Source organism: Frigidibacter oleivorans (genome assembly GCF_003993775.1).
GTDB classification, from domain to species: domain Bacteria; phylum Pseudomonadota; class Alphaproteobacteria; order Rhodobacterales; family Rhodobacteraceae; genus Frigidibacter; species Frigidibacter oleivorans.
Genome location: NZ_RJRZ01000004.1, coordinates 55,904 through 165,647 on the forward strand (window position 1 = coordinate 55,904; position 109,744 = coordinate 165,647).

Below are 109,744 nucleotides of genomic sequence, written 5' to 3' on the forward strand. Positions count from 1 at the left end.
ACGGACGAGATGATGGCGGGGTGCCCGCGCCTGCGCATCATCGCGCGGCACGGGGTCGGCACCGACACGGTCGACAGCCCCGCCGCGGCCCGGCGCGGCATCTGGGTGACGAACACGCCGGGCGGCAACAGCCGCGCCGTGGCCGAACATGTCTTCGCGCTGACCCTCGCGCTCGGCCGCAGGCTGACCATCGCCTCGGACGAGACCCGGCGCGGTCGCTGGGCCGAGGACCGCGCGGCCCTGAACGGGATCGAGCTGGAGGGGCGGACGCTCGGATTGCTGGGCATGGGCAATATCGGTGCAATCGTGGCCGATATCGGCCGCGCGCTCGGGATGACGGTGATCGTTGCGGACCCGGCGCTCGACCAAGCGCTGCCCCATGTCGTCCCGCTGGACGAGCTGCTGGCGCGCGCCGATGTGCTGAGCCTGCATGTGCCGCTGCTGCCCGCCACGCATCACATCATCGACGCGGCGGCGCTGGTCCGGATGAAACCCGGCGCGATCCTGATCAATACCGGCCGCGGCGGCCTTGTCGACGAGACGGCCCTGGCCGCGGCGCTGCGGGCGGGCCATCTCGGCGGTGCCGGGCTCGACGTTCTCGAGGCCGAGATCGCCGACATGGTCGCGCCGATGCCGCATAACCGCCTGCCCATCGCAGAGCTGCCGAACCTGATCGTCACGCCGCATGTGGCCGGCCAGACCGACGAGGCGCTGATGAAGGTCGGGATGACGGCGCTGGCCGAGATCGCCGCCGTGCTCGCGGGCGGGCGCCCCACACATCCCGTCAACGCGCCGGCCACCCCGTTCCAGCCCTGACCCAGCCCTGACCCACCGGAGGAGACCACTGTGACCTATACCCCCAATTCCGCGGAAGAAACCGCGCTGTTCGACCGGTTTCGCAAGACCGCGACCGCGCTGATCAGCGACAACCTCGACCGCCTGCCGGGCGCGGTCGGGCTCCGGCCCTTCCACGGCGGGACGGAGCTGATGGTGGGCCGGGCGCTGACCGTCAAGGTCGCGGCGGGCGACAACCAGACGATCCACCGGGCCCTCGAACAGATCACGCCCGGAGACGTGATCGTCGTCGATGGCGACGGCGACACCTCGCGCGCCCTGATCGGCGGGATCATGGTGGCCATCGCCAGGTCGCGCGGGGCCGCCGGCTTTGTGCTGAACGGTGCCGTGCGCGACACAGCCGAGATCGGCGCGGATACCTTCCCCGTCTTCGCCAGGGCGGCGATCCATCGCGGCCCCTACAAGAACGGCCCCGGGCGGATCAACGTCCCGGTGGCGCTGCATGGCATGGTGGTGGCACCGGGCGACATCGTCGTCGGCGACAGCGACGGCGTGGTCGCCTTCGCACCGGCCGAGGCCGGGGCGCTGATCGAGGCGACAGAGGCGCAGGCCCGCAAGGAACAGGCGATCATGGACGAGATCGCGGCCGGCACCTACACGGGCGCCTACGCCAGATGATCGCGGCGGACGCCCCGCGACGGCAGCGAAAGCGGGGCTCCGATAAAATGAATGACAAATATGGCTCATTGACTTAACCTCCTCCCCGGAGGGTGCTTCCGACGACAGACCGGCGTCCGCTCGCCGCCGCCAGCCCGCTGGCGGCCACCGGCGACGCCTTGCCGCCGCCCCGGCACCGGCCAGTCCCGCCGCGCCATGCGCGACGGGAGCGGTGAGATCCTGTCCGGCAAGGCCCTTCACCCTGCCACAAATCCGACGGAGGAGACGGATGAGACAGATGCTGACCGCGCTTGGGTTATCCCTCGCCATATGTTCCGGACCGCTGCTGGCCCAGGAGGTTGCAGAGCGTACGGTGACGAACGGCGATGCCACCATCGCCTATTCCCTGCGCGGCGAAGGGCCGCTGGTGGTGATCATCGCCTCGACGGGCCGTTCGGCGGGGGAACTCGCGCCGGTGGCCGACCGGCTGGCGGAACGCGGCTATTCCGTCGCCCTGCCCGAGCCGCGCGGCATCGGCGGTAGCGTGGGTCCGATGGAAGGCGTGAGCTTCCATGACTTCGGCAACGACTTCGCCGAGGTGATCCGCGCCGAGGGGGGCCGGGCCATCGTCGTCGGCCATGCCTACGGCCAGTGGATCGCCAAGACCATCGCCTCGGATCACCCCGAGATGACCGACGGCATCGTGTTGCTGGCGGGCGGCGCGAAGTCCTGGCCGAAAGAGCTGTCGGATGCGATCACCACGATCAACGACCCTGCCTCGAGCCGTGAGGAAAAGCTGGCCGGCCTGAAGCTGGCCTTCTTCACCGAGGAGAACGACCCCGAGCCCTGGCTCGAGGGCTGGCATCAGGACGTGACGGTCAGCCAGCGCGCGGCGCGGAAGGCCACCGATCAGGCCGACTGGTGGGCCGGCGGCACCGCGCCGATCCTCGACCTTCAGGCGGGATCAGACCCGTTCCGGCCGGAATCCTCGCGCATGGAGGTGAAGGACGAGTTCGGCGACCGGGTCACCGTGAAGGTCATCGACGGCGCCAGCCATGCGCTGCCGGCGGCAAAGCCGGTGGAGACCGCCGACGCGATCGCCGACTGGGCCGACGCGCTTCTCGGCCGGAACTGACCCGTCCGCCGGGGCAGCCCGCCTTGGGGGCTGCCCCTTCCCGCCCCGGCTCAGCCGGCGGGATGCAGAAGCAGCAGGCCCTCAGCGACCAGGGCCGGGCGCTCCTGCCCCTCGATCTCGAAGGTCGAGGTGAGCGCCACCTGCGTCGCCCCGCCGCGCGGCACCGCGGACACCAGCCGCTGGCGCAGCCGCACGCGCGCGCCCACCGGCACCGGCGCGGTGAAGCGCACCTTCTCATAGCCATAGCTCAACCCGGCCCCGCGCCGCGCGATGCGGAACAGCCCCCGTTGCAGCCGCGGCACCAGCGACAGCAGGTAGAGCCCGTGCGCGATCGTGCGCCCGCCCGGCGCCTCGCGCGCCGCACGCGCGGTATCGACATGGATCCAGTGATCGTCCCCCGTCAGCTCGGCAAAGGCGTCGATCCGGGCCTGCGCGATCTCGAACCAGTCCGTCGCGCCCAGATCCCGGCCCGCATGCGCCGCAAGATCCGCAGGCGTGGTCACTTCCAGCATGTCATCCTCCCCTCGCCCGCGTCGGCAGACAACGCACCGGCAGATCAAAGCATAAAAAATCATATTTACGACTTTTTACTTGCGCAACCCGCCGCAGTGGAGAATCCTGCGACGGGGTTCGCGACGAGGGAGGCGTTGATGACCGGGTGTCTCGGCCATTTGAAGGTACTGGATTTCAGCCGGGTGTTCGCCGGCCCCTGGGCCGCGCAGCTGCTGGCGGATTTCGGCGCCGAGGTGGTGAAGGTCGAGCATGTGAAGGGCGGCGACGATGTGCGGCGCATGGGCGTCCCGCATCTGGGCGCGGATGGCGCGCCCACCGGCGAGACGTCGTCCTTCCTGTCGATGAACCGCGGCAAGCGCTCGGTTGCGATGGATCTGGCCACGCCCGAGGGGCAGGCGCTCGCGCGGCGGCTGATCGAGGGCGCGGATGTGCTGATCGAGAATTTCAAGACCGGCACGCTGGCGCGCTTCGGCCTCGATCCGCAGGAGGTCGCCAAGATCAACCCGCGGCTGGTCTATTGCTCGATCACCGGCTTCGGCCAGACCGGGCCGATGGCGCATCTGCCGGGCTACGACCCGATCTTCCAGGCGATGAGCGGGCTTCTGAGCATCACCGGCATCCCCGAGGGCCAGCCCGGCGCCGGCCCCGCGCTGATCGGCTATTCGATCTCGGACATCACCGCCGGCCAATATGCCGTGGCCGCGATCCTGGCCGCCATCGCCCATCGCGACGCGACCTCGGGCGAAGGACAGTTCATCGACATCGCGCTGCTCGACACCCAGATCCATGCGGCCTCGCACATGGCGATGAACTACCTGTCCTCGGGCAAGCTGCCCCGCCGCAACGGCACCGCCTCGCAGATCACCTGCCCGTGGCAGGCCTTCGACTGCGCCGACCGCCCGATCATGATCGCCATCGGCAACGACGCGCAGTTCCGCCGGTTCGCCGCCTATCTCGGGCTGCCGGAGCTGGCCGACGATCCGCGCTTCGCCACCAACCTCGCCCGCGTGCAGAACTCCGAGGTTCTGGTGCCGATCCTGGCGGCGGAACTGATCCGGCGCGACGCCGACACCTGCTATGGCGAACTCGAGGCGATCGGGATCCCCGCGGGGCCGCTCAATTCCTTCGAGGATACCTTCCGAATGCCGCAGGTGGTGGAGCGCGCGCTGCTGCGCGACCTCGACCATCCGAGCGCCGGCAAGGTCCGCTATATCGCCAATCCGGTCCGCTTCTCGGGCGCAGAGATGCCGCCGCCGCGCCATCCGCCGCTGTTCGGCGAACATACCGACGAGGTGCTGGGCGAGCTGGGCCTCGCCCCCGACGAGATCGACCGGCTGAGAGCCGCCGGCGTGGTGCGATAGGAGGCGCGGATGGACGGTGCGATGCAGGAGGACTGGGTCGAGAACGCCCGGATGATCGTGGACAGCGCCCGGGCCATCGTCCCGGCCGACGGTTCGCTCGACCGGGTGCGGCGCCTTCGGGCCAAGGGCGCCGGCTTCGAGCGCGACGTGATGGCACAGGCCGGCGCACTGGGCCTGTTCCTGATGCGGGTGGGCGAGGAGGCGGGCGGGCTGGGCCTCGGCCTGCGCGAGACCTGCGAACTGGCGCGGGTGCTGGGCGGCGGGCTGGTGCCCGAACCGATCCTCTCGACGATCCTGGCCGGGCGGCTGCTGCAGGGCGCGCTGCCCGAAACCGTCGCGGCCGGCGAGGCCGTGATGCTGACCGCCTGGCAGGATGCGCCGCGCAGCCTCGACTGGCAGGGCGGCCTTGGCGGGGGGCGGCTGTCCGGCCGCAAGGTCGCGATACCCGGCGCCGAGGGGGCGGACCTTTTCGCGGTGACGACGGCGGCGGGCGTGGCCGTCGTTCCGGCCGATGCGCCCGGCCTCACGGTCACGGCGGAGCCCACGCTCGACGGGGGCCGGCTGGGGACCGTCGCCTTCGACGGGGTCGAGGCGGAGCTGCTGCCCTGCCCCGACATCGGCGCCGCGATCGGCGAGGCGGGCCTCGTGCATTGCGCCTATCTGCTGGGCCTGTCCGAACGTGCGCTGGCGATCACGCTCGACTATCTGCGGGTGCGCGAGCAGTTCGGCCGCCCGATCGGCAGCTTCCAGGCGCTGCAGCACCGGGCGACCGAGATGAAGATCGAGGTCGAGCTGGCCCGCGCGGCGATCTTCGCCACCGCCCGGCGGCTCGACACCGGCACGGGCGGCGACGCGGCGCGGCGCGGTATCGCCCGCTGCCGGCTGCGCGCGTCGTCGAGCACGATGCGCGTGGTGCGCGAGGCGATCCAGATGCACGGCGCCATGGGCATCACCGACGAGGCCGATATCGGGCTGTTCGTCTGCAAGGCCATGGTCGAGACCGGCTTCTTCGGCGGGGCAGCGCTGCAACGCCGGATCCTGTCCGACCTTCTCGACCAGGGGGACGCCGCATGAGCACCGACTACAATGCGATGAGCGACGCCGATTTCCGCGCCATGGTGCGGGCCTTCGTCGAGGCCGAGTATCCCGCCGACCTGCCCCGCTATGCGCTGCACCGGCTGCACTGGTCCGAGGTGAAGCCCTGGTACCTCAGGCTTTCGGCGCGGGGCTGGATCTGCCCGACCTGGCCCCGCGCCTATGGCGGCATGGAGCTGACCGCCGGCAAGCACCTGATCTACATCGACGAGATGGAGCGCCACGGCTGCGCGCGGGTCAATGACATCGGCCCGGTCATGCTGGGCCCGCTGCTGATCAAGCATGGCACCGAGGCGCAGCGCGCCCGGTTCCTGCCCCGGATCCTGTCGGGCGAGGACATCTGGGCGCAGGGCTACAGCGAGCCGGGGGCGGGGTCCGACCTCGCCGCCGTGCGCTGCGAGGCGGTGCGCGACGGCGACGACTGGGTCATCACCGGCCAGAAGACCTGGACGACGCTGGGCATGGACGCGAACTGGATCTTCATCCTCGCGCGCACCGACAAGACGGTGAAGAAGCAGGCGGGGATCAGCTTCCTGCTGGTGCCGATGGATGCCCCCGGCGTCACCATCCGCCCGATCCTGAACCTGGAGCGCGACGCGGAATTCTGCGAGGTGTTCTTCGACGCGGTCCGGGTGCCGGCCGACCACATCGTCGGCGCCGTCAACGACGGCTGGACCATCGCGAAGGCGCTGCTCGGCCATGAGCGGGTATTCATCGGCGCGCCCCGGCTGTCCGCATCGGCGCTGGCGCGGCTGCGCCTTCAGGCTCGGGCGGGGGGCATCTGGCATGACCCCGCCTTCCGCGACCGCTACGTGACCCTTGCCTGCGAGGTCGAGGATCTGGCCGACCTTTTCGAGACCTATGTCGACGCGCTGCGCGACGGCCGCCCGATCGGGGCGGATGTCGCGATGCTGAAGATCTGCCAGAGCGAGCTGTACCAGCGCATCTCGGACCTCGGGCTGGAGATCGCGGCCGAGACGGCGGGCCTCGGCGAACCGCCCGACGGCGATATCCGCCTGCATGCCGCGGCCACCTGGCTTTCCGCGCGGCCGACGACCATCTTCGGCGGCTCGACCGAGGTGTTGCGCAACATGCTGGCGAAGGCGGTTCTGGACCTGCCCTCGTGAGATGGGCACAGACCGGCTAGCGGAAGGAAGGGACCTTATGACAAAGTCTGGAACGACGCGGAAGGTGGCGGTGCTGGGCGCCTTTCCGAAGGACGTGCGCGACGCGCTGGAACCCGAGGTCGACTTCGTGTCGCCGGAGGAACTGGCCGGCCTGCCAGAGCAGGCGGTCGCTGGGATCGTTCTGGGTCTCACATCGGCGATGGGCGGGGCCGACAAGAGCGTGATCGAGCGGCTTCCCGGGCTGCGGCGCATCGCCAGCGTGGGCGCCGGGATCGATCTCTTCGACCTGCCCTGGCTCGAGGCGCGCGGCATCGAACTGTGCCCGACCCCGGATGTCATGACCGAGGACACCGCCGAATGTGCCGTGGCGCTGGCCATGGCCGCGATGCGCAATGTCGCGGCCAATGACCGGTTCATGCGCAGCGGCGGGTGGGCGACGGGTCGCGCGCCGCTGGGCCGCAGGCTCTCGGGCGCGCGGGCCGGGATCGTCGGACTGGGGCGGATCGGCGGCCGCATCGCCGAAAAGCTCTCCGCCCTCGGCTGTACGGTGGCCTATACGGGCCGGCAGGCCAAGCCCGTGCCCTGGCACTTCGAGCCCGATCTGTTGCGGCTGGCGGCGGAGTCGGACCTGCTGGTGCTCAGTTGTGCGGGAGGCGCGGACACCCGGCACCTCGCCTCGGCCGCGCTGTTCGAGGCGCTCGGGCCGCAGGGCTATCTCGTGAACGTGTCGCGCGGATCGGTCGTCGACGAAGAGGCATTGATCGCGGCGCTTCGGGACGGGCGCATCGCCGGCGCCGGGCTCGACGTGTTCGAGAACGAGCCGACCCCCGATGAAAGGTTCCTCTCGCTGGAACGCTGCGTGCTGTCGCCGCATGCCGCGGTCTATACCCGCCAGAACCGGGTCGACCTGATCCGTCGCATTCGCGACATTGCCAACTCGACCTTATAAGTTATATCATTGATCTTTATCCGCGCGAACATGCGGAATGGCGGCCGAAGGTACGCCGATCAAGGGAGAGCCAGCCGTTGCCCATCACCGACGAGATGATCCAGACCGCGACGCGAGAGCTGTATTCGCGCTCGCTCCGCAAGGTGCCCGAAGACGCGAAAGAAGGGCTGCGGGCGGCCATGCGGACGGAATCGAACGAGCTTGCGCGGCGGACGCTCGACCTGCAGCTCAAAAGCGCGGAACTGGCCGAGCGCAAGGACCGCTTCGTCTGCTCGGACAGCGGCGTGCCGACCTATTTCGTCAAGATCGGCAGCAAGGTCGAGTTGGGCTGCGATCTGAAGGCCTCCATCCGGCGCGGCTACGAGGAGCTTGTCGACACCATCGAGCCACCCCTGCTCAAGCATGTGACAAACCCTCTGACGCAGGAACGCGGCTATCACGGCAAGGACATGCCCATCGTGTCCTACGACTTCGAAAGCGGGGCGGACTATATCGAGATGGTCTGCTCGCCCAAGGCGCTCGGGTCGGGTCGCTGGGCGGCGCTGGAACTGTTCACCTTTCCGTCGCTCGAGCAGATCGAGACCTACGTTCTCGACGTCGCCATCAAGGCGGGCGCGCAGCATTGCCCGCCGGTCGTCATGGGGGTGGGCATCGGCGGGTCCTTCGACCACTGCGCCTCGCTCGCGAAGAAGCAGACCCTGCGCCCGATCGGACAGGTGAACCCCGAACCGATCCTCGCGCAGATGGAGGAGCGTCTGAAATCCGCGGTGAACGCGCTCGGGTTCGGGCCGATGGGCACGGGCGGCGACACCACGGTGCTGGGGGTTCACATCGACTATTCGAGCGGGCACGGCTTCACGCCCGTCGCCGTCTGCTTCAACTGCTGGATCAACCGCCGGACCAGCGTGAAGATCTGGAACGATGGCCGGATGGAGTGGGGCGAATGAGCCTGCGCGAACACGATCTGACCCTGCCGATCGGCCAGGACGCGATCAAGGAGCTTCGGGCCGGGGACCTCGTGTACCTGTCCGGCGAGATCTTCGCCACCGCCGGGCTTCCGACCCATGACCGCCTGCTGCGCTGCATCGACGGGCAGGAAGAGCTGCCCTTCGACATGCGGAACGGCGCGCTGTTTCACCTCGGCAGCCTGAACGAGGAGGCCGAGGACGGATCGCTGCGGATCGTCTACATGAACCCGACGACCAGCACGCGCTTCAACGGCCACATGCCGCGGCTGATACCGGGGCTGGGCCTGCGGATGACAGGCGGCAAGGGCGGGTTGAGCGCCGAGAGCGCGCGCGCCATGGCCGAGGCCGGATGCGTCTATCTCGGCTTCCTCGGCGGCGGCGCAGAGATCATCACGGCAGCGATCCGCAAGGTCACCGGCATCGGCTGGCCCGAAATGATCTCGCATTACCGGATCGCGCGCATCGAGGTGGAACGCCTGGGCCCGCTGACCGTGGGAATCGATGCCCACGGCAACAGCATCTACGACACCACGCTCGAGGCAGCCGCGGGCCGGAGGGAGGAGATACTCGCCCGCATGAGAACGCAAAGAGAGGGCACCTGACCCCGTTCCTGTCGACTGCCTGCGGGGCCTCTCGGGCATCCCCGCGGACCGAGCCGGCACAAATCGCTTGCAACGAATCTGGCCCGGCGTCAAAAAGCTATGTGCTATATTTACGTTCTTTTTGGAGGAAGCGGCAGGGCACGGGCTTTGTGGTGCCGTGGGAGGAGGAGAAGCCCGGTGACGGGTCGGAACGCGCGGGACGGCGCGCTGATCCGGAGCCTCGAATGCGGGCGGGCGGCCGCCGCGAACCGATGGGGTTGAGGCCCCGACCCGCCGTTACGGAAGGGGGACCGGCACGGAACACGCGGGCGGACCAAGGCCGGGCGGCCGCCCCGTCAACCCCGAGATTACGCAGTCCAGCCGATCCGACGAAGACGGCCTGGCACATGAACCGACAAGAGGAGGAGTTTGAAATGTCCAACGGAACCTGGAATGTCACCCGCCGCGCGCTGATCGCGACAGCGGCCGGCGGCATCGCCCTCTGCAGCGCCGGCATGGCGTTTGCGCAGGATTACCCCACCAAGCCGGTGACGCTGGTCGTCGGCTTCCCGCCGGGCGGATCGACCGACATCGTCGGCCGGATCATCGCCGACAACATGTCGCGGACGCTGGGCCAGCCCGTGATCGTCGAGAACCGCCCCGGCGCCAGCGGCACCGTCGGCATCGCCCATGTGGCCAACTCCGCACCCGATGGCTACACCCTCGGCGTGAGCGGCCTGGGCGCATCCATCCTGGTGTCGGCGATGGGCCGTGACACCGGCTACGACATGGACAGCCAGCTCGACGTCATCGGCGTGATGGGCACGCTCGGCTTGGTGATCGCGGCCCGCAAGGACCTCGAGCAGAACACGCTGGACGAGCTGTTCGCCTATGCCAAGGAACATCCGGGCGAGGTGTCCTTCGGCACCTCCGGCGTCGGCACGCCGGGCCATCTGGGCATGGAGTATCTGCTGACGCTGGCCGATGCGGAAATGCTGCACATTCCCTATCAGGGCTCGACTCCCCAGATGAACGACGCCCTTGGCGGGCATGTCGACCTGGTGCTGCTGCCGACCCCGGAAGGCGCGGAACAGGTGCGGGGCGGCGGCCTGAAGGCGCTCGCCGTGACCTCGCCCGAGCGCGACACGTTGCTGCCCGACGTCCCGACCGTAAGCGAGAGCGGGTTCGAGGGGTACACCGCAGTCCTGTGGAACCTGCTGGTGACGGCTGACGGCACGCCGGCCGACGTGCAGGCCAAGCTCTCCGAGGCGCTGAACGCGGCGATGGAGAGTGAGGAGGTGCGCAAGATCTATGCCGAACGCGGCCTCGCCCCGACGCTGACCACGCCCGAGGAGGCCACGGCCTTCCTGGCGAGCGAGCGCGAGAAATGGGCGAGTGTGATTACCGATCTCGGTATCTCCGAATAAGCCTCAACCGCGGGGCGGCGGTCCGTGCCGCTGCCCCGACACAGAAGGACGGCGAAGCCAAATGCAGACGATTACCCTGCGGTTTGCGATATCGGCGATGCTTGCGGCCATCGGGGTTGCAGGACTGGTCATCGCACTCGACTACGATTTCGGCACGGCGCGGCAGATGGGCCCCGGATATTTTCCGGTCATTCTCTCGATCCTGCTGACCCTTCTCGCGGTCAGCGAAATGATCGGTGCCTTCCTCAAGCCCGAAGCGCAAACCATCGACTGGCGGCCGATGATCGCCATCCTTGCCGCGGTCCTCGGCTTCGGGATCTGCATGCGCTTCTTCGGCATGATCCCCGCCTTCTTCGCGGTCATCGGCCTGTCCGTCCTGTCCGAGAAGGGCTACGGCTTCGTGCCCGCGGCCGTGCTCGCCACCGTGACCTGCGCCTTCGCCTGGCTTCTCTTCTCGCGCCTGCTCGGGATGCCGCTGCCCCTGATCCGTTGGGATTTTTGACGCCATGCTGGAAAACATCCTGGTCGGTGCGGCGACCGCATTCACGTTCCAGAACCTGATCTACTGCTTCTTCGGGGTCTTCGTCGGGACCTTCATCGGGGTGCTGCCGGGGCTCGGCTCGCTCGCCGCGATCTCGATGCTTCTGCCGATTTCCTTCTACCTCGATCCGACGACGGCGCTGATCATGCTGGCCGGCATCTATTACGGCGGCGAATATGGCGGCTCGATCGCGTCGATCCTGCTGAACATTCCCGGCACCCCCTCGGCCGCGATCACCTGCCTCGACGGCAGCCCGATGGCCCGGCAGGGCCGCGCCGGCGTGGCGCTGTTCATCACCGCCATCGCCTCTTTCGTCGGCGGGAGCGTCGGCGTGGTGGCCCTGATGGGCTTCGGTCCCGCGATCGCGAGGATCGGCCTGTCCTTCGGACCGGGCGACTATTTCGCCCTCATGCTGCTGGGACTTGTCGCCGCGGTCACGGTGGGCGGCGGCTCGGTCGTCAAGGGCCTGCTGATGGTCGTGCTGGGCCTGCTGCTGGGGACCGTCGGCACCGATGTGACATCGGGCGAGTTTCGCTACACCTTCGGGTATCTCGAATTGCGGGACGGCGTGAGCCTCGTCGCGCTCGCCATGGGGATCTTCGGCATCGCCGAGGTGATCAGCTCGATCAAGGACGCCGGGCAGCGCAAGATCCGCGAAAAGGTGACAATGCGCTCGATGCTGCCCACGCGGGCGGACATGGCCAGAACCGTCGGCCCGATGGCCCGGGGCAGTTCCATCGGCGGCTTTCTGGGTGCCTTGCCCGGGGCCGGCACGGTCATCGCGGCCTTCCTTGCCTATGCGACCGAATTCCGGCTGGCGCGGGACAAATCCCGGTTCGGCAACGGGGCGGTGGAAGGCGTCGCGGCGCCGGAGGCCGCGAACAACGCCGCCGCGCAGACGGCCTTCATTCCGACGCTCACCATCGGGATCCCGGGCAGCCCCACCATGTCCATCATGCTGGGGGCGCTGATGATCCACGGCATCACGCCGGGGCCGCTGCTCGTGTCCGAGCATCCGACGATCTTCTGGGGGCTCATCGTCAGCTTCTGGATCGGCAACCTCTTCCTGCTGGTGCTCAACATCCCGCTGATCGGGATCTGGGTGCGCGTCCTGCAATTTCCCTACAAGTACGTCTACCCGGTGGTCATCGCGCTGATCTGCATCGGCGTGTTCAGCATGCGCAACAGCGTCTTCGATGTCGGGCTCGCGGTGATCTTCGGCACCTTCGGCTATCTGATGCAGCAGGTCGGCTACTCTGCCGCGCCGCTGATCCTCGGCTTCGTGCTGGGCCCGATGCTGGAAGAGAACCTGCGCCGGGCCATGCTGCTGGCACGCGGCGACGCGACCCGGCTGATCTCGGACCCGCTGACCGGCTCGATCCTCGCGATGTCGCTCCTGCTGCTGGTCTGGGCCGTGTTCGGCGGTCTGCTGAACCTGATGCGGACCCGCGCCAGGGCGAAGCTGCCTCCGGGCGAAGCGTGACGGAGACGCACATGAGCGCGACCCGCCATATCGCCCTGCCCGACGGCACTGCCCTCAACATCCGGATCGACGGAGCCGAGGGCGCGCCCTGGGTCGTGCTGTCGAATTCGGTGATGACCGACCTCACGGTCTGGGACGACACCGCCGCGGCCCTTGCCCCCCGCTTCCGGGTGCTGCGCTATGACCAGCGCGGGCACGGGCAGTCCGACGTGACCGCGGGTCCGCTCGCCTTCGCGGATTACGGCGCCGACCTTTCGGCGCTGATGGATACGCTCGGGATTGCGCGGGCGGTGCTGGTCGGCCTGTCGATGGGCGTGCCGAGCTGCCTTGCGGCCCATGCGCTGCGGCCGGACCGCACCGCCGCCTTCGTCGCCGTCGACGGGGTGGCGCGCTCCGCCCCGGGCCGCGAGGCCTTCTGGACCGAGCGGCGCGAGACCGCCCGCGCCGGCGGCATGGCCGCCATCGCCGCCGGCACCGCCGAACGCTGGCTGCCGGGGACGGCGGCCGACAGCCCCCTGCGCCGCAGGCTCGAGGCGATGATCGCCGCGACCCCGGTCGAGGGGTTCGCCGCCGCGACCCACGCGCTTGCCGCCTATGACCTGTCGGCGGTCCTGCCCTCGCTTGCCGGCCGTCCCGTGCTGGGGATCGCGGGGGCCGAGGACGGCGCGATTCCCGCGGCCGTCGCCGCCCAGTTCGGCGCCCTCCCCGGCGCCCGCACCGCCACCATCGCCGGGGCGGGCCACCTTCCCAATTTCCAGGCCCCCGCGGCCTTCGCCGACGCCCTGACCGGGTTCCTCGATCAGGCGGCGGTCACGACCAAGGAGACCGACTGATGCCCGGACCGCTATCCCATATCAAGGTGCTCGATCTCAGCCGGATCATGGCCGGTCCGTGGTGCGGCCAGATCCTCGCGGATCTGGGCGCCGACGTGATCAAGGTCGAACGGCCGGGCGAAGGCGACGATACCCGCCGCTGGGGCCCGCCCTTCCTGAAGGACCGGGACGGCGCGCCCACGAAGGAGGCGGGCTATTACCTGTCGGTGAACCGCGGCAAGCGCTCGGTCGAGCTGGATCTCAAATCCGAGGAAGGCTGCGCCGTGGTGCGGGCGCTGGCCGCCCAAAGCGACATCCTGCTGGAAAATTTCAAGACCGGGACGCTCGACCGGATGGGCCTCGGCTACGAGGCGCTGAGCGCGGTCAACCCGCGGCTGATCTACTGTTCCATCACCGGCTTCGGCCTCACCGGCCCGATGGCGGGCGACGCGGCCTATGACTTCATGATCCAGGGCATGGGCGGGCTGATGAGCGTGACCGGCGGCCCCGACGACGAGCCGGGGGGCGGGCCGCAGAAGGTGGGCGTGCCGATCATCGACATCATGACCGGCATGTATGCCGCCATCGGGTCGCTCGCAGCTCTGGCCAACCGCGACCAGACCGGGCGGGGCGACCATATCGACCTCGCGATGCTCGACGTCTCGGTCGCGATGCTGGCCAACCAGGCGATGAACTACCTCGTCTCGGGCAAGGCGCCCGTCCGGCGCGGCAACCGGCATCCGAACATCCAGCCGCAGAACGTCTACCCCGTCGCCGACGGCCATATCGTGCTGGCGGTCGGCAATGACGGGCAGTTCCGCAAGTTCGCCGAGGTGATCGGTCAGCCCGCGCTGGCCGACGACCCGCGCTTTGCCACCAACCCCGCCCGGGTGGAGAACCTGCCCGCGCTCGAGGCGCTGCTGATCGAGGCGCTGGCGCGGGCGCCGATGGCCGACTGGCTGGCGCGCTTCGCCGCCGCCGGCGTGCCCTCGGGCCCGATCAATACCGTCGACAAGGTCTTCGAGGAACCGCAGGTGATCCACCGCCGGATGCTGCGCGACATTCCCCACCCCACCGCCGGCCATGTCCGCCAGGTCGTGAGCCCGCTCAATTTCCGCGAAGCGCCGCTGGACTTCACCGCCGCCCCGCCCCTGCTGGGGCAGCACACCAGGGACGTCCTCGCCGCGCTCGGCCTGAAGGAGACCACTGCATGACCGGCATGCTCGGCCACACCTCGTCCCCCGTCGACAGCCCCGACAGCGGCCCCGACAGCGGGACCGACCGCATCAGCTTTCCGTCCCCCGAGACGATGACCGCCGCGCAGCGCGAGGTATACGACCAGATCGTCTCGGGCCCGCGGGGCACGCTGGTCGGCCCGCTGCGCGCCGCGCTGCACAACCCGGTCCTCGCCGACCGCTGGCAACGGCTGGGACAGGTGCTGCGGTTCGAGACCTCGCTGCCCACCCGGCTGAACGAACTGGCGATCCTCGTGACGGCGCGGCGCTGGAACAGCCAGCTGGAATGGGCGATCCATGCCGGCGACGCCGACCGCGCCGGGCTGGAACCCGCGATTGCCGAGGCGGTGCGGACCTGTGCCGCGCCCGATTTCGGCGAGGACGCGGCAGCGCGGGAGATCTACGAATTCGCGCGGCAGCTTCTGCAGCAGGGCGATGTCGATACCGCCGCCTATGACGCCGTGGTCGCGCGGTGGGGCGAGGTCGGCGCGGTCGAGCTGACGGCGGTGATCGGCTACTATTCGATGGTGGCGATGACGCTGAACGTGCATCGCGTGCCGCTGCCGCCGCATCTGGAGGCGGCGCTGCCGCCCGTGGCCGGGCCGCTGGCCGAGATGCCCCCCGCCGCCTGACAGGAGCCGGACCATGTTCTACGACCCGCGGTCCGAATCCCACGGCCTGCCGCACAACCCCTGGCTCGCGCTGATCGTGCCCCGCCCGATCGGCTGGATTTCCACCCGTTCGGGCAGCGGCGTCGCCAACCTCGCGCCCTACAGCTGCTTCAACGCGATCTCGGGCAATCCCCCCTTCGTGATGTTCTCGTCCGACAGCGCCAAGGACAGCCTGGGCAATGCCGAGGCCACGGGCGAGTTCTGCGTCAACATCGCCACCTTCGAGCTGCGCGAGGCGATGAACGCGACCTCGGCCCCCTACCCGCCCGAGATCGACGAATTCGCGGCCGCGGGCCTGACCCCGGCGCCCTGCCGCAACATCGGCGCGCCGCGGGTGGCCGAAAGCCCGGTCTCCGTCGAATGCCGGCTGTCGCAGGTGATCGACCTCGTGCCCGCGACCGGCGCGCCCTGCACCAACCGGATGGCCATCGGCGAGGTGGTGGGCATCCATATCGACGAACGCGTGCTGCGCGACGGGCTGGTCGATGTCGAGCTGCTGCGCCCGCTGGGGCGCATGGGCTATCGGGAATACACCGTGCCGCCGCGCTCGTTCGAGATGCCGCGCCCCGTGCTGGGCTGACCGGCGCGGCAGAGGCGGCGGCAGAGGCGGCGGCGGCTCAGCGCAGCTTGACCTCGATCTTCATCATGTCGCCGCGATAGATGCCGTTGGCCAGCAGGATGATGTCGCCCTGCTGGTCCACCGCGATCCGCTGCACCTTCGCCACCGGGTCGCCGATGGAAACGTTCAGCTCGCTCGCCGTCTCGAGATCGGCCGAACCGATGGTGACGATCTGGCGGGCATCGGCGATGCTATGGCCGGGCAGTTCGGCGATCAGCCGCATCGCCGTCATCCGGGTGTAATGCTCCTCGGGGATCAGCGGGCAGATCCGCTCGTCCACATAGACATCGGCCAGCAGGAAGGCGGCGCCGTCGCGGCTGTGGCGCCGGCGCAGGTGGCGATAGGCCGGCGCCGCGGCGCCGATGGTCGCATCATGGCGCGGCAGCGCCGTGTCCCGCTCGTCGCCGAGGATCTCGATGGTGGCATTGTCGCGCGCGATCAGCAGCCCGGACCAGTCCGTCTGCACCTCGCACCACAGGTCGCGGCTCGGCCGCTCCAGCACGAAGGTGCCCTTGGCGCGGAACCGCTCGATCAGCCCCTCGCCCTCCAGCAGGTCCAGCGCCTGGCGGATGGTCATCGTGGCCACGCCGCACTGGTCGGCCAGTTCCTTCACGGTGGGGATCTGGCTGCCCACCGCCCAGTCCCCCGAGTCGATGCGCTGCCGGAAGAGGCTCGCCAGCTGGATATAGCGCGAGACGTTGCTCTTCTGCAGCGCCCTGACCGTCGCGTTGCCGGTTCCGCCTTCGGGCATTGTGGTTCTCCGGTATGCCTGCTCCCGCTCAGGATACAGGCTGCCGGAGATCCCTTCAATCACAAAAGCTAGTCTTTAGGGTCTTTGCGCCGGCGGCGCATCGAACCGCAGCTGTCCCGCCGCGGGTTCCGGCCCCTCGTCGGCATCGTTGACGACGGCCGTCGCCGCCACCGAAGGCCGCGCCGCCCAGTCGGCGGCAAGGGCGGCGAGCCGGGGGAAATGCCCGCGCCACTCGGCATCGGCCCAGCGGAAGTCGAGCTGCCCGAGCGCGCAGACGACCGCGATCTGGCCCAGCCCGAACGGCGTGCGGCCCAGCGTGTCCGCCTCTGCCTCGAGGCAGGCCATCGCGGCACGCACCTTCACCGCCCAGCCCCCGGTCAGCGACGGCCAGGGGCCGCCCGGGCGCAGCATCTCGGTCCGCCAGGTCAGCAGGATCTCGGTCAGGCCATCCGCCAGCGCCTGCCAGCGCAGCTGCGCGTCGCGGGCCGGCCCCGAGGCGGGCAGCAGCGCGCCGCCGGCCCGCAGGTCGAGATGCTCGCAGATCACCCGGCTGTCGAACAGCGCCCGCCCGTCACCGGTGAGCAGGGTCGGGATCTTGCCCAGCGGATTGTCGGCCAGCACCGCGGGGTTGGGCGGCAGATGCGCCGCCACGACCGAACGGACCAGCGTCACCTCGTCCAGCTGCCCCGTCTCGTGCAGGACGATCATCACCTTGCGCACGAAGGGCGAGCGCGGCGACCAATGCAGTTTCATGCGGTGTCTCCTCCCTGCGATCCGGCGGCCCCGCCCGCCTCGGCCGTTTCCAGCCGGGCCAGCACCACCGCCACCGGCCCGGCGCGGAAGCCCGGCCCCACCGCGGCGGCCAGCGCCGCGAGGTCGGCCTGCACTGCCGCCGCATCCTGTCCCTTCGCCCAGTAGAGCGGCCCGCCCCGCCAGCGCGGAAAGCCGTAGCCGTTGACCAGCGCCACATCGACATCCGAGGGACGCTGCGCGATCCCCTCGTCGATCAGGCAGGCGGCCTCGTTGACGATGGCGGCCATCAACTGGCGGCAGATCTCTTCGGCGCCGATCTCGCGCGGGGTCACGCCCGCGGCACTGCGCTCGGCGGCGATCAGCGCGGCGACCTCTGGATCGGGCATCGCCCGGCCCGAGCCATAGTCATACCAGCCCCGCCCGGTCTTCCGCCCCAGCCGCCCCGCCTCGCACAGCCGGTCGGGGATGGCGACGTAGCGTGCCCGGGGATCGCGGGTGGCGGCCTGCCGCTTGCGCATCGCCCAGGCGATGTCGAGCCCCGACATGTCGGCCACCGCGAAGGGTCCCATGGCGAAGCCGAAGGCCGTGATCGCGGCATCGACCGCTTCGGGCGCCGCGCCGTCGAGGACCAGAAGCTCGGCACGCCGGCGATAGGCGGCATAGACCCGGTTGCCGATGAAGCCCTCGCCCACCCGCGCCACGACCGGCTGCTTGCCCAGCCGGCGCGCCAGCTTCAGCCCGGTCGCCAGCGCCGCGTCCGAGGTCCTGGCCGCGCGCACCACCTCGAGCAGCGCCATCACATCGGCGGGGCTGAAGAAATGCAGGCCCAGCACCCGGTCGGGATGGCTGAGGCCGGCGGCCATCGCGTCGATGTCGAGATAGGAGGTATTGGTGGCGAGGATCGTCTCTGCCGGCAGCGCCGCCTCCAGCCGGGAGAGGAGGTCGATCTTCAGCGACATCTCCTCGAACACGGCCTCGATCACCAGATCGACCCCGCCGAGCGCCGCGATATCCGCATCGACCGAAAGCCGGTCCTTGCGATCCCGGGCCTCGACCGCGCCGAGCCTGCCCTTGGCCACCTGCCCGTCGAAGGTCGCGCCGATGGCCGACTGTGCGCGGGCCGCGGCCTCGGCATCGCGCTCGATCAGCGTCACCGGCAGGCCGGCGCCCAGCATCGCGCGGGCGATGCCCTGCCCCATCGTGCCGCCGCCGATCACGCCCACGGCCCGCACCGGCCGCGCGAGCGCAAGGTCGAGCCCCTCGACCGCGGCGGCGCGCCGCTCGGCGAAGAACAGATAGCGCAGGGCCACCGCATCCTCGGCCAGCCGCAGCTGCTGGAACACCGCACGTTCGTCGGCCAGCGCCGCCGCTGCGTCGGGCCCGGCCGAGGCGCGGACCAGCCGCACCGCTTCGGCCACGTTGGGCCGGCCCCGGCCGCGCTTCGTCGCGCGCGCCGCCGCCGCCTCGATCTCCGCCACGGGTTCGGCCGGCGGCGTCAGTTCGATGGTGCGGCGCTTGCCGCGCTTGGTCTCGGCCAGAAAGCCGATGGCCGCCTCGGCGGGATCGCCCTCGACCACGGCGTCGACCAGCCCGTCAGCCAGCGCCGTCTCGGCCGGGATGCGCGTCGCATCGCAGATCAGTTCGATGGCGCGGGCCTGTCCGGTCAGGCGCGGCATCCGCTGGGTGCCGCCCGCCCCCGGCACGAAGCCCAGCGACACCTCGGGCAGACCGATCATCGTGCCCGGCGCCGCGACGCGCCAGTCGCAGCCCAGCGCAAGCTCCAGCCCGCCGCCCAGCGCCACCCCGTGCAGCGCCGCGACCACCGGCAGCGGCGCCGCCTCGATCGCGCGGATCACGTCGGGCAGTTCCGGCGGCGCCAGCGGCTTGCCGAACTCGCGCAGGTCCGAACCGGCCACGAAGCAGCGCCCCGCCCCGGCGATGACCACCGCATCCGCGCCCTCGGCGCAGGCGCGGGACAGCCCCTCGACCAGGCCGTGGCGCACCCCGTGCGATCCGGCATTGACCGGCGGATTGTCGATATGCAGGACCACGACGCGCCCTGCGGCGGTGTCACGCGACTCGAACCCGACCCTGCCCGGACCGGCGGGCGTGGCGGCGGTTTGGCTGGTCATCGGGCATCCCTTTCGTCAGCGGTTCGGGAACCGGGATAAACGACATTAAGCTATATGTATAGGTCAATGTCGAGGGTGCAGTCGGTTTGCCGTGCCGGTCGCGACCGATTGTCTTCGAAGACGGCCCGCCGTCCAATGCCCCCGGCAGGTCCCCGCCCTACCCCGCCTTGACCCCGGCGTGCAATCGGCAGAGCCTGCCCCCCAACGACCGCGTACAGCCAAGACCGGAGGTCCCCCAATGCCCGATGCCGCCGAAAACCCCGTCTCGCCCGAGATGCTGGACCGTCTGGCCGAGGCGGCGGTCCGGGTCGGGCTGAACCTGCAGCCGGGGCAGGATCTGGTCCTGACCGCGCCGGTGGCGGCGCTGCCGCTGGTGCGGCGGGTCGCCGCCGCGGCCTATCGTGCCGGCGCCGGCGTGGTGACCCCGATTCTGGCGGATGACGAGGTGACGTTGGCACGCTATCGCCACGCTGCCGACGACAGTTTCGACCGCGCGCCCGGCTGGCTCTATGACGGGATGGCCGCGGCTTTTGGCCGGAACGCCGCGCGGATGGCGATCGTCGGCGACGATCCGATGCTGCTGGCCGGCGAGGATCCGGGCAAGGTCGCCCGCGCCGGCAAGGCCAATGCGCTGGCCTACAAGCCCGCGCTGGCGAAGATCGCCGAATTCGACATCAACTGGACCATCGCCGCCTGCCCCACCCCGGGCTGGGCCGCGCGGGTCTTCCCGAACCTGCCGCCCGATCAGGCGCTGGCCCGGCTGGCCGAGGCGATCTTCGCCGCCTCGCGCGTCACCGGCGACGATCCGGTCGCGGACTGGACGGCGCATAACGCGGCGCTGAAGGCGCGGACCGGCTGGCTGAACGACCGGCGCTTTGCCGCGCTGCATTTCACCGGGCCGGGCTGCGACCTGACGGTGGGGCTGGCCGACGGGCATGAATGGCATGGCGGCGCCTCGCAGGCCAAGAACGGCGTGACCTGCAACCCCAACATCCCGACCGAAGAGGTCTTCACCACCCCCCATGCCCATCGGGTCGAGGGGTCGGTGCGGGCGACCAAGCCGCTCGCCCATCAGGGCAGCCTGATCGAGGGCATCGAGGTGCGGTTCGAGTCGGGCCGGATCGTCGAGGCGCGGGCCGAGCGGGGCGAGGCGGTGCTGCAGAAGCTGCTGGACAGCGACGAGGGCGCCCGCCGTCTGGGCGAGGTGGCGCTGGTGCCGCATTCCTCGCCGATCGCGCAGGCCGGGGTATTGTTCCTCAACACGCTGTTCGATGAAAACGCCGCCTGCCACATCGCGCTCGGCCAGTGCTATTCGGGCTGCTTCGTCGGCGGCGCCGACCTGACGCCCGACCAGATCGCCGAACGTGGCGGGAATTCCAGCATCATCCATGTGGACTGGATGATCGGCGGGCCCGGGACCGACATCGACGGCATCGCCGCCGATGGCAGCCGGGTGCCGGTGTTCCGGGGCGGCGAATGGGCCTAGTCTGTCACGCCAGCACCCGGCGCAACCCCTCCTGCACGCGCAGGAGTTCCGGCAGGTAGAGCGATACCAGATCGTCCGCGGTCGCCTGCACCGCGGCGGCGCCGGTGTTCATCGCCGCGACCGTGCGCCCCCGCGCGTCGATCACCGGCACCGCGATGGCGCGCAGGCCGGGCTCCACCTCCTGGTCGATCAGGGCATAGCCTTGGGCCCGCACCTGCCGCAGCCGATCCATGATCCGCTCCGGCTCGGTCACCGAGGCCGCGGTGCGGGGCGACAGGTCGGACCGGTCGAGGATCGCCCGTGCCTCGGCCTCGGGCAGGGCCGCCAGCAGCACCCGCCCCATCGAGGTGCAATGCGCGGGCAGCCGCGACCCCGGCAGCAGCCCGATGGACATCACCCGGCGCTGCGCCGCCCGCGCCAGATAGACGACCTCGGTCCCGTCGAGGATCGAGACCGAGGTCGATTGACCGATCCGTTCGGACAGCTGGTCCAGCCAGGGCTGCACCAGCTGCGGCAGCGGCAGCGAGGCCAGTGCCGCCGTCCCCAGCCGCAGCACCCGCGGCGTCAGCGCGAAGAACTTGCCGTCGTAATCGGCATAGCCGAGCGCGTGCAGCGTCAGCAGGCAGCGCCGCGCCGTCGCGCGGTCCAGCCCGGCCCGCGCCGCCGCCTCGGTGATCGACAGGCGGGGCGTGTCGGCGCCGAAGGCCTCGAGCACCCGCAGCCCCTTGCCCAGCGACGCGACGAAGTCGCTGTCGCGCCCGCCCCTGCTGCCTGAACCGCCGTCCATCGTCTGCATGTTCGCCATGCGCACAAGAAAGGGCGCCATGCAAACAAATGTCAACCACCGCACGGCGACGCTGGCGCGGCCGCCCGCCGGCGCCTAATTTGCCTGCGCATACGGACGGCATCGGGGGAGGCGCCATTGGACAAGACCATCGCCACGCCCGCCGCGGCGGTCGAAGGGATCGCCGACGGCGCGAGCGTGATGATCGGCGGCTTCGGCGGATCGGGCGCGCCGATCGAGCTGATCCATGCGCTGATCGACCGCTTTCGCGCCACGGGCAGCCCCGGCGGCCTGACCGTCATCAACAACAATGCCGGCAACGGCCGGATCGGCATCGCGGCGATGATCGACGCGGGCATGGTCGCGAAGATGATCTGTTCCTTCCCGCGCTCGTCCGACCCGCGTGCCTTCACCGAACGCTATCTGGCGGGCGGGATCGCGCTGGAACTGGTGCCGCAGGGCACGCTGGCCGAACGCATCCGCGCCGCGGGGGCGGGCATCCCCGCCTTCTACACACCCACGAGCTTCGGCACCGAACTGGCCGAGGGCAAGCCGGTGGCCGAGTTCGACGGCCGGATGTATGTGCAGGAACGCTGGCTGAAGGCCGATGTGGCGCTGGTCAAGGCAGAAACCGCCGACCGCCACGGCAACCTGACCTACCGCCTGGCCGCGCGCAATTTCAACCCGCTGATGTGCATGGCCGCGGCGCGCACCGTCGTGCAGGCCAGCCGCGTCGTCGCGGCGGGGGGCATCGACCCCGAACTGGTGGTCACCCCCGGCATCTTCGTCGATGCCGTGGTCGAGGTCCGGGAACCGCAACAGGAAGAGGCGCTGATCCGCGCCGGGGTGGGATACGCATGACCGGCACGATGGTCAAAGGGCTGACCAACGCCCAGATCGCCTGGCGCGCGGCGCAGGACATCGCGGACGGCGCCTATGTCAACCTCGGCATCGGCTTTCCGGAAATGGTGGCGCGCTATCAGCCCCCCGGCCGGCAGGCGATCTTCCACACCGAGAACGGCGTGCTGGACTTCGGCGAGGCCCCACCCGCGGGGCAGGAGGACTGGGACCTGATCAATGCGGGCAAGAAGGCGATCACGCTGAAGCCCGGGGCCGCGATCTTCCACCATGCCGACAGCTTCGCGATGGTGCGGGGCGGGCATCTCGACGTGGCGATCCTCGGCGCCTATCAGGTGGCCGAAACCGGCGATCTGGCCAACTGGCGCGTGGGTTCGAAGGGCGTGCCTGCCGTGGGCGGCGCGATGGACCTGGTGCATGGGGCCAAACGCGTCGCCGTCATCACCGACCATGTCACCCGCGACGGCCAGCCGAAGCTGGTGGACCGCTGCACCTTTCCGCTGACCGGGGTCGCGTGCGTCACCCGCGTCTATACCAGCCATGCCGTCGTCGACATTGCCGAGGGGCGGTTCGTCCTGCGCGAGAAGCTGCCGGGCCAGAGCCTCGAGGATCTGCAGGCGATGACCGGGGCGCGGCTGCACCTCGACGGCCCCCTGACCGACCTGACCGTACCGGAGCTTGCCGAATGACCGACGTCTTCATCTGCGACTATATCCGCACCCCCATCGGCCGGTTCGGCGGCGCGCTGTCGCCCGTTCGCGCCGACGATCTGGGCGCCGTGCCGCTGAAGGCGCTGATGGCACGGCATCCGGGGCTCGACTGGGCGGCGGTGGACGAGGTGATCTTCGGCTGCGCCAATCAGGCGGGCGAGGACAACCGCAATGTCGCGCGGATGTCGCTGCTGCTGGCGGGGCTGCCCGACAGCGTTCCGGGCACCACGATGAACCGGCTGTGCGGATCGGGCATGGACGCGGTCATCACCGGGGCGCGCGCGATCCGCGCGGGCGAGGCCGAGCTGATCGTGGCGGGCGGGGTCGAAAGCATGTCGCGCGCGCCCTTCGTGATCCCCAAGGCCGAAAGCGCCTTTTCCCGCGCCTCCGAGATTCACGACACCACCATCGGCTGGCGCTTCGTCAACCCGCTGATGAAGGCGCAATACGGCGTGGATTCGATGCCCGAGACCGGCGAGAATGTGGCCGAGGAATTCGGGATCAGCCGGCAGGATCAGGATGCCTTCGCGCTGGCCTCGCAGACGAAGGCGGCGGCGGCGCAGGCGAACGGCCGGCTGGCGCGCGAGATCACCCCGGTGACGATCCCGCAGCGCAAGGGCGACCCGGTGGTGGTGGAGCGCGACGAACATCCCCGCGCCACGACCATCGAGGCGCTGGCGAAGCTGCCCACGCCGTTCCGCAAGGGCGGCACGGTGACGGCCGGCAATGCGAGCGGCGTGAACGACGGCGCGGCGGCGCTGATCCTCGCGTCGGAGGCGGCGGCGGCGCGGCACGGGCTGACGCCCGTCGCCCGGGTGCTGGGGGGCGCGACCGCCGGCGTGCCGCCGCGGATCATGGGCATCGGCCCGGCCCCGGCCAGCGAGAAGCTGATGGCGCGTCTGGGGCTGACGCCCGCCGATTTCGACGTGATCGAGCTGAACGAGGCCTTTGCCTCGCAGGGGCTGGCCACGCTGCGCCGGCTCGGCATCGCTGATGACGACCCGCGGGTGAACGCCAATGGCGGGGCCATCGCGCTCGGCCATCCGCTGGGCATGTCGGGCGCGCGGATCACCGGCACCGCCGCGCTGCAACTGGCGCTGACCGGCGGCCGTCGCGCGCTGGCCACCATGTGCATCGGCGTGGGACAAGGGATCGCGGTGGCGCTGGAACGGGCCTGAGCGGGACAAGGAAGGCCGGGCCGCGCGGTCCGGCCCAAACCTTCATTTTCTGCATCGCATTTCCGCTGGTTGCGGACGGAAAATGTGGCAGACTTCCTGACGTGCCAGCCAGATTTCAGCAAGGCACGGACCTTCCATTCGATTGATCGGATCAGTTACATGAAATATTCCATTCTGCTTGCGGCCGGCTGCGCCGCCTTCCTCATGACATCACCGGCGGCCCAGGCGGCCTGCAACGGCGGTCTCGGCCGCGGCTGGGGCAGCGGCAAGGGCGACGGCAAGTTCGAGATGGGCGCCAGCGACAGCGTCTGCCTGATCGGCTTCGCCAATTTCGTCAACGACGCGACCGACAGCCGCGTACCGGCCAAGCAGGTCACGCTGACCCGCGCGCCGAAGAACGGCAAGATCGGCCTGACCGACAACGGCGTGGTCTATACGCCCAATCCCGGCTTCAAGGGCGCCGACAAGTTCTGCACCCGCAACAAGGCCGAAGGCGAAAAGGGCACGCTGTCGGGCTGCGTCACCGTAACGGTCCGCTGACTCTACGCCACATGGATGGTCCGCCCGGCCGCCGGGCGGGCCACCGTCACCGCCGCGCCAGTTCGTCCCGCAGCAGCGCCGTTACCACGGCCGGGTCCACCTTCTCGGCCACGAAGGTGTCGCCGATGTCATGGGCGAGGATGAAGCGCAGCCTGCCATCCACCACCTTCTTGTCCTGCGCCATCAGCGCCACCAGCGCCCCGGCATCCGGCAGGTCGCCCTCGATGTCGGCCAGATCGGTCTTGGCGCCCATCGCCCGCAGATGCGCGCGCACCCGGCCCGGCAGTTCCTGCGAACAGTATCCCAGCCGCGCCGACAGGTCGAAGGCCAGCGCGCAGCCGATGGCCACGCCCTCGCCATGCAGCAGGCGCGCGGAATAGCCCGTGGCCTTTTCCAGCGCATGGCAGAAAGTATGGCCAAGGTTCAGCAGCGCCCTCTCGCCCTGTTCGGTCTCGTCCCGCTCGACGATGCCCGCCTTCATCTCGACCGAGCGCAGCACCGCATATTGCCGCATGGCGCGGTCGCCCCGCGCCAGCGCCGGCCCGTTCGCCTCCAGCCATTCGAAGAAGACCTGATCGCCCAGCAGGCCGTATTTCATCACCTCGCCATAACCGGCGAGGAAGTCGCGTTCCGGCAGGCTGTCCAGCAGCGCGACATCGGCCAGCACCAGCGCGGGCTGGTGGAAGGCGCCGATCAGGTTCTTGCCATGGCCCGAATTGATCCCGGTCTTGCCGCCGACGGAACTGTCCACCTGCGCGAGCAGGGTGGTGGGAATCTGGACGAAGCGCACGCCCCGGCGCAGGATCGCCGCCGCGAAGCCCGCCAGATCGCCGATCACCCCGCCGCCGAAGGCGATGATCAGGTCGCGCCTCTCGATCTTCTGTTCCAGCAGCCAGTCGACCGTGCGCGCCAGTTCTGGCCAGCCCTTGGTGCCCTCGCCGGGCGGCAGGGCCAGCACCGCGACGTCGAGGCCGGCCAGCCCGGCCTTCAGCGCCGGCAGATGCAGCCTGGCCACGCTTTCGTCGGTGATCACCGCGACCCGGGGCCGGGCCAGCAGCGGCGCGATCTCGGCCCCGGCCTCGGCCAGAAGGTCGCTGCCGATGCGGATGTCATAGCTCCGCTCGGCCAGTTCCACATGCACCGTCTTGCCACTCATCCGCCTGTTCCTTCCTTTGCGGGCGGCGCGCCGTCCTCTGCCGCGGCGGGAGGCGGGGCGGGCCTGTCGAACAGCCCCGGCACCTGCATCAGCCGGTCGATCACCGCCGCGGTCATTTCGTCCACGCTAAGCCCCGCGCGCGACTCGACCGTGACATCGGCCAGCGCATAGACCGGCGCCCGCACCTCCAGCAGCGCGGCCAGCGTCCCCCGGGGATCGGCCGTCTTCAGCAGCGGCCGCGTCGACTTGTGCCGCACCCGGTGCCACAGCAGGTCGAGATCCGCCTTCAGCCACACCGAGATGCCGCGTTCGGCGATCTGGGCACGGTTGCGGTCCGACAGGAAGGCGCCGCCGCCGGTGGACAGCACGCAGGGCCGCCCCGCCAGCAACCGGCCGATCACCTGCGCCTCCTTCTCGCGGAAGAAGGCCTCGCCGTCACGGGCAAAGATCTCGGCGACGCTGCGATTGGCCGCACGCTCGATCTCGTCGTCGGAATCGAGGAAGGGCACGCCGAGCGCGCGGGCCAGCGCGCCGCCGACCGCCGTCTTCCCCGCCCCCATCATGCCGACCATGACCACGGTCTTGCGCAATCTCGCCTTCACCCGCCCTCCGCTTCGCCTTGTCCGGCAGGTCGCCGCCCGCCGGATCACGGCAAGTTTCCGCCGTCATGGCGTGAACCTGCCGGACATGCCATATATGATGCGCCCGCCGAACAGAAGGTAGCGGCGGATGCGATGCGGATGACCGGCGGGGAACGTGCCGGCATCCGGACGCGGGGCAGAAGGCAGAGGGCAGAGATATGGCGCGCATCTTCAAGGCGGTGGTGATTCTGGCGGTCCTGGGCTTCGTCGGCCTGACCGGCTACGCCTATCTGGCCGACCTCACCCCCGCGACCACCGAAATGCGCAAGCCGGTGACGCTGAATGACGGCCCGTGACACGACGACGGCGTTCGCGCTGGTCCTGACGCTGGCGGGCGCCGCACCCCTTGCCGCGCAGGATGACGGGGGGCGCCCGCTCTCCGCCATCGACTGGCTGTCGAACAGCGTGGCCGCCGTCGCGCCGCAAGCGGGCGCCCCGACCGGGTCCATCGTCGGATCCGACCCCGGATCGCGGCTGGCCGCCGAACCGCCCGTGGCCACGGGCGCTGCCCCCGAAACCATCGCCGTGTCGCCCTTGGGCGAGGTCACGCCCGATGCGCTCGGCCTGACCGCGGCCGCCCGGTCGGGCCTGCCGCGCGACCTGTGGGGCGCGACCCCCGCCGCCGATCTGGCGCAACTGATCGCCGACGACCGGTCCGAAACGCTGCCCGCGCTGCGCGGCCTGCTGATGCTGATGCTGACCGCGGAACTCGACCCGCCGCTCGACGGCTCGGGGCGGGACACGCTCTACCTCGCGCGGGTGGACAAGCTTCTGGACCTCGGCGCGCTCGATCCGGCGCTGGCGCTGCTGGAACTGCCGGCCCAGCCCGACCCCGAGGCGTTCCGCCGCTGGTTCGACGTGGCGCTGCTGATCGGCGAAGAGGACCGGGCCTGCGCCAAGATGCGCGACACGCCCGGCATCGCGCCGACCTTCCCCGCCCGGATCTTCTGCCTCGCCCGCGGCGGCGACTGGAACGCGGCGGCGCTGGCGCTGGCCACCGGCGAGGTGTTGGGCGAGGTCGATCCGGCGACGAGCGACCTGCTGCACCGCTTCCTCGACCCCGACCTCGCCGAAGAGGCGCTGGACCTGCCGCCGCCGGCGCGGCCGACGCCGCTGGTGCTGCGGTTGATGGAGGCGGTGGGCCAGCCGCTGAGCACGACCACCCTGCCCCTCGCCTTCGCGCAATCCGACCTGCGGTCGAATGCCGGCTGGAAGGCGCGGCTGGAGGCGGGCGAACGGCTGGCGCGGACCGGCGCGATCGAGCCGAACCGGCTGCTCGGGCTGTATACCGAACGCGCGCCCGCCGCCTCGGGCGGGGTCTGGGACCGGACGGCGGCGGTGCAGCGGCTGGAGGCGGCACTGGAGGCGGGCGATGCCGACGCGCTGGCCGAGGCGCTGCCCGAGGCCTGGGCGCAGATGGCGGCGGTGGAGCTCGAGGTGCCCTTCGCCGATCTCTACGGGGCGCGGCTGGCCCGGCTGGGGCTGAAGGGACAGGCCGGGGCGCTGGCCTTCCGGCTGGGGCTGCTGTCGCCCGACTACGAATCGATCGCGCTGGCGCGGCGGCCGCAGGACGGCGTCGAGGCCTTCCTGATCGGCCTCGCCCGCGGGGATGCCAGCGGCACGGTGCAGCCCGACCGTCTGGGCGCCGCGATCCGCGCGGCCTTCCTGCCCGATGCCACGCTGGCGGAACGGCACGCCCTGCTGGTGCAGTCGGACCGGATGGGCGAATTGCTGCTGCTCGCCATGCGCGACGTCACCGAGGGCGCGCGGGGCGACCTGCGCCATGTCACCGACGGGCTGGTGGCGCTGCGGCAGGCGGGGCTGGAATCGACCGCCCGCCGCGCCGCGCTGGAACTGATGTTGCTGGAGCGGCGGGGATGACCGCCCCCGCCAGCATGGACCTGTGGATTTCCGCCTTTCTCGAGGCGCAGGCCGCCGACCGCGACGCGGCCACCAACACCAGGCTGGCCTATGGCCGCGACCTGAAGGATTTCGCGGGCTGGCTCGCCCATCGCGGCGAGGGCTTCGCCGGCGCCACCCGCGAGCGGGTCGAGGCCTATCTCGTTTCCTGCGAGGCGCAGGGCCTGTCGAAGGCCACCCGCGCGCGGCGGCTGTCGGCGATCCGCCAGCTCTACCGCTTTGCGCATGAGGAAGGCTGGCGCGCCGACAATCCGGCGATCCGGCTGACCGGACCGGGGAAGTCCCGCAGCCTGCCGAAGACGCTGACCCGGGCCGAAGTGGAGGCGCTGCTCGACGCCGCCCGCGCCACCGGCCGCAGCCCCGCGGAACGGCTGCGCAACGCCTGCCTGATGGAACTGCTTTACGCCACGGGGATGCGGGTGACGGAACTCGTCTCGCTGCCGGTGGCGGCGGCGCGGGGCGATCCGCGGATGATCCTGGTGCGCGGCAAGGGCGGCAAGGAACGGCTGGTGCCGCTGTCCGCCCCGGCCCGCGCCGCGCTGGCCGACTGGCTGGCCACCCGCGATGCCGAGGACGAGGCGCGGCGCATGGCCAGCCCCGCGGCGCAGCGGCCCGCGCCCTCGCGCTTTCTCTTCCCGGCGAAAGGCGCGGCGGGGCATCTGACCCGGCAGGGCTTCTTCACCACGCTGCGGGCGATCAGCGGGGCGGCGGGGCTCGACCCCGCGGCGGTGACGCCGCATGTGCTGCGCCATGCCTTCGCCACGCATCTGCTGGAAGGCGGGGCCGACCTGCGCGCAATCCAGACGCTGCTCGGCCATGCCGATCTCGCCACGACCGAGATCTATACCCATGTCGTGGACGAACGGCTGAAGGCGCTGGTGCTGACCCATCACCCGCTGGCGAAGGACTGAGGGCGCGCGGGCGCGCCTTCGCGTCTTGTCGGCGGAAATATCCTCGGGGGTGAATTGAGCCGCAGGCTCAAGAGGGGGCAGACAGCCCCCTTCCCCCAGACCTGCACCCTCGCCTCAGAAATGCAGCGCGCGTCCGTAGGCGTCCAGCACGCTTTCGTGCATCATCTCGCTCAGCGTCGGATGCGGGAAGACCGTCTCCATCAGCTCGGCCTCGGTGGTTTCCAGCGTGCGGCCGATCACATAGCCCTGGATCAGCTCCGTCACCTCGGCCCCGACCATATGGGCGCCCAGCAATTCGCCGGTCTTGGCGTCGAAGACCGTCTTCACCATGCCCTCGGCCTCGCCCAGCGCGATGGCCTTGCCGTTGCCGATGAAGGGGAAGCGGCCGACCTTGACCTCGTGCCCCGCCTCCTTGGCCTTCGCCTCGGTCAGGCCGACGCTGGCCACCTGCGGCTGGCAATAGGTGCAGCCGGCGATGCTGCCCGGCTTGATCGGATGCGGATGCCCGCCCGCGATCAGTTCCGCGACCATCACGCCTTCATGGCTGGCCTTGTGCGCCAGCCAGGGCGCGCCCGCGACGTCGCCGATGGCATAGAGCCCCTCGACCCCGGTGCGGCAATATTCGTCGGTGATCACATGGGTGCGGTCGATCTTCACCCCCAGCGCCTCGAGCCCCAGATCCTCGACATTGCCGACGATGCCCACGGCCGAGATCACGGTGTCGAACTCGGCCGTCTCGGTCCTGCCGTCGGCCTCCAGATGCGCGACGACGCCCTTGCCGGGGGTGCGGTCCAGCTTCTTCACCGTGGTCTTCTCGCGGATCGTCATGCCCTGCTTCACGAACTGCTTCTTCGCGAAGGCCGAGATTTCGGCATCCTCGACCGGCAGGATCCGGTCCATCACCTCGACCACCGTGGTTTCGGCGCCGAGCGTGTTGAAGAAGCTGGCGAATTCGATGCCGATGGCCCCGGATCCGATCACCAGCAGCTTCTTCGGCATCCGTTTCGCCACCAGCGCATCGCGATAGCCCCAGACCAGGTCGCCATCGGGTTCCAGACCCGGCAGGTTGCGCCCACGCGCGCCCGTCGCCAGCACGATGGATTTCGCGGTCAGCTCCTCGGCGCCCTTGTCGGTCTTCACCGCGACGAGGCCCTTCGCGGCCAGCGTGGCCGTGCCCATGAAGACGGTGATCTTGTGCTTCTTCATCAGGTGGGCAATGCCCGAGGACAGCTGCTTGGCCACCCCGCGCGACCGTTTCACCACGGCGTCGAGGTCATAGCCGATGCCATCGGCCTTCAGCCCGAATTCCTTGGCCCGGTGCATTAGGTGGAAGACCTCGGCCGAGCGCAGCAGCGCCTTGGTCGGGATGCAGCCCCAGTTCAGGCAGATGCCGCCGAGGCTCTCGCGCTCGACGATGGCCACCTTCAGCCCCAGCTGCGCGCCGCGGATCGCGGCGACATAGCCGCCGGGCCCGGCGCCGATCACGATCATGTCGAAGCTCTGCGCTGCCATTCCGTCCTCCTGCTGCGACGATAGTTTGGCCTTAAACTATTTTCGGAAACGGTTCAACGCGCCTCGTCGTTCCGGCCTTCTTCGCCGCTTTCCGCGTCGATCGCCCGCAGCGCCGCACCATAGCCGCCCTCGGCCAGAAAGGCCGCCTCCTCGGCGCTGGTGTCGCGGTCCAGGGCCGCGTTGCGATAGGGAAAGCGCCCGAACCTGTCGATGACCCAGCGATGCGCCACCGCATGGCGCAGGTTGTCGGCGCCCGTTTCCGGCATCCGCTCGGCGATCAGCGCGCAGCAGCGTGCCTGCGCCTCGGGGTCCTCGGCATGCATGAAGGGCAGGTAGAAGAACTGCCGCGTCGGTTCGGCGATGCCCATGTCCCAGCCCGCCTCGACCGCGCGGCGCGCCGCGGCCAGCGCCAGCGCGTCGGTGGCAAAGCTGCGCGGATCGCCGCGGAACATGTTGCGCGGGAACTGGTCGGTCAGGATCAGATAGGCCAGCGCGCCGTCGGACCCGTTCACCCATGCCTCGCGCCGGCCGGCGCGCGCCTCTTCCCAGTCGGGCAGGAACCGGTCGCGGATGGTGGCGTCGAAAGCCTCGTCCTGGCGATACCAGCCCTCGGGGCCGGCCGCGGTCCAGAAGTCGATGATGTCGGCGGTCGTGGACATGGGGCACCTCCTGCGGCGGGACGGCCGGGGCGGCATCCGCCGGCTGACCGGAGGGTGGCAGAGCCGGGGGCGGAAGGCCAGACCCGGCGGACCGGCCCGGATCCGCGGCGGTCCCCGCCGCCCGGCGTCGGGTCAGCCCCGCCCGCCCGCCTGCGGTCCGTGCTCCTGCGCGGCACCCAGTGCCGCCTCCACCGCCAGCGGCGAGGCGGTGGGCGACAGCGCCGCGAAGGCGCCGGTCTGGTCGGAGGCCAGCGGCGGCCGCCGCGTCATCCGGTAGCCGGCATAGATCGCCAGCAGCGCCATCAGCGCGGTGATGTAGAGGAAGAACCCGGGCGGCCCCAGCCGGGACATCATCCAGCCGGTAACCAGCGGGCCGCCGATGGCGCCCAGCCCGTTGATGAACAGCAGCCCCGCCGAGGCGGCGGCCATGTCGGAATTGTCGAGGAAGTCGTTGGTATAGGCCACCAGCAGCGAATAGAGCGGGTTGGCGATGCCGCCGGCCACCATCGCCACCGCCAGGAGCAGCCAGAACGGCGTCGGCACCAGCACCGGCACCAGCGTCGCCGCCCCGCCGATGGCGGCGCAGATCAGGATCAGCTGGCGGCGGTCCATCCGGTCCGACACCCAGCCGATGGGATACTGGAACACCAGCCCGCCCAGATAGATCGCCGCCACGAACATCGAGATCTGCGCCACGTTCAGCCCCGCCGTCGTGCCGAAGACCGAGGCCATGCCCCAGAGCGCGGCGAAGATGCCGCCGACGAGGAACATCCCGACGCAGCCGAGCGGCGAGGCGGTATAGAGCGCGCGGAAGCTCAGCGGTTTGGTCGAATCGAAGGCCGGCGCCTGCCCCGCGCTCAGCAGGATCGGCGTGAAGGCGATCGAGACCAGCACCGAGGGCAGGATGAACAGCAGATAGCCCGAGGGGTCGCCCACGTTCAGCAGGGCCTGCGCGGCGATGATCCCGATCATCTGCACGATCATGTAGGCCGACAGCGCCTGCCCGCGCGTCTCGTTGGTGGCCGAGTTGTTCAGCCAGCTTTCGGCGGTGATGTAGACGCCCGAGAAGGAAAAGCCGATGACGACCCGCATCAGCGTCCAGGCGATCCAGTTGGGCGCCACCGCATACAGCACCAGAACCGCCGAGATCAGCGAACCGAGCGCCGCGAAGACCCGGACATGGCCGACGCGGCGGATCAGTTCCGGCGTCATCCGGCTGCCGAAGAGGAAGCCCACGAAATAGGCCGACATCACCACGGACATCTGCTGGGTGGAAAAACCCTCGATCCCGCCGCGAATCCCCAGCAGCGACCCCTGCATGCCGTTGCCGAGCAGCAGCAGGCTGACCCCGAGCAGCAATGCCCACGAATTGCGCAGCACGTTGATCATGGTCCGCCTCCGATCCGCGCCCTCCGCCTACGCGAGGGCGCGCGGGATGGCAAACCCGCAAGCGACCTTCCGGCGCGATTTCCGGGCATTCTTCCCATACGTCACCTCACCCGCGTGGGGGCGGCACCAGCAGCGAGGCGTCGCCATAGGAAAAGAAGCGATAGCCCCGCGCCACCGCATGGGCATAGATCGCCCGCACCCGCTCTGCCCCCATCAGCGCGGAGACCAGCATCAGCAGCGTCGATTTCGGCAGGTGGAAGTTGGTCATCAGCGCGTCGGTGACGCGGAAGCGGTAGCCGGGATAGATGAAGATGTCGGTGGTCCCGCGCCATTCGGTCATCCGGCCCCCGGGGCCGGCCGCGCTTTCGATCAGGCGCAGCGCGGTGGTGCCGACCGGAATCACCCGCCCGCCCGCCGCCCGCGTGGCGTTGATCTGGTCGGCCGCCGCCGCCGTCACCTCGCCCCATTCGGCATGCATCCGGTGCGTCGTCACATCCTCGACCTTCACCGGCAGGAACGTGCCCGCGCCCACATGCAGCGTCACCTCGGTGAACTCCACCCCGCGCGCCCGCAGCGCCGACAAGAGCGCGTCGTCGAAATGCAGGCTGGCGGTGGGGGCCGCCACCGCGCCGGCATGGCGGGCGAAGACGGGCTGGTAATCCTCGTCATCCTGCGCGTCGGGCGCGCGCAGCGCGGCGATATAGGGCGGCAGCGGCATCTGGCCGGCCTCGGCCAGCGCCGCGTCGAAATCCCCGCCCGTCAGGTTGAAGGCCAGGTCGAGCCGAGCTTCGCCGATCGCGGTCACCTCGGCGGACAACCGGTCGGAAAAGCGGATCGTCTCGCCCGGCCGCAGCTTGCGCAGCGGTTTCGCCAGCGCCGACCAGCCGCCATCGGGCAGCGGTTCCAGAAGCGTCACCTCGACCTTCGCCACCGCCGGCCCCTGCCCCGTCGCGCGCGTCCGCGTGCCGGTCAGCCGCGCCGGGATCACCCGGGTGTTGTTCAGCACCAGCCGGTCGCCGGGCCGCAGGATCGCCGGCAGGTCGGCCACGATCCGGTCGGCGATGCCATCGCCCTCGGCCAGCAGCAGCCGGGCCGAGGAGCGGGGCCTGGCGGGGCGCGTGGCGATCAGCGCCTCGGGCAGGTCGAAGTCGAAGTCGGACAGTTTCAAGGGCGATCCCGTCATTGCCGGATCTCGGGCGGCGGCGCGCGAAAGATCTCGCGGAACATGCCCGGCGTCAGGATCGACAACGGGTTGACCGAGACCTGCGGCACGTCGGAGGTGCCCGAGATCGTGTAGTTGAAGCCGAAGAGCCCCTCGCCCCGGCGCGAGACGAGTTGCCCGAGCGCATTGACCAGATAGACCGGCGAGACCACGCCGCGCAATTCCAGCCGTTTCGAGGCGAAGCCGTAGACGCCCTGCATCGACACCCCCAGCGAGGCCCCCATCGCCGCCGCCTGCGAGATCTCGACCCGGTCGGGGGTCAGGCGGAACCGGCCGTCCACGGTGTTGAAGAGGATGCCCTCGCCGCCCAGCTGTTCCAGCAGCCCGACGACGCTGACCGCCGACAGCAGCGCCGCCAGCACCGGCGCCTCGCGCACCCGCAGGTTCTGGGCGCGGAAGGTGCCGTCATATTCGCCCTTGGCCTGCCCGCGCGGGGTCAGCACCACGTCCAGATCGCCGTCCCCGGCGCGGCTGAAGATGCCCGCCGCGCGCAGCACCCGTCCCGCATTGTCGGATCGCAGCCGCACCGCGCTGCGCCCGCCCGCGCCCCGCGCCGGGGCGACCTCGCCGCGCAGCACCGCCGAGCCGTCGCCGTTGACGCTGCCGGTGAAGCTGCCGTTGAAGCCGCCCGCCGTGGTGAAATCGCCGCGCAGCCCGGTCAGGGCCAGTGTGTCGGACACCGCCAGCCGGTCCAGCACCACGCTGATCGGCACCGCCTCGCCGCCGCTGCCGCCGCCCCCGCCGCTGCCGAAATCGGCGCGGCGCAGGTCGGCCCGCCCGCCGGTGACCGCCACGGCCGGGTTGCGGCCCGCCCCACGGCCGCGCAGTTCCACGCCGCCGTCGAACCAGCCCCCGACCGCGGCGCGCGGCAGGCGTACCGCCTGCAGCGTGCCCTCGGGCGTCAGCGTCACGTTGCCCTCGGCCGTCAGCCCCGCCGCCTCGACCCGCAACCGGTCCACCCGGGGCGGGCTGCCGAGGCTCGCCTCGACCTCCAGCAGGCCGCCGGCGCCCTGCCCCTTGGACCAGCCGATCTCGGGGATGGACAGGCCCACGCCGCGCAGGTCGGACCGCAGCGACAGCGCGGGCGGGTCGTCGGGGGTCAGGTCGATCGCGATGTCGCCCCAGCCGCTGCCCGACACGCTGCCCGGCGGCAGCGCGATGCGAAAGGCGTCGAGCGCGCGCTGCGACAGCTCGACCTGACCCGTCACCCGCGACCGTCCCTGCGCCTCGGGACCGAAGCCCTGCGTCCATTCCGCCACGACCGGCACGCCCGACACCGTGGCGGGGCCCGAGATCGCCAGCCCTTCGTTCGTCGCCCGCAGGTCCAGCGCATCGGCCCGGATCTCGTGCCCCGGCACGACCCGGTCCGACTGCACCCCGGTCAGCCGGGCGGTGACGTCATAGGACACGTCCTCGGGGCGGATTGGGGGGGCGAGCGTCATCTTCAGCCGGGCCACCGCGCGGGCCTCGCCCTGGGCGATGTCGGTGGCCTTGCCCGCCCGCCGCATCAGCTCGAACGGCGGCTGGTCCAGCAACGACAGCGCGGCGGGTATCGACGAGCGGGTGCGCAGGGTGAATTCCAGCGGCGCGGGTTTCTGCGTGATGTCGGGTACGGTCATCACCGATCCCGCCATGTCGATCCGGCCGCCATCGGGGGCGGTGACATGCCCCGCCTCGACCAGCAGCACATGGGTCCGGTCATAGATGCTGGCGCGGCCGACACCGTCCTGCACCGGGGGCAATGTCTTCAGGATCCGCACCTCGGCGCCGCGGAAGGCGTAGGACAGCGACAGCTTCGGCTCCTGCCCCGGTTCCAGCCGCACCGCCGCGCGCATGTCGTGCAATTCGCCGGTGGTGACATTCTCGGCGATCCATTCCCGCGTGCCGGGCACCAGCCCCACCGGCCACAGCGCGATCATCCGGTCATGGGCGATCCGGTCCATCGTCACGTCCAGCGCCATCTGCCAGCCCTCGGGCCGCGCGGTGGCGCCGCCTTCGGCCGACAGGCGCCGCCCGTCGGGATCGACCAGCACGAACTGCCCCACGGTCAGCCGGAACGGGTCGAAATCGAGCTTCAGGTCCACCGCGCCCTGCCGGAACTCTGCCGGGCGCTCGAACAGGCCCAGCGGATCGGCCCGCAGCTCGCCCACCGCCACCTGCGCCACAAGACCGGTGGGCAGGCCCGCCTCCGTCCCCCGCAGCCAGGCGGTGCCGCTACCGGCCATGCGCAGCGCCGGGCCCTCGATCCGGAAGGCCGGGAAGTCGAGCCGTTCGGAGGCCGGATCATAGGCGAAATCCAGCGTCGCCCCGTCGAAGGACACCGGGCGCACGCCTTCCAGCGGCTTCACCGCGCCGCGCCCGATCGTCAGTTCGCCGTCGAGCCGCGCGACGCGCCCCCCGGCATCCACGCCGCTGGCGAATTCGCCCGAGATCGGTGCCTCCAGCACCGACAGCCAGGCCAGCGCCGGGGCCTGCACCGCCAGATCCTCGGCCCGGACGCCGCTGACCCGCGCCTCGACCCGCGCCTCGGGGCTGGCCTTGTCGCTCGACACCGTCAGTTCCGCCGAGGCCGGCGCTCCGCCCTCGCCCGCCAGCTCGAACCCCAGCACGGCGTTCAGCGCGGTCCGGTCCTGCCGGAAGCTCAGGCTGCCGTTCGACACCGTCCAGCGGCGGCCCGCCCGCTGGTCGTCGAAGATGATGCCAAGCGCGTCGACGTCGATCCGGGCGATGCCCGCCAGCGTCGGCTGGGCAAAGACCGCCTCGACCATGTCCAGCAGCTCGGGCAGCGAGCCGATCCGCCGCCCGCCCCGCGCATCCTGCAGAAAGATCAGGTCCAGCGCCCCGTCCGGCCCCCGCCGCACCGTCGCCTGCGCGCCCGAGATGCGCAGCGACAGGGGCTGCAGCCGCCCGCGCAGCAGGGCCGGCCCGTCGAGGCTGGCGCGCAGTTCCGGCAACAGCGCCACCGGCGCGCCGCTGCGGCCATAGACCTCGACCCCGCGCAGGCGGATGCGCGGCACATAGTCGTCGTCCACCAGCACCTCGATCCCGCCGATCCGCAGGCTGCCATCGGCCGGAACGCCGGAGCCGGACCCGGACCCCGTGCCGGGCTGCGCGAGGCTCGCGTTCAGCCGCGACTCGACCATCTCGACCAGCCGGGCCGGGACGGCGATGGGCCGCCCGGTCAGGGCCAGCGCGCCGAAGACGCTGCCGGCGGCGACCAGGATCAGGCTCAGCACCAGCGCCAGGCCCAGCCGGCCGCGCCGCCGGGGGGCGCGCCCTGCGGAGGCGGCAGCGGCAGGCGCGGCCGTCGCCGCCGCCTGCGGTTCCGCCTGCGCGCGCCCGGCCCTGTCCCCCATCCGTGGCGCGTCTCCCTGCGGCACCTGCCCTCCATCCTCATGCGCGGGGATGCCGCGCCGGTCGCGCCACTCCGGCCGATCCGCCCCCTTTATCTTCGGCCCGCCTGCATTAAAACCCGAAGGGACTGCACTAGGCAAAGGATCACACCGAGATGATCGAGACCGGAACCCCCGCCCCCGATTTCACCCTGCCCCGCGACGGCGGCGGCGAGGTCACGCTGTCGGCGCTGATGCCGAAGAAGGTGGTGCTCTACTTCTATCCGAAGGACGACACGCCCGGCTGCACGACCGAGGCGCTGGACTTCACCCGGCTGCGCGACGATTTCGACGCGGCGGGCGCCGTGGTCGTCGGCATCTCCAAGGACAGCGTCGCCGCGCATGACAAGTTCTGCGCCAAGCACGGCCTGGGCGTGATCCTCGCCTCGGACGAGGGCAGCACGGTCTGCGAGACCTATGGCGTCTGGGGCGAGAAGTCGATGTACGGCAAGACCTTCATGGGCATCACCCGCGCGACCGTGCTGATCGACGGCGCGGGGCGGGTGGCGCGGGTCTGGCCAAAGGTAAAGGTCGACGGCCACGCGACCGAGGTGCTGGACGCGGTGCGCGGGCTGTGAGCCCGCCCGCCACCCTTGCCGAGATGGCCGTCGAGGTGCTGACCACCGCCGACGGCCGCGCCAAGACCGCGCTCAGCCGCCGTCACGCCGCAGACTGGTTCGCCGCCCGGGCGGCGGGTCAGCCGATACCGGTGGGCCGCGCCGAACCGCCGCTCAGGCCCGCCCGCCCCGCCAAGCCCGACCTGCTGCCGCCGCGCGACGTGCCCCGCCGCCGCCCCGGCACCCCCGCGGGCCGGATCGCGCTGCTGCACGCGGTCGCGCATATCGAGCTGAACGCGGTGGACCTGCACTGGGACATCGTCGCCCGCTTCGGCCATGTGCCCATGCCCTTGGGATTCTACGACGACTGGGTCAAGGCCGCCGACGAGGAATCGAAGCATTTCAACCTGATGTGCGACTGCCTTGAAGCATTGGGCAGCCATTACGGCGCGCTGCCCGCGCATGCCGGCATGTGGCGCGCCGCCGAAGATACGGTGGACGACCTGCCCGGGCGGCTGGCCGTGGTGCCGATGGTGCTGGAGGCGCGGGGCCTCGACGTGACGCCGGGAATGATCGAGGTCTTCCGCAAGGCCGGCGATACGGGCGCCATCGCCGCGCTGGAGGTGATCTATGCCGAGGAGGTGGGACATGTCGCCTATGGGTCGAAATGGTTCAACTGGCTCTGCGGCCGCGCCGGCACCGACCCGAAGGACGAGTTTCACGCGCTGGTCCGGCGCTATTTCCACGGCGCGCTGAAGCCACCCTTCAACGAGGAGAAGCGCGCCGAGGCCGGGCTGCCGCCGGATTTCTACTGGCCGCTGGCCGAGGATCTGTCCCCGCCCGCCGCGACCGGGGCGCCACATCCCCGGTCTTAATGATTTCCGCACAACTTTCGGCGGTATTTCGCCGATGCCGGCGCCTTCCCGCGCCCCGGTAACGGATGGGACGGCAAAGCCGTTGCTCAATGCCCCCGGCGGTTGCTAATCCCGTCCACGGATGGGGACAATGAAGGGGCAAGGGGCGTGCCGAGGCGGATTCTGAACCGAACGAACGCGGCCATCGGCCGGTACCTGCCGGAACAGCGGCTGTTTCTGAGGTCAGACACCGAAACCCGGTTCATCCGGTTGCAGCCCGTCACCCAGGCCATCGTCCTGTGCACCAGCGGCGCCGTGCTGGCCTGGACCATCGTCGCCTCGGCCATCGTGCTGATGGATTCGATCGGATCGGGCACGGTGCGCGACCAGATGACCCGCAAGCAGGCGGTCTACGAACAGCGGCTCGACACCATCGCCCGCGAACGCGACGCCCGCGCGGCCGAGGCGGCAGCGGCGCAGGAACGCTTCGCCGTGGCGCTGGCGCAGGTGTCGCGGATGCAGTCGACGCTGCTCGAATCCGAGGAGCACCGGCGCGAGCTGGAAACCGGCATCGGCGTGATCCAGGCGACGCTGAAGCGAACGATGGCCGAACGCGATGCCGCCCGGGCCGAGGCCGAGACGGCCACCGCCGCGCTGGCGGGCGAGGATGCGGAGGGCACGGTCCGCACCGGCGACCTGATGGCGACGCTCGACATGGTGTCGGACACGCTGGAACAGACCGCCGCCGAACGCGACATGATGCTGGTGGCCGCCAACCGTGCCCAGGCCGAAACCGACAACATCGCCTATGAAAAGCGCCTGATGGAAGAGCGCAACGACCAGATCCTCGAGGCGGTGGAAGACGCGATCACCGTGTCGATGGAACCGCTGGACAAGGTCTTCCGCTCGGCCGGGCTCGACCCCGACGACCTGATCGCCGATGTGCGCCGCGGCTATTCCGGCCAGGGCGGCCCGATGATCCCGGCGCTGGTGCCCTCGGTCTCGTCGCGGTCCGATCCCACCGCCGCCGCCAGCGACGCCCGCGCCGAACGGCTGCTGGAAGGCTTCGACCGGCTGAACACCTATCGCATCGCCGCCGAAAAGGTGCCGCTGGCGATGCCGCTGAACACCGCCTTCCGCTTCACCTCGCCCTTCGGCAGCCGCTGGGGCCGGATGCACGAGGGCATCGACATGGCCGGCAAGCAGGGCTCGCCGATCTATTCGACCGCCGACGGCGTCGTGACCCATGCCGGCTGGCAAAGCGGATATGGCTATCTGGTCAAGGTCCGCCACGACTTCGGCTTCGAGACCCGCTATGGCCACATGTCCAAAATCCGCGTGACCGTCGGCCAAAGGGTATCGCGCGGGGACCTGTTGGGTGATATGGGAAACACCGGACGCTCCACCGGCACGCATCTTCACTACGAGGTTCGCAGTGGCGGTACCGCGATCAATCCGATGACCTACATCAAGGCGGGAAGAGATGTTTTCTAAGAGCAGGATCAACGAGCCTGGCCCGAAGGCGCCGGGCACCGAGACCGAGAAGCCGCGCGCCCCGGAAGGCGCCATGACCCGGCCCGCAAGCGACTTCACCCCTCCGTCGATGCCGAAGGCCAAGCCCGCGGCCTCGATCCTGTCCTCGGACCTGACGATCACCGGCAATATCAAGACCACCGGCGACGTGCAGATCGAGGGCACGGTCGAGGGCGACATCCGCGCCCATCTGCTGACCGTCGGCGAAAGCGCCACCATCCGCGGCGAGATCGTCGCCGATGACATCGTCGTCAACGGCCGCGTCGTCGGCCGGGTGCGCGGACTGAAGGTGCGCCTGACCTCGACCGCGCGGGTCGAGGGCGACATCATCCACAAGACCATCGCCATCGAAAGCGGCGCGCATTTCGAAGGCTCGGTCCAGCGGCAGGATGACCCCCTGTCGAACGGCACCACGCCGAAGCTGGCGCCGCCGACGGCCCCCGTCGTCGAGTGACGCAGCCGGCCGCGAGTTTCGGCCGAATGATCCCGCGCCGGTCAGCACCGGCAGCACGCTTTCCAGGCGGCCCTGATGGGCCGCCTTTTTCCTTACCGGACGGCCGCGGAGTCGTCCGACCGGGCACTGCGCAATCGTCCGATAACTGCTTTGCCTTTGCAGATTTCGGGTAACATCCCAAGATAGCGACGGATCGAGTCGATCCCCTGCCAAGCCGGCCCGGCCCGCTGGGGCTGGCACCTCGCGCCGGACCAGGCCGGGGTGCGGCAGCAGGAAGAGACGAGGAAGACGCATGAAACTGACAGACGAACGCATTATCGCGGCCCCTCCGGCAACGGTCTGGACGGCGATTCTCGATCCCGAGGTCCTGAAGGCCTGCATCCCGGGCTGCGAAAGCATGACCGGCAGCCCCGAAGACGGATTCGAGGCGGTGGTGGTGCAGAAGGTGGGCCCGGTGAAGGCGAGGTTCACTGGCATCGTGACCCTGACCGACATCCTGCCCGGCGAGGCCGTGACCATCAGCGGCGATGGCAAGGGCGGCGTCGCGGGCTTTGCCAAGGGCGGCGCGCGCGTGACCCTGCGTCCCGACGAGACAGGCGAGCGCACGATGTTGGCCTATGACGTGGATGCCAATGTCGGCGGCAAGATCGCCCAGCTCGGCAGCCGGGTGATCGACAGCTTCGCCAAGAAATTTGCCGACGACTTCTTCCAGCGGTTCCAGACCGCCGTCGAGGAGCCGGCCGAGGCCGAGGACATGCCCGCCGCTGTCGCTGTGGGAGAGACCGAACCCGCCGCGCGTAGGACCGGCTGGCTGAAGCGCCTGACGGGAGGCTGACGGGGGCTGACGGCGCGGCCCGAGGCGGGCAATTGAACAACATGTCACCCAGGTGTCCTTTTCAGGGAGGAAGGAAATGACCAAGGTAACGCTGACGGTGAACGGCAAGGCCGTGAGCCGGGAGGTCGAGCAGCGCACGCTGCTGGTGCAGTTGCTTCGCGATGATCCGGCAAGCGGCGGGTTGGGCCTGACCGGCACCCATGTTGGCTGCGACACCTCGCAATGCGGCGCCTGCACGGTGCATGTGGATGGTATGGCGGTGAAGAGTTGCACGATGCTCGCGGTCGAGGCCGAGGGCGCTGCGGTAACGACCATTGAGGGCATGGCAAATGCCGATGGCTCGCTGTCGCCGCTGCAACAAGCCTTCCAGGACCATCACGGGCTGCAATGCGGCTTCTGCACCCCCGGCATGGTGATGACTGCCGCTGCCCTGCTGGCCGAGAACCCGACGCCGAGCGAGTCCGCGGTCCGGTACTATCTGGAAGGCAATATCTGCCGCTGCACGGGCTATCACGGCATCGTCAAGGCTATCATGGCCGCCTCGGGGCAGGACATGCCCGCGATGGCCGCCGAGTAAGGGAGGACAGGACATGCCCAAGGACACTTCCGCCCCCGCCACCGGCATCGGCGCCGCCACCAAGCGGCGCGAGGACATCCGCTTCCTGACCGGGCGCGGCCGCTATACCGACGACATCAACCTGCGCGGGCAGGCGCATGCGCATTTCCTGCGCTCGGACGTGGCGCATGGCCGGATCCGCAGCATCGACACCGCCGCCGCCGAGGCGATGCCGGGCGTCATCAAGGTCTTCACCGCCGCCGATTTCGCCAGCGCGGGCGGGCTGCCCTGCGGCTGGCAGGTGACCGACCGCTTCGGCCAGCCGATGCAGGAGCCGAAGCACCCGATCCTCGCCGATGGCAAGGTGCGCCATGTCGGCGACCCCATCGCCTGCGTGGTGGCCGAAACGCTCGACCAGGCCCGCGACGCCGCCGACGCGATCGTGGTCGATATCGAGGATCTGCCCGCCGTCATCGACATGAAGGCCGCGCTGGCCGAAGGCGCGCCGAAGGTGCATGACGAGCTGACCTCGAACCTCTGCTACGACTGGGGCTTCGTCGAGGAGAACAAGGCCGCCGTCGAACAGGCCTTCCGCGACGCCGCGCATGTCGTCTCGCTCGACCTGGTCAACAACCGGCTGGTCGCCAACCCGATGGAGCCGCGGGTGGCGGTGGGCGACTACGACTTCGCCACCGACATGCACACGCTCTACACCACCTCGCAGAACCCGCATGTGATCCGGCTGCTGATGGGCGCCTTCGTGCTGGGCATTCCCGAACACCGGCTGCGGGTGGTGGCGCCGGATGTGGGCGGCGGCTTCGGGTCGAAGATCTACCACTATGCCGAGGAAGCCTTCTGCACCGCCGCAGCCAAGGCGCTGCGCCGGCCGGTGAAATGGACCTCGACCCGGTCCGAAGCCTTCATCTCGGACGCGCATGGCCGCGACCATCTCACCCGCATCGAACTGGCGCTGGACGCCGACCACATGTTCACCGCGCTGCGCACGGAAACCTATGCGAACATGGGCGCCTACCTGTCGACCTTCGCGCCCTGCATCCCGACCTGGCTGCACGGCACGCTGATGGCCGGCAATTACCGCACGCCGCTGATCTATGTGAACGTGAAGGCCGTCTTCACCAACACCGTGCCGGTCGATGCCTATCGCGGCGCGGGCCGGCCCGAGGCCACGTTCCAGATCGAACGGCTGGTGGACAAGGCCGCGCGCGAACTGGGGGCGGACCCGGTGGAGCTGCGCCGCAAGAACTTCATCACCGAGTTTCCCTATCAGACGCCGGTCGCCGTGGTCTATGACACCGGCAACTATCACGCGACGATGGACAAGCTGCTGGAAATCTCCGACCGCGCCGGGTTCGAGGCACGGGCGATGGAAAGCCAGGCCCGGGGCAAGCTGCGCGGCTTCGGCATCGCCCATTACATCGAGGCCTGCGGCATCGCGCCCTCGAACCTCGTGGGTCAGCTGGGCGCGCGGGCGGGCCTGTACGAAAGCGCCACGGTCCGGGTCAACGCCACCGGCGGCATCGTGGTGATGACCGGCAGCCACAGCCACGGCCAGGGGCACGAGACGACCTTTGCCCAGGTGGTGGCCGACATGATCGGCATCGATGCCGGACAGGTGGAAATCGTCCATGGCGACACCGCCAACACGCCGATGGGCATGGGCACCTATGGCTCGCGCAGCCTGGCGGTGGGCGGCTCGGCGCTGGTCAAGGCGGCGGGCAAGGTCATCGCCAAGGCCAAGAAGATCGCCGCGCATCTGCTGGAGGCGGCCGAGGGCGACATCGAGCTGAAGGACGGCACCTTCAGCGTCGCCGGCACCGACCGCACCGTCGACTGGGGCGCGGTCTGCCTTGCCGCTTATGTGCCGCACAACTACCCGCTGGCCGATCTGGAACCGGGGCTGGAGGAGACGGCCTTCTACGATCCGGCCAACTTCACCTTCCCCTCGGGCGCCTATGCCTGCGAGGTCGAGGTCGATCCCGAAACCGGCGCGGTCGAGATCCTCGCCTTCTCGGCCGCCGACGATTTCGGCAATATCGTCAACCCGATGATCGTCGAGGGTCAGGTGCAGGGCGGTCTGGCGCAGGGCATCGGCCAGGCGCTGATGGAACACTGCGTCTATGACGAGACGGGCCAGCTGCTGACCGGCAGCTACATGGACTATGCGATGCCGCGGGCCGAGGATCTGCCGCTGTTCCGCGTCGATCATTCCTGCATCACCCCCTGCACCCACAATCCGCTGGGGGTGAAGGGTTGCGGCGAGGCGGGGGCCATCGGCTCGCCCCCCGCCGTGGTGAATGCGGTGCTGGACGCGCTGAACCGCGGCGGCCATGCCGTGTCTCACATCGACATGCCGCTCAGCCCCGCGCGGGTCTGGGCCGCGATCAACGCCTGACGCGCAGGAGGATCGGATGCAGAGTTTCGACTTCGTAAGGCCCTCCAGCGTGGCAGAGGCGGTTGCGGCCCTCGGCGCGGAGGATGCGCAGCCGCTGTCGGGCGGGCAGACGCTGCTGCCCTCGATGAAGCAGCGGCTGGCCGCGCCCGCCGTGCTGGTCAGCCTGTCCGGCATCGCCGAGATGCAGGGACTGCGGCGCGAGGGCGACAGCCTGGTGATCGGCGGCGCCACCACCCATGCGACGGTGGCACGGGCGGCGCGGACGGATTTCCCCGCGCTCGCCGAACTGGCGGGCAATATCGGCGACCCCGCGGTGCGCAATCGCGGCACCATCGGCGGCAGCCTCGCCAACAACGACCCCTCGGCCTGCTATCCGGCGGCGGCGCTGGCGACCGGCGCCACCATCGTCACCGACCGGCGGCAGATCGCGGCGGACGACTTCTTCCAGGGGCTGTTCACCACCGCGCTGGAGGAGGGCGAGATCGTCACCGCCGTCCGCCTGCCGATCCCGCAGCGCGCCAACTACCAGAAGTTCATCCAGCCGGCGTCGCGCTTCGCGCTGGTGGGGGTCTTCGTCGCGTCCTATGCCGGGGGCGTGCGCGTCGCCGTCACCGGGGCCTCGGGCGACGGCGTCTTCCGCTGGACCGAGGCCGAGGCGGCGCTGTCGGACCGCTTCGCCGCCGATGCGGTCACCGGGCTGACGGTGGAGGCGGAGGGCATGATCGGCGACCTGCACGGCACCCCCGCCTATCGGGCGAACCTCGTGCGGGTGCTGACCGGGCGGGCGGTGGCGGCGGCGGGCTGAATGGCGGGCCGAACGGCCCCGCGTCCTGTCGGCCGAACTATCCCGGCGGGACGTGAGCCGCAGGCTCACGCCCAACAAGCTCACAGGGGGGCGGCGCCCCCTCCCCGGCCAGCCGGCCCGGTGCCGCGGCGCCGGCCAGCGCCGGGCTTTCGTCCTTCAGCCCCACGCCGGTCAGCCCCCGCGCCCGGGCCGCGCCGATCAGCCAGGCCAGCCGGTCCGCCGCCTGATCGTGGCCGAGGCCCCCCAGACCGTGGATGTTCGACACGCAGTTCCGTGCGCTGTCGGGGGTGCCGGGCCGCGCCCGCCAGGTCAGATAGGCGCCCAGGCTGTCGGCCACCGACAGGCCGGGGCGTTCGCCCACCAGCACCAGGCACAGATCGGCGCCCAGCCGGTCCGCCACCTCGTCGCCCACCGCCACCCGGCCCTGCCGAACCAGCGCGACGGGTGCCAGCCGCAGCCCGGGCAGCCGCGCCACCAGCGCCTTCACCACGCCCGCCGCCTGCCGGTCCACCGCCAGCGCCGACAGCCCGTCGGCCACCACGATCGCCAGATCGGCCCCGCCGGGCGGCGGCGTCAGCCCCGCCGCATCCTCCGCCCGCAGCCGGCGCCCCAGATCGGGGCGGCGGATATAGGTGGCGCGGTCGGGGGCGCGGCTGTGCAGGTCCAGCACCGGCAGCGGCGCCAGCGCCGCCGCCAGCGCCGCCCAGTCCACCGGCGCATGGATCGCGTCCCGCGCCCGTGCGTGGCAGGCCTGAAAGTCCAGCACCGCCGACAGCGGCGCCGCCCCGCCCGCCGGGTCCAGCCGCAGCCGCGCGGGGGTCAGCCGGCGCAGATTGCCGAAGGCGGGTGCCTCGCTCATGCCGGCAGGCCCATCCGCCGGGCCAGTTGCCCCAGATCGGGCAGGGCGCGCAGGCCACGCTCCTCGCCCAGGCCGGTCCGGGCCAGCCAGTCCTCGAATTCCGGCGCGGGACGCAGGCCGAAGGTGCGGCGCAGCCAGGCCGCATCCTCGAAGGCGAGGCTCTGATAGCTCAGCATCACGTCATCCGATCCCGGCACGCAGATCACGAAGTTCACCCCCGCCGCCGCCAGCAGCGTCATCAGCGTGTCCATGTCGTCCTGATCCGCCTCCACATGGTTGGTGTAGCAGACGTCCACCCCCATCGGCAGGCCCAGGATCTTGCCGCAGAAATGATCCTCCAGCCCCGCCCGGATGATCTGCTTGCCGTCATACAGGTATTCCGGCCCGATGAAGCCCACGACCGTGTTGACCAGCAGCGGATCGAAGGCGCGGGCGACGCCATAGGCCCGCGCCTCCAGCGTCTGCTGGTCGACGCCGTGATGGGCATCGGCGGACAGGGGCGCGCCTTGCCCGGTTTCGAAATACATCACGTTCCGCCCGACCGTGCCGCGGTTCAGCCCGCGCGCCGCCGCATGCGCCTCGGCCAGGACTGACAAGGTGACGCCGAAGCCCGCATTCGCGGCCTCGGTCCCCGCGACCGACTGGAAGACCAGATCGACCGGGCCGCCCGCCTCGATGATCTCCAGCGTGTTGGTGACATGGGTCAGCACGCAGCTTTGCGTCGGGATGCCGAAATCCAGCCGCAACCCGTCCAGCGCCTGCAGGATCGCGGTACAGTTGGCGATGTTGTCGGTGGCCGGGTTGATGCCGATCACCGCATCGCCCGTGCCCTGCAGCAGCCCGTCCAGCACCGCCGCCGCGATCCCCTTCAGATCGTCCGCGGGATGGTTGGGCTGCAGCCGGGTGGCGATGCGGCCCTTCTGCCCCAGCGTGTTGCGGAAGGCGGTCACCACCTCGGCCTTGCGCGCCGCGGCGATCAGGTCCTGGTTGCGCATCAGCTTGCTGACGGCGGCCACCATCTCGGGCGTCAGGCCGGGCGCGGCGCGGGCGAGGCTGCGCGCCTCGGCCGCGTCCGACAGCAGCCAGTCGCGCAGCTCGCCCACCGTCATCGCGGCAAAGGGCGCGAAGGCCGCGGCATCGTGGCTGTCGAGGATCAGCCGCGTGACCTCGTCCGTTTCGTAGGGCACGACCGTCTCGGTCAGGAATTCGGCCAGCGGCAGGTCGGCCAGCGCCATGCGCGCGGCCACGCGCTGCGCCTCGCTCTCCGCGGCGATGCCGGCCAGCTGGTCGCCCGACCGTTCCGGCGTCGCCGCGGCCAGCAGCGGCGCCAGCCCGTCGAAACGGTAACGCTCGCCGCCGAGCAGGGCGCTGTAGCTGGGCATGACCGGCCTCCCTCTGTCGCAGGGTCAGGCTAGCGCGGAGGCCGGGGCGCGGTCGAGAGGCGGAGCGCGCCCGCCGCGCGGCAACCGGCCCCCGCCCGTTCGCCGGGCGCAGGGCCGCCCGGCTGCCGCAAAAATGGGCTGGACCCCGGCCGCCGCCGCGCCATATCGCCCGTCACATCAAGGGCGCGGGGGAAGGGTGATGCCGAAGATGCGCAAGAAGGCCGACCTGCCGCGCAAGATCTGCGCGACCTGCGGCCTGCCCTTCACCTGGCGCCGGAAATGGGCGCGGGACTGGGAGCGGGTCACCCACTGTTCCGACCGCTGCCGCGCGGCCCGAAGCCGCCCGCGCGGGCCGCAGGACGGTCAGCCCAGCCGGTAGTTCGGGCTTTCCCGGGTGATCTGCACGTCATGGACGTGGCTTTCCTTCAGCCCCGCGCCGGTGATCTTCACGAACTGGCAACCGCCGCGCATCGAGGTGACGGTGCGATGGCCGGTATAGCCCATCGCCGCGCGCAGCCCGCCCACCATCTGGTGGACCACGGCGGTGACCGAACCCTTGTAGGGCACCTGCCCCTCGATCCCCTCGGGCACCAGCTTGTCGGAGGCTGCGTCCTTCTGGAAATAGCGGTCGGCCGAGCCGCGCGCCATCGCGCCGAGCGAGCCCATGCCGCGATAGGATTTGAACGACCGGCCCTGATACAGGATCACCTCGCCCGGGCTCTCGTCGGTACCGGCTATGGCCGAACCCACCATCGCGCAGGAGGCGCCCGCCGCGATCGCCTTGGCGAAATCGCCGGAAAACTTGATGCCGCCATCGGCGATGACCGGGCTGCTGCCGGCCGCGCCCGCCGCATCCATGATCGCGGTCAGCTGCGGCACGCCGACGCCCGCGACGATGCGGGTGGTGCAGATCGAGCCCGGGCCGATGCCCACCTTCACCGCATCCGCCCCCGCCCCGATCAGCGCCCGCGTCGCCTCGGCCGTGGCCACGTTGCCTGCGATCACCTGCACCGCGTTGGAGAAGGACTTGATCCGTTCGACCGCCATGCCCACGCCCTCGGAATGGCCATGCGCGGTGTCGATCACCACGATGTCCACGCCCGCGTCGATCAGCGCCTTGGACCGCTCGAACCCCTCGTTGCCCACGGTCGAGGCGGCGGCGACGCGCAGCCGCCCCAGCTCGTCCTTGCAGGCGTGGGGGTTCAGCACCGCCTTTTCGGTATCCTTCAGCGTCAGCAGGCCGGTCAGCTTGCCGCGGCCGTCGGTCACCAGCAGCTTTTCGATCCGCCGCGCCTTCATCAGGCTCTTGGCCTCTTCCAGATCGGCGGGTTCGGTGACCATGGCGAGGTTGTCCGCCGTCATCACCGCCCGCACCGGGGTGCGGTCGTCGCTGGCAAAGCGCATGTCGCGGTTGGTGACGATCCCCACCACATGGCCGCGCTCGTCCACCACCGGAAAGCCGGTGACGTTGTAACGCTCCTGCAGCGCCTTGGCATCGGCGACGGTCTGGTCGGCGGTCAGCGTGATCGGGTTGTAGACGACGCCCGATTCGAAGCGCTTCACCCGGCGCACCTCGCGCGCCTGCTCCTCGATCCCCAAGTTGCGGTGGATCACCCCGATCCCGCCCGCCTGTGCCATGGCGATGGCCATCCGCGCCTCGGTCACCGTGTCCATGGCCGAGGACAGAAGCGGGATGTTCAGCCGGATCGTCGGGGTGACGAAGGTCGAGGTGTCTGCCTCCGATGGCAGCACGCTCGACGCTGCGGGAACCAGCAGCACGTCATCGAAGGTGAGCGCCTCGCGAATCTCCATCGGGAACCTCGTTCGGGGAGTGTCGGTTGGCGCTTCCCTGTTTCACGGCCTTGACCCGAAGGCAAGGGGTCAGGCCGAAAGAAGGATGCGGCAGGCCTGCCCTGCCCGTCCGGCCGCGTCCTGCCGTCAGGCCGTGGCCGCGTTGGTGCGCGCCGCCAGCCGCCCGTCGGGCCACATCCGCAGGATGCCGAAGGCGATCCAGGGCACGATCACCGTGCAGGCCAGCAGGACCGCCAGCCCCGGCCAGCGCCACACCCCGCCCATCGACAGCCAGTAGGCCGCCATCGTCGTCAGCGGGAAGGTGAAGGCCCCCCAGAGGGGCGAAAAGCCCCCCGCGGTCAGCCAGCGCGCCCCGGCCAGCCCCGCCAGCGCCATCGCCGCCGTCAGCAACGCGAAGCCCTGCGCCACCCCATGCCAGCCCAGCCCGAGCGCGACGAAGCCCAGATAGTTGGCGGGCGTGCTGTGGATCGCCAGCAGCGGCCGCAGCGGGGCGGGCACGCTCTCGCGCCGGACCTGTTCGAGGCTGACGGCCCAGATCGCCAGCGCCGCGGGCAGCGCCAGCAGGAACATCACGAAGGCCAGGTCCATCAGGCCGAGCGCCTCGGCGATCAGGCCGCCGACGATGACGCCGGTGAAGTTCAGGTGCCAGACCGGCGTCACCACCCGCGCCGGCGCGGGCCCGAGGATCATGTGGCGGACCAGCAGCACCGCCACCGCCGCATGCAGCGCGATCCCCAGCAGAAGGATCGGGCGGGCCTGATCCGGCGCATAAGGGGCCAGCGCCCCCGCGAAGGCATAGACCGAGATCACCGCCGCGCCGATGCCCGCCCGTCCCGGCAGGATGCGCAGATCCTCGGACAGCACGGCGGGCCGGCGCGCGATCTTCACCATCAGCGCGGTCAGCGCCCAGAGGAACAGGCAGCAGGCCGCCCCCAGCAGCATCTCGCCGGCGGCAGGCGGCAGGGCGAAGGTGGTCAGCCCCGTCCGCCAGGCCAGCCCCAGCCCCAGCAGCCCGAGGATCGGCGGAAAGATCGCGGGCGGCGTGCGGGCAAAACGAAGGGCGGCGATGGGCGGGGCGGTCACGCGGAAACTCCCTCGGTGGCGGTACTGGCTGTAGGTGCGGATTAGCGCGGCCCGCGCGCCACGACACGCGGAAATGCCGCATCGGACAAGGGCGAAACGTCGCGCAGCCCGCCGGCCGCCGCGGAACCGTGGTGCTTGCCCCTGCCCCCGCACGGCCGCATCATCCGCCCCGAAGGCCATCGCGGCGCGGCCGGTCCCGAAGCGCCGCGCAACGCAGAGCAGGAAACGACCGACATGACCCCCCGTCCCCTCCGCCCCGCCGCAGTCCGTCCCGCCGCAATCCGTCCCCTGATCGCCCTCGCCCTGCCGCTGGCGCTGCTGGCCTGTTCGCGCGATCCGGGCTTCGTCGGCGTCGCCGGGGTGCGCGAGGCCGAGCCGGCCGCGGTCGCGGCCTGCGCCTATGTCACCGATATCCGCATGACCCCCGGCGTCTATGGCCCGCTGCTGGCGCAACAGGGCCTGTCCTATGCGCGCAACAAGGTGAAGGAGGATGCGCTGGCCGCCGGCGCCAATACCGTGGTGTTCGAGAAGGTCAGCCCCGGGGAACCGGTCTACGAGGTGCGTGCCCGCGCCTATCGCTGCTAGAACCGCAGCGGCAAGCAGACATGCGCCAGACGCATGTCCAGCCAGTCGCCAGACGCATGACGGCTCTGCCGGTGTGGCCGTTGCCGCAGCGCAGCACCGATGCTACCTGCTGGGACGGGGAGAAACCTGACCAAGGAGGTTTCCGATGGCCTATACCGCTGGACACAACAACCAACCCGCCGGCCTCTCGCTCGGTGCCCGCCTTTCGGCCCTGGGCGCGGCGATCGGCGCCGGCTTCGTGCGCTATGCCGAATACCGCTCGCGCTCGGCCGAGATCCGTGCGCTGGAAGCGCTGAGCGACGAGGAACTGGCCGCGCGCGGCCTGACCCGCGACCGGATCGTGCATCACGTCTTCCGCGACGCCTTCTTCATCTGACGGACGATCCGGCAGGACCGGGGGGCAGGACCGGGGGGAAGGGGCAACCTGCCTTCCCCCTCTTTTCTCGCCCGCGAAAGGATGGCACATCCTGTGCTGATGCCGGCCCTGCGGCCGGACCCGCACGGGAGATGTCCATGCAGGACCTGCACAGCCACGAGATCCGCCGCGCCGCCGACCGCGATACCGACGGCGGCGAGGCGGACAGCGTCACCCTCGACTATGCCGGGCGGTTCCTGCGGCGCAAGCGGCTGACCTCGGACGGGGGCATCGGCTTCCTCGTCGATCTGGCCGAAACCGCCAGCATCGAGCCGGGCGACGCGTTCCTTCTGTCCGATGGCCGGCAGATCGCCGTCCGCGCCGCCGACGAGACGCTGATCGAGGTCACGGGGCCGGACCTGCCGCGCCTCGCCTGGCATATCGGCAACCGCCACACCCCCTGCCAGATCGCCCCCGACCGGCTGGTGATTGCGCAGGACCCGGTCTTGGCCGGGATGCTGCGCGGGCTCGGCGCCACGCTCCGCGACATCACCGGCCCCTTCCGCCCCGAGGGCGGCGCCTATGGTCACGGCCGCACGATGGGACATGACCACGGCGATCACGGCCACCACCACGTCCACCATCACGGCTCTCACGGAACCGGCGCGGAAGATCCCGCCGCCGATCTGCCGCCCGATGAGTGACCGGATTGACTGACGCGGCCCGCCTTGTCCATGCGCCCGCGCCCCTCGACGCCGATGTCGCGCAGGGCGCGGGCGGCGGTGACGCGGCGCTGGTGACGCTGGTGCAATGGCTGTCCCCCGCCTTTCCGACCGGCAGCTTCGCCTGGTCGCACGGGCTGGAATGGGCCATCGCCCAGGGCCATGTCCGTGATGCCGGCGGGCTGGCGGACTGGCTGGCGGATGTGATCGCCTTCGGCAGCGGCCGCAGCGACGCGATCCTGCTGGCGCTGTCGCTCGCCCCCGGCGCCGACCATGCGCATCTGGCGGCCCTCGCCCGGGCGCTCGCCGCATCACGCGAACGCGCCGCCGAGACCGAGGAACAGGGCCGCGCCTTCACCGACACCGTCAACGCCCTTGCCGGCACCGGTCATCCGCCCGCGCCCCTGCCCGTCGCCGTCGGGCGCGCGGCGGCGGGGCTGGGCCTGCCCGCCGACCGGGTGGTGGCGCTCTACCTGCAATCCTTCGCCTCGGCGCTGGTGCAGGGCGCGGTGCGCTTCATCCCCCTCGGCCAGACCGAGGGGCAGCGCGTGCTCGCCGGCCTCTCCGCCCCGATCCTGCGCCTCGCTGCCGCGGCCCCCGGCTGGGGTCCCGACGATCTCGGCTCCGCCGCCTTCGGCTCGGACATGGCGGCGATGGCGCATGAGGCGATGGACGTGCGCATCTTCCGCAGCTGAAGGAACCTCTCATGACCAGTCCCCACGGCCCCCTGCGTGTCGGAATCGGCGGCCCGGTCGGCGCCGGCAAGACCACGCTGACCGAACGGCTGTGCCAGGCGCTGCGCGACCGCTGGTCCATCGCCGTGGTCACCAACGACATCTATACGCGCGAGGATGCCGAATACCTGATGCGGGCGCAGGCCCTGCCGATGGAACGCATCCGCGGGGTGGAAACCGGCGGCTGCCCGCATACCGCGATCCGCGAGGATGCCTCGATCAACCTCGCCGCCATCGCCGACCTGCGTGCCCGGCTGCCCGACCTCGACATCGTGCTGATCGAATCGGGCGGCGACAACCTCGCCGCCACCTTCAGCCCGGAACTGGCGGATCTGACGATCTATGTGATCGACACCGCCGCCGGTCAGGACATTCCCCGCAAGAAGGGGCCGGGGCTGACGCGCTCGGACCTGCTGGTGGTCAACAAGACCGACCTCGCGCCCCATGTGGGCGTCGATCTGGCGCTGCTCGAATCCGATGCCCGCGCCGCGCGGGGCAGCCGGCCCTTCGTCATGGCCGAACTGAAGACCGGCCGCGGCGTGGCCGAGATCGTGGCCTTCCTCGAACGCGAAGGCGGACTCTGACCCGGCGCGGTCGCGCCGGTCACGTCGTCGCGTTTGCTGCCCCCCTGCGGCTGATCCAAATATCCCGCGGGGGGCGCGGGTGGCGCGAAGCCCCCCGCTTCCACGGCGGCCTTACGGCCAGATCGGGTTCGACCAGGCGCGCTTGCCGCCCGCGTCGATCACCGTCACCCGCAGCCAGGGCGAGGCGGCGAAGCGGTCGCGGCGGATGCTGGCCCGGGTCATCGAGGCGCCGTGCTGCGCCACCGCCGCCGTGCCCCTGCCCTGCACGATCACGCTGACCGCGGCCGAGCACTCCACCTCCACCGTCGTGGGCGTCACCTCGATCCCGCGGATCTCGGGCCCTTGCGTCGAATAGAAGCGTCCCGCCTTCAGCGCCGCCAGCAGCGCCTCGGGATCGTTCGCCTCGGCCTTCACCATGACCCAGCCGCCGAAATGGTCGGGCTCGGTGAAATGTGCGTCGTCGGTGGCGACCAGCGACAGGCGGCGGCCTTCCGACAGCAACAGGTCGGCGATGCCGAAGCCGTCGCCGCGGTCGCAGCCGGTGGCGCAGCCGTGATTGTAGATCTCCACCGCATGCGCCGCCTCGATCCCGCGCGCATCGGCCAGCGTCAGCCCGGACCAGGCCGGATGGGCGATGGCGACGAAGGCCCCCGCCGCCACCGCGCGCGCCGCGATCTCGGCCCCCGTCTCCTGCCCTGCGACGGGGCGGAAATGCGGGCTGTCCGGGGCGGCGAAATCCGGCGGCAGGCCGACGGCGAGGATGTGCCACAACTCGCCATTCGCCATCGCGCCCGAATGCAGCTCGGCCCCGAGGATCGTGGTGAAGGCATTGCTGCGGAAGGGCACCGTATCCGCGACGGGATAGCCGTAGACCCCGACGAAATGATCGGTCAGGGCAATGAAGTCATAGCCCTCGGCGGCATAGCGGCGGCAGACCTCCTCGGGCGGCAGCGCGCCGTCCGACAGGTTGGAATGGGTGTGCAGGTTCCCGCGCCAGAACCGGCCCGGAGCGGTGAAGGGAGACTCGAAATTCATGGCATCCTCGCTTGGCCGGCGGACCATGCGCGACCGCTGTGACAACCGCGCGACGACCGGGTCCGGGCCTCAGGCCACCCGCCGCCCCTGCACCCAGGTGCCGCGCAGGATCGGCGTGTCGCCCAGGCGGCGGAACCGGATCAGGTCGGCGCGGGCGCCCGGCTCGATCCTTCCCCGGTCGGCCAGCCCCGTGGCGCGGGCGGGGGCGGCGGTGACGGTGGCCATGCCGCGCGCCAGGTCGCCCCAGAGGTCGCCCAGCCGCAGCGCCGCCGACAGCAGCGCGGCGGGCACGTAGTCCGACGACACGATGTCCAGAAGGCCCGCCTCGGCCAGATCGCGGGCGGCCACATTGCCCGAATGCGATCCGCCGCGGATCAGGTTCGGCGCCCCCATCATCACCAGGATACCATGGGCATGGCAGGCCTCGGCCGCCTCCAGCGTCGTCGGGAATTCGGCCAGCCGGATGCCGTAGCCCGCCGAGGTGGCCACATGGTCGGCGGTCGTGTCGTCATGGCTGGCCAGCGCCGCGCCCAGCCGCTGCGCCACCGCCACCGCCGCCGCCTCATGCGCGTCGCCATAGGTGTCGCGCAGCGCCTTCAGCCGGGCCACGTGCTCGGCAAAGCCCTCCTCGGACATGCCGCGCTTGCCCATGACGTATTGCGCCAGCTTGCCCACGTCACGGAACTGCCGCTGGCCGGGGGTATGGTCCATCAGGCTGACGATGCCGACCCGGTCGGTTTCGGAAAACTCGTCCAGTTCCGCGATCAGCGTCTCGGAACAGACCTCGGCCCGCAGATGCAGGAAATGGCTGATCCGCAGCGCCCCCTTGCCGCGCAGGTCCAGCAGTTCCGAGGCCAGTTCGCGGGCGTATTTGGCATAGTCGCCCTTGTCGCCCCGCGTGATCGACCCCACCCGCATCGCGTCGAAGACGGTGGTGATTCCCGTCCCCGCCAGTTCCGCGTCATGGGCGAGGATCGCCGCCGCATGCGGCCAGTCCACCCCCGGGCGCGGCTGGATGTGGCGTTCGAGGTTGTCGGTATGCAGCTCGATCAGCCCCGGCGCGAGGAAGTCGCCCTCGCAATCCACGGCACCCGGCGGAATGCCGCTGCCCTCGCCGATCTCGGCGATCCGCCCGTCACGCAGGCAAAGGCTGCCGCGAAGCGTCCGTTCCGGCAGCACGAGCGTGGCATTGGCGAAAATCGTCTCGGTCATGGTCTGGTCCTTTGGGTCCGGCACGGGCAAGGGTGGCGGGACCGGCAGAGCCCCGGATCACCCCGGTCTTCAGGGGGGAGGAATGTCACACCGCCTTGACGGTGCGACGCTAGAGGATACGGAATGACGGAGTTTCGACGCTATGCCATCTACTGGGCGCCCGCGCCCGGTCCGCTGGCCGATTTCGGCGCGCAGTGGCTGGGCTGGGATGCCGCCCGGGGCCGCGACCTGCCGCCGCTCGCCCTGCCCGGCCTGGCCCGCCCGGCCGACAGCCTGACCGAAGAGCCGCGCAAATACGGGTTCCACGGCACGCTGAAGCCGCCCTTCCGGCTGGTGGACGGCGCCACGCCCGAGGGCCTGATGGGCGCGACCGCGGCGCTGGCGGCCCGTCTGGCCCCGGTCACGACCGGCCGGCTGGCGCTGCACCGGATCGGCCGGTTCATGGCGCTGGTTCCCACCGGCGACACCGGCGCGCTGGAATGCCTCGCCGCGACCGTGGTGAAGGACCTCGATCCCTATCGCGCGCCGCTGACGACCGAGGATCTGATCCGCCGGCAGGCGGCGAAGCTGACGTCCGAACAGCGCGACCTGCTGGACCGCTGGGGCTATCCCTATGTGATGGGCGAGTTCCGCTTTCACCTGACGCTGACCGGCCGCGTGGAGGAGGACGAGGCCGACGCGGTCGAGGCAGCGCTGGCCGGGGCGGTGGCGCCCCTCTGCCCCGATCCCTTCGTGGTGGACGAGATCTGCCTGTTCGGCGAAGCCGGGGACGGACGTTTCCATATCCTGCACCGCTATGCCCTGACCGGCGGCACCGCCGCCGCGCCGCAATCCGCCGCGGGCTGAAGCGCCGCCAGCACCGCCTGCACCGCGGCCTCCAGCGGCCCGTCATTGTCGATGCGCAGCGTGGGCAGCCCCTCGGGCAGCGAAAAATCCGCCAGCCGGTCCAGCCGGCGGGCGATGTCCTCGGCGCTTTCGCGGCCGCGCGCGGCCAGCCGGGCGGCCAGCGTGACGGGCCGGGCCGTCACCAGCAGCACCGTCAGGCCGGGAAACACCGCCGCCGCCTGCGCCAGCATCGCCCGCGAGCCGTTGAAGATCACCGTCCCGCCTTGCGCCGCCGCAGCCGCCGCGCCGGCGGGGATGCCATAGCTCAGGCCATGCGCCTGCCAGTCCAGCGCGAAATCCCCCGCGGCGCGGCGGCGGGCGAATTCGGCCTCGGTCACGCCCTCGAAGGGTTCGCCCCCCGCCGCCTCGGGCCGGGTGATGACGCGGCGGACGACATGCAGGTCCGGCCGGGCCGCGGCCACGGCGGCGATCACCGTATCCTTGCCCGCGCCCGAAGGCCCGACCACCGCGAAGACCCGCCCCGCCATCGCTCAGGCGGCTTTCGGGGTGAAGGCGGCCACGTCGACCAGCCGGTCGCAGACCCGCGCCCGGGCCGGTTCGTCATGGAAGATGCCGACGATCGCCGCGCCCCGTCCCTTCGCCTCCTCGATCAGCCGCAGCACCGTCTCGCGGTTGGCGGCGTCGAGGCTGGCCGTCGGCTCGTCCAGCAGCAGCGCCGGATAGTCATGCGCGAAGCCCCGGGCGATGTTCACCCGCTGCTGTTCGCCGCCCGAGAAGGTGGTGGGCGACAGGCTCCACAGCCGTTCGGGGATGTTCAGCCGCGCGAGCAGCCCCGCCGCCCGGGCACGCGCCGCCTCTTCCTCCATCCCCAGGGCGAACAGCGGTTCGGCCACCACGTCCAGCGTCGGCACCCGCGGCACTACCCGCAGGAACTGGCTGACATAGCCCAGCGTCCCGCGGCGCAGGGCCAGGATCTGCCGCGGCTCGGCCCGGGCCACATCCACCCCCGCCACCAGGATCTGTCCCGCCGCGGCGAGGTAGTTGCCCCAGATCATCCGCATCAGCGTGGACTTGCCCGCGCCCGAGGCGCCGACCAGCCCCACGCATTCGCCCGCCGCCACCGACAGCTCGGCCCCCGCCATCACCGGAATGACCGCGCTGCCCTGGTTGTGCAGGGTAAAGGTCTTGGCCACCCCGGCCAGCCGGATCACCGCATCCGTCATCTGCGCTCTCCCGAAATCACAGCCATTTCTTCCACTTGAAGAACAGGTAGGTCGCCACCGCCGACCCCAGCATCATCCCCAGTGCCATCGGATAGCCGAAGCGCCATTGCAGTTCCGGCATCACCGCGAAGTTCATCCCGTAGAGCGAGGCGATCAGCGTCGGCGGCAGGAACAGCGCCGCCACCACCGACACGATCCGCACCGTGGTGTTCTGCGCGAGGTTGATCATCCCCAGCACCGCGTCCACGGCCAGTGCCACGCGCGCCGACAGGAAATCGGCATGCACCGCCAGCGCCTGGATGTCGCGCAGCTCGTTCTTGACGAAGCCCTTCAGCGCGTCGCCCACCCGGCCCGCCGCGCCCGTGCCATAGAAGGTCAGCGCCCGTTCCAGCGTCAGCAGCGCCAGCCGCACCCGGCCGATCATCTCGCCCTGCTGGCCCACCAGTTCCAGCATCTTCTGCAACGCCTCGGGCGGGCGCGCCTCGCCGGGCGAGAAGATGTCGGTCGAGATGCCGTCCAGCACCCGCCCCACCTGTTCCAGCAGGTCCGCCTGCCGGCTGACGATCTCCTCGATCAGGCCGAGGAAGATGCGGTCCGGGTCCGAACAGCCGGCCACCGCCTTGTCCGCCCGGTCGGGAAAGGTCTCGAACGGGCGCGGCGCGTGGTGGCGCACCGTCACCAGCCGCCCCGGCGACAGGATGAAGGTCACGGGTCCCGACACCTGCACCCGCGCCGGCGTCAGCCCGGGCAGCACCACGGTGATGTAATCCACCGCATCCTCGCGGTAGAGCCGGTTCGAGATCTCGATCTCTTCCATGTCCGCCAGCGTCGGCACCTCGATCCCGAGTGCGGCCAGCGCCTGCACCTGATTGTCGAGCGGGCGATAGATGTCGATCCACAGCGCCTCGGTCAGCGAGGCGCCCTGGCCGAGGCGCATCAGCCCCCGCGGACCGGGTTGATAGGCGAAGAGCATGGATCATACCTGCAGCACGGAGGAGACCAGAAGCTGCGTATACCCATGCTGCGGATCGTCAAGCACTTGATCGGTCAGGCCGGTTTCCACGACCCGCCCGCCCTTCATCACCATCAGCCGGTCGGCGAGCAGCCGCACCACCGCCAGATCGTGCGTCACCACGATCGCCGACAGCCCCAGACGGCGCACCAGCCCGCGCAGCAGATCCAAAAGCCGGGCCTGCACGCTGACATCGAGCCCGCCCGTGGGTTCGTCCATGAACACCAGCCGCGGCCCGGTCACCAGGTTGCGCGCGATCTGCAGCCGCTGCTGCATCCCGCCGGAAAACTGGCTGGGGCGGTCGTCGATGCGGTCGGCGGCGATCTCGACCCGGGCCAGCCAGTCGGTCGCCGTCTCGCGGATGGTGCCATAATGCCGCCCGCCCACCGCCATCAGCCGTTCGCCGACATTGCCGCCGGCGCTGACGCCCATGCGCAGCCCGTCGCGCGGGTTCTGGTGGACGAAGGCCCAGTCGGTGCGCGCCAGCATCCGCCGCGCGGGCTCGCTCATCGTCACGGTATCCACCGGCCCGCGGTCGCGGGTGGCGAAGATGACCTGCCCCGCATCGGGCGCCATGTGCCCGGCGAGGCAGGACAGGAGCGTGGACTTGCCCGAGCCGCTTTCGCCGACGATGCCCATCACCTCGCCCGGGAACAGGTCGAAGCTGACGCCGGTGCAGCCGATGCGGGCGCCATAGCGTTTCTCGATGTCGCGGACGGACAGCAGCGGGGTCATCTGGAAAACTCCTGTGCAGGAAGCGGACCTGTCAGGGGACTACGCCCGACCGGGGCGGATGCGGGACGAGGGAACGTGAGGACGGTCATCACGCCACCGCCCCCAGCCGTCCGGCATGCCCCGCCGCGCGGCGGGTCCGGCAATGATCGGTATCCGAACAGACGAACATCCGCCCGCCCCGGTCGTCGGTGATCACCTCGTCCAGATAGGTATCGGACGCGCCGCACAGATCGCAGTCGTGATCGGCCTTCGACGGCTCGAACGGGTGATCCTCGAAATCGAGGCTCACCACCTTTGTATAGGGCGGCAGCGCATAGATCCGCTGTTCGCGCCCCGCCCCGAACAGCAGGATCGCCGGATTGTCGTCCAGCTTCGGATTGTCGAATTTCGGGATCGGCGAGGGGTCCATCACATAGCGGTCCTCGACCAGCACCGGATAGGCATAGGCGGTGGCGATGCGGCCGTGGCGGGCGATGTCCTCATAGAGCTTCACATGCATCAGCCCGTATTCCTCCAGCTCGTGCATCTTCCGCGTCTCGGTCTCGCGCGGCTCCAGAAAGCGCAGCGGTTCCGGAATCGGCACTTGGAAGACCAGGATCTGCCCCTCGGCCAGCGGCGTTTCCGGGATGCGGTGGCGGGTCTGGATGATCGTGGCCTCGGCCGTGGCCTCGGTCGTGTCGACCCCCGCGGTGCGGTGAAAGAACTTGCGGATCGACACGGCATTGGTGGTGTCGTCCGCGCCCTGGTCGATGACCTTCAGCCGGTCCTCGGGCGTCAGGCAGGCGGCGGTCACCTGCACGCCGCCGGTGCCCCAGCCATAGGGCATCGGCATCTCGCGGCTGGCGAAGGGCACCTGATAGCCCGGGATCGCCACGCCCTTCAGGATCGCGCGGCGGATCATCCGCTTCGTTTCCTCGTCGAGATAGGCGAAGTTGTAGTCGTCGGTCACAGCAGGCCCCTTTCGGTCAGCGCGGCCTCCAGCGCCTCGGGCGCGGTGAAATGGATGGCCTCCATCCCCGCCGCCCGTGCGCCCGCCACGTTCTTCGGGCTGTCGTCGATGAACAGGCAGTCCGGGGCCGCCACGCCCGCCCGGGCGCAGAGCAGCCCGAAGATCGCCGGATCGGGCTTCAGCACCCGCTCCTGCCCCGACACCACGGTGACGCCGAAGGCGCTGGCCAGCCGCGGATGCAGGGCAAGCCCCGTTCCCCAGGTTTCGGACGACCAGTTGGTAATGGCATGGATCGGATGCCCCTTGGCGCGCAGCCGGTCCATCAGCGCCCATGTGCCCTCGATGGCCTCGGCGATGGTCAGGTGGTAGGCGGCGGGATAGGCCGCGAACAGCGCCCGATCCGCCGGATCGGGGATCTCGGCGGCGAGGTCGGCGAAGCGTTCGCCGCCATCCGCGCGCAGGTTGAGCGCCGCGAAATCCGTGCGCTGAAGGAAGGCTTCGGCGGCCTCGTGGCTGCCGAGAGGCCCGACGAAGGCCAGATGCGGCTGCCAGCGGACCAGCACATTGCCGATATCGAACACGATGGTCTTCATTCCGCCGCCTCCCCCAGCCCGGCCCGTGCCCGGTCCGCCGCCGCCCGGATCTTGCGCACCAGTTCCATCTCGGACTGGAAGTCGACGTAATGCGGCAGCTTGATATGTTCGAGGAACCCGGTCGCCTGGATATTGTCGGCATGGGACAGCACGAATTCCTCGTCCTGCGCCGGGGCGCCGGCGAAATCCTCGCCCAGTTCCTTCCAGCGCAGCGCCCGGTCCACCAGCGCCATGCTGATCGCCTTGCGTTCGGTCTGGCCGAAGGTCAGCCCGTAGCCGCGGGTGAATTGCGGCGGTTCGGTCTTGGAGCCCTTGAACTGGTTCACCGTCTCGCATTCGGTCAGTTCCACCTCGCCGATCTCGACGGCGAAGCCGAGTTCGGGGATGTCGAGTTCGACCGCGCAGGTGCCGATGCGCAATTCGCCGACGAAGGCGTGGTTGCGCGCATAGCCCCGCTGCGTGGAATAGGCGAGGCCCAGCACGAAGCCCTCGTCCCCCCGGGTCAGCGACTGCAATCGCAGTGCCCGGTCGGCGGGCAGTTCCAGCGGCTCGCGCGTCAGGTCGCGGGGGTCGTCCTCGCCCGGGGCTTCGGCCTGGATCAGCCCGTCCTGCCCGAGGAAGTCGAGGATATGCGGCACGGGCGCCGGTTCGGGTCGCGGTCCGGGGGCCGCTTCGGCCGGCGGCACATCGTCCGGCCGCGCCTCGCCTTCCGCGGCCAGCGCGAAATCCAGCAGGCGGTGCGTATAGTCGAAGGTCGGCCCCAGAACCTGCCCCCCCGGCGCGTCCTTGAAGGTGGCGCTGATCCGGCGGATGCAGTCCATCGCCCCGGTATCGACGGGGCGCGAGCCGCCGAAGCGCGGCAGCGTCGTGCGATAGGCGCGGATCAGGAATATCGCCTCGATCAGGTCGCCCCGCGCCTGCTTGATCGCCAGCGCGGCGAGGTCGCGGTCATAGAGCGAGCCTTCCGCCATCACCCGGTTCACGGCCAGCGCCATCTGCTCGCGGATCTGCGCGACCGACAGTTCCGGCACCGCCGGGTCGCCGCGACGTTCCTCGGCCAGCCAGTCATGGGCGGCGTCGATGGCGCGCTCGCCCCCTTTCACGGCGACATACATCAGGCGGCCTCCACGCGGGTGGTGCGCGGCAGGGCGGCAAGCCGGTCCCCCGCGGTCAGGATGGTGTCGAAGCCCAGCGGGAACAGCGCCCGGTTGGCGGCGAAGGCCGCGACCTCGGGCAGCGACAGCCACGCCGCGTCGCGGATGCCCGGGCCGGTGAGCCGCGCGCCCGCGGGTTCCAGCGCCGGCATCTCGACGATCAGCGTCGCCGACCGGTCGGGATAGTCGGGCAGGCCGACGGCAAAGCGGTCGAGCGGCTGCAACCCCGGCCAGTCGCCAAGGGCAAAGGTCGCCCCTTCCGCCGCGACGATGGGCGCGCCGGTGTGGAAGGCGATCCAGTCTCGCAGCTCGGGCCGGTCATGCGACGGCGCCAGATGCACCGGCGTGGTGCGGTCCGCCAGCGTCAGCAGCACCGCCCCCGCGGCGGGCGAACAGGGCCCGGGCGGCAGCGCCCCGGCCATGGCATGGATCGTGCCGGGCCGCGCCATCGCCTCCAGCACCGCGCGGAAGGCGCGGGCGGCGTCGCGGGCCGGATCGGCGAAACCGCCGGAGAGGCTGCCGGACATTCTGTCGGTCTGCATCAATCCTCTCCCCGGACGAGCGTGAAGAACTCCACCCTGGTGGCTGCCGCCTTGCCGGCCCGCGCCGCCCGCTGCGCCGCCCGGTCGGCGGCCAGCGGGTCCAGCACCGCCGCCTGCATCTCGGCCGCGCGCGGGCCCTGCATCAGCGCATCGACCAGCGCCGCCCGTGTGGCATGGGCGCGGTCCCGGCCCTGCACATAGGCATGGCCCACCTCGCCCGTCGCCAGCCGCAGCGCGCAGCGCGTCACCGTCATCTCGCCCAGGTTGAAGGGCGCGCCGGTGCCGCCGGCCCGCCCCCGCACCATCACCGCGCCGCTTTCCGGCGCCCGCGCCCAGTCATGCGCCGGCAGGTCCAGCGGCGCCAGCAGCGCGGCCAGCCGGTCGGGCCGGCTGCGGGCCAGCAGACCCATCCAGGCGGCGCGTGGCGCCGTATCATCGTCGATCTTGGACATCTTGCCAGGTTGTCGCCATTACTATACAACTAGACAAATTTTTATCCGCCGACCCCGAGTCGCACAAGGCCTTGCTCGGTGAAGATTTGATGACAGGATGATGACATGGCCCGCACCGCGCTCTGGACCGACATCGCCGCCACCCTGCGCGAAGGCATCGTGGCGGGGCAATACGGCCCCGGCGCCAAGCTGCCGACCGAGGCGGAGTTCGCCGCCCGCTTCGGGGTCAATCGCCATACCGTGCGCCGGGCGCTCGCCGATCTGGCCGAGGCGGGGCTGGTGCGGTCGCGGCGCGGGGCCGGGGTCTTCGTCGCCGCGGCGCCGCCTGTGGACTATCCGCTGGGCCGCCGCACCCGGTTCCGCCAGAACCTCGCCGCCGCGGGACGCATCGCGGGGCGCGAGATCCTGTCGCTCGAATCCCGTGCCGCCGACGACCGCGAGGCGCAGGCCCTGTCGCTGGCGCCCGGGGACGGCGTCACCGTCTGCGAGGGCGTGTCGCTGGCGGATGGCGCGCCGCTGGCGATGTTCCGGTCGGTCTTTCCCGCCGCCCGCTTCCCGGACCTGATCGAGACGCTGCGCCGCGAAACCTCGATCACCCGCGCGCTCGCCGCCTGCGGGCTGGCCGACTATACCCGCGCCGAAACCCGGATGACGGCGATGATCGCCACGCCGATGCAGGCGCTGCGGCTGAACATCCGCGAGGGCGACCCGATCCTGCGGACGGTGGCGATCAATGTCGATGCCGCCGGGAGGCCGGTGGAATTCGGCGAGACCTGGTTTGCCGGCGACCGGGTGACGCTGACGGTGACGCCCGAGGACGCCCAGCCGTCTTGACCCCTGCCCCGCGGCCCCGCACCAATGAGGCCCGCGCCGATGCCGTGCCCGGACCAGACAGGAGCCCCGGATGACCGAATTCTGCTTCCCCCCCGCCCCGCAGGTATCGCTGCCCGTCGCCGGGACTGCCGCCCGCTTTCCGGTGCGCCGGGTCTATTGCGTCGGCCGCAACTATGCCGAACACGCGCGCGAGATGGGGCATGACCCGGACCGCGAACCGCCCTTCTTCTTCCAGAAGAACCCCGACAACCTGCTGACCGGGGCCCGCTTTCCCTATCCGCCGGAAACGCAGGACCTGCATCACGAGATCGAGCTTGCGGTCTTGATCGGCCGCGGCGGGCAGGACATCGCGGCGGATGCGGCGATGGCGCATGTCTTCGGCTATGCCACCGCGCTCGACATGACCCGGCGCGACCTGCAGGCGCAGGCCAAGAAGGCGGGCCGGCCCTGGGAGGCCGCGAAGGCCTTCGAGCATTCCGCCCCGATCGCGCCCGCCCTGCGCGCGGCAGAGGCGCCCGGCATCGCCACCGCCGCAATCCGGCTGACGGTGAACGGCACCGTCCGGCAGGAGGCGACCATTGCCGACCTGATCTGGCCGATCCCCGAGGTGATCGCACACCTGTCGAGGCTGTTCGTGCTGGCCCCCGGCGACGTGATCCTGACCGGCACCCCCGCCGGCGTCGCCGCCGTCACCCGCGGCGACCGGCTGGACGCCCGGGTGGAGGGCCTGCCGCCGCTGGATGTGGAGGTGGTGTGAGGGCCCCACACCACCCCCTGTCACACCCGCGATACAGATTCGCCTTATCCACAGGCAACCACCCATCAGAAACGATCCGAGCAGCCCGTCCTTCCCATGTCGGCCTATCTTCCCCCCCTGCGCCTTGTCGGCGCCCAGATCCTGCGCGACGGCGAGATGCAGCGCCGCTCGCTGGCGATCGCCGAGGGGCGGATCACCAAGGGGCCGCTGCCGGAAATCGACATGCACGGCTTCTACCTGCTGCCCGGCATCGTCGACCTGCATGGCGACGCGTTCGAGCGGCATATCGCGCCCCGCCCCGGCGTGCCCTTCGACCCGGTCCACGGGCTCGGCTCGGCGGATCGCGAGGCAGCGGCGCATGGCGTGACCACCGCCTTCTTCGCCCAGGGCTGGAGCTGGGAGGGCGGCCCCCGCGACCCGGCGGCGGCCGAGGCGCTGATGGCGGCGCTGGCCAGCTACCGGCCCCGCGCCCTGACCGATATCCGCCTGCAGATCCGGGCCGAGACGCATCTGGTGGATGCGGGCGCCCGGCTGATCGCGGCGGTGGAGCGGCATCGCATCGGCTATGTCGTCTTCAACAACCACCTGCCCGACGCGCTGGAGATGCGGGCGACGCGGCCGGCCGAATTCGCCGCATGGGCGCGCCGGCTGGGCCGCGACCCCGAGGATCACCTCGCCGCCGTCGAGCAGGCCGCGACCCGCGCGCGCGAGGTGCCGCGCCACCTGTGCCGTCTGGCCGAGGCCTTCGACCGGACCGGCGTGCTCTATGGCAGCCATGACGATCCCGATGGCGAAACGCGCGAGCGGATGTCGATGATCGGCGCGCGCATCGCCGAATTCCCCGTCGCCCGGCAGGCTGCGGCAGCGGCGAAGGCGATGAACGACCCGGTGCTGATGGGCGCGCCCAATGTCGTGCGCGGGCAAAGCCAGAACGGCAATGTCGCGGCGCTGGACCTGATCGAGCACGGGCTCTGCGACGCGCTGGTGTCCGACTACTACTATCCGGCGCTGGTGCGGTCGGTCTGGACGCTGGTGGATCGCGGGCTGCGCAGCCTGCCGCAGGCCTGGGCGATGATCTCCACCCGCCCGGCCGAGATCCTGCGCCTGCCCGACCGCGGCACGCTGGATTTCGGCCGCCGCGCCGACGTGACCGTGGTCAATGCCGAAACCCGCGCCGTCGAGGCGACGATCGCGGGGGGCCGGCTGTCCTACCTCTCCGGCGAAGCGGGGCGGCGATTTCTTGCGGCGCCGCAGGTGATGCGGCTGGCGGCGGAATAGCCCCCGCCCCCGGGCGCGCCCACTCCGTTTCTCGTCGGCAAAATATCCTCGGGGAGGGTCCGGGAGGGGCAGACGGCCCCTCCCGGCCTCACCGCCCGCGCGGAACGGCGACCCGGATCAGAACAGGAAATACCGCTGCGCCAGCGGCAGTTCGCGCGCCGGCTCGCAGACCAGCAGCTCGCCATCCGCCCGCACCTCATAGGTCTCGGGGTTGACCTCGATCCGCGGCATGGCGCTGTTGTGGATCATGTCGGGCTTGCCGATGGTCCGGGTGCCGGTGACGGGCAACACCTCCTTGGCCAGCCCATAGGCCGCGCCGACCCCCTCCGCCGCCGCGGCCTGGCTGACGAACAGCACCGCCGAGCGTTCGACGCTGCGCCCGAAGGCGCCCCACATCGGCCGCGTATGCACCGGCTGCGGCGTCGGGATCGAGGCATTGGGATCGCCCATCTGCGCCACGACGATGGTGCCGCCGATCAGCACCATGTCCGGCTTGGCGCCGAAGAAGGCCGGATGCCACAGCACCAGATCGGCGCGCTTGCCTTCTTCCACGCTGCCGATATGGCGCGACATGCCCTGCGCGATGGCGGGGTTGATCGTGTATTTCGCCACATAGCGCTTCACCCGGACATTGTCGTTGTCGCCCGTCTCCTCGGCCAGGCGGCCGCGCTGCAGCTTCATCTTGTGCGCGGTCTGCCAGGTGCGGGTGATGACCTCGCCGATGCGGCCCATCGCCTGGCTGTCCGAGGACAGGATCGAGAAGGCCCCCATGTCATGCAGGATGTCCTCCGCCGCGATGGTCTCCTTGCGGATGCGGCTTTCGGCGAAGGCAACATCCTCGGGGATCGACTTGTCGAGGTGGTGGCAGACCATCAGCATGTCCAGATGCTCTTCCAGCGTGTTCACCGTGTAGGGCATCGTCGGGTTGGTCGAGGACGGGATCACGTTCCGGCTGCTGACGACCTTGATGATGTCGGGCGCATGTCCGCCGCCCGCGCCTTCGGTGTGGAAGGCATGGATGGTGCGGCCGCCGATGGCGGACAGCGTGTTCTCGACGAAGCCCGACTCGTTCAGTGTGTCGGTATGGATCATCACCTGCACGTCCATGTCATCGGCCACCGACAGGCAGCAGTCGATGGCGGCGGGGGTGGTGCCCCAGTCCTCGTGCAGCTTCATCGCGCAGGCGCCGGCCTTCACCATTTCCACCAGCGCATCGGGGCGGCTGGCATTGCCCTTGCCCGACAGGCCGAAATTCATCGGGAAGGCGTCCAGCGCCTGCAGCATCCGCGCGATGTGCCAGGGACCGGGGGTGCAGGTGGTGGCGAGCGTGCCATGCGCCGGGCCGGTGCCGCCGCCCAGCATGGTGGTGATGCCGGAATGCAGCGCGTCGTCCACCTGCTGCGGACAGATGAAATGGATATGCGCGTCCATCCCGCCCGCGGTCAGGATCCGGCCCTCGCCGGCGATGGCCTCGGTCCCCGGCCCCACGACGATGTCGACGCCGGGCTGGGTGTCGGGATTGCCGGCCTTGCCGATCCGGTGGATGCGCCCGTCGCGCAGGCCCACATCGGCCTTGTAGATGCCGCTATGGTCCAGGATCAGCGCATTGGTGATGACCGTATCGACCGCGCCCTCGGCCCGCGTCGCCTGGCTCTGGCCCATGCCGTCACGGATGACCTTGCCGCCGCCGAACTTCACCTCCTCGCCATAGGTGGTCAGGTCGCGCTCGACCTCGACGATCAGGTCGGTATCGCCGAGCCGCAGCCGGTCGCCGGTGGTGGGGCCATACATGTCGGCATAGGTGGCGCGGGAAAGGCGGACGGGCATTCGGACACTCCGGCTGATCGGTGCGGCTGGTCGCTGCCTTCCGGGTGTCGCCCGCGCGTCGGGGCGAAGTCAAATGCGGGCCGTCCCGGGCGGGGCCGGGGCCGCCCGCGCGTTTCGCCGCTGCCGGTTTAGGTGGCAGATCGCCCGATCCGCGATCAACCGGCAGGCAGCCCCGCCCCCTGCTGCGGGGGCGGGGCCGGGGGTCAGAACGAGCGCTTGTCGCCCGCCGGGCGGGTGCCGGGCGCGGGCAGGCCCGAGGACATGCCCGACGACAGGGCCGACACCGCGTCGACCGTCGCGCCGGCCGTTTCCTGCGCCGCATCGGCGGCATTGCGGCTGACCTGCGCCGCCGTGTCCGCGGTGGCGTCGGCCGCGTCGCGCATCGCCGACGCGCCCTGCTCCGCAGCCTCGGTCATCGTGTCGCCCTGCGCGCGGGCGGTGGCGCCGGCCATGGCGTTGAGCATGTCGATCTGCGACCGCAGCATCTGCTGCCACATATCGAAGGCCTGCTGCCAGAAGGCGAAGGGGGTGGTGAGGTAGCCATACATGTGCGTTCTCCGCTGGTTGCCGTGACGGGTCCGGTCCGGGCCGGGGCTGAACCGGGACCGGGGACATCTGCAGGTTCCGCGGGACCGCGCCGTCGGGACCGGACCCGGCCGCTGCAGCCCTGCAGGACTCAAAGTGCTGCGCCGCCGCGAAGTTCCGCCGCGCCCGCAACATCCGCGTGACCGGCCCGGGGCTGCGCCGCCGCTGCGACATATTGACACGCAACTGCCGCTGTGGCATCGCACGGTCCGCGATGCGGCGGATCGAACGGCCGTCGCGGCGCAGCCCCTATTTGAAGACCGAATTGATAAACCGACGCGCCCGGTGCCGCGCGCGCCATTTCCAGCACGCGCCCGTCCGGCGCCCATGCCAGAGACCGTCATGACCCGTCCCTTCCCGGTGGCCCCGATCGCCGCCCTCCTGCTGTTTGCGATGTCCCCCGCCCTGCAGGCCGAACCGTCGCTGGAACGCGGCGAATATCTCGTCCGCGGCCCCGCCGGCTGCGGCAATTGCCACACGCCTCTCGGCCCAGAAGGCCCGGTGCCCGGCATGGAACTCGCCGGCCGGCTGGTCGAGCAGAGCGCGATGATGACCGCCTATGCCCCGAACCTGACGCCCGCCGGCGCCGCGGCGCAGTGGAGCGATGCCGAACTGGCCCGCGCCATCCGCGAGGGCCTGCGCCCGGACGGCAGCGTGATCGGCCCGCCGATGCCCTTCAGCCTGTATCGCGGGCTTGGCGACGACGATCTCGCCTCGATCGTGATGTTCCTGCGCACGCTGGCGCCGGTGGAAAACCAGACGCCGCCTTCGGAATACAGCTTCCCGCTGCCGCCCGCCTACGGCCCGCCGGTGGACAGCGTGACGCCTCCGCCCGCCGGCCCCACCGCCGAATACGGCGCCTATCTGGCCGGTCCGGTGATGCATTGCATGGAATGCCACACGCCGATGGGTCCGCAGGGGCCGATGCTGGCCACCGACCTCGGCCGCGGGGGCTTTGCCTTCCACGGTCCCTGGGGCACCTCGGTCGCGGCCAACCTGACGCCGCATCCGACCGATGGCATCGGCCGCTACAGCGACGCGGAGCTGAAGGCGATGATCGTCGAGGGCCGGCGTCCCGACGGGTCGCCGATGCTGCCGCCGATGCCCTATGGCTATCTGGCGGCGATGACGCCCGAGGATCTGGAGGCGGTGGTCCTGTATCTGCGCAGCCTGCCGCCCCTGCCCTCGCCGTAAGGCCAGGCCGACGGCGCCTCAGGCCGAGGCGCCGTCATAGGCGACGGGCGACAGCGTCCGCGCGTCCACCCCGTCGAGGCAGTTGACATTGACCGCCACCATCGGCGTGCCGTCCGGCCCGTCGGCGAAGGAAAAGCTCTGGATGCCGCAGGTGGCGCAGAAGCGGTGCGCGATCCTGTGGCTGTTGAAGCGGAAGTCGCTGAGCGCCTCTTCCCCCTCGATCAGGGTAAAGACGGTGCGGGGCGCGAAGGCCAGCACCGCCCCCAGCCTGCGGCAGCGCGAACAGTTGCAGGTGATCGTCTGCGACAGGTCGCAATCCACCTCGAAGCGGACGGCGCCGCACTGGCAGCTTCCGATGTAATGGGTCATCGCGGTCTCCGGCCCCGGGAACGGCCCCTGCGGCCGCGCGATGCCAGCCTAGCCGCAGATGCCGGGCGGGCCAAGCCGCGCCAGACGCCGCATGTTCGATCCGGTCTTGCGGCCCACCGGGCGCAGCGCGGCGCGCACCACCGCCTCGGTGCCGCCGCCGCCCATCGCCGCGCGGCTGGCCGCGAACCATGCCGCCGCCGCCGCCTCGGGCTTCTCGCGGATCATGCGCGCCACCTCCTGCGGGCGCGTCGCCCACATGCCCATCATCCCGAGCGTGCGCATGGTGATGACGGCCTGTGCCTCCATCCCGATGCGCCACAGTTCGAGGCCCACGTAATAGGGGGTGAAGAAGTTGTGTCCGCGTGCCATGCCCGCCTCCGCTGTTGCGGGACCACAACGCCCGCCGCCCCCCCGCAGGTCCGTCACCGACCCGCGATTTCTGCAGTTGCAACATTTCATGCTGCACTGCGGCACGTCAACGGCGCTGCAACGCGGCATAACGTCGCCGGGCGCCCTTGCGGAGTGTGCGGGCGGGCACGGGCGGCTACAGCGCGCCCATCACCTTGCCGTTGAACCCGGTCACCACCCGCGCCCCGCGATAGGGCACCAGCTGCACCTCGCGGGTCTGGCCGGGCTCGAACCGCACCGCCGTGCCCGCGGGGATGTCCAGCCGGTGCCCCCGCGCCGCGTCGCGGTCGAAATCGAGCCCCGCATTGGTTTCGGCGAAGTGATAGTGGCTGCCCACCTGGATCGGCCGATCGCCGGTATTGGCCACCATCAGCCGCAGCGCCGGCAGGCCCGCGTTCAGTTCGATCTCGCCCGCGGCGGGAATGACCTCTCCGGGGATCATCTCAGCCCCCGAAGCCCAGCCACAGGCCCGCCGCCGCCGCGGCCGAGCCGAGCCCGCGCACCGCCCGCGACGATGCCGCCCGCGCCAGCACGACGCCCAGCCCGATCCCGGCCAGATGCAGCGCCAGCGTCGCCAGCGCGAACCCCGCCGCATAGGCGACCAGCCCCGAGGCCGGTCCCTCGGCCCCGTGCGCGTGCCCGTGCGCCAGCCCGAACAGCGCCAGTAGCGCCAGCGCCCCCGGCATCGGCAGCCGCACCGCCAGCGCCACCAGCGCGCCGAGGATGACGATCGAGGCGAGGATCATCGGCTCCACCGCCGGAAGCGGCATCCCCGCCAGCCCGAGCGCCCCGCCCGCCAGCATCGCGCCGACGAAGGCCGCCGGCATCGCCCACAGCGACCGCCCGCCCGCCTGTGCGGCCCACAGGCCCACGGCGACCATCGCCAGCACGTGATCCAGCCCGCCCAGCGGATGCAGCGCCCCGGTCATGAACCGGCCGGCCTCGTGCCCCGTATGGGCCAGCGCCGCCCCGGGGATCGCGGCCAGAACCGGCGCCGCGGCGGTCAGCATGGCAAGCTGTCGTCTCATCTTGTCCCTCGTTCTTCTGTATCGGTCTTCGGTCAGCGGATCGGGTGGTGCACGGTCACCAGCTTCGTGCCGTCGGGAAAGGTCGCCTCGACCTGCACCTCGGGGATCATCTCGGCGATGCCCTCCATGCACTGGCCGACGGTCACGACCTGCGCGCCCGCCTCCATCAGGTCGGCGACGCTGCGCCCGTCGCGCGCGCCTTCCACCACGAAATCGGTGATCAGCGCGATCGCCTCGGGGTGGTTCAGCTTCACCCCCCGCGCCAGCCGGTTGCGCGCCACCATCGCGGCCAGGCTGACCAGCAGCTTGTCCTTCTCGCGCGGGGTCAGGTTCATTCAAGTCCTCTCAGATCTGCCAGACACGGGGCAGCGCCGCACCGCCCCGCAGGATGTGAAGCGCCCGCGCCACCGCCCGCCGCAAGGGCAGCCCGCCCGCGGCGCGGATCCGGACGAGGCAGCGCCCGTCCCAGCCCGACACCGCGGCCTCGGCCGCCTCGATCCCGGCCAGCGCCGCGCGCAGCGGCCCGGCGGCATCCTCGGCGCCGTCGGCCACCAGCGCAAGCGTCGCCACCGCCCGCGCGCCCCCCAGCAGTGCCAGCCGCGACACCCGCGCCGCACCCGGCGGCGACAGGCAGGCCGAGGTCAGCGCGAAGGGGTCGATCAGCACCGGCTCCGACCCGCGCCAGACCTCGCGCCGGTCGGACAGGGCCAGCCGGGCCACCGCCTCGCCCATCGCGGCGCGGCCCAGCACCAGCATCTCGGCCAGCACCAGCCGCGCGCCGGGGGCCAGGTCCGCCCGCGTGCGCCGCGACAGCGCCGCCGCGTCATAGAGGATGGTCTCCTGCGGCAGCCAGTCGGCCCGCGCCCCCGGCCCCAGCCGCAGCCGCACCTCCAGCGCCGCCCGGCCCGCCCCGGCGGCATAGGCCCTTTCGGCGGTTTGCGTCGTCGCCGTCGCCGCCGTCCCCGCGCCCAGATCGAGCGCATAGCTCAGCCGGTCGCCGCCCGTCAGCCCGCCGGCGGTGTTGAGGAACACGACTTCCGGCACCGGGCCGTGGATGCGGGGCAGGAAGGCCTTCGCCGCCCCCGCCTGCGCCAGCCGCGCCAGCGCCGTGCCGCCCCGGCGCTGGTCGAGCGCCACCAGCGCCTCGCCCCGCGCGCGCTGCATGGGCGGGGCCGGGGCGGGCGCGGCTCCGGGCTGGTCCATCGGCGGCAGGGGCTTCGACGTGTCGAACATGGGCCGAGGCTAGGCGAGCCGGCCCCGCCGCACCATCCCGCCGCCGGAGGGCGCGGGCGCCACGGCCATCGCCGCCCCTGAACCGACGCGCGACTGCGCGGAACCGCGGCAGACCCGCCCAAAGAACAGGCAGAACGGCAACGCGCAAACCGGTGGAAACGGGCCCGGCGCTGATGTAGGCCAAGACCCATGACCAGCCTTGCCCCCAGCCCCGCCGCGAACCTCACCGCCAGCCTCACCCTGCGCCGCCCCGACGACTGGCACCTGCATCTGCGCGATGGCGCGATGCTGGCCGCGGTGCTGCCCGAAACCGCGCGCCATTTCGCCCGGGCGATCATCATGCCGAACCTCGTGCCGCCGGTGGCCACGGGGGCCGAGGCCGCGGCCTATCGCGACCGCATCCTCGCGGCCCTGCCCGAGGGCATGGCGTTCGAGCCGCTGATGACGCTCTACCTGACCGAGACGACCGATCCCGCCGATGTCCGGGCGGCGGCGGCCAGCGGGCTCGTCAAGGCGGTGAAGCTCTATCCCGCCGGGGCCACCACCAACAGCCATGGCGGGGTGCGCGACCTCGACAAGGTCCGCGCCGTGCTGGAGACGATGGCCGAGATCGCCCTGCCTCTGTGCGTGCATGGCGAGGTGACGACGCCCGAGGTGGACATCTTCGACCGCGAGGCGGTGTTCATCGACACGGTGCTGGACCCGCTGCGCCGCGCGACGCCGGGGCTGCGGGTGGTGATGGAACATGTCACCACGACCCAGGGCGTCGCCTATGCCCGTGCGGGCGGCCCCGATCTGGCCGCGACCATCACCACCCATCACCTGATCCTGAACCGCAACCACCTGCTGGTGGGCGGCATCCGGCCGCATTACTACTGCCTGCCCGTCGCCAAGCGCGAGGAGCACCGGCTGGCCCTGCGCGCCGCCGCCACCTCGGGCGAGGGGCGGTTCTTCCTCGGCACCGATTCCGCCCCGCATCCGGACCGGCTGAAGGAGCATCCCTGCGGCTGCGCCGGCTGCTTCACCGCCACCAACACCCTGAGCCTGCTCGCCCACGTGTTCGAGGAGGAGGGCGCGCTCGACCGGCTGGAGGCCTTCGCCAGCCTGAACGGCCCCGCCTTCTACCGCCTGCCCGCGAACGAGGACCGGATCGTGCTGGAACGGCGCGCCGCGCCCGTGACCTTCCCGGCAAAGATCGCCGCGGGCGACGAATGGGTAACGGTCTTCGACCCGGGCTTCCCTGTGCATTGGGCGGTGGCAGGCTGATCAGCGGATCGTCGCCGCGATCCGCATGGCGAAGGCCACGTTGTCGCGCGCCTGCCGGGCCTGACGCAGGTAAAAGCCGTCCTTGCCGTTCATCCGCCGCGCCGGGGCCAGCAGCCGGGTCCGGGTCTCGCCCCGCCCCGGCAGGCCGATCTGGAACAGCGTCTCCGCGGGCAGGAGCGTGCCCTTCCCGTCATCCTCGCTGACCTGCACCATGATCCAGCGCGACCGGCCGCCGCGATCGGCCAGCAGGAACACCCAGGTATAGGGCTGGTCCTGCCGGTCGCGGCCGCGCAGCACGATCCGCCGCCACGGCCCGTCGGCCAGCGTCACGGTGTCGATGACGGGCTGGCCCGACAGGCGGAAGCGGCCGGCGAGACCTTTCACCAGCCCGGCCCCGAACCGGTCCAGATAGACGGAGACGTCCTTCTTCGGCTGCACCTCGCTGCTGCAGTTCACCGTCAGCGAGGCGATGGGCTGCACGGTGGCGGGGTTCAGCGGATGCCTGTCCCAGCGGGCCGAGGCCTGCTCGCCGAAGCGCAGGTCGAAATCCGCGGTCCGGCCCGGCCTGCCCTCGGTCTGCTGCCAGACCGGATCGATCCCCATGGCAAAGCCGCAGGCGGGCAGCGTCACCAGCCGCGGCGCCCAGGGGATGCCACCGGGATCGTAGGGCGGCAGGTCCTGCACCGGCTGCGCCGCGCCCGGCCCGGCCAGCGCCAGCACCATCAGGCCCAGAATTCCGATCAGTCGGCGCATCGGCAATCTCTCGCGGCTTCCCCTGCGGCAGGGTATGCTGCCGCGCGGCATCCGACCAGCCTCAATGTCCCGCGCAGCGGCACCCTTTCCTTCCGGGGTCCATCTGGTCTAATCGGGCGCGATCCCGCACCAGCCTCGCCGCCGCGACGCCCCCATTCGCAAGGAGCCCCGATGATCCCCACCAGCCATCCCCCGAAGGACGAGATCGCCCGGCTGACCGCCCGGATGCTGCTGGAGATCCGGGCCGTGCATTTCAACGCTGCCGAGCCCTTCACGCTCGCCTCGGGCCTGCCCTCGCCCACCTATATCGACTGCCGCAAGCTGATCAGCTATCCGCGCATCCGCGCCACGCTGATGGATTTCCTCGCGGTCACGGTGCTGCGCGAGGCGGGCTTCGAGGCCTTCGACAATATCGCCGGCGGCGAGACGGCGGGCATCCCCTTTGCGGCGATGGTGGCCGAACGGCTGGCCCTGCCGATGACCTATGTCCGCAAGAAGCCCAAGGGCTATGGCCGCAATGCCCGGATCGAGGGCGCGATGACCGAGGGCCAGCGCGTGCTGCTGGTCGAGGATCTGACCACCGATGGCGGCTCGAAGCTGAGCTTCGTCGACGCGATCCGCGAGACCGGCGCCACCTGCGGCCATACCGCGGTGATCTTCTACTACGGCATCTTCCCCGACACCGAGGCGCGGCTTGGCGCGCATGGGGTGAAGCTGCACCACCTCTGCACCTGGTGGGACGTGCTGGCCGAGGCGCGGGCGCAGGGCGCCTTCGATGCGGCGACGCTGGCCGAGGTCGAGGCCTTCCTCACCGCCCCGCGCGACTGGCAGGCGGCGCGGCAGGGCTGAGCCGATCGGCGGAGCCTTGCGCGCGGCGGACCTATTCCGCCGACGGCGCGCCCCGGCTGTGGGCAAGGCTGTGGATGACTTCGGCGACGCTGTGGGAAAGCCCGGACCGGCGAATCCGCGCGGCGGCGGGCGCGATGCGCCGCACCACAAGATGTGGTAGGCTGTCCGCGACAGCGCGGGAATCCACAGGATATCCACAGCCTCGGGGCCGGGTTTCCCCCGGAACCATACCCTCTTTCCCTGCGGCCGGTTCGGCGTCAGGAACAGCGGACGGGCCGCAGGCGGGAATGACGGCGCGGGGACAGACAAGAGGAAGGCGGGACGGATCCGGCATATGACCGGGTCCGCGGGGATACGGGCAAGACCCCGGGGGTGTGCGAAGGCGGGTGCGGGCCGGCAGGGTCCGGTCCCCCGTCCCGCCGCCCCCGGTGCGCCACCCCCGGATGCCCGTCCGAAGGCAAGAGGGCAAGGCAGGCATGACCGAGATCAGGGCGATCCGCGACGCGGCACGAGACGAGTCCGCACGGGACGGGGCCGGCCGGATCGAGACAAGGCGCGATCCGGCGGCGGAGGGCGGCGACGCGGCCGGCACCGACCTGCTGCCGCACAGCATCGAGGCCGAACAGCAGTTGCTGGGCGCGATCCTGACCAACAACGATGTCTACGACCGCATCGCCAATCTGGTGCGGGCCGAGCATTTCTTCGAACCCGTGCACCGGCGCATCTTCGACATCGCCGCGGCGCGGATCCAGAAGAACGCGCTCGCCTCGCCGGTGACGCTGAAGGGCTTTCTGGAAGACGATGCCGGGCTGAAGGAACTGGGCGGGCCTGCCTATCTGGCCCGGCTGGCCGGGGCCGCGATCTCGGCCCTCGCCGCGCGCGACTATGCGCAGATGATCTATGACTATGCCGTGCGGCGCGAGCTGATCGCGCTTGGCCGCGACATCTCGGAACGGGCGACGCGGATCGAGGTCGACAGCGAGCCGAAAGACCAGATCGTCGAGGCCGAACAGCGGCTGTACAAGCTGTCGGAACAGGGGGTGACGGAACGCGGCTTCGTGTCCTTCCTGCGCGCGGTGACACTGGCGGTGAAATCCGCCAATGCCGCCTATGAACGCGAGGGCGGGCTGTCGGGCGTCTCGACCGGGCTCGTGGACCTCGACAAGAAGCTGGGCGGCCTGCATCCGTCGGACCTGCTGATCCTCGCCGGGCGCCCCTCGATGGGGAAGACCTCGCTCGCCACCAACATCGCCTTCAACATCGCCAAGGCCTATCGCCGCGGCCGCCGCCCCGATGGCAGCGAGGGCGCAGTCGAAGGCGGGGTCGTGGGCTTCTTCAGTCTGGAAATGTCGTCGGAACAGCTGGCCGCGCGGGTGCTGTCCGAAGCCTCCGAGGTGCCGTCGGAACAGATCCGCCGCGGCGACATGACCGAACAGGAATTCCGCCGCTTCGTCGAGGCCGCGAAGACGCTGGAAAACTGCCCGCTCTACATCGACGACACCCCCGCCCTGCCCATCAGCCAGGTCGCGGCGCGCTGCCGGCGGCTGAAGCGGACGCATGGGCTCGACGTCGTCTTCGTCGACTACCTTCAGCTGCTGCGCGGCACCGGCAAGGGCGACAACCGCGTGCAGGAGATCGCGGAAATCTCGATGGGCCTCAAGGCGCTGGCCAAGGAACTGTCCATCCCCGTGGTCGCCCTGTCGCAGCTGTCGCGTCAGGTCGAAAGCCGCGAGGACAAGCGCCCGCAACTGAGCGACCTGCGCGAGTCGGGCTCGATCGAGCAGGATGCCGACGTGGTGATGTTCGTCTATCGCGACGAATATTACCGCGAGCGCGAGAAGCCGGGCGAGGACAACCTCGAGGCGATGGCGAAGTGGCAGGAAACGATGGAGCGCGTGCATGGCAAGGCCGAGGTGATCATCGGCAAGCAGCGCCACGGCCCGATCGGCACGGTGGAACTGAGCTTCGAGGGACGCTTCACCCGTTTCGGCAACCTCGTGCGCCCCTGGCAGCAGGACGGCGACGGCTTCTGAGCGCCGCTGCGCGGCGCCGATTGCCGCCCATGCGTCGTCAATGCGCCTCTCAACGGGCGATTGTTGGACGCTATATGCCCTTCTGACACGGTTTTGCCGCCATGCAGCAGTATGCTATTGATACTGCCCCCCCGAGCCTGCATGGTGGCCACGGCTGGTGACGGACGAATAATCTACAGGTGATGCAATGACTTCCATACTTGGACTTGCCAAGGCGGCGGCGCTTGCCGTCGCTTTCGCTGCCGGTGGCTCGGCTGCAGGCGCGGCGACGATCGACTTCGAATTCTCCAACGGTGGGGGCACCGGCGGCTATGTCGACAGCGGTGCCAGCCCGGTTGTCGATTTCAGCTTTGCCATCGTCGGCAACAACGATGGCAGCAGTGACGTCTATACGACCATGACCGCCACGGCGACGGGCGACTTCGCGGTCAGCGGCAATTGGACCTATCTGACGGCCGACGTGGACGGCCCGTCCTACGACACGTTCGGCTATTTCGTCGGCGACGACTATTTTCAGCTCAGCGATGATGACGGAAACGTCACCCAGCTGGGAACCTACGACTTCGACGTGGCGGCGGGCGACAGCTTCGGCTTCTACCTCTTGTCCACCGACGGCGATTACGGCGCGGCGCTGGCCACCGTCAGCGGCAGCGTGACCGTGGCGCCGGTGCCGCTGCCGGCAGGCGGGCTGCTGCTGGTCGGCGCGCTCGGCGGTCTGGCGCTGCTGCGCCGTCGCGGCCGCGCCGCCTGATCGGCTGACCTGAACGACCCGGAACGCCGCCCGCCCCCGCGGGCGGCGTTTCTGCTTGACCTCGCCCGCACCCGACCCGAGAAGACGCGCATGGCAAGCCCCATCCTGCATATCGACCTCGACGCGGTCTGCGCCAACTGGCGCCGGCTCGACGCGCTCAGCGGGGCGGGCACCCGCACCGGCGCGGTGGTCAAGGCCGATGGCTATGGGCTGGGCGCCGGGCGCGTCGCCCGGGCGCTGGCCGGGGCCGGAGCGCGGCAGTTCTTCGTCGCCACCTGCGCCGAGGGCGCGGCCTTGCGCCGCCTTCTGGGCGAGGGGCCGGAGATTTCGGTGTTCTCGGGCCATATGGCGGGCGATGGCGGGCAGATCCGTGATGCCGGGCTGGTGCCGATGCTGAATTCGGTCGAACAGCTGACCCGGCATCTGGAAACCCTGCCCGGCCATGCCTTCGGCATCCAGCTCGACAGCGGCATGAACCGTCTGGGGATGGAGCCGGGCGAATGGCAGGCGGTGGGCGCGCTGGCGCTGCAGGCGCGGCCGCGGCTGCTGATGTCGCATCTGGCCTGCGCCGACGAACCCGATCATCCGATGAACCGCCAGCAGCTGCAGGCCTTCCGCGCGATGACCGACGGCACCGGCGTGGCGCGGTCGCTGGCGGCGACGGGCGGCATCCTGCTCGGCCCCGAGTTCCATTTCGACCTGACCCGCCCCGGCATCGGTCTGCATGGCTGCGCCCCCTTCGATGCGGGGCAAAAGCCCGTGACCCTGTCCCTGCCGATGGTGCAGGTCCGCGAGGTCGCAACGGACGAGACGGTGGGCTATTCCGCCACCTTCCGCGCCGCCGCCCCCGCCCGCATCGCCACGCTGGCCGCGGGCTATGCCGACGGGCTGCCGCGCAGCCTGTCGGGGCAGGCGACGCTGTGGGCGGGCGATATCCCCTGCCCGCTGGTCGGGCGGGTGTCGATGGACCTGATCACCGTGGACGTGACCCATCTGGCCGAGGTGCCCGAACATCTCGACATCCTCGGGCCGCATCAGTCCGCCGACGATCTCGCCGCCGTGGCGGGCACCATCGGCTATGAAATCCTGACAAGCCTCGGCGCGCGCCACGACCGGCGCTATCACGGCGGCGGGGCATGAGCGTGACCGCCCCCCTCGCCTGGCTCGGGCATCTGGTCCTGTCGATCCTCGCCGAAACCGGGCGGGTGTCGCGCTTCACCGGGGCCACGCTGGCGGCGCTGGTCCGCCCGCCCTTCTACGCGCGCGAATTCCTGCATGCGCTGCTGCAGATCGGCTGGCTGTCGCTGCCGGTCGTCGGCATGACCGCGCTGTTCACCGGGGGGGCGCTCGCGCTGCAGATCTATGCCGGCGGCGCGCGGTTTTCGGCGGAATCGGTGGTGCCCTCGATCGTTGCCATCGGCATGGCGCGGGAACTGGGGCCGGTGCTGGGCGGGCTGATGGTCGCGGCCCGCGTCGCCAGCTCCATCGCCGCCGAGATCGGCACGATGAAGGTGACCGAACAGGTCGATGCGCTGGTGACCCTGTCCACCGATCCGATGAAATACCTGACCGTGCCGCGCGTGCTGGCCGCGACCCTGTCGATGCCGGTGCTGGTGGCGGTGGGCGACAGCATCGGCATCTTCGGCGGCTATCTGGTGGGCGTGAACCGGCTGGATTTCAACGGCGCCACCTATATCAAGAATACCGTCGACTTCTTGCAGTTCTGGGACGTGGGCTCGGGCCTGGTGAAGGGCGCGGTCTTCGGCTTCCTCGTGGCGCTGATGGGCTGCTATCACGGGATGAATTCGGGCCGCGGCGCGCAGGGCGTGGGCCGGGCCACGAAATCCGCCGTCGTCGCGGCCTCGGTGCTGATCCTCGCCGCCAACTACCTGCTGACCGAGGCGTTCTTTTCCGCATGATCCGCCTGACCGACCTGCACAAGAGCTTCGGCGCCAACCGCGTGCTGGCGGGCGTGACGCTGGAGGTGGCGCGCGGCGAAAGCATGGTGATCATCGGCGGGTCGGGCACCGGCAAGTCGGTGCTGCTGAAGTCGATCCTGGGCCTCGTCACCCCCGATGCCGGGCGGATCGAGATCGACGGGCAGGAGGTCGCGGGCGCGCGCATGGGCCGCGCCGCGCGCGAGGCCTTCCTCGCCCGCTTCGGCATGCTGTTTCAGGGCGCGGCGCTCTTCGACTCGCTCAAGGTCTGGGAAAACGTCGCCTTCCGCCTGCTGCACGGCCCCGGCAAGCTGTCCAAGGCCGAGGCGCGCGACCGCGCCATCGACCGGCTGCGGCGGGTGGGCCTGCGCCCCGAGGTGGCCGACCTTTATCCCGCCGAACTGTCGGGCGGGATGCAGAAGCGCGCGGGCCTCGCCCGCGCCATCGCCGCAAACCCCGAGATCATCTTCTTCGACGAGCCGACGACCGGGCTCGACCCGATCATGGCGGGCGTCATCAACGAGCTGATCCGCGAGATCGTGACCGAGATGGGCGCGACCGCGATGACCATCACCCACGACATGACCTCGGTCCGCGCCATCGCCGACCGGGTGGCGATGCTGCATGGCGGCCAGATCCGCTGGACCGGCCCGGTGGCGGATATGGACGCGACGCCGGACCCTTACGTGCAGCAGTTCATCCATGGCCGCGCCGAGGGGCCGATCGCGGCGGTGCGCTGATGCGCCCCCGCCCGCCTCTAGGGCTGCCGGGCGGCTGGATCGCGGCGGCCAACCTGTCGCTGCTGCTGCTGTTCCCCCTCGCCTGGGCCGCGCCGCTGATGCGGGCGGGGCTGCTGCCGGTCTTCGGCCTGTCGGAAATCTCGGTGCTGTCCGGCCTCGCCTCGCTCTGGCGCGACAGCCCGGCGCTGGCGCTGCTGGTGGCCTTCTTCGCCCTTGTCGCGCCCTATGCCAAGGTCGCGGGGCTGGCGCTGGTGCTGGCGGGGCGGGCGCCGCCCGCGCTGTTGCCGGCGCTGAAGGCGTTGGGCCGGCTCGCCATGGCCGACATCTTCCTGATCGCGCTCTACATCGTGCTGGCGCGCGGCGTGGGCGTCGGCCGGATCGAGGTGGCCTGGGGGCTGTGGCTGTTCACCGCCTGCGTGCTGGGTTCGCTCGCCCTGTCGCATCTGGCCGCCCGCCGGCCCGGCTGAACCGTCGCGGCGGGGGCCAGCCCCCGCACCCCCGGGATATTTGTGCCGACAAGAAGCACAGGGCGCGCGTCCTGCCGGTCCAGGGGTGAACGGCCCCCGTCAGGGGCCAGAGGGGCAGCGCCCCTTCCCCGCCGCCGCTTGCGCCCCGTGCGCCTTGCGGGCATGAAGCGCCCATGGCCAGAACCGCCGCCAGCTTCACCTGCACCGCCTGCGGCGCCGTCCACAAGAAATGGGCGGGGCGCTGCGATGCCTGCGGCGGCTGGAACACCATCGTCGAGGAGGCGCCGCTGTCGCAAGGCGGCGCCAAGGCGCTGTCGGCAAAGGGCCGCAGCATCCCGCTGACCGATCTGGCCACCGAAGAGGCGCCCCCGCCCCGGGCGCGGTCTGGCATCGCCGAATTCGACCGGGTGCTGGGGGGCGGGCTGGTCCCGGCCTCGGCGGTGCTGGTTGGCGGCGATCCGGGTATCGGCAAGTCGACGCTGCTGTTGCAGGCCACCGCCGCCTTCGCCCGGTCGGGGATGAAGGTCCTTTACGTCTCGGGCGAGGAGGCGGCGGCGCAGGTCCGGATGCGGGCGCAGCGGCTGGGGCTGCATGACGCGCCGGTGGCGCTCGGGGCCGAGACCAACCTGCGCGACATCCTGACGACGCTCGATGCCGAACGCCCGGCGCTGGCGGTGATCGATTCCATCCAGACCATGTGGGCCGACACGGTCGAGGCCGCGCCCGGTTCGGTCAGCCAGGTCCGCGCGGCCGCGCATGAGCTGGTGACCTTCGCCAAGCGGCGGGGCGTGGCGGTGATCCTCGTGGGCCATGTCACCAAGGAGGGCCAGATCGCCGGCCCCCGCGTGGTCGAGCACATGGTGGATACCGTGCTCTATTTCGAGGGCGAGCGCGGCCATCAGTTCCGCATCCTGCGCGCGGTGAAGAACCGCTTCGGCCCCGCCGACGAGATCGGCGTGTTCGAGATGACGGGGGGCGGGCTGTCGCAGGTGCCGAACCCCTCGGCGCTGTTCCTGTCGGAACGCGGCCAGCCGCAGCCCGGATCGGCGGTCTTCGCCGGGATCGAGGGCACCCGCCCGGTGCTGACCGAAATTCAGGCGCTGGTCGCCCCCTCCACCCTCGCCTCGCCGCGCCGGACGGTGGTGGGGCTGGACAGCGGCCGCGTCTCGACCATCCTCGCGGTGCTCGAGGCGCGCTGCGGCATCCCCTTCGCCGGGCTCGACGTGTTCCTCAACGTCGCGGGCGGAATGCGGGTCACGGAACCGGCCGCGGACCTTGCGGTGGCGGCGGCGCTGCTGTCGGCGCGCGAGGATGCGGCCCTGCCCGCGGACATGGCGGTTTTCGGCGAGATCAGCCTGTCGGGCGCGCTGCGTCCCGTGGGGCAGGCGGAAAACCGGTTGAAAGAAGCGTCGAAACTTGGTTTCTCACAGGCGATCGCGCCGGAGGGGACAAAGTCCGACGGTGGCGAAGGGATCCGGCTGCGGAAGATGGCCGATCTCGCGGCGTTTGTCGGCGAAATCTTCGGCGCGGGCTGAACCCGGGCCGGACAGAACTGCGGGGAAGCGACCGAATTCGCCCCGCCGAAGGAGCGAGGGGAATGGAAGGCTTCACCATAGTCGACGCCGTTGTGGCGGGCGTCATCCTTCTGTCGGCCATACTCGCCTACAGCCGGGGCCTGGTGCGCGAGATCCTCGCCATCGCCGGCTGGGTCGCGGCCGCGGTTCTGGCCTTCCTGTTCGCGCCGCAGGCCGAACCGCTGATCCGGCAGATCCCGGTCCTGAACGACTTCCTCGGCGAAAGCTGCGAACTGTCGATCATCGCGGCCTTCGCCGCCGTCTTCGCGCTGAGCCTGGTGCTGGTGTCGATCTTCACGCCGCTCTTCGCCTCGGCGGTGCAGCGGTCCGCCATCGGCGGGCTCGACCAGGGCTTGGGCTTCCTCTTCGGCGTGGCGCGCGGCATCCTGCTGGTGGCGGTGGCCTTCGTCGTCTACGACCGCGTGGTGGTGGACGAGGCGGTGCCGATGGTGGACAACTCGCGGTCCGCCCAAGTCTTCGCCTCGCTGCAGGGCAATCTGAACGAGCGGATGCCGGAAAACGCGCCGGGCTGGATCGTCGGCAAATACGAACAGCTGGTCGGCGCCTGCGGCACCCCCGCGACCCCGGTCCCGGCGCAGACCGCCCCGGCCGCGCCCTCGGACGCCGCCCCCGCCGCGCCGGCCACCAACGGCTGAGAAACGGGCAAAGCCGGCATTGGGGATGGATTCTGCGACGCGGCGGATCAGAAACACGCGATCCGGCGTGACAGGATCGTGACACCCGGCCCGGCAGCCCCTAAATGGGCGCTGACGGCTGCCAGCCCATTGCAGCGACGGATTCGGAGGTCACGCGACATGCGGCCATTCCTCAGCCACCCGTTCGATGACGACAAGCTGAAGGAGGAATGCGGGGTCTTCGGCGTGATCGGCGTGGCCGACGCGGCGAGCTTCGTGGCCCTCGGCATGCATGCGCTGCAGCATCGCGGGCAGGAGGCGGGCGGCATCGTCGCCTACGATCCCGCCACCGGCTTCAACTCCGCCCGCCGTTTCGGCTATGTCCGCGACAACTTCACCTCGCGTGACGTGATGGACACGCTGCCCGGCAGCCTTGCCATCGGCCATGTGCGCTATTCCACCGCCGGGTCGAAGGGCGCGACCGCGATCCGCGACGTGCAGCCCTTCTTCGGCGAATTCTCGATGGGCGGCGCAGCCATCGCCCATAACGGCAACCTGACCAACGCGGCGCAGCTGCGCCGGGAACTGATCGAGCGCGGCTCGATCTTCCAGTCGTCGTCGGACAGCGAATGCATCATCCACCTGATGGCGCGGTCGATCCAGCGCACCGTGCCCGAACGGATGAAGGACGCGCTGCGCCGGGTCGAGGGCGCCTTCTCGGTCATCGCCATGACCCGGACCAAGCTGATCGGCGTGCGCGATCCGCTGGGCGTGCGCCCGCTGGTGCTGGGCAAGGTCGGCGAGGGCTATGCGCTGTCGTCGGAGACCTGCGCGCTCGACATCATCGGGGCCGAGTTCATCCGCGAGATCGAGCCGGGCGAGATGGTGGTGATCGAGCATGGCCAGATCGACAGCTCGCGCCCCTTCGGCGCGCCGTCGCGCGGCCGGTTCTGCATCTTCGAGCATGTCTATTTCAGCCGTCCCGATTCCATCCTCGGCGGCCGCTCGGTCTATGAGACGCGGCGCCAGATCGGGGTGGAGCTGGCCAAGGAGGCGCCGGTCGAGGCCGACCTCGTCTGCCCGGTTCCCGACAGCGGCACCCCCGCCGCCATCGGCTATTCGCAGCAGTCGGGCATTCCCTATGCGATGGGGATCATCCGCAACCAGTACATGGGCCGGACCTTCATCGAACCGACCGAACAGATCCGCAACATGGGCGTCCGGCTGAAGCTGAACGTCAACCGGGCGCTGATCCGGGGCAAGCGGGTGATCCTTGTCGACGACTCGGTGGTGCGCGGCACGACCAGCCGCAAGATCAAGGACATGATCATCGACGCCGGCGCGGCCGAGGTGCATTTCCGCATCGCGAGCCCGCCCACCTCCTGGCCCTGCTTCTACGGCGTCGACACGCCCGACCGCGACAAGCTGCTGGCCGCCCGGATGACCGAGGAGGAGATGCGGCAGTGGATCGGCGTCGACAGCCTGAAGTTCATCTCGCTCGACGGGCTCTATCGCGCGGCGGGCGAGGCGGCGGGGCGCGATCCCGAGAACCCGCAATATTGCGATGCCTGCTTCTCGGGCGAATATCCGGTGGCGCCGGCCGACCAGCTGGAAAAGGGCTTCCGCATGAAGGAAGCCGTCTGACGCGCCGCAGCGGCGTCCGGGGGCTGCGTCACGCTGTCCGCCCCGGCCCGGCGCGCGAGCCCTTGCCAGCGCCCGCGCGGAATGCCAAAGCCGCGCCATGACCGACAATGCCGCCCCCCCCGCCAGCCCGCAGACCAGACTCGCGCTCGTGACCGGCGCCTCGCGCGGGCTTGGCGCCGCGCTGGCCGAGGCGCTGGCAGGCCGCGGCTATCACGTCCTGGCGGTGGCGCGCACGACCGGCGGGCTCGAGGAACTCGACGACCGGATCCAGGCGGCGGGGGGCGCGGCGACGCTCGCGCCCATGGATGTGACCGATCCCGAGGCGATGACCCATCTGGCCACCTCGATCGCCGCCCGCTGGGGCAGCCTGCAGGTCTGGGCGCATTGCGCGGTCCATGCCGCGCCCCTGTCGCCGGCCGGGCATGTGGACCTGAAAGACCTCGACCGGTCGATCGCCACCAACCTGCGCGCGACGGCGGTGCTGGTCTCGCTGATCGACCCGCTGCTGCGGGTGGGCGGCGGCACCGCGCTGATCCCCGACGATCCGCGCGGCGGCGAGCGGTTCTTCGGAGCCTATGGCGCCACCAAGGCCGCACAGATGGCGCTGCTGCGCAGCTGGCAGGCCGAGGGCGAACGGATCGGCCCCCGGGTGCTGCTGCCCGAGGCGCGGCCCATGGCCACGGCGACGCGCGCGCGCTTCTTCCCCGGCGAGGATCGCGCGCCGCTGGCCGACATCCGGGACGAGGCGGCGCGGCTGGTCGCGCTGATCTGATCGCCCGGCCCGGGGCCCGCCAGTCTTTACGCTCGGCGAACCCTCGCCTAAACAGGCGGGGGCGGCATTCGCCCCAGGACGATCGGGCGCGCAATTCCGGGGGCAGACATGCGGATTCTCATCACCAATGACGACGGCATCAACGCCCGCGGGCTGGAGGTGCTGCACGCCATCGCGACCGAGGTGGCGGGACCGGGCGGCGAGGTCTGGACCGTGGCCCCCGCCTTCGAGCAATCCGGCGTCGCGCATTGCATCAGCTATACCCATCCGATGCTGATCGCGCGGCTGGACAAGCGCCGCTTCGCCGCCGAGGGGTCGCCCGCCGATTGCGTGCTGGCCGGGCTCTACGACGTGCTGCAGGGCGAAAAGCCCGATCTGGTGCTGTCCGGGGTGAACCGGGGCAACAATTCGGGCGAGAATGCCGTCTATTCCGGCACGCTGGGCGGCGCGATGGAGGCGGCGCTGCAGGGCCTGCCTGCCATTGCCCTGTCGCAGTTCATGGGGCCCGAGATCGCGGCGCTGGACGACCCGTTCGAGGCGGCGCGCACCCATGGCGTGGATGTGGTGCGGCGCCTGCTGGAACACGGCTTCGGCCCGCAGGACGAGGATTACCGCATCTTCTACAGCGTCAACTTTCCGCCCCTGCCCGCCGCCGAGGTCAAGGGCATCAAGGCCGCGGCGCAGGGCTTCCGCCGCGACACCAGCTTCGGGGTGGAGCCGCATGTCTCGCCCTCGGGCAAGCGGTTCCTGTGGATCCGGGGCGGCGACCAGCGGGCCGAAACGGCCCCGGACAGCGACGTGGCGCTGAACCTCGACGGCTGGATCTCGGTCACGCCGATGCGCGCCGACCTGACCGCGCATGACGCGCTGCAAGGCCTTGGCCGCGCGCTCGGGTCGGGGGCGGAGCCCGCGCCGCGATGACCGGCGCCGAGGCGGCCGAGCGCAAGATGCGCTTCCTCTTCACCCTGCGGTCGAAGGGGGTCACCGACGCGCGGGTGCTGTCGGCGATGGAACAGGTCGATCGCGGCCGCTTCGTCCGGGGCCTGTTCGCCGACCGCGCCTATGAGGACATGCCCCTGCCCATCGCCTGCGGCCAGACGATCAGCCAGCCCTCGATCGTCGGGCTGATGACACTGGCGCTGAACGTGCAGCCCCGCGACAAGGTGCTGGAGGTGGGCACCGGGTCCGGCTATCAGGCCGCGGTCCTCAGCCATCTGGCGCGGCGGGTCTACACGGTCGACCGTCACCGCCGTCTGGTGCGCGAGGCCGAGGCGCTGTTCCGCGACCTCGACCTGTCGAACATCACCGCGATCACCGGCGACGGCAGCTTCGGCCTGCCGGAACAGGCGCCCTTCGACCGGATCATCGTCACCGCCGCCGCCGAGGATCCGCCCGGCCCGCTGCTGGCGCAGCTGCGCGAGGGCGGGATCATGGTGCTGCCCGTGGGCCAGTCCGACGCGGTGCAGAGCCTGATCAAGGTGACGCGCGGGCCGTCGGGCTATGACTACCAGGAATTGCGCCCCGTCCGCTTCGTGCCGCTGGTCGAGGGGTTGGGGCAGGACTGACCGCGCGGGCCTCACGTCCGCGTGTGGGGCGGGCCGAACCCCCGCCCTGCCGCCCGGGGGCCGGTTGACCGGGCCGCGCGGATGAGGCAAGCCAAGGGCGGTGCGCCCGCCGCCAACCTCTGGCGCGCCAGGACGTCTGAGGAGAGCGATGCCGCATCGAACCGCCCTGCCCCGCCGCATATCGTCCCGCAGCCTCGCCGGGGCCGCGCGCGCCCCGCTGCCCTGCCGCCGGGCCGGGCCGCTTCTGGCCGGGCTGTCGGCGCTGGCGCTGGCCGCCTGCACCACCAGCGGCTTCGACCCCGACCTGCGCGGCCGGATCGCGGCGGGCGGGCTCGACACCTCCGGCGCGGCGCAGACGGCGACGGCCCCCCGGCCGCAGCCGGATGCGCGGGGCGTGATCTCCTACCCGAACTATCAGGTGGTGGTGGCGCAGCGCGGCGACACCGTCGGCAGCATCGCCGCCCGCGTCGGCATTTCCGCCGATGAGCTGGCCCGCTACAACGCGGTGCCGGTGGGCGCGACGCTGGGACAGGGCGAGGTGCTGGCCCTGCCCGGCCGCGTCGCCGCCGCCCCCACGGGCGCGGGCGGGGCGATCGACATCACCACCATCGCCTCGGGCGCCATCGACCGCGCACAGGGCGGCAGCCCGGCGGCCGGCGGCACCGCCGCCCCGGTGCAGGGCGGGCCGGAACCGGTGCGCCACCGCGTCGTGCGGGGCGAGACCGCCTATACCATCGCCCGGATGTACAATGTCTCGGTCAAGTCGCTGGCCGACTGGAACGGCCTGTCGGGCGACCTCGCGGTGCGCGAGGGGCAGTATCTGCTGATCCCGGTGGCGATGGCCGGCGCCGCCCAGCCCGTCAGCGCCACCGCGATCACCACCCAGCCCGGGACCGGCTCACCGACACCGGCGCCGCCCTCCGCCTCGCAGCCGCTGCCCGCCGAGACGACGACGGCCGCCGCCGCGGCCACGCCGAAGCCGCCCGCCGCGAACATGGGCGCGCAGACCACGACGGCGGCGCAGTTCGCGATGCCGGTGTCGGGGTCGATCATCCGACCCTATGCCAAGGGCAAGAACGACGGGATCGACATCTCGGCCAGCGCCGGCGCGGCGGTGAAGGCCGCCGAGGCGGGCACCGTCGCCGCCATCACCAAGGATACCGACCAGGTGCCGATCCTGGTGATCCGCCACGCCAACAACCTGCTGACGGTCTATGCCAATATCGACGGCATCACCGTGCAGAAGGGCGCCAGCGTCAGCCGCGGCCAGACCATCGCAGCGGTGCGGGCGGGCAGCCCGGCCTTCCTGCATTTCGAGGTGCGGAACGGCTACGATTCCGTCGATCCGATGCGCTATCTGCAGTGACGGCAGCGGGGGGCTTCGCGCCCCCGCACCCCAAGACAGCAGCGGGGGGCTTCGCGCCCCCCGCACCCCCCGCGGGATATTTGGATCAGCTGCAGGGAGGCGCGCGTCAGGTCGGGCGTGTCAGATCCGCAGGCCGCGCCGCCCCGCGAGGTCGATGAAGAACTGCCAGGCCACCCGGCCCGAACGGGCACCGCGCGTCGCCTGCCACTCGATCGCCTCGGCGCGCAGCACGTCTTCCTCGACCGTCAGCCCGTAGGCCGCGCAATAGCCGTGGATCATCGCGAGGTAATGGTCCTGGTCGCAGGGGTGGAAGCCCAGCCACAGGCCGAAGCGGTCCGACAGCGACACCTTTTCCTCGACCGCCTCCGACGGGCTGATCGCGGTCGAGCGTTCGTTCTCGATCATGTCGCGGGGCATCAGGTGGCGGCGATTCGAGGTTGCGTAGAGGATCACATTGGCCGGCCGGCCCTCGATCCCGCCGTCGAGCACCGCCTTCAGCGACTTGTAGTGCGCGTCGTCATGGCTGAAGGACAGGTCGTCGCAGAACAGCACCACCCGGTGATCCGGGTTGTCGCGCAGATGGCCGAGCAGCCGCCCGACCGTGGGCAGATCGTCGCGCGCCAGTTCCACCAGCTTCAGCGCCAGCCCCTCGGCCAGCACCGCGCCATGCACCGCCTTGACCAGCGAGGATTTGCCCATGCCCCGCGCGCCCCAGAGCAGCGCGTTGTTCGCGGGCAGGCCCCGGGCGAACTGCAGCGTGTTCTGCAACAGGATGTCGCGCACCCGGTCGATGCCGACCAGCAGCGACAGCGCTACCCCCGCCACCTGCGGCACCGGGGCCAGCCGCCCCTCGCCCCCGTGCCACAGGAAGGCATCGGCGGCGGCGAGGTCCGGCGCGGGCGGCGGCGGCGGGGCCAGCCGCTCCAGCGCGGCGGCGATCCGGTTCAGCGGGTCCGCGGTCATTCGCCTGCGGCCTCGCGCGCGGCCTCTTCGGCGTCGCGGCGCCGCTCGATGCGCCGGATCAGGTGGATCGACACCTCGTAAAGCGGGTAGACCGCGCAGAACATGATGACCTGGCTCATCATGTCGGGCGGCGTCGCCACCGCCGCCAGCGCGAGGATCGCCACCACCGCATAGCGCCGGACCGAGGCGAGCCCCTCGGCGCTGATCAGGCCCGCCTTGCCCATCAGGGTCAGCAGCACCGGCAGCTGGAAGCACAGGCCGAAGGCCAGCACGAATTTCATCGTCAGGCCCAGATATTCCTGCATCGAGCCCTGGAACAGGATGCCCGCCGGCGCGGTCGAGGTCAGGGCCGCGTCCACATCCGCCGCGGCCTCGGGGGCGGCCACCTGCTGGAACCCCAGGAAGAAGTCGAAGGCGATCGGCAGCACGACGTAATAGGCGAAGGCCGCGCCGAGGAAGAACATCGCGGGCGAGGCGACGAGGAAGGGCAGGAAGGCGCTTTTCTCGGACCGGTAGAGGCCGGGCGCCACGAAACGCCACATCTGGTAGGCGATGATCGGGAAGGCCAGCACCAGCCCGCCGAACATCGAGATGCTCATGGCGACGAAGAAGCCTTCCTGCAGCTTGATCAGCACCAGCCCGCAGGCCTGCCCCTTCGCCTCCAGCGCGCGGCACAGCGGATGGGTCAGGAAGTTGAAGATCGGGTTCCAGAAGGTGAAGGAGGCGATCATCGCCACCAGGAAGGCGGCGAGCGACCACATGATCCGGCTGCGCAGTTCCGCCAGATGCTCGATCAGCGGCGCGGCGGAATCGTCGATCTCGTCTTGCGTGCTCATGCGTCAGGATCCGGGACGGCGGTTCGGGGATCGGCGGGTTGTGGCGCGGCGGGATCGGGTGCTGTCGCCTTGCGGGCCTTGCGGGGCTTGTCTGCCTTGGCGGCGGGCTTGGCTGCGGGCTTCTCGGCCTTCGGTTCCTTCGCCTTCGCGGGCTTCTTCTTGGCTGCGGGCTTGGCTGCGGGCGTCGCGGCCGGATCGGGCGCGGGCGCGGCCGGGTCGCGGACGGCGGCCTTGGCGCGGGTCTTGGGGATGCGCCGGACCGGGGTCTCCGCGACGGCCCCTGTGGCAGTCTCTTCCGACTTCGGCCGTCCGACGGCCGCCTTGCGCCCGGCCACCTCGGCGGCCCGCGCCTCGGCCAGCGCCTGCGTGGCCGGGCCGCGGACGGTCTCGCGCGCAGGGTCGGCGATGGTCGGCTCGACGATCGCGGGTGCGCCCGGCAGCGGTTCCGCCGCAGCGGCGGCACCGGTCGCCGCCGCCGGGCTTGCAGCCGAATTCGGCACCTGCCCCGGCAGCTTCGGTTCCCACTTGTCGAAGCGGTCGGCGGCGCGTTCCAGCGCGTCGAGGCCCAGCGACTTCTTCGAGGTCACGGACTTCAGGTCGCGCGACACCTCGTCCATCCCCGACTCGCGCGCGGCATCCTCCATGGCGCGGGAGAATTCGCGCGCCATGCCCCGGGCCTTGGCCGTCATCCGCCCGAGGGTGCGGAACATCCCCGGCAGGTCCTTGGGCCCGACGACGATCAGCGCGACGACGCCGATGACCAGAAGCTCGCTCCAGCCGATATCTAACATGGGTCAGTGCTTTCCCGCAGGGCCGCGCCGCGAGGGCAGGGCCGGATCGGCGGCCGCGTCGTTCAGGCGCGGTCCTTGTCGGCTTGCGGGGTCACGTCGCGGACCGGGCGCTGATCGGCGGCGCGGTCGGCCTCGATCTCGTCCTTGCCGTCGTTGACGCCCTTCTTGAAGGCGGTGATGCCCTTGCCGACCTCGCCCATCAGCGACGACACCTTGCCCCGCCCGAAGAGCACCAGCACGATCACCGCGATCAGCAGCAGGCCGGGAAGTCCGATATTGTTGAGCATGATCCAAATCCCCTGGCTGACCGCCCCTCTACCGATGTCCCCGGGGGCGGTGCGACATGTCCTGATCCATCTAGGCGCAAAGGCCCCTGCCCGAAAAGGCCGATGCCCCCTCGCGCTGCGGCTCAACTGACAGTAATTTGTCAGTATGTCCCCGCCCCGCACCCCTGGCCCGCACCGATGAAACGCGATGACCGGCTTTACGATCTGGTGCGGCTGATGCGCGACGGGCGGCTGCACACCGCCGCCGAACTGGCCGCCAGGCTGGGCGTGTCGCCGCGGACGATCTGGCGCGACATGGCGATGCTGGCCGCGACGGGCATGCCGGTCGAGGGCGAGCGCGGCCTTGGCTACATCCTGCGCGCGCCGCTGGTTCTGCCGCCGACGCTGATGACGCCGGACGAGCTGCGCGCCCTGTCCGAGGGCCTGCGGCGGGTGGCGGCGGACGAGGCCGACCCGCTGGCCCGCCCGGCCCGCAGCCTGCTGGCGAAGGTGGCGACGCTGCTGCCGCAGGCCGAGATCGGCGAGGGCTGAGGCCGCCCGCTTCCCCTGCGGCAGCCCGGCGCGGTGCATCAATCGGGGAACGTTTCGCTGAGGCCCCTGTTCGATGGACGGTCCCGGGGCCGCGCCGGAAGCCGCGCCCTGCCCCGCCGGACCGGATGCAGACAAGCGCCACCCCCGAAACGCTTTCACGCGAGGACGATCCCATGTTCCACCATTCCAGCCGGCTGCAATACGAGGTCAGGGTCGACAGGCCCGACCCGCAGTTCGCCAAATTCCTGCAGCAGGCCATCGGCGGGGTCGAGGGCGAGATCCGCGTCGCCATGCAGTACTTCTTTCAGGCGATGGGCTGCCGCGGCGACCCGAAATACCGCGACATGCTGATGATGACCGCGACCGAGGAGCTGTCGCATATCGAGTTCCTGGGCCATGCCGTGGCGCTGAACCTCGAGGGCGCACCGGTCGAGGTGCAGGACGAGGCGACGAAGGACCCGGTCGTGCATGCGATCATGGGCGGGATGAACCCCCGGCATATCCTGTCCTCGGGCCTGTCGGCGATGCCGGTCAACGCCAACGGCGTGCCCTTCGACATGAGCCATGTCTATGCCACCGGCAACATCGCCGCCGACATGATGGCCAATGCCATGGCCGAGGGCAGCGGCCGGGTGCTGGCCAGCCGGCTCTACAACATGACCGACGACAGCGGGATGCGCGACATGCTGTCCTTCCTGATCGCCCGCGACACGATGCATCAGCAGCAGTGGCTGGCGGTGATCGAGGAACTGGGCGGGATGGAGGCGAACCTGCCCGTCCCCAACTCCACCCCGCCGGAACACGAGGCGGTGGAGCATTCCTACTACTTCCTCAACACCTCGCTGGACGAACCGACGCCGCAGGGCCGCTGGACCTCGGGTCCCTCGCTCGACGGGCGGGCGGAATTCTCGGTGGTGGAAAAGCCGCAACCGCTGGGCCAGAAGCCGGACCTCGGCCTCGCCAGGCCGAAATCGGGCGCGCAGCTGAAGCAGATGGGCTGACCGGACGCGGCCCCCGAAAAACGCGGGGGGCGGCGCCGGACGGGCCGCCCCCCTCTGTTTCTGTCCCGTCCCCTCGTGCGAGGTCAGTCCTCGACGAAGACCTCTTCGCGCTTCGCCCGGACCGAGGGCAGCAGCACCACGATCAGCACCACCACCGTCAGCGCCAGCAGCGTCGCGCTGATCGGCCGGGTGACGAAGACCATCGGATCGCCGCGGCCCAGGATCATCGCCCGGCGCAGGTTCTCCTCCAGCAGCGGCCCCAGCACGAAGCCCAGCAACAGCGGCGCGGGCTCGCAGCGCAGCTTGATCAGCACATAGCCGAGCAACCCGAACATCGCGACGGAGTAGAGGTCGAAGACGTTGGAATTGACGCTGTAGACCCCGATCGAGCAGAAGGCGAGGATGATCGGGAACAGCACGAAATAGGGCACCTTCAGCAGCCGCACCCACAACCCGATCAGCGGCAGGTTGAGGATCACCAGCATCAGGTTGCCGATCCACATGCTGGCGATCACCCCCCAGAACAGCGCGGGCTGTTCGCTGGCGACATTGGGACCGGGCACGATGCCCTGGATGATCATCGCGCCCACCATCAGCGCCATCACGGGGTTCGCCGGAATCCCCAGCGTCAGCAGCGGGATGAACGAGGTCTGCGCCCCGGCATTGTTGGCCGATTCCGGCCCCGCCACGCCCGCCACCGCGCCCTTGCCGAAGGTGTGCGGTTCCTTGGACAGCCGCTTTTCCACCGTATAGGCGGCAAAGCTCGCGAGGATCGCGCCGCCCCCCGGCAGCACCCCCAAGGCCGAGCCCAACACCGTGCCGCGCATCATCGGCGCCAGCATCTTGCGCAGGTCCTCGCGGCTGGGGAACAGGCTGCCCACCTGGCTGGTGATGACCTTGCGGCTGCGCTCGTCCTCGAGGTTGCGCAGGATCTCGGCGATGCCGAAGACCCCGACCGCCAGCGCCACGAAGTTCAGCCCGTCGGCGAAGTTGGTGATGCCGAAGTTGAAGCGCGGCGTGCCGGTATAGATGTCGGTGCCCACCAGCCCCAGCAGCAGGCCCAGCACCACCATCGCCAGCGCCTTGGGCACCGACCCGTGTGCCAGCGCGATCGCCGAGACCAGCCCCAGCAGCATCAGGCTGAAATACTCCGCCGCGCCGAATTTCAGCGCGATGATCGTCAGCGGCGGCGCGAAGATTGCCACCAGCAGCGTCGCGAAGGTGCCGGCGAAGAACGAGCCGAGCGCGGCGATGGCCAGCGCCGTGCCGGCCTTGCCGTTCCGCGCCATCTGGTAGCCGTCGATCGCCGTCACCGCCGACGAGCTTTCGCCCGGCAGGTTGATCAGGATCGCCGTGGTCGATCCGCCGTACTGCGCGCCGTAATAGATGCCGGCCAGCATGATCAGCGAACTGACCGGTTCCAGCTGGAAGGTGATGGGCAGCAGCATGGCGATGGTCGCGGTCACGCCGATGCCGGGCAGCACCCCCACCAGCGTGCCCAGAAGCGCGCCGATCAGGCAGAAGAACAGGTTGGCGGGCGTGGCTGCGGTCGAAAAGCCAAGGGCGAGATTTGAAAACAGGTCCATGCCGGCCTCACATCGGGAGCCAGGGGCCGAAGCGCCGGAACGGCAGCCCGAGGCCATAGCTGAACACCAGGGTCGAGAAGATCGTGATCGCCACCGCCAGCACCAGCGCCCGCGCCGGGCTCATCTTCAGCGAGGCGAAGCCCGCGACGAAGGCGGTGAGGAAGATCGAGGGCACGAAGCCCAGCCCCCGCACCGTCAACCCGAAGACGATCGGCGCCGGCAGGATGAACAGCATCCCGCGCCAGGCCATCGCGCCGAAGTCCTGCGCGGTGGCGCCCAGCGACCCGGCAAGGATCACCGCGCCCAGCAGGATCAGCACGCCGGACAGGATCAGCGGGAAATAGCCCGGCCCCATGCGGAAGGCGGTGCCGAGGTCGAGCCCCAGCGACTGCACGCCGAAGAACAGGCCGAACAGGATGAAAAGGACGCCGGCCGCGGCGTCTGTGGGATCGAATGCGGTCTTCATGGTCCCCCCGGGACGGCTGCGGCTGCCCCGGCGACGGATGCCGCCGGGGCAGGTGTCGGTGTCAGTCGGCGTAGACGCCGGCGGCCTCGATCACCGGCTTCCAGCGGTCGATCTCGGATTCCAGCTTCGCCTGCAGCGCCTGGGGCGTCGCATCCTCGGCGGGCGAGGGCGCGGTGCCGAGATCGGCCATCTTCGCGGCCACGCCCTCGTCGGCCAGCGCCGCCTGAAGCGCGGCGGACAGCTTCTCGATCGCTTCGGGGGGCGTGCCCTTCGGCGCGTAGATGCCGTGCCAGATCGCCACTTCCATGCCCGGCAGCCCGGCCTCGGCCACGGTGGGCAGGTCGGGGAAGATCTCCAGCCGCTCGGGCGTGGTCACGGCGTAAGCCTTGATCGTGCCGCCGCGGACCTGTTCGCTGGTGTTGGTGGTCTGGTCGCACATGATGTCGACCTGCCCGCCCAGAAGGTCGGTCATCGCCGGACCGGTCCCCTTGTAGGGCACGGTGACGATCGGCGCGTCGAGCGCCTGCATGAACAGCATTCCGCACAGATGCGAGGCCGCACCGATCCCGGCATTGGCCAGGGTGATGCTGTCGGCATTCTCCTTCACGTAGGACACGAAGGCCGCCATGTCGGCGGGCTCGAAATCCTTGCGCGCCACCAGCGTCATCGGCACCTCGGTCACGAGGCCCACATAGTCGAAGGCGTTCAGCGTGTCATAGGCGAGGCTGCGGTAAAGCGTGGCCGAGGTCGCCATGCCGATGTGATGCAAAAGCACGGTGTAGCCGTCCGCCTCGGCGCTGGCGACGCGGCCCGCGCCCAGCGTGCCGCCGGCGCCGCCCACGTTCTCGACGATGATCTGCTGGCCGAGCGATTCCGACATCTTCTCGGCCACCAGACGGGCCACGGTATCGGTCGGCCCGCCGGCCGAGAACGGCACGACCATGGTGATCTGCCGCTCGGGATAGCCCTGGGCCAGTGCGGCCGAGCCGAGCATCAGCCCAAGCATCGAAAGACCGGCGAACCGGGTGAATTGTGCCATTGTATCCTCCCTGACTGCGCGGCCCGCGGCCTCCTCCGGCCCGGGCGCTTGACAGGGGCAGAATGTCAGGCGGGCGAAGGGGCGGCTATTGTGGGTTTCCGCAATAACAAGGCGCCGGGCCCCTCCCGCCCGCCCGCCGCCCCATCTTCTGTTCGGAAATATCCCGGGGGAGTCCGCGCCAGCGGACGGGGGCAGAGCCCCCTTCCAGGGCCTCAGCCCGCCGCGCGCGGCGGGTCGAGCGCGTGTCCCGCCAGCAGCGCCGCCAGTTCCACCGCGTTGCGCACGCCCATCTTCATCAGCACCCGGCCGCGATGTACCTCGACCGTGCGCATGGCGATGCCTAGCCGGTCGGCCATCTGCTTGTTCAGGCTGCCCTGCAGCATCAGCCGCATCACCTCGGCCTCGCGCTCGGACAGCGTCGCCAGCCGGTCGGACAGGGCCTGCCGGGCCGCGGCCTCGGTCAGCCGCCGCGCATGGGCGGCGGCGGCGGCCAGCGCCCGGTCGACGATCTGGTTGTCGTTGAAGGGCTTCTCGACGAAGTCATGCGCCCCGTCCTTCAGCGCCTGCACCGCCACCGGCACCTCGGCATGGCCGGTCAGGAAGATCACCGGCATGTCCGCCCCCGCCGCCTGCAGCCGGGCAAAGACCTCGGGGCCGGACAGGCCCTCCATCCGCACGTCGAGGATGATGCAGCCCGGCCCGGCCAGCGGCAGCGCATCGAGCAGCGCCTCGCCCGAGGGCCAGCCCGTCACCGCCACCCCGCGCGAGGCGAAGAGCCATGACAGCGCGTCGCGGATCGCCGGTTCGTCATCGACGACGTGGATCTGCGGTTCGGCGGCGATTCCGGCCATGCTCATCCCGTCCTCCCGTCCCTTCATTCCGCGGCCCGCCCCAGGCCCATCGCCGCCGGCAGGGTCACGACAAAGCAGGTGCCGCCTCCCGGCGCCGGCTCGACGCCGATGCGCCCGCGATGCAGTTCGAGGATCGACCGGCAGATGTTCAGCCCCATGCCCATGCCATCGGCCTTGGTCGAGGCGAAGGGCTCGAACAGCCGGTCCGCCAGTTCGGGCGCGATGCCGCCGCCCTGGTCCATCACCCGGATCTCGGCCGCGCCCTCCCGCGCCGACAGGCGCAGCGTCACCCGGTCGCCGGACCGGCGCGCCTCGGGCATCGCCTCCATCGCGTTGCGGATCAGGTTGACCAGCAGCTGTTCGACCAGGATGCGGTCGGCCATTACCGGCGGCACGGTGCCGTCGTCCTCGACGACGATCCGGACCCGGCGCTGCCGGGCATCGGCGGTCATGAAGCCCAGCGTCTCGGCCACCACATCCGGCAGGGACAGCGGCTCGAAATGCGGCTCGCGCTTGCGCACCAGGTCCTGCACCCGGCGGATGATCTGCCCGGCGCGGTCCACCTGATGCGCCAGCTTTTCCAGCGCCGGGGTCAGCGCGGCCGGATCGCCCTGCCCCGCGCGCAGCATGTTCAGCGCCCCCGCGGCATAGCCCGACACCGCCGCCAGGGGCTGGTTCAGCTCATGCGCGAGGGTCGAGGCCATCTCGCCCAGCGACACCAGCCGGCCGGTGCGGGTGACGCTGTCCTCCTGCGCGCGGGCCAGCCGTTCGGCCCGCCGCGCCTCGGTGATGTCGATGATCGACCCCATCCAGCCCCGGTGCCGGCCATGCGCGTCGATCAGCGGCGCCTCGTAGACCTGCACATCGATCTCGGCTCCGTCGCGGCGGCGGAACCGCGTCTCGAAGCTTTGCGGCCGCGCGCCCCCCGCCGCCAGCGCCCGCTGCCGCGCCATCGTGTCCTCCAGCCGTTCCGGCAGCCAGTAGGGCATCGGCATCGGCTTGCCCACCAGATCGCCGGGGCCGAAGCCCACCAGCTGGCAGAAAGCGGTGTTGACATAGAGGATGCGCCCCTCGTGATCCTTGGCGCGCAGGCCCACGGTCAGGCTTTCCTCCATCGAGCGGCGAAAGGCCATCTCGCCCCGGAGCCGCATCTCGGCCCGCCGGCCGCGGTTGAGGCTGCGCGCCAGCGCCGCCAGCGCCAAGAGCGCCAGGATCGACAGCGCCACGATCGCCGCCTGCAGCAGCTGGTCGCCCAGCGGCCGCGCGGCGGCGAAGGGCGCGATGCGCAGCAGCGTGCCCCCGAGCGGCGGGTCGAAGCTGATCACATGGGTGCGGGCGTCCCCGGGCGCGGCCATCCGCGCCCGGCTGGCCAGGGGCGCGCCGCCGATATCGGTGATCGTCACCGCATAGCGTTCCGCGATCCACCACGGCACATGCCGGGTCAGCAGCAACGGCAGCGAGATGGTGGCGGCGATCATCCCCTCGCCCTCGCGCACCGGCACGCCCAGCATCACCGTGGGCCCCCCCGCCCCCGCCTGCACCGCGCCATAGACGGGCCGCGCCGAGCTCTGGTCGAGCCGGCCGAGAAGGTCGAGCACCGCAGGCGGGGCCGCCGCCCCGGCATCGGGGCCGGGGATCTGCCGGATCACCGCGCCGCCGGCATCGAACCAGCCCACGGACAGCAGTTCGGGATTATTGGCGATATGCAGGCGCGTGCGGCTGTCCAGCGTCTCGTCGGGCGTGCCGTCGGCGGCGTCCAGCGCCAGCCGCGCCAGCAGATCCTCGTCCACCGACAGCTGGAAGCGCAGCGTCTGTTCCACCCACAGCGCATCGGTGGCCAGCTGGACGCGCGTCGCCTCGGCCTCGTCGCGGCGCAGCACCCAGACCAGGGCCGCCACCGCCGCCACCAGCGCGAGGATCGACAGCATCGGCAGCACCGACAGCAGGTCCAGCCGCGCGCGGAACCGGCCGCGGCCCCCGGGCTGCGGCATGCTGTCCATCTGCCAGGCGTCCTCCCGCTCCGACATCGCCGATAGGCCCCTCCGCCCAGCAAGGGCTTCACAATAGCCGCGCGATCGGGGAAGACAATGCTGGGAACGGCCCAGGTCGGGGAGGACCGCTGATGCCCATGGCCCATCCGACGCGGCGCGATCTGGCGGCGGCAGCGATTGCCGGGCTGGCGGGACTGGCCGCGCCGACGATCCTGCGCGCGCAGCCGATGGTGCTGCGTTTCAGTCACGTCGTCGCGCCCGACACGCCCAAGGGCCGCGGCGCGCTGCGCTTTGCCGAACTGGCGGCACGCTACAGCGATGGCGCGGTGACGGTGCAGATCTACCCCAACAGCACGCTCTACAAGGACAAGGAAGAGCTGGAGGCCCTGCAACTCGGCGCGGTGCAGGTGCTGGCGCCGTCGCTGGCAAAGTTCGGGCCGCTCGGGCTGTCGGAATTCGAGATGTTCGACCTGCCCTACATCTTCTCGGGCGAGGCCGACCTGCGGCGGATCACCGAAGGCGAGATCGGCACCGATCTTCTGGCGAAGCTGGACACCAAGGGCATCCGCGGCCTGGCCTTCTGGGACAACGGGTTCAAGCTGATCTCGGCCAACCGCCCGCTGCACCGGCCGGGCGACTGCCGGGGGCTGAAGATGCGCATCCAGTCCTCGCGCATCATCGAGGCGCAGATGGCGGCGCTTGGCGCGGTGCCGCAGATCACCGGCTTTTCCGAGGCCTACCAGGCGCTGGCCACCGGTTTCGCCGACGGCACAGAAAACCCGCCCTCCAACATGTACACCCAGCGGATGCACGAGGTGCAGCGCCACGCCACCCTGTCGCATCACGGCTATCTGGGCTATGCGCTGATCGTCAACGCCACCTTCTGGGACGGGCTGCCCGCCGCCCTGCGCGACGGGCTGGACCGGGCGGTGGCCGAGGCCACGGCCTATGCCAATTCCACCGCCGCCGAGGACAATGCCGCGGCGCTGGCCGCGATGCGCGCGGCGGGCACAACACAGTTCCACGACCCCACCCCCGAGGAACGCGCCGAATGGCTGGCGGTGCTGCGCCCGGTGCAGGACCAGATGGCGGGCCGCGTGGGCGAACGGTTGCTGGGCCGGGTGCGCGACCTGCTGGGACAGGGCTGACCCCGGACGGTCGCGCCGGCGGCGCGGACAGAGGGGGCGCTGCCCCCGGGGATATTCGCGCCGACAAGATGCACGAGTTCGCGCCTTGCACCGCAGGGGCGCGCGCGCCGCTTGAACCCGCGCGCGCCGCCGCTAGCTCGATCCGGGACGACGATCCTTTGCCCAGGATGCCCCCGATGCCCGCAGCCGCCCCTGCCCTGCCCCTTCTGTCGCGCGCCACCCTCGCGCGTGCCGCCCTGCCGGCGCTGATCGCGCTGGCGTTGTCGCCCGCTTTGTCCCCCGCCCCGGCCCGTGCCTTCGAGGCGGTGGTCGCGCGGGCCGGCATCCCCGATCCGGCGCCGATCGGGGCGGCGACCCTGCGCTGGCTGGGGCTGCCGGTCTATGAGGGGCGGCTTTACACCGCCCGCGGGCAAGAGTTCGACTGGACCCGGCCGATGGCGCTGGAACTGCACTACCTGCGCGGGTTCAGCCGCGAGGACATGCTCGACGCCACCCGGGCCGAGCTGGAGCGGCTGGAAGGCCCGCGCCCCGATCACGACGCACTGGTCGAGGCGCTCGCGCCCTGCTTTCGCCAGGTGGGCCGGGGCGACCGCTTCGTGGCGGCGATGCCCGCGCCCGACCGGCTGACCTTCTGGTTCAACGGGGCGCCCACCTGCGACATCGCCCGCCCCGGGATCGGCCCGCGCTTCCTGTCGATCTGGCTGTCGGACAACAGCCGCTCGGCCAGCCTGTCGCGCCAGCTGCGGGGCGAGGCCAACTGAGCCCGTCCGCCCGATGATCCGGACCGAAGCCAGCGCGGCGGCCGCGCAACCGGCGCGCCCGGCGCAGGTGGGGCTCTTCGCCCTGACCTTCGCCTGCGCGGGGCTGCCGCTCTATATCCACCTGCCGGCCTTCGCCGCGGCGGAACTGGGACTGCCGCTGGCGACCGTGGGCACGATCCTGATCGCGATCCGCATCCTCGACTTCCTGCAGGACCCGGCGCTTGGCTGGGTCACCGACCGCTGGCATCGCCGGCGCGGCGCCCTGGCGGCGCTGGCGCTGCTGCTGCTGGGGGGCGGCATCGCCGGGGTCTTCGCCCTGCCGCCCGACCCCGCGGCGGGGCCGGTGGTGCCGCGGCTGGTGCTGGCGCTGGTCATGGTCTTCACCGGATACAGCCTCGGCAGCATCCTTTTCTATGGCGAAAGCGCGCGGCTCGCCGGGTCGGGCAGCGCGGCCGCGCAATACCGGCTGGCCGCCTGGCGCGAGGGCGGGGCGCTGGCGGGCGTGATCCTCGCCGCCGCCGCGCCCGCGCTGCTGGCGGCGGTCGCGGGCGGATCGGGCTATGCCGCCTTCGGCTGGACGGTGGCGGCGCTGGCAGCGGTGACGCTCGCCACCACCGGCGCGCTGTGGCGGCAGCCGGGCCTGCCGGAACGGCGGTTCCGCATCGGCGACCTCGCGGGCAGCGGCGCGGGCTGGCTGGTGGGTCTGGCGCTGGTCAATACCCTGCCCGTCGCCCTGACCTCGACGCTGTTCCTGTTCTTCGTCGAGGACCGGCTGCGCCTGCCGGGGCTGGCCGGGCCCTTCCTGATCCTGTTCTTCCTCGCCGCGGGCCTGTCCGTGCCCGGCTGGTCGGCGCTGGCGCGGCGGTTCGGCGCGCGGCGAGTGCTGGCCGGGGCGATGCTCATGTCGGTTCTGGCCTTCGCGGGAACGGCGCTTCTGCCGCCGGGCGCGGCGCTGCCCTTCGCGCTGATCTGCCTCGCCTCGGGGGCGACGGTGGGGGCCGACATGGTGATCCTGCCCGCGCTTTTCGCCACGCGGCTGGCGGCGGCGGGGGTACAGGCCGGCACCGCCTTCGGCATCTGGTCCTTCGCGGGCAAGCTGGCGCTGGCGCTGGCCGCGGCGATCGCGCTGCCGATGCTCGACCGCGCGGGCTTCGTGCCGGGCGGGGCCAACGATCCCGGCGCGCTGCGGGCGCTGACCTTCGGCTATGCCATCCTGCCCTGCCTGCTGAAGGCCGCGACCGTCGCGCTGATCCTGACCCTGCCGCGCCGCCTGTTCGCGGGCTGAGCCGTCCCGGCCCGGCGCGCCCGCGCTTGACATCGCGCCCGCCGATGCCGCATCTGACGCCTGCTACGGTTTCGGCGGGCGACCGCCGATGAAAAGGGAACGGGGTGCGGGACGCGGGTCCCAAGGCCCCGGCTGCCCCCGCAACTGTCAGCGGCGAGCGACGGCCATCCGTGCCACTGGACCGACGGTCCGGGAAGGCCGGCCCGAGCACCGACCCGCGAGCCAGGAGACCTGCCGCAGCACCACCCATTTCCGGCGCGGGGCGCGTCCGGGAAGCGGTCCATCCGCAGTGGTGACTCACCGTCTGCGGAGGGCCGATGCGCTTCCGGAGACTTCGACAGTCCATGCGGGCACCGCCCGCCGCTTTGGAAGGCAAACCCATGTCCCGACCCCAGGTGTCGCCCCTCGCGCTCGCCGCCGCGCTGGCCGCCGCGCCCTTCGCCGCCCCGCTCGCCGCACAGGAGGCGACGCAAAGCTATCAGCTGGACCGGCTGCTGATCTCGGGCGGCCTGTCGCCCGTGCCCGCCGATGCCTATGGCCGCGCCTATACCGTCGTCACCGCCGAAGAGATCGCCAGCCGCGGCTTTGCCACCGTGGCCGAGGCGCTGCGCGCGGTGCCGGGCGTGTCCGTCGTGACCAGCGAGCCGAGCTTCGGCCAGATCCGCATCCGCGGGGCCGAGGCCAACCACACGCTGATCCTGATCGACGGGGTCGAGGCCTCGGGCGGAGGCGAGGCCTATGTCCTGTCGGGGCTGGAAACCGCCAACATCGCCCGGATCGAGGTGCTGCGCGGCCCGCAATCCGTGTTCTACGGTTCCAACGCCTCGGCCGGGGTGATCAACATCATCACCGACAAGGGGACGCCGGGCCTCCACTACGGCGGCACCGTGGAACTGGGCGAGGATGGCAGCGCGGGCTCCGCCCGGGTCAGCCAGCGCGGCGACCGGGGCGGCATTGCCTTCGCCATCGCCACGCGCGACGACGACGGCTATGACGTCTCGGGCGACGGGGGCGAGAAGGACGGGCTGGAACGCACCACCGCCACGCTGTCGGGCGATTTCGCCGCGACCGACGCGCTGACGCTGGGCTTCGCCCTGCGCAGCGCCGACGAGACCTATGACTACGACTCGTCCAGCTTCCTCGCCACCGATGCCGACAGCTATATCGTCGACGACCCGGTGCCGCGGGGCGAACGCGACGAACGCACGGGCGAGGTCTGGGCCGAACTGTCGACGCTGGACGGACGGCTGACGCACCGGCTGTCCTATGCGGAAAGCACGCTGAAATCCGCCTCCGAGGACGCGTTCGGCCCCTATGTGGCCAAGGGCGAGACCGAGGCGCTGAAATACCGCGCCAGCTTCGGCATCGACGGCACGGCGGACACCGCGAACCATCTGGTCAACGTGCTGATCGACCGCACCCAGGAACGCAATCGCGACAGCTATACCGACTGGCAGGACAAGACCGCGACCTCGGCCGCGCTGGAATATCGCGCCTTCCTGCAGAACGGGCTCGACCTGCAGGCGGGCATCCGGCACGACGACAACAGCGACTTCAAGGACTTCACCTCGTGGAACCTTGGGGCGAGCTACCGGATCGCGGGCACCGGGCTGCGGCTGCACGGATCGGCCGGCACCGGCATGGTCAACCCGACCTTCAGCGAGCTTTACGGCTTTCCGGGTTTCAGCGTCGGCAATCCCGATCTGCAGCCGGAAACCAACCGCAGCCTCGACCTCGGCATCGAGGCGACGCTGCTGGACGGGCGCGCCGTGGTGGACGTGACCCTGTTCGACGAGCGGATCGAGGATCTGATCGCCACCGGCTCCTGCGGGGTGGACAGCTGTTCGGTCAATATCGACGGCGAGACGGAACGCCGGGGGCTGGAACTGGCCGCGCGCCTGCAGGCCACCGATACGCTGGCGTTGCGGGCGGCCTATACGCGGCTCGAGGCGGAGACCGAGGCGGGCGATCCGGTGACCCGCGCGCCGGAGCATGAGCTGAGCCTTGGCGCCACGCTCGATGTGCTGGACGGGCGCGGCAGCCTCAGCGCCGACCTGCGCCATGTCGCGGGGCTGTACGACACCCAGTTCTGGACCTTCCCCTCGCGGATCGAGAAGCTGCCGGACTACACCACGGTCGATATGGCCGGCGGGTTCGACCTGACCGACAATGTCCGTCTGACCGCGCGGGTGACCAACCTCCTCGACGAGGACTATTCCGAATCCTGGGGCTATGCCGCGCGGGGCCGCACGGGCTGGATCGGCCTGTCGGCGAACTGGTAGGCGGGCATGGTGCGGGCGGGGATCCTGGCGCTGCTGATCGGGACGGCCGGGTTCCTGCTGTGGCAGGGGCCGGCCGCACCTGACGGGGTGCCGGCGGCCCTGCCGGCGGAACGGGCGGAGACGCCCCCCGTCCCCGCCCGCGTCGTGTCGATGAACCTCTGCACCGACCAGCTGGCGCTGCTGCTGGCGGCGCCGGGGCAGCTGGTCTCCGTCTCGCATCTGGCGGCGGATCCGCGCGCCTCGGCGCTGGCCGGGGCCGCGGCGGCGCTGCCGGCGAACCGGGGGCTGGCGGAACAGATCTTCCTGATGCGGCCCGATCTGGTGCTGGCCGGCAGCTTCAGCAACCCGGCCACGGTGGACCTGCTGCGCCGGCTGGGGGTGCGGGTGGAAAGTTTCGCACCGGAAACCGGGATGGAGGACATCCGCGCGGCGATCGCCCGGATGGGGGCCCTGCTGGGGCGGCAGGCCGAGGCGGCGGCGATGCTGGCCCGTTTCGATGCCGATCTGGCGCGGCTCGCCGCCGGCGCCCCGGCGCGGCGGCCGCGCGCGGCGCTGTACGACGCCAATGGCTGGACCTCGGGCGATGCCAGCCTCGCCGGCCAGATCCTGCGGCTGGCGGGTTTCGACAACGTGGCCGAGGCGGCGGGGCTGCATCGGGGCGGCACGCTGCCGCTGGAACGGCTGGTGATGGCCGATCCCGATCTGGTCGTGTCGGCGGCGCGGCGCCCCGCCGCCTCGCGCGCGGAAGAGGTGCTCGACCATCCCGCGCTGGCGGCGCTGGCACCGGGCCGGCATGTGACCACCGGCGCCGACTGGGTCTGCGGCACGCCCTTCGTGCTGCGCGCGGCGGCCGATCTGGCGGCGCGGCGGCCCGCCCTTGGCCTGGGGGGCTGACCGATGCGCCCCGCCCTGCTGTTTCCGCTGCTCGGCCTGACGGTGGCGCTGCTGTTCGCGGGGTCGCTGCTGACCGGGCCCGCCGCCATCGGCCTTGGCGACAGCCTCGCCGCCCTCTTCCGCGGCGAGGGTGAGGCGGTCGTGCTGGTGATGCGGGAAATCCGCCTGCCCCGCGCCCTGCTGGGGCTGATGGTGGGGGCGGCGCTCGGCGCCTCGGGCGCGGCGATGCAGGGGCTGCTGCGCAACCCGCTGGCCGAACCGGGGCTGATCGGCACCTCGGCCGCGGCGGCGCTCGGCGCGGTGATCGCGCTGCAGACGGGGCTTGCCGCGGCCTTCCCGCCCGCGCTGCCGCTGCTGGCGCTGGCGGGGGCGGTCGTGTCGGTGCTGGCGATCCTCGGCCTCGCCGGGCCGCGCGGCGGGTCGCTGACGCTGATCCTGGCCGGGATCGCGATCTCGGCACTGGCGGCGGCCTTCACCGCGCTGGTGCTGTCGCTGTCGCCCAATCCCTTCGCGGCCTCGGAGATCGTCTTCTGGATGATGGGCTCGCTCGCCGACCGGTCGATGCTGCATGTCTGGATCGCCCTGCCGGCGATGCTGGCGGGCGCGCTGTTGCTGGCCGGGACGGGGCGCGGGCTCGACGCGCTGACGCTGGGCGAGGATGCGGCGGCGACGCTGGGCCTGCCGGTGGCGCGGCTGCGGCTGGCGGTGGTGCTGGGCGTGGCGGCACTGGTGGGCGCGGCCACGGCGGTGGCGGGCGCGGTGGGCTTCGTGGGCCTGGTGGTGCCGCATCTGCTGCGCCGCGCGGTGGGGGCACGGCCCGCGCGGCTGGTCCCGGCGGCGGCGCTTGGCGGGGCTGCGGTGGTGCTGGCCGCCGATATCGCCGTGCGGCTGATCGCGCCCGACCGCGACCTGAAGCTGGGGGTGCTGACCGCGCTGGTGGGTGCGCCGTTCTTCCTGCACCTGATCCTGAAAAGCCGGGGCGAGCGCCCATGACCCTGCTCGCGCTCGACCGTCTGTCCGTCACCCGCGCCGGCCGCCCGGTGCTGGAGGGCGCGACGCTCACCATCGGCGCGGGCGAGGTGGTGGGGCTGATCGGCCCGAACGGCGCCGGCAAGACCACGCTGCTGCGCGCCGCACTGGGGCTGATCCCGGCCAAAGGGCACGCATCGCTGGCGGCGCTGCCGCCCGCCCGGCGCGCCCGGGCCGCGGCCTTCCTGCCGCAACAGCGCGACATCGCCTGGCCGATGCCGGTGGCGGCAGTGGTGGCGCTCGGCCGCGTCGCCCATGCCGGGTCCGCCGGTCCCGCCGACCGCGCGGCGGTGGAGCGGGCGCTGGCGGCGATGGGACTGGCGGACCTCGCCGCCCGCCCGGCGACCGAACTGTCGGGCGGCGAACAGGCGCGGGTGCTGATCGCCCGCGTTCTGGCGCAGGAGGCGCCGCTGATCCTGGCCGACGAGCCGGTGGCGGGGCTGGACCCGGCCCAGCAGATCGCCACGATGCAGGTCTTCGCCGCCCATGCCGCGGCCGGGGGCGCGGTGCTGGCCTCGCTGCACGATCTGGGGCTGGCGGCGCGGCACTGCACGCGGCTGGTGATGATGCAGGCCGGCCGGATCGTGGCCGACGGTCCGCCCGCCGCGGTGCTGACCGGGGCGCATCTGGCCCGGGTCTTCGGCATCCGCGCGCAACTGAGCGAGGGGCCCGACGGCCCGCTGTTCCAGACGCTGGGCCTGCTGTGACCTAGCCGCCGAACTTCTCGAGAAAGGCCTCCGCCGGCAGCGCCCGGAAATCGTCGAGCGCGGCGCGCAGCCGGTCGTGATCCCAGTCCCACCAGGCCAGCGCCATCAGCCGGTCGGCCACCGCCGCCGGGAACCGTTCGCGCAGCGGGACGGCCGGCACGCCCGCCACGATCATGTAGGGGGCGACGTCCCGGGTCACCACCGCGCCCGCGGCGACGATGGCGCCGTGGCCCACCGTCACCTCGGGCTTCACGATGGCGCCGTGGCCGATCCAGGTGTCATGGCCGATGACGGTGCGGCGCGACCGCCGATGCGCGAAGAACCCTGTATCCGGCCCCGCATCGTCCCAGTAATCGGCCGAGCGGTAGAGGAAATGATGCAGGCTCGCCGTGGTCATCGGATGGTCGGTGGGGCCGATCCGGGTCATCGCGGCGATATTGGCGAACTTGCCGATGCCGGTATTGGCGATATCGGCCTGCCGGTCGCAATAGCTGTAGTCGCCGAAGTCGGAATGCAGCACCCGGCTGCCCTGCCCCACCTCGCAATACCGGCCGAAGCGGCTGTCCACCACCTCGCAGCCCTCGTGGATCAGCGGCGTGTCGGCAGAGAGTTTCGGCATCCTATCCCCGGATCAGGCGGCGGCGCAGCCAGCCGGACAGCGTGTCCATCAGCATGACCACGATCACGATCAGCACGATGTAATAGGTGACCTCTTCCCAATCCTTCTGGGTGATGATCGCCTGTGTCAACAGCAGGCCGATACCGCCGCCGACGATGGCACCGATGACGGTTGCGCTGCGGGTGTTGGATTCAAGGTAATACAGCACCTGGCTCAGGATCACCGGCGCGACCTGCGGGATCACCCCGAAGCGGTTGCGCTGCAGCGCGCTGGCCCCGGTGGAGCGCAGACCCTCCACCTGCTTTTCGTCGACATTCTCCAGTGCCTCGGAAAAGAGCTTGCCGAAGCTGCCGGTATCCGTCAGCAGGATGGCAAGCGACCCGGTCAGCGGCCCCGGCCCGAAGGCGCGGCTGAGAACGATGGTCCAGATCAGCGCATCGACCCCGCGCAGGAAGTCGAAGATGCGGCGGATGCCGAACAGGACAGGGCGGTTCGGCGTGAAGTTGTGAGCCGACAGGAAGGCGAGCGGCACGGCGATGATCGCGGCCGAAATCGTGCCGAGGAAGGCCATCAGCACCGTTTCGCACAAGGCCCAGGCCACGTCCCGGTGCCGCCACATCGAGTTGTTCCAGAAGTCCGACCAGATCGCGGCGGCGTTCGACACGCCGGGGCGGACCTCGTCGTCCGAAAAGGCCATCCCGACCAGTTCGGTGAAGGACCGGCCGTGGAACGGGCTGTCGAGGGTGAAGAAGAACAGCTCCCACCCGAAGAAATAGCGGAAGACCTCGGTGCGGGCCTTGGTGACGGTCAGCCGGCCGCCCTCGGTCGTGATCATCACCCGGGTGTTCGAGGCGCTGATCCAGTCCGGCACCTCGCCATCGGGGGTGTCCAGCACGATGCCCGACTGCGCGGGGACGATCCGGTAGGTCTCGCCATCCACGGTGACGAAGCGCACATCCTCGGGCGCGATGGT

Annotated in this window: 114 protein-coding genes and 1 riboswitch (2 of these 115 cut by a window edge); of the genes, 67 read left to right on the forward strand and 47 right to left on the reverse strand. The window is 70.9% G+C overall.

What is annotated here, in order from left to right; genetic code table 11:
- The 3 genes from EEY80_RS07225 to EEY80_RS07235 form a co-directional block, all read left to right on the forward strand.
- Positions 1–816, forward strand: the 3' portion of a protein-coding gene (locus EEY80_RS07225) for a hydroxyacid dehydrogenase (RefSeq protein WP_126975924.1). It extends 156 nt beyond the left edge of the window; 816 of the gene's 972 nt are visible here — the last part of the coding sequence; its start codon lies beyond the left edge, outside the window; its stop codon occupies positions 814–816.
- Between the two features lie 30 nt (positions 817–846).
- On the forward strand, positions 847–1,473 hold the full coding sequence (locus EEY80_RS07230; protein ID WP_126975925.1) for an RraA family protein: 627 nt from the start codon (positions 847–849) through the stop codon (positions 1,471–1,473).
- Positions 1,474–1,741: 268 nt separating this feature from the next.
- Positions 1,742–2,587 (forward strand): alpha/beta fold hydrolase, encoded by an 846-nt coding sequence (locus EEY80_RS07235; RefSeq protein ID WP_126975926.1) that lies wholly within the window; start codon positions 1,742–1,744, stop codon positions 2,585–2,587.
- A 50-nt stretch (positions 2,588–2,637) separates the two neighbouring features.
- On the opposite strand, the gene EEY80_RS07240 is transcribed toward EEY80_RS07235, so the two are convergent.
- Complete coding sequence (locus EEY80_RS07240; protein WP_126975927.1) at positions 2,638–3,099, reverse strand: MaoC family dehydratase; 462 nt, start codon at positions 3,097–3,099, stop codon at positions 2,638–2,640.
- Between the two features lie 138 nt (positions 3,100–3,237).
- Between EEY80_RS07240 and EEY80_RS07245 the strand changes: the two genes are divergently transcribed.
- From EEY80_RS07245 to EEY80_RS07305, 13 genes are all read left to right on the forward strand, one after another.
- Positions 3,238–4,461: a CaiB/BaiF CoA transferase family protein gene (locus tag EEY80_RS07245; protein WP_126975928.1), complete on the forward strand. Its 1,224-nt coding sequence runs from the start codon at positions 3,238–3,240 to the stop codon at positions 4,459–4,461.
- Between the two features lie 9 nt (positions 4,462–4,470).
- On the forward strand, positions 4,471–5,535 hold the full coding sequence (locus EEY80_RS07250) for an acyl-CoA dehydrogenase family protein (RefSeq protein ID WP_126975929.1): 1,065 nt from the start codon (positions 4,471–4,473) through the stop codon (positions 5,533–5,535).
- Entirely contained in the window at positions 5,532–6,683 is a 1,152-nt protein-coding gene (locus tag EEY80_RS07255; protein WP_126975930.1) for an acyl-CoA dehydrogenase family protein, read from the forward strand. Before EEY80_RS07250 ends, EEY80_RS07255 begins: the two co-directional genes overlap by 4 nt.
- 37 nt (positions 6,684–6,720) lie before the next feature.
- Positions 6,721–7,632, forward strand: coding sequence for an NAD(P)-dependent oxidoreductase (locus EEY80_RS07260; protein ID WP_164738179.1), 912 nt, complete (start codon positions 6,721–6,723; stop codon positions 7,630–7,632).
- A gap of 77 nt (positions 7,633–7,709) precedes the next feature.
- The gene (locus tag EEY80_RS07265; RefSeq protein WP_205749050.1) at positions 7,710–8,579 is read left to right on the forward strand and encodes a fumarate hydratase; all 870 of its coding nucleotides are present in this window, start codon (positions 7,710–7,712) and stop codon (positions 8,577–8,579) included.
- A complete protein-coding gene (locus EEY80_RS07270) occupies positions 8,576–9,202 on the forward strand; it encodes a fumarate hydratase C-terminal domain-containing protein (protein WP_126975932.1) in 627 nt (208 codons plus the stop codon). The genes EEY80_RS07265 and EEY80_RS07270 overlap by 4 nt, the downstream gene beginning before the upstream one ends.
- A gap of 413 nt (positions 9,203–9,615) precedes the next feature.
- Positions 9,616–10,608, forward strand: coding sequence for a Bug family tripartite tricarboxylate transporter substrate binding protein (locus EEY80_RS07275; RefSeq protein ID WP_164738180.1), 993 nt, complete (start codon positions 9,616–9,618; stop codon positions 10,606–10,608).
- 61 nt (positions 10,609–10,669) lie between these two features.
- Positions 10,670–11,110 (forward strand): tripartite tricarboxylate transporter TctB family protein, encoded by a 441-nt coding sequence (locus EEY80_RS07280; RefSeq protein ID WP_126975934.1) that lies wholly within the window; start codon positions 10,670–10,672, stop codon positions 11,108–11,110.
- 4 nt (positions 11,111–11,114) lie between these two features.
- Positions 11,115–12,632 carry a tripartite tricarboxylate transporter permease gene (locus EEY80_RS07285; protein ID WP_126975935.1) on the forward strand — a complete coding sequence of 506 codons (1,518 nt, stop codon included), beginning with the start codon at positions 11,115–11,117 and terminating at the stop codon, positions 12,630–12,632.
- Positions 12,633–12,643: 11 nt separating this feature from the next.
- Complete coding sequence (locus EEY80_RS07290) at positions 12,644–13,465, forward strand: alpha/beta fold hydrolase (RefSeq protein ID WP_126975936.1); 822 nt, start codon at positions 12,644–12,646, stop codon at positions 13,463–13,465.
- Entirely contained in the window at positions 13,465–14,658 is a 1,194-nt protein-coding gene (locus EEY80_RS07295) for a CaiB/BaiF CoA transferase family protein (protein WP_126975937.1), read from the forward strand. The genes EEY80_RS07290 and EEY80_RS07295 overlap by 1 nt, the downstream gene beginning before the upstream one ends.
- Positions 14,655–15,311: a carboxymuconolactone decarboxylase family protein gene (locus tag EEY80_RS07300; RefSeq protein ID WP_235829738.1), complete on the forward strand. Its 657-nt coding sequence runs from the start codon at positions 14,655–14,657 to the stop codon at positions 15,309–15,311. Before EEY80_RS07295 ends, EEY80_RS07300 begins: the two co-directional genes overlap by 4 nt.
- 13 nt (positions 15,312–15,324) lie before the next feature.
- On the forward strand, positions 15,325–15,930 hold the full coding sequence (locus EEY80_RS07305) for a flavin reductase family protein (RefSeq protein WP_126975938.1): 606 nt from the start codon (positions 15,325–15,327) through the stop codon (positions 15,928–15,930).
- A 37-nt stretch (positions 15,931–15,967) separates the two neighbouring features.
- Here the strand turns inward: EEY80_RS07305 and EEY80_RS07310 are convergent, their stop codons facing one another.
- The 3 genes from EEY80_RS07310 to EEY80_RS07320 form a co-directional block, all read right to left on the reverse strand.
- On the reverse strand, positions 15,968–16,720 hold the full coding sequence (locus tag EEY80_RS07310; RefSeq protein WP_126975939.1) for a GntR family transcriptional regulator: 753 nt from the start codon (positions 16,718–16,720) through the stop codon (positions 15,968–15,970).
- 75 nt (positions 16,721–16,795) lie between these two features.
- Positions 16,796–17,473, reverse strand: coding sequence for a glutathione S-transferase (locus EEY80_RS07315; RefSeq protein WP_126975940.1), 678 nt, complete (start codon positions 17,471–17,473; stop codon positions 16,796–16,798).
- On the reverse strand, positions 17,470–19,605 hold the full coding sequence (locus EEY80_RS07320) for a 3-hydroxyacyl-CoA dehydrogenase NAD-binding domain-containing protein (protein ID WP_126975941.1): 2,136 nt from the start codon (positions 19,603–19,605) through the stop codon (positions 17,470–17,472). Before EEY80_RS07320 ends, EEY80_RS07315 begins: the two co-directional genes overlap by 4 nt.
- Before the next feature lie 238 nt (positions 19,606–19,843).
- Between EEY80_RS07320 and EEY80_RS07325 the strand changes: the two genes are divergently transcribed.
- Entirely contained in the window at positions 19,844–21,091 is a 1,248-nt protein-coding gene (locus EEY80_RS07325) for an aminopeptidase (protein WP_126975942.1), read from the forward strand.
- A 4-nt stretch (positions 21,092–21,095) separates the two neighbouring features.
- Here EEY80_RS07325 and EEY80_RS07330 read toward each other — a convergent pair whose 3' ends face one another.
- Positions 21,096–21,887 carry an IclR family transcriptional regulator domain-containing protein gene (locus EEY80_RS07330; protein WP_235829753.1) on the reverse strand — a complete coding sequence of 264 codons (792 nt, stop codon included), beginning with the start codon at positions 21,885–21,887 and terminating at the stop codon, positions 21,096–21,098.
- A 126-nt stretch (positions 21,888–22,013) separates the two neighbouring features.
- Here EEY80_RS07330 and EEY80_RS07335 point away from each other — a divergent pair, with 126 nt between their 5' ends.
- The 4 genes from EEY80_RS07335 (at position 22,014) to EEY80_RS07350 (ending at position 25,161) form a co-directional block, all read left to right on the forward strand.
- The gene (locus tag EEY80_RS07335) at positions 22,014–22,736 is read left to right on the forward strand and encodes a 3-oxoacid CoA-transferase subunit A (protein ID WP_126975943.1); all 723 of its coding nucleotides are present in this window, start codon (positions 22,014–22,016) and stop codon (positions 22,734–22,736) included.
- A gap of 8 nt (positions 22,737–22,744) precedes the next feature.
- On the forward strand, positions 22,745–23,422 hold the full coding sequence (locus tag EEY80_RS07340) for a 3-oxoacid CoA-transferase subunit B (RefSeq protein WP_205749056.1): 678 nt from the start codon (positions 22,745–22,747) through the stop codon (positions 23,420–23,422).
- The gene (gene pcaF / locus EEY80_RS07345) at positions 23,419–24,621 is read left to right on the forward strand and encodes a 3-oxoadipyl-CoA thiolase (protein WP_126975945.1); all 1,203 of its coding nucleotides are present in this window, start codon (positions 23,419–23,421) and stop codon (positions 24,619–24,621) included. Before EEY80_RS07340 ends, pcaF begins: the two co-directional genes overlap by 4 nt.
- Before the next feature lie 84 nt (positions 24,622–24,705).
- Complete coding sequence (locus EEY80_RS07350; RefSeq protein ID WP_235829739.1) at positions 24,706–25,161, forward strand: Ig-like domain-containing protein; 456 nt, start codon at positions 24,706–24,708, stop codon at positions 25,159–25,161.
- Positions 25,162–25,207: 46 nt separating this feature from the next.
- Here EEY80_RS07350 and aroB read toward each other — a convergent pair whose 3' ends face one another.
- On the reverse strand, positions 25,208–26,317 hold the full coding sequence (gene aroB, locus EEY80_RS07355; RefSeq protein WP_126975946.1) for a 3-dehydroquinate synthase: 1,110 nt from the start codon (positions 26,315–26,317) through the stop codon (positions 25,208–25,210).
- On the reverse strand, positions 26,314–26,919 hold the full coding sequence (locus EEY80_RS07360; protein WP_235829740.1) for a shikimate kinase: 606 nt from the start codon (positions 26,917–26,919) through the stop codon (positions 26,314–26,316). Before EEY80_RS07360 ends, aroB begins: the two co-directional genes overlap by 4 nt.
- 197 nt (positions 26,920–27,116) lie before the next feature.
- Between EEY80_RS07360 and EEY80_RS20045 the strand changes: the two genes are divergently transcribed.
- From EEY80_RS20045 to EEY80_RS07370, 3 genes are read left to right on the forward strand one after another with little or no spacing between them, the layout of a single operon-like run.
- Complete coding sequence (locus tag EEY80_RS20045) at positions 27,117–27,254, forward strand: hypothetical protein (protein WP_164738181.1); 138 nt, start codon at positions 27,117–27,119, stop codon at positions 27,252–27,254.
- A complete protein-coding gene (locus tag EEY80_RS07365) occupies positions 27,241–28,839 on the forward strand; it encodes a hypothetical protein (protein WP_126975947.1) in 1,599 nt (532 codons plus the stop codon). The genes EEY80_RS20045 and EEY80_RS07365 overlap by 14 nt, the downstream gene beginning before the upstream one ends.
- On the forward strand, positions 28,836–29,789 hold the full coding sequence (locus tag EEY80_RS07370) for a site-specific tyrosine recombinase XerD (protein WP_126975948.1): 954 nt from the start codon (positions 28,836–28,838) through the stop codon (positions 29,787–29,789). The genes EEY80_RS07365 and EEY80_RS07370 overlap by 4 nt, the downstream gene beginning before the upstream one ends.
- 114 nt (positions 29,790–29,903) lie before the next feature.
- Here the strand turns inward: EEY80_RS07370 and lpdA are convergent, their stop codons facing one another.
- From lpdA to EEY80_RS07395, 5 genes are all read right to left on the reverse strand, one after another.
- Complete coding sequence (gene lpdA / locus EEY80_RS07375) at positions 29,904–31,301, reverse strand: dihydrolipoyl dehydrogenase (RefSeq protein ID WP_126975949.1); 1,398 nt, start codon at positions 31,299–31,301, stop codon at positions 29,904–29,906.
- A 53-nt stretch (positions 31,302–31,354) separates the two neighbouring features.
- The gene (locus EEY80_RS07380; RefSeq protein WP_126975950.1) at positions 31,355–31,960 is read right to left on the reverse strand and encodes a DUF924 family protein; all 606 of its coding nucleotides are present in this window, start codon (positions 31,958–31,960) and stop codon (positions 31,355–31,357) included.
- A gap of 132 nt (positions 31,961–32,092) precedes the next feature.
- The gene (locus tag EEY80_RS07385; protein WP_126975951.1) at positions 32,093–33,349 is read right to left on the reverse strand and encodes an MFS transporter; all 1,257 of its coding nucleotides are present in this window, start codon (positions 33,347–33,349) and stop codon (positions 32,093–32,095) included.
- A 106-nt stretch (positions 33,350–33,455) separates the two neighbouring features.
- Positions 33,456–34,517, reverse strand: a complete 1,062-nt coding sequence (gene queA / locus EEY80_RS07390) for a tRNA preQ1(34) S-adenosylmethionine ribosyltransferase-isomerase QueA (RefSeq protein ID WP_126975952.1) — start codon at positions 34,515–34,517, stop codon at positions 33,456–33,458.
- Positions 34,518–34,528: 11 nt separating this feature from the next.
- The gene (locus EEY80_RS07395; protein ID WP_126975953.1) at positions 34,529–37,927 is read right to left on the reverse strand and encodes an AsmA-like C-terminal region-containing protein; all 3,399 of its coding nucleotides are present in this window, start codon (positions 37,925–37,927) and stop codon (positions 34,529–34,531) included.
- Between the two features lie 152 nt (positions 37,928–38,079).
- Between EEY80_RS07395 and EEY80_RS07400 the strand changes: the two genes are divergently transcribed.
- The 8 genes from EEY80_RS07400 (at position 38,080) to EEY80_RS07435 (ending at position 45,970) form a co-directional block, all read left to right on the forward strand.
- A complete protein-coding gene (locus EEY80_RS07400; RefSeq protein ID WP_126975954.1) occupies positions 38,080–38,541 on the forward strand; it encodes a peroxiredoxin in 462 nt (153 codons plus the stop codon).
- A gap of 23 nt (positions 38,542–38,564) precedes the next feature.
- The gene (locus tag EEY80_RS07405; RefSeq protein ID WP_126976136.1) at positions 38,565–39,395 is read left to right on the forward strand and encodes a ferritin-like domain-containing protein; all 831 of its coding nucleotides are present in this window, start codon (positions 38,565–38,567) and stop codon (positions 39,393–39,395) included.
- 147 nt (positions 39,396–39,542) lie between these two features.
- Positions 39,543–40,868, forward strand: coding sequence for a M23 family metallopeptidase (locus tag EEY80_RS07410; protein ID WP_126975955.1), 1,326 nt, complete (start codon positions 39,543–39,545; stop codon positions 40,866–40,868).
- Positions 40,858–41,361 carry a bactofilin family protein gene (locus tag EEY80_RS07415; protein WP_126975956.1) on the forward strand — a complete coding sequence of 168 codons (504 nt, stop codon included), beginning with the start codon at positions 40,858–40,860 and terminating at the stop codon, positions 41,359–41,361. Before EEY80_RS07410 ends, EEY80_RS07415 begins: the two co-directional genes overlap by 11 nt.
- A gap of 292 nt (positions 41,362–41,653) precedes the next feature.
- A complete protein-coding gene (locus tag EEY80_RS07420; RefSeq protein ID WP_126975957.1) occupies positions 41,654–42,196 on the forward strand; it encodes an SRPBCC family protein in 543 nt (180 codons plus the stop codon).
- A 76-nt stretch (positions 42,197–42,272) separates the two neighbouring features.
- Positions 42,273–42,773 (forward strand): (2Fe-2S)-binding protein, encoded by a 501-nt coding sequence (locus EEY80_RS07425; protein WP_126975958.1) that lies wholly within the window; start codon positions 42,273–42,275, stop codon positions 42,771–42,773.
- A 13-nt stretch (positions 42,774–42,786) separates the two neighbouring features.
- The gene (locus EEY80_RS07430; protein WP_126975959.1) at positions 42,787–45,165 is read left to right on the forward strand and encodes a xanthine dehydrogenase family protein molybdopterin-binding subunit; all 2,379 of its coding nucleotides are present in this window, start codon (positions 42,787–42,789) and stop codon (positions 45,163–45,165) included.
- A 16-nt stretch (positions 45,166–45,181) separates the two neighbouring features.
- The gene (locus EEY80_RS07435; RefSeq protein WP_126975960.1) at positions 45,182–45,970 is read left to right on the forward strand and encodes an FAD binding domain-containing protein; all 789 of its coding nucleotides are present in this window, start codon (positions 45,182–45,184) and stop codon (positions 45,968–45,970) included.
- Positions 45,971–46,007: 37 nt separating this feature from the next.
- On the opposite strand, the gene eutC is transcribed toward EEY80_RS07435, so the two are convergent.
- Both eutC and EEY80_RS07445 read right to left on the reverse strand, forming a co-directional pair.
- Positions 46,008–46,829: an ethanolamine ammonia-lyase subunit EutC gene (gene eutC, locus EEY80_RS07440; protein ID WP_126975961.1), complete on the reverse strand. Its 822-nt coding sequence runs from the start codon at positions 46,827–46,829 to the stop codon at positions 46,008–46,010.
- A complete protein-coding gene (locus tag EEY80_RS07445; RefSeq protein WP_126975962.1) occupies positions 46,826–48,211 on the reverse strand; it encodes an ethanolamine ammonia-lyase subunit EutB in 1,386 nt (461 codons plus the stop codon). The genes eutC and EEY80_RS07445 overlap by 4 nt, the downstream gene beginning before the upstream one ends.
- A 199-nt stretch (positions 48,212–48,410) precedes the next feature.
- On the opposite strand from EEY80_RS07445, the gene EEY80_RS07450 reads away from it, so the two are divergent.
- The gene (locus EEY80_RS07450) at positions 48,411–48,590 is read left to right on the forward strand and encodes a DUF2256 domain-containing protein (protein WP_126975963.1); all 180 of its coding nucleotides are present in this window, start codon (positions 48,411–48,413) and stop codon (positions 48,588–48,590) included.
- Here the strand turns inward: EEY80_RS07450 and guaB are convergent.
- Positions 48,575–50,023, reverse strand: a complete 1,449-nt coding sequence (gene guaB / locus EEY80_RS07455; protein WP_126975964.1) for an IMP dehydrogenase — start codon at positions 50,021–50,023, stop codon at positions 48,575–48,577. The genes EEY80_RS07450 and guaB overlap by 16 nt on opposite strands.
- Before the next feature lie 126 nt (positions 50,024–50,149).
- Complete coding sequence (locus EEY80_RS07460; RefSeq protein ID WP_235829741.1) at positions 50,150–51,106, reverse strand: TDT family transporter; 957 nt, start codon at positions 51,104–51,106, stop codon at positions 50,150–50,152.
- Between the two features lie 234 nt (positions 51,107–51,340).
- Between EEY80_RS07460 and EEY80_RS07465 the strand changes: the two genes are divergently transcribed.
- From EEY80_RS07465 to ureG, 5 genes are all read left to right on the forward strand, one after another.
- Positions 51,341–51,691: a hypothetical protein gene (locus tag EEY80_RS07465; protein ID WP_126975965.1), complete on the forward strand. Its 351-nt coding sequence runs from the start codon at positions 51,341–51,343 to the stop codon at positions 51,689–51,691.
- A gap of 145 nt (positions 51,692–51,836) precedes the next feature.
- Complete coding sequence (locus EEY80_RS07470) at positions 51,837–52,067, forward strand: DUF1127 domain-containing protein (RefSeq protein WP_126975966.1); 231 nt, start codon at positions 51,837–51,839, stop codon at positions 52,065–52,067.
- Between the two features lie 137 nt (positions 52,068–52,204).
- Entirely contained in the window at positions 52,205–52,750 is a 546-nt protein-coding gene (locus tag EEY80_RS07475; RefSeq protein WP_126975967.1) for an urease accessory protein UreE, read from the forward strand.
- Positions 52,751–52,839: 89 nt separating this feature from the next.
- Complete coding sequence (locus EEY80_RS07480) at positions 52,840–53,463, forward strand: urease accessory protein UreF (RefSeq protein WP_235829754.1); 624 nt, start codon at positions 52,840–52,842, stop codon at positions 53,461–53,463.
- 11 nt (positions 53,464–53,474) lie between these two features.
- Positions 53,475–54,086, forward strand: coding sequence for an urease accessory protein UreG (ureG, locus tag EEY80_RS07485; protein WP_126975969.1), 612 nt, complete (start codon positions 53,475–53,477; stop codon positions 54,084–54,086).
- Positions 54,087–54,197: 111 nt separating this feature from the next.
- Here the strand turns inward: ureG and EEY80_RS07490 are convergent, their stop codons facing one another.
- Both EEY80_RS07490 and EEY80_RS07495 read right to left on the reverse strand, forming a co-directional pair.
- On the reverse strand, positions 54,198–55,121 hold the full coding sequence (locus EEY80_RS07490; RefSeq protein WP_126975970.1) for a CehA/McbA family metallohydrolase: 924 nt from the start codon (positions 55,119–55,121) through the stop codon (positions 54,198–54,200).
- Positions 55,122–55,190: 69 nt separating this feature from the next.
- Positions 55,191–56,333: an alpha-D-ribose 1-methylphosphonate 5-triphosphate diphosphatase gene (locus tag EEY80_RS07495; RefSeq protein ID WP_126975971.1), complete on the reverse strand. Its 1,143-nt coding sequence runs from the start codon at positions 56,331–56,333 to the stop codon at positions 55,191–55,193.
- A 123-nt stretch (positions 56,334–56,456) separates the two neighbouring features.
- Here EEY80_RS07495 and EEY80_RS07500 point away from each other — a divergent pair, with 123 nt between their 5' ends.
- On the forward strand, positions 56,457–57,179 hold the full coding sequence (locus tag EEY80_RS07500; protein WP_126975972.1) for a DUF1045 domain-containing protein: 723 nt from the start codon (positions 56,457–56,459) through the stop codon (positions 57,177–57,179).
- On the opposite strand, the gene phnN is transcribed toward EEY80_RS07500, so the two are convergent.
- From phnN to phnG, 9 genes are all read right to left on the reverse strand, one after another.
- Positions 57,128–57,706, reverse strand: coding sequence for a phosphonate metabolism protein/1,5-bisphosphokinase (PRPP-forming) PhnN (gene phnN, locus EEY80_RS07505; RefSeq protein ID WP_126975973.1), 579 nt, complete (start codon positions 57,704–57,706; stop codon positions 57,128–57,130). The two genes, EEY80_RS07500 and phnN, sit on opposite strands and share 52 nt — an antisense overlap.
- Before the next feature lie 3 nt (positions 57,707–57,709).
- Positions 57,710–58,402 carry a phosphonate C-P lyase system protein PhnL gene (phnL, locus tag EEY80_RS07510; RefSeq protein WP_407920721.1) on the reverse strand — a complete coding sequence of 231 codons (693 nt, stop codon included), beginning with the start codon at positions 58,400–58,402 and terminating at the stop codon, positions 57,710–57,712.
- Positions 58,403–58,418: 16 nt separating this feature from the next.
- Complete coding sequence (locus tag EEY80_RS07515) at positions 58,419–59,375, reverse strand: magnesium transporter CorA family protein (protein WP_126975974.1); 957 nt, start codon at positions 59,373–59,375, stop codon at positions 58,419–58,421.
- A 3-nt stretch (positions 59,376–59,378) separates the two neighbouring features.
- On the reverse strand, positions 59,379–60,149 hold the full coding sequence (gene phnK, locus EEY80_RS07520) for a phosphonate C-P lyase system protein PhnK (protein WP_126975975.1): 771 nt from the start codon (positions 60,147–60,149) through the stop codon (positions 59,379–59,381).
- Between the two features lie 88 nt (positions 60,150–60,237).
- Complete coding sequence (locus EEY80_RS07525; protein ID WP_126975976.1) at positions 60,238–61,098, reverse strand: alpha-D-ribose 1-methylphosphonate 5-phosphate C-P-lyase PhnJ; 861 nt, start codon at positions 61,096–61,098, stop codon at positions 60,238–60,240.
- The gene (locus EEY80_RS07530; protein ID WP_126975977.1) at positions 61,095–61,691 is read right to left on the reverse strand and encodes an HAD family hydrolase; all 597 of its coding nucleotides are present in this window, start codon (positions 61,689–61,691) and stop codon (positions 61,095–61,097) included. Before EEY80_RS07530 ends, EEY80_RS07525 begins: the two co-directional genes overlap by 4 nt.
- Positions 61,688–62,806 carry a carbon-phosphorus lyase complex subunit PhnI gene (locus EEY80_RS07535; protein WP_126975978.1) on the reverse strand — a complete coding sequence of 373 codons (1,119 nt, stop codon included), beginning with the start codon at positions 62,804–62,806 and terminating at the stop codon, positions 61,688–61,690. Before EEY80_RS07535 ends, EEY80_RS07530 begins: the two co-directional genes overlap by 4 nt.
- A complete protein-coding gene (gene phnH, locus EEY80_RS07540; protein ID WP_164738182.1) occupies positions 62,806–63,387 on the reverse strand; it encodes a phosphonate C-P lyase system protein PhnH in 582 nt (193 codons plus the stop codon). Before phnH ends, EEY80_RS07535 begins: the two co-directional genes overlap by 1 nt.
- Positions 63,387–63,839: a phosphonate C-P lyase system protein PhnG gene (gene phnG, locus EEY80_RS07545; protein WP_126975979.1), complete on the reverse strand. Its 453-nt coding sequence runs from the start codon at positions 63,837–63,839 to the stop codon at positions 63,387–63,389. The genes phnH and phnG overlap by 1 nt, the downstream gene beginning before the upstream one ends.
- A gap of 105 nt (positions 63,840–63,944) precedes the next feature.
- Between phnG and phnF the strand changes: the two genes are divergently transcribed.
- From phnF to EEY80_RS07560, 3 genes are all read left to right on the forward strand, one after another.
- Positions 63,945–64,673: a phosphonate metabolism transcriptional regulator PhnF gene (gene phnF / locus EEY80_RS07550; RefSeq protein WP_126975980.1), complete on the forward strand. Its 729-nt coding sequence runs from the start codon at positions 63,945–63,947 to the stop codon at positions 64,671–64,673.
- Between the two features lie 70 nt (positions 64,674–64,743).
- On the forward strand, positions 64,744–65,430 hold the full coding sequence (locus EEY80_RS07555; protein ID WP_126975981.1) for a fumarylacetoacetate hydrolase family protein: 687 nt from the start codon (positions 64,744–64,746) through the stop codon (positions 65,428–65,430).
- Positions 65,431–65,526: 96 nt separating this feature from the next.
- A complete protein-coding gene (locus tag EEY80_RS07560; protein WP_126975982.1) occupies positions 65,527–66,708 on the forward strand; it encodes an alpha-D-ribose 1-methylphosphonate 5-triphosphate diphosphatase in 1,182 nt (393 codons plus the stop codon).
- A 117-nt stretch (positions 66,709–66,825) separates the two neighbouring features.
- Here the strand turns inward: EEY80_RS07560 and ureC are convergent, their stop codons facing one another.
- Both ureC and EEY80_RS07570 read right to left on the reverse strand, forming a co-directional pair.
- Positions 66,826–68,535 (reverse strand): urease subunit alpha, encoded by a 1,710-nt coding sequence (gene ureC / locus EEY80_RS07565; RefSeq protein ID WP_126975983.1) that lies wholly within the window; start codon positions 68,533–68,535, stop codon positions 66,826–66,828.
- A gap of 203 nt (positions 68,536–68,738) precedes the next feature.
- Positions 68,739–69,083 carry a hypothetical protein gene (locus EEY80_RS07570; protein ID WP_126975984.1) on the reverse strand — a complete coding sequence of 115 codons (345 nt, stop codon included), beginning with the start codon at positions 69,081–69,083 and terminating at the stop codon, positions 68,739–68,741.
- A gap of 379 nt (positions 69,084–69,462) precedes the next feature.
- On the opposite strand from EEY80_RS07570, the gene EEY80_RS07575 reads away from it, so the two are divergent.
- Positions 69,463–70,314 carry a cytochrome c gene (locus tag EEY80_RS07575; protein WP_235829742.1) on the forward strand — a complete coding sequence of 284 codons (852 nt, stop codon included), beginning with the start codon at positions 69,463–69,465 and terminating at the stop codon, positions 70,312–70,314.
- 18 nt (positions 70,315–70,332) lie between these two features.
- Here the strand turns inward: EEY80_RS07575 and EEY80_RS07580 are convergent, their stop codons facing one another.
- The 6 genes from EEY80_RS07580 to EEY80_RS07605 all read right to left on the reverse strand — a co-directional run bounded on the left by EEY80_RS07580 (position 70,333) and on the right by EEY80_RS07605 (position 73,322).
- The gene (locus tag EEY80_RS07580) at positions 70,333–70,683 is read right to left on the reverse strand and encodes a GFA family protein (RefSeq protein WP_126975985.1); all 351 of its coding nucleotides are present in this window, start codon (positions 70,681–70,683) and stop codon (positions 70,333–70,335) included.
- 48 nt (positions 70,684–70,731) lie between these two features.
- Entirely contained in the window at positions 70,732–71,052 is a 321-nt protein-coding gene (locus EEY80_RS07585; RefSeq protein WP_126975986.1) for an antifreeze protein, read from the reverse strand.
- 175 nt (positions 71,053–71,227) lie between these two features.
- Positions 71,228–71,533: an urease subunit beta gene (locus tag EEY80_RS07590; protein WP_126975987.1), complete on the reverse strand. Its 306-nt coding sequence runs from the start codon at positions 71,531–71,533 to the stop codon at positions 71,228–71,230.
- Position 71,534: 1 nt separating this feature from the next.
- On the reverse strand, positions 71,535–72,119 hold the full coding sequence (locus EEY80_RS07595; protein ID WP_126975988.1) for a HupE/UreJ family protein: 585 nt from the start codon (positions 72,117–72,119) through the stop codon (positions 71,535–71,537).
- 32 nt (positions 72,120–72,151) lie between these two features.
- Positions 72,152–72,454, reverse strand: coding sequence for an urease subunit gamma (locus EEY80_RS07600; RefSeq protein ID WP_126975989.1), 303 nt, complete (start codon positions 72,452–72,454; stop codon positions 72,152–72,154).
- 10 nt (positions 72,455–72,464) lie between these two features.
- Positions 72,465–73,322 (reverse strand): urease accessory protein UreD, encoded by an 858-nt coding sequence (locus EEY80_RS07605; protein WP_126976140.1) that lies wholly within the window; start codon positions 73,320–73,322, stop codon positions 72,465–72,467.
- Positions 73,323–73,541: 219 nt separating this feature from the next.
- Between EEY80_RS07605 and pyrC the strand changes: the two genes are divergently transcribed.
- Entirely contained in the window at positions 73,542–74,618 is a 1,077-nt protein-coding gene (gene pyrC / locus EEY80_RS07610; protein WP_126975990.1) for a dihydroorotase, read from the forward strand.
- Here pyrC and EEY80_RS07615 read toward each other — a convergent pair whose 3' ends face one another.
- A complete protein-coding gene (locus EEY80_RS07615) occupies positions 74,619–75,371 on the reverse strand; it encodes a hypothetical protein (protein WP_126975991.1) in 753 nt (250 codons plus the stop codon).
- Positions 75,372–75,542: 171 nt separating this feature from the next.
- Between EEY80_RS07615 and EEY80_RS07620 the strand changes: the two genes are divergently transcribed.
- The 14 genes from EEY80_RS07620 to EEY80_RS07685 all read left to right on the forward strand — a co-directional run bounded on the left by EEY80_RS07620 (position 75,543) and on the right by EEY80_RS07685 (position 89,704).
- Positions 75,543–76,220: an orotate phosphoribosyltransferase gene (locus tag EEY80_RS07620; RefSeq protein ID WP_126975992.1), complete on the forward strand. Its 678-nt coding sequence runs from the start codon at positions 75,543–75,545 to the stop codon at positions 76,218–76,220.
- 476 nt (positions 76,221–76,696) lie between these two features.
- On the forward strand, positions 76,697–78,253 hold the full coding sequence (locus tag EEY80_RS07625) for a replicative DNA helicase (protein ID WP_126975993.1): 1,557 nt from the start codon (positions 76,697–76,699) through the stop codon (positions 78,251–78,253).
- Positions 78,254–78,440: 187 nt separating this feature from the next.
- Positions 78,441–79,004, forward strand: a complete 564-nt coding sequence (locus EEY80_RS07630; protein WP_126975994.1) for a VPLPA-CTERM sorting domain-containing protein — start codon at positions 78,441–78,443, stop codon at positions 79,002–79,004.
- A 90-nt stretch (positions 79,005–79,094) separates the two neighbouring features.
- Positions 79,095–80,144 (forward strand): alanine racemase, encoded by a 1,050-nt coding sequence (gene alr / locus EEY80_RS07635; protein ID WP_126975995.1) that lies wholly within the window; start codon positions 79,095–79,097, stop codon positions 80,142–80,144.
- Positions 80,141–80,923: an MlaE family ABC transporter permease gene (locus EEY80_RS07640; protein ID WP_126975996.1), complete on the forward strand. Its 783-nt coding sequence runs from the start codon at positions 80,141–80,143 to the stop codon at positions 80,921–80,923. The genes alr and EEY80_RS07640 overlap by 4 nt, the downstream gene beginning before the upstream one ends.
- Positions 80,920–81,681 (forward strand): ABC transporter ATP-binding protein, encoded by a 762-nt coding sequence (locus EEY80_RS07645; protein ID WP_126975997.1) that lies wholly within the window; start codon positions 80,920–80,922, stop codon positions 81,679–81,681. Before EEY80_RS07640 ends, EEY80_RS07645 begins: the two co-directional genes overlap by 4 nt.
- On the forward strand, positions 81,681–82,148 hold the full coding sequence (locus EEY80_RS07650; protein ID WP_126975998.1) for a paraquat-inducible protein A: 468 nt from the start codon (positions 81,681–81,683) through the stop codon (positions 82,146–82,148). The genes EEY80_RS07645 and EEY80_RS07650 overlap by 1 nt, the downstream gene beginning before the upstream one ends.
- A gap of 173 nt (positions 82,149–82,321) precedes the next feature.
- A complete protein-coding gene (gene radA / locus EEY80_RS07655; protein WP_126975999.1) occupies positions 82,322–83,683 on the forward strand; it encodes a DNA repair protein RadA in 1,362 nt (453 codons plus the stop codon).
- A gap of 62 nt (positions 83,684–83,745) precedes the next feature.
- On the forward strand, positions 83,746–84,378 hold the full coding sequence (locus EEY80_RS07660) for a CvpA family protein (protein ID WP_126976000.1): 633 nt from the start codon (positions 83,746–83,748) through the stop codon (positions 84,376–84,378).
- 159 nt (positions 84,379–84,537) lie between these two features.
- Positions 84,538–86,001 (forward strand): amidophosphoribosyltransferase, encoded by a 1,464-nt coding sequence (purF, locus tag EEY80_RS07665; protein ID WP_126976001.1) that lies wholly within the window; start codon positions 84,538–84,540, stop codon positions 85,999–86,001.
- A gap of 97 nt (positions 86,002–86,098) precedes the next feature.
- Complete coding sequence (locus EEY80_RS07670; RefSeq protein ID WP_126976002.1) at positions 86,099–86,773, forward strand: SDR family NAD(P)-dependent oxidoreductase; 675 nt, start codon at positions 86,099–86,101, stop codon at positions 86,771–86,773.
- 108 nt (positions 86,774–86,881) lie between these two features.
- Positions 86,882–87,694 (forward strand): 5'/3'-nucleotidase SurE, encoded by an 813-nt coding sequence (gene surE / locus EEY80_RS07675; protein WP_126976003.1) that lies wholly within the window; start codon positions 86,882–86,884, stop codon positions 87,692–87,694.
- Positions 87,691–88,338: a protein-L-isoaspartate(D-aspartate) O-methyltransferase gene (locus tag EEY80_RS07680; RefSeq protein ID WP_126976004.1), complete on the forward strand. Its 648-nt coding sequence runs from the start codon at positions 87,691–87,693 to the stop codon at positions 88,336–88,338. Before surE ends, EEY80_RS07680 begins: the two co-directional genes overlap by 4 nt.
- Before the next feature lie 148 nt (positions 88,339–88,486).
- Positions 88,487–89,704, forward strand: a complete 1,218-nt coding sequence (locus EEY80_RS07685; RefSeq protein WP_126976005.1) for a LysM peptidoglycan-binding domain-containing M23 family metallopeptidase — start codon at positions 88,487–88,489, stop codon at positions 89,702–89,704.
- A 120-nt stretch (positions 89,705–89,824) separates the two neighbouring features.
- Here the strand turns inward: EEY80_RS07685 and EEY80_RS07690 are convergent, their stop codons facing one another.
- The 4 genes from EEY80_RS07690 to EEY80_RS07705 all read right to left on the reverse strand — a co-directional run bounded on the left by EEY80_RS07690 (position 89,825) and on the right by EEY80_RS07705 (position 92,581).
- Positions 89,825–90,667: an ATP-binding protein gene (locus EEY80_RS07690; RefSeq protein ID WP_126976006.1), complete on the reverse strand. Its 843-nt coding sequence runs from the start codon at positions 90,665–90,667 to the stop codon at positions 89,825–89,827.
- Positions 90,664–91,503, reverse strand: a complete 840-nt coding sequence (gene tatC, locus EEY80_RS07695) for a twin-arginine translocase subunit TatC (RefSeq protein ID WP_126976007.1) — start codon at positions 91,501–91,503, stop codon at positions 90,664–90,666. The genes EEY80_RS07690 and tatC overlap by 4 nt, the downstream gene beginning before the upstream one ends.
- Positions 91,500–92,294 (reverse strand): Sec-independent protein translocase protein TatB, encoded by a 795-nt coding sequence (gene tatB / locus EEY80_RS20705; RefSeq protein ID WP_126976008.1) that lies wholly within the window; start codon positions 92,292–92,294, stop codon positions 91,500–91,502. Before tatB ends, tatC begins: the two co-directional genes overlap by 4 nt.
- A 62-nt stretch (positions 92,295–92,356) precedes the next feature.
- Positions 92,357–92,581, reverse strand: a complete 225-nt coding sequence (locus tag EEY80_RS07705; protein WP_126976009.1) for a twin-arginine translocase TatA/TatE family subunit — start codon at positions 92,579–92,581, stop codon at positions 92,357–92,359.
- A 177-nt stretch (positions 92,582–92,758) separates the two neighbouring features.
- Here EEY80_RS07705 and EEY80_RS07710 point away from each other — a divergent pair, with 177 nt between their 5' ends.
- Positions 92,759–93,112 (forward strand): helix-turn-helix transcriptional regulator, encoded by a 354-nt coding sequence (locus EEY80_RS07710; protein ID WP_126976010.1) that lies wholly within the window; start codon positions 92,759–92,761, stop codon positions 93,110–93,112.
- A 173-nt stretch (positions 93,113–93,285) separates the two neighbouring features.
- A complete protein-coding gene (locus tag EEY80_RS07715; RefSeq protein ID WP_126976011.1) occupies positions 93,286–94,113 on the forward strand; it encodes a manganese catalase family protein in 828 nt (275 codons plus the stop codon).
- 83 nt (positions 94,114–94,196) lie between these two features.
- On the opposite strand, the gene EEY80_RS07720 is transcribed toward EEY80_RS07715, so the two are convergent.
- The 5 genes from EEY80_RS07720 to EEY80_RS07740 all read right to left on the reverse strand — a co-directional run bounded on the left by EEY80_RS07720 (position 94,197) and on the right by EEY80_RS07740 (position 100,055).
- Positions 94,197–95,699: a tripartite tricarboxylate transporter permease gene (locus EEY80_RS07720; protein WP_126976012.1), complete on the reverse strand. Its 1,503-nt coding sequence runs from the start codon at positions 95,697–95,699 to the stop codon at positions 94,197–94,199.
- A gap of 7 nt (positions 95,700–95,706) precedes the next feature.
- Positions 95,707–96,165 (reverse strand): tripartite tricarboxylate transporter TctB family protein, encoded by a 459-nt coding sequence (locus EEY80_RS07725; RefSeq protein WP_126976013.1) that lies wholly within the window; start codon positions 96,163–96,165, stop codon positions 95,707–95,709.
- Between the two features lie 61 nt (positions 96,166–96,226).
- Positions 96,227–97,204: a tripartite tricarboxylate transporter substrate-binding protein gene (locus EEY80_RS07730; RefSeq protein ID WP_126976014.1), complete on the reverse strand. Its 978-nt coding sequence runs from the start codon at positions 97,202–97,204 to the stop codon at positions 96,227–96,229.
- 212 nt (positions 97,205–97,416) lie between these two features.
- Positions 97,417–98,061 carry a response regulator transcription factor gene (locus EEY80_RS07735; RefSeq protein ID WP_235829744.1) on the reverse strand — a complete coding sequence of 215 codons (645 nt, stop codon included), beginning with the start codon at positions 98,059–98,061 and terminating at the stop codon, positions 97,417–97,419.
- 17 nt (positions 98,062–98,078) lie between these two features.
- On the reverse strand, positions 98,079–100,055 hold the full coding sequence (locus EEY80_RS07740) for a two-component system sensor histidine kinase NtrB (protein ID WP_235829745.1): 1,977 nt from the start codon (positions 100,053–100,055) through the stop codon (positions 98,079–98,081).
- Positions 100,056–100,177: 122 nt separating this feature from the next.
- On the opposite strand from EEY80_RS07740, the gene EEY80_RS07745 reads away from it, so the two are divergent.
- The 7 genes from EEY80_RS07745 to EEY80_RS07775 all read left to right on the forward strand — a co-directional run bounded on the left by EEY80_RS07745 (position 100,178) and on the right by EEY80_RS07775 (position 108,152).
- Positions 100,178–101,194, forward strand: coding sequence for a DctP family TRAP transporter solute-binding subunit (locus tag EEY80_RS07745; protein ID WP_235829746.1), 1,017 nt, complete (start codon positions 100,178–100,180; stop codon positions 101,192–101,194).
- A 176-nt stretch (positions 101,195–101,370) separates the two neighbouring features.
- The gene (locus tag EEY80_RS07750) at positions 101,371–101,955 is read left to right on the forward strand and encodes a chalcone isomerase family protein (protein WP_126976016.1); all 585 of its coding nucleotides are present in this window, start codon (positions 101,371–101,373) and stop codon (positions 101,953–101,955) included.
- A 13-nt stretch (positions 101,956–101,968) separates the two neighbouring features.
- Positions 101,969–103,240, forward strand: a complete 1,272-nt coding sequence (locus EEY80_RS07755; RefSeq protein ID WP_126976017.1) for an MFS transporter — start codon at positions 101,969–101,971, stop codon at positions 103,238–103,240.
- A gap of 49 nt (positions 103,241–103,289) precedes the next feature.
- A riboswitch (cobalamin riboswitch) is annotated at positions 103,290–103,493 on the forward strand.
- A 127-nt stretch (positions 103,494–103,620) separates the two neighbouring features.
- Entirely contained in the window at positions 103,621–105,522 is a 1,902-nt protein-coding gene (locus EEY80_RS07760) for a TonB-dependent receptor plug domain-containing protein (RefSeq protein WP_126976018.1), read from the forward strand.
- Between the two features lie 150 nt (positions 105,523–105,672).
- On the forward strand, positions 105,673–106,416 hold the full coding sequence (locus tag EEY80_RS07765) for an ABC transporter substrate-binding protein (RefSeq protein ID WP_407920725.1): 744 nt from the start codon (positions 105,673–105,675) through the stop codon (positions 106,414–106,416).
- Between the two features lie 3 nt (positions 106,417–106,419).
- A complete protein-coding gene (locus EEY80_RS07770) occupies positions 106,420–107,409 on the forward strand; it encodes a FecCD family ABC transporter permease (protein WP_126976020.1) in 990 nt (329 codons plus the stop codon).
- Positions 107,406–108,152, forward strand: coding sequence for an ABC transporter ATP-binding protein (locus EEY80_RS07775; RefSeq protein WP_126976021.1), 747 nt, complete (start codon positions 107,406–107,408; stop codon positions 108,150–108,152). The genes EEY80_RS07770 and EEY80_RS07775 overlap by 4 nt, the downstream gene beginning before the upstream one ends.
- A gap of 1 nt (position 108,153) precedes the next feature.
- Here the strand turns inward: EEY80_RS07775 and EEY80_RS07780 are convergent, their stop codons facing one another.
- Together EEY80_RS07780 and phnE are read right to left on the reverse strand one after the other, a co-directional pair.
- On the reverse strand, positions 108,154–108,771 hold the full coding sequence (locus EEY80_RS07780) for an LbetaH domain-containing protein (RefSeq protein WP_126976022.1): 618 nt from the start codon (positions 108,769–108,771) through the stop codon (positions 108,154–108,156).
- A 1-nt stretch (position 108,772) separates the two neighbouring features.
- On the reverse strand, positions 108,773–109,744 hold the 3' portion of the coding sequence (gene phnE, locus EEY80_RS07785) for a phosphonate ABC transporter, permease protein PhnE (protein WP_126976023.1). The gene runs 381 nt beyond the window's last position; only the last 972 of its 1,353 coding nucleotides appear in the window; the start codon falls outside the window, past its right edge — the gene reads right to left on this strand; the stop codon is at positions 108,773–108,775.

Coding starts and splice junctions, on each gene's coding strand:
- tatC (WP_126976007.1), bottom strand. CDS start 91,503: ATGAGCACGCAAGACGAGATCGACGATTCCGCCGCGCCGCTGATCGAG.
- EEY80_RS07310 (WP_126975939.1), bottom strand. CDS start 16,720: ATGCCCGAAGGCGGAACCGGCAACGCGACGGTCAGGGCGCTGCAGAAG.
- EEY80_RS07685 (WP_126976005.1), top strand. CDS start 88,487: ATGCCGCATCGAACCGCCCTGCCCCGCCGCATATCGTCCCGCAGCCTC.
- EEY80_RS07325 (WP_126975942.1), top strand. CDS start 19,844: ATGCCCGATGCCGCCGAAAACCCCGTCTCGCCCGAGATGCTGGACCGT.
- EEY80_RS07370 (WP_126975948.1), top strand. CDS start 28,836: ATGACCGCCCCCGCCAGCATGGACCTGTGGATTTCCGCCTTTCTCGAG.
- EEY80_RS07750 (WP_126976016.1), top strand. CDS start 101,371: ATGCCCGCAGCCGCCCCTGCCCTGCCCCTTCTGTCGCGCGCCACCCTC.
- EEY80_RS07615 (WP_126975991.1), bottom strand. CDS start 75,371: ATGCGCCGACTGATCGGAATTCTGGGCCTGATGGTGCTGGCGCTGGCC.
- purF (WP_126976001.1), top strand. CDS start 84,538: ATGCGGCCATTCCTCAGCCACCCGTTCGATGACGACAAGCTGAAGGAG.
- EEY80_RS07755 (WP_126976017.1), top strand. CDS start 101,969: ATGATCCGGACCGAAGCCAGCGCGGCGGCCGCGCAACCGGCGCGCCCG.
- EEY80_RS07365 (WP_126975947.1), top strand. CDS start 27,241: ATGACGGCCCGTGACACGACGACGGCGTTCGCGCTGGTCCTGACGCTG.
- EEY80_RS07270 (WP_126975932.1), top strand. CDS start 8,576: ATGAGCCTGCGCGAACACGATCTGACCCTGCCGATCGGCCAGGACGCG.
- EEY80_RS07765 (WP_407920725.1), top strand. CDS start 105,673: ATGAACCTCTGCACCGACCAGCTGGCGCTGCTGCTGGCGGCGCCGGGG.
- EEY80_RS07730 (WP_126976014.1), bottom strand. CDS start 97,204: ATGGCACAATTCACCCGGTTCGCCGGTCTTTCGATGCTTGGGCTGATG.
- EEY80_RS07775 (WP_126976021.1), top strand. CDS start 107,406: ATGACCCTGCTCGCGCTCGACCGTCTGTCCGTCACCCGCGCCGGCCGC.
- EEY80_RS07290 (WP_126975936.1), top strand. CDS start 12,644: ATGAGCGCGACCCGCCATATCGCCCTGCCCGACGGCACTGCCCTCAAC.
- eutC (WP_126975961.1), bottom strand. CDS start 46,829: ATGAGCGAGGCACCCGCCTTCGGCAATCTGCGCCGGCTGACCCCCGCG.
- EEY80_RS07725 (WP_126976013.1), bottom strand. CDS start 96,165: ATGAAGACCGCATTCGATCCCACAGACGCCGCGGCCGGCGTCCTTTTC.
- EEY80_RS07625 (WP_126975993.1), top strand. CDS start 76,697: ATGACCGAGATCAGGGCGATCCGCGACGCGGCACGAGACGAGTCCGCA.
- EEY80_RS07240 (WP_126975927.1), bottom strand. CDS start 3,099: ATGCTGGAAGTGACCACGCCTGCGGATCTTGCGGCGCATGCGGGCCGG.
- pyrC (WP_126975990.1), top strand. CDS start 73,542: ATGACCAGCCTTGCCCCCAGCCCCGCCGCGAACCTCACCGCCAGCCTC.
- EEY80_RS07300 (WP_235829738.1), top strand. CDS start 14,655: ATGACCGGCATGCTCGGCCACACCTCGTCCCCCGTCGACAGCCCCGAC.
- EEY80_RS07245 (WP_126975928.1), top strand. CDS start 3,238: ATGACCGGGTGTCTCGGCCATTTGAAGGTACTGGATTTCAGCCGGGTG.
- EEY80_RS07415 (WP_126975956.1), top strand. CDS start 40,858: ATGTTTTCTAAGAGCAGGATCAACGAGCCTGGCCCGAAGGCGCCGGGC.
- EEY80_RS07740 (WP_235829745.1), bottom strand. CDS start 100,055: ATGGACAGCATGCCGCAGCCCGGGGGCCGCGGCCGGTTCCGCGCGCGG.
- EEY80_RS07600 (WP_126975989.1), bottom strand. CDS start 72,454: ATGAACCTGACCCCGCGCGAGAAGGACAAGCTGCTGGTCAGCCTGGCC.
- EEY80_RS07780 (WP_126976022.1), bottom strand. CDS start 108,771: ATGCCGAAACTCTCTGCCGACACGCCGCTGATCCACGAGGGCTGCGAG.
- alr (WP_126975995.1), top strand. CDS start 79,095: ATGGCAAGCCCCATCCTGCATATCGACCTCGACGCGGTCTGCGCCAAC.
- EEY80_RS07500 (WP_126975972.1), top strand. CDS start 56,457: ATGACGGAGTTTCGACGCTATGCCATCTACTGGGCGCCCGCGCCCGGT.
- EEY80_RS07380 (WP_126975950.1), bottom strand. CDS start 31,960: ATGTCCACGACCGCCGACATCATCGACTTCTGGACCGCGGCCGGCCCC.
- EEY80_RS07640 (WP_126975996.1), top strand. CDS start 80,141: ATGAGCGTGACCGCCCCCCTCGCCTGGCTCGGGCATCTGGTCCTGTCG.
- EEY80_RS20045 (WP_164738181.1), top strand. CDS start 27,117: ATGGCGCGCATCTTCAAGGCGGTGGTGATTCTGGCGGTCCTGGGCTTC.
- EEY80_RS07425 (WP_126975958.1), top strand. CDS start 42,273: ATGACCAAGGTAACGCTGACGGTGAACGGCAAGGCCGTGAGCCGGGAG.
- aroB (WP_126975946.1), bottom strand. CDS start 26,317: ATGAGTGGCAAGACGGTGCATGTGGAACTGGCCGAGCGGAGCTATGAC.
- EEY80_RS07670 (WP_126976002.1), top strand. CDS start 86,099: ATGACCGACAATGCCGCCCCCCCCGCCAGCCCGCAGACCAGACTCGCG.
- EEY80_RS07560 (WP_126975982.1), top strand. CDS start 65,527: ATGTCGGCCTATCTTCCCCCCCTGCGCCTTGTCGGCGCCCAGATCCTG.
- EEY80_RS07475 (WP_126975967.1), top strand. CDS start 52,205: ATGCAGGACCTGCACAGCCACGAGATCCGCCGCGCCGCCGACCGCGAT.
- EEY80_RS07575 (WP_235829742.1), top strand. CDS start 69,463: ATGACCCGTCCCTTCCCGGTGGCCCCGATCGCCGCCCTCCTGCTGTTT.
- EEY80_RS07720 (WP_126976012.1), bottom strand. CDS start 95,699: ATGGACCTGTTTTCAAATCTCGCCCTTGGCTTTTCGACCGCAGCCACG.
- EEY80_RS07280 (WP_126975934.1), top strand. CDS start 10,670: ATGCAGACGATTACCCTGCGGTTTGCGATATCGGCGATGCTTGCGGCC.
- pcaF (WP_126975945.1), top strand. CDS start 23,419: ATGACCGACGTCTTCATCTGCGACTATATCCGCACCCCCATCGGCCGG.
- ureC (WP_126975983.1), bottom strand. CDS start 68,535: ATGCCCGTCCGCCTTTCCCGCGCCACCTATGCCGACATGTATGGCCCC.
- EEY80_RS07435 (WP_126975960.1), top strand. CDS start 45,182: ATGCAGAGTTTCGACTTCGTAAGGCCCTCCAGCGTGGCAGAGGCGGTT.
- EEY80_RS07275 (WP_164738180.1), top strand. CDS start 9,616: ATGTCCAACGGAACCTGGAATGTCACCCGCCGCGCGCTGATCGCGACA.
- phnK (WP_126975975.1), bottom strand. CDS start 60,149: ATGACCCCGCTGCTGTCCGTCCGCGACATCGAGAAACGCTATGGCGCC.
- EEY80_RS07285 (WP_126975935.1), top strand. CDS start 11,115: ATGCTGGAAAACATCCTGGTCGGTGCGGCGACCGCATTCACGTTCCAG.
- EEY80_RS07705 (WP_126976009.1), bottom strand. CDS start 92,581: ATGCTCAACAATATCGGACTTCCCGGCCTGCTGCTGATCGCGGTGATC.
- EEY80_RS07620 (WP_126975992.1), top strand. CDS start 75,543: ATGATCCCCACCAGCCATCCCCCGAAGGACGAGATCGCCCGGCTGACC.
- EEY80_RS07395 (WP_126975953.1), bottom strand. CDS start 37,927: ATGGGGGACAGGGCCGGGCGCGCGCAGGCGGAACCGCAGGCGGCGGCG.
- EEY80_RS07595 (WP_126975988.1), bottom strand. CDS start 72,119: ATGAGACGACAGCTTGCCATGCTGACCGCCGCGGCGCCGGTTCTGGCC.
- EEY80_RS07535 (WP_126975978.1), bottom strand. CDS start 62,806: ATGTATGTCGCCGTGAAAGGGGGCGAGCGCGCCATCGACGCCGCCCAT.
- EEY80_RS07340 (WP_205749056.1), top strand. CDS start 22,745: ATGGTCAAAGGGCTGACCAACGCCCAGATCGCCTGGCGCGCGGCGCAG.
- surE (WP_126976003.1), top strand. CDS start 86,882: ATGCGGATTCTCATCACCAATGACGACGGCATCAACGCCCGCGGGCTG.
- ureG (WP_126975969.1), top strand. CDS start 53,475: ATGACCAGTCCCCACGGCCCCCTGCGTGTCGGAATCGGCGGCCCGGTC.
- EEY80_RS07690 (WP_126976006.1), bottom strand. CDS start 90,667: ATGACCGCGGACCCGCTGAACCGGATCGCCGCCGCGCTGGAGCGGCTG.
- lpdA (WP_126975949.1), bottom strand. CDS start 31,301: ATGGCAGCGCAGAGCTTCGACATGATCGTGATCGGCGCCGGGCCCGGC.
- EEY80_RS07295 (WP_126975937.1), top strand. CDS start 13,465: ATGCCCGGACCGCTATCCCATATCAAGGTGCTCGATCTCAGCCGGATC.
- EEY80_RS07495 (WP_126975971.1), bottom strand. CDS start 56,333: ATGACCGAGACGATTTTCGCCAATGCCACGCTCGTGCTGCCGGAACGG.
- EEY80_RS07255 (WP_126975930.1), top strand. CDS start 5,532: ATGAGCACCGACTACAATGCGATGAGCGACGCCGATTTCCGCGCCATG.
- EEY80_RS07645 (WP_126975997.1), top strand. CDS start 80,920: ATGATCCGCCTGACCGACCTGCACAAGAGCTTCGGCGCCAACCGCGTG.
- EEY80_RS07715 (WP_126976011.1), top strand. CDS start 93,286: ATGTTCCACCATTCCAGCCGGCTGCAATACGAGGTCAGGGTCGACAGG.
- EEY80_RS07490 (WP_126975970.1), bottom strand. CDS start 55,121: ATGAATTTCGAGTCTCCCTTCACCGCTCCGGGCCGGTTCTGGCGCGGG.
- EEY80_RS07250 (WP_126975929.1), top strand. CDS start 4,471: ATGGACGGTGCGATGCAGGAGGACTGGGTCGAGAACGCCCGGATGATC.
- EEY80_RS07760 (WP_126976018.1), top strand. CDS start 103,621: ATGTCCCGACCCCAGGTGTCGCCCCTCGCGCTCGCCGCCGCGCTGGCC.
- EEY80_RS07385 (WP_126975951.1), bottom strand. CDS start 33,349: ATGATCAACGTGCTGCGCAATTCGTGGGCATTGCTGCTCGGGGTCAGC.
- EEY80_RS07660 (WP_126976000.1), top strand. CDS start 83,746: ATGGAAGGCTTCACCATAGTCGACGCCGTTGTGGCGGGCGTCATCCTT.
- EEY80_RS07400 (WP_126975954.1), top strand. CDS start 38,080: ATGATCGAGACCGGAACCCCCGCCCCCGATTTCACCCTGCCCCGCGAC.
- phnN (WP_126975973.1), bottom strand. CDS start 57,706: ATGGCGGGGCGGGTCTTCGCGGTGGTCGGGCCTTCGGGCGCGGGCAAG.
- EEY80_RS07735 (WP_235829744.1), bottom strand. CDS start 98,061: ATGAGCATGGCCGGAATCGCCGCCGAACCGCAGATCCACGTCGTCGAT.
- EEY80_RS07260 (WP_164738179.1), top strand. CDS start 6,721: ATGACAAAGTCTGGAACGACGCGGAAGGTGGCGGTGCTGGGCGCCTTT.
- EEY80_RS07515 (WP_126975974.1), bottom strand. CDS start 59,375: ATGCTCTTCGCCTATCAACCCGGTCCGCGGGGGCTGATGCGCCTCGGC.
- EEY80_RS07680 (WP_126976004.1), top strand. CDS start 87,691: ATGACCGGCGCCGAGGCGGCCGAGCGCAAGATGCGCTTCCTCTTCACC.
- phnF (WP_126975980.1), top strand. CDS start 63,945: ATGGCCCGCACCGCGCTCTGGACCGACATCGCCGCCACCCTGCGCGAA.
- EEY80_RS07450 (WP_126975963.1), top strand. CDS start 48,411: ATGCCGAAGATGCGCAAGAAGGCCGACCTGCCGCGCAAGATCTGCGCG.
- phnG (WP_126975979.1), bottom strand. CDS start 63,839: ATGTCCAAGATCGACGATGATACGGCGCCACGCGCCGCCTGGATGGGT.
- EEY80_RS07405 (WP_126976136.1), top strand. CDS start 38,565: ATGGCCGTCGAGGTGCTGACCACCGCCGACGGCCGCGCCAAGACCGCG.
- EEY80_RS07590 (WP_126975987.1), bottom strand. CDS start 71,533: ATGATCCCCGGAGAGGTCATTCCCGCCGCGGGCGAGATCGAACTGAAC.
- EEY80_RS07465 (WP_126975965.1), top strand. CDS start 51,341: ATGACCCCCCGTCCCCTCCGCCCCGCCGCAGTCCGTCCCGCCGCAATC.
- phnH (WP_164738182.1), bottom strand. CDS start 63,387: ATGCAGACCGACAGAATGTCCGGCAGCCTCTCCGGCGGTTTCGCCGAT.
- EEY80_RS07745 (WP_235829746.1), top strand. CDS start 100,178: ATGCCCATGGCCCATCCGACGCGGCGCGATCTGGCGGCGGCAGCGATT.
- tatB (WP_126976008.1), bottom strand. CDS start 92,294: ATGTTAGATATCGGCTGGAGCGAGCTTCTGGTCATCGGCGTCGTCGCG.
- EEY80_RS07420 (WP_126975957.1), top strand. CDS start 41,654: ATGAAACTGACAGACGAACGCATTATCGCGGCCCCTCCGGCAACGGTC.
- radA (WP_126975999.1), top strand. CDS start 82,322: ATGGCCAGAACCGCCGCCAGCTTCACCTGCACCGCCTGCGGCGCCGTC.
- EEY80_RS07445 (WP_126975962.1), bottom strand. CDS start 48,211: ATGCCCAGCTACAGCGCCCTGCTCGGCGGCGAGCGTTACCGTTTCGAC.
- guaB (WP_126975964.1), bottom strand. CDS start 50,023: ATGGAGATTCGCGAGGCGCTCACCTTCGATGACGTGCTGCTGGTTCCC.
- EEY80_RS07555 (WP_126975981.1), top strand. CDS start 64,744: ATGACCGAATTCTGCTTCCCCCCCGCCCCGCAGGTATCGCTGCCCGTC.
- EEY80_RS07710 (WP_126976010.1), top strand. CDS start 92,759: ATGAAACGCGATGACCGGCTTTACGATCTGGTGCGGCTGATGCGCGAC.
- EEY80_RS07770 (WP_126976020.1), top strand. CDS start 106,420: ATGCGCCCCGCCCTGCTGTTTCCGCTGCTCGGCCTGACGGTGGCGCTG.
- EEY80_RS07470 (WP_126975966.1), top strand. CDS start 51,837: ATGGCCTATACCGCTGGACACAACAACCAACCCGCCGGCCTCTCGCTC.
- EEY80_RS07305 (WP_126975938.1), top strand. CDS start 15,325: ATGTTCTACGACCCGCGGTCCGAATCCCACGGCCTGCCGCACAACCCC.
- EEY80_RS07530 (WP_126975977.1), bottom strand. CDS start 61,691: ATGAAGACCATCGTGTTCGATATCGGCAATGTGCTGGTCCGCTGGCAG.
- EEY80_RS07650 (WP_126975998.1), top strand. CDS start 81,681: ATGCGCCCCCGCCCGCCTCTAGGGCTGCCGGGCGGCTGGATCGCGGCG.
- EEY80_RS07585 (WP_126975986.1), bottom strand. CDS start 71,052: ATGGCACGCGGACACAACTTCTTCACCCCCTATTACGTGGGCCTCGAA.
- EEY80_RS07320 (WP_126975941.1), bottom strand. CDS start 19,605: ATGACCAGCCAAACCGCCGCCACGCCCGCCGGTCCGGGCAGGGTCGGG.
- EEY80_RS07430 (WP_126975959.1), top strand. CDS start 42,787: ATGCCCAAGGACACTTCCGCCCCCGCCACCGGCATCGGCGCCGCCACC.
- EEY80_RS07330 (WP_235829753.1), bottom strand. CDS start 21,887: ATGCAGACGATGGACGGCGGTTCAGGCAGCAGGGGCGGGCGCGACAGC.
- EEY80_RS07605 (WP_126976140.1), bottom strand. CDS start 73,322: ATGGACCAGCCCGGAGCCGCGCCCGCCCCGGCCCCGCCCATGCAGCGC.
- EEY80_RS07580 (WP_126975985.1), bottom strand. CDS start 70,683: ATGACCCATTACATCGGAAGCTGCCAGTGCGGCGCCGTCCGCTTCGAG.
- phnL (WP_407920721.1), bottom strand. CDS start 58,402: ATGACGGATGCGGTGATCCGGCTGGCCGGGGTGGCCAAGACCTTTACC.
- EEY80_RS07315 (WP_126975940.1), bottom strand. CDS start 17,473: ATGAAACTGCATTGGTCGCCGCGCTCGCCCTTCGTGCGCAAGGTGATG.
- EEY80_RS07570 (WP_126975984.1), bottom strand. CDS start 69,083: ATGTATGGCTACCTCACCACCCCCTTCGCCTTCTGGCAGCAGGCCTTC.
- EEY80_RS07235 (WP_126975926.1), top strand. CDS start 1,742: ATGAGACAGATGCTGACCGCGCTTGGGTTATCCCTCGCCATATGTTCC.
- EEY80_RS07630 (WP_126975994.1), top strand. CDS start 78,441: ATGACTTCCATACTTGGACTTGCCAAGGCGGCGGCGCTTGCCGTCGCT.